A 115,343-nucleotide genomic window follows, 5' to 3' on the forward strand; every position below is an offset into this window, starting at 1 on the left:
TTCCCCACTCCGCGATGTGTCTGAACCCTTCGATTTCGGGCGATTCGGTCCATATCCGCTCCAACTCCTGGCGTTCGATAAGCGTTAAATTGGCAAAGGCCAGCGATTCCGCCTTGTCGAAAATATCCAAAGCCCTTGCCAGGACGTCCAGGCTGGGGCGTTCTTGCGCCGTATCCGTTGATGCGCGCAAACGCGTGTCTATCAATCCGGTAAAGGCTACGGATTCCGCAGACTCCCGTTCCAGTCGCTCGGCGACAGCCAGTGCAAGCAGCCCCCCCATCGACCAGCCCAATAACAGATAAGGGCCGGAAGAATGGCTGCGGATCACGCGCGCATATTCATCAGCCAGGCCGGCAATGGATGGATCTTCCTGGTTTTTTCCAAAGAAATAGCGTGATTGAATGCCATAAACGCTACGTTGCGGATGTAACGCGTCGGCGAGCGATTGGTAGGGATACACAAGCCCGCCCGAAGGATGAAAGCAATAGAGCGGCACAGCGCTGTTCGGGCCTTTGTTCAGTAAAACAACGGTTGACTCGGTTGCCGCGTCATGACGTTGCGCGATGTGCTTCGCCAGTTTTTCCATGGTAGGAGACTGGAAAATGGAGCTGTATGGCAAGTCGCTGCACAGGGTATTCCTGATACGTTCCAGCAACCGGTAAGCCATCAGCGAATGTCCGCCGAGCTCGAAGAAGTTGTCGTGGACGCCGACGCGCTCGACATCAAGCACCTCGGCCCAAATGGCGGCAAGCCGCCGTTCGGTCTCGTTGCGCGGCGCGACATACCGTCCGGCCAAATGCGCACCGAAATCCGGGTCGGGCAGCGCCCTGTGATCCAGCTTGCCGTTGGCGGTCAACGGCAGCGCCTCCAGCCTGACGAACGCCGAAGGCACCATGTAATCGGGCAATACGCCCGAAAGATAACGCCGCAGGGCATCGGTTTCCAGCGCCGCTTCCGGACCGGTCAGATAGGCGACCAGCCGCTTGCCGCCGCTACGGTCTTCGCGCGCCAGCACCGCCGCATCGTTGACGTGGGGGTACTGCAGCAGCCGGGTTCGAATTTCACCCGGTTCGATACGGTAGCCGCGGATCTTGACCTGCTGGTCGATGCGTCCCAGATATTCGATGTTGCCGTCAGGCCGGTAACGTACCCGGTCGCCGGTGCGATAGAGGCGTTCCCCGGTCCCGAACGGATCGGGAATGAAGCGTTCCGCGGTCAGGTCGGGCCGCTTCAGGTAGCCTTGCGCCAGTCCGTTCCCGCCGATATAAAGCTCGCCGGCCGCGCCCGTGGGCGCCGGTTCGAGGCTATCGTCGAGAATATAGACCCGGGTATTAGCTATCGGGCGGCCGACCGGCATCGCCGTCTGCGCCGCGATGTTTTGCGTCTCCGGGGTAATGGCGTATATCAGCGAGCCCACGGTTGTTTCGGTAGGGCCGTAGTGATTAAGAATACGGCATTCGGGCCGGCAGGCCGCAATGCGTTCGACCAGGGCGCCGGGAAGGACGTCGCCGCCGCAGATCAGGGCGCGGCGCGGCGCGATGTTGCCGTGTCCGGATGAGTCCAGCAGCCCGGCCAGATGGGCCGGTACGATCTTCAGCACGTCAATCGGGTGGCGTTCGACATAGTCGGCCAGCAAGTGTCCGTCGGTGGCCGCGTCGCGGCCGATCAGGTGCAGGCATCCGCCCGAAGCCAGCGCAGGAAATAAAACGGTATTGCCCAGATCGGCGGCGAAGGTGGAAACCAGAGCGTATTGCAATCCTGGGGCGGCCTGGATTCGTTCGATGATGCTGCGCGTATAGCCGGCAATGCCGCCGTGGGTCACAGCGACGCCTTTCGGAACGCCGGTCGAGCCGGAGGTGTAGATCACATAGGCGAGGCTGCCCGGTCCGGTTTGTCCTGCGGGGCAGGCCGCGCTTTCGGCGGCAATGCGCGGCCAGTCGCGATCCAGAAAAATGCGCGGCCGATGGCCGGGCAGGGAATTGTCCAGCCGTGCGAAGGTAAGCAGCAGCGCCGGTTCGGCGTCGTCGAGCATGCTGCGCAGCCGTTCCTGGGGGTAGTCCGGTTCCAAAGGCAGATAGGCGCAGCCGGCCTTGAGGACGCCCAGCACGGCGACGACCATTTCGAGCGAACGCTCGACGCACAGCCCGACGATGTCGCCGGGAGCGACGCCCTGCCGCTGCAAAAAGCGGGCAAGCTGATTGGCGCGCGAGTCGAGTTCCCGGTAGGTGAGCGTCTGCTGTTCAAATCTCAGTGCGAGGGCGTCGGGCGTCTGCTCGGCCTGCGTTTCGAACAGGCGGTGAAGACAGGCGTCCGCGCAGTTGTTATGCGTGGCGTTCCATTCGACGAGCAGACGGCGGCGTTCGGCTTCGGGGAGCATGGGCAGTTCGCTCAGGCGCGCTTCGGGGCGCGCCGCGATGCCGGCCAGCAATATCTGGTAATGTTCCGCCAGCCGCGCTATGGTCGATTCTTCGTACAGGTCGGTGGCGTACGTGATCAATCCATCCAGACCGTTCGGGGTTTCGTTTAGGCTGAAAGTCAGATCAAATTTCGCCGATTGAGTGCTCGTTTTCAGCGCGCTGACATGCAGGCCTGCAATATGCAGTTTACTTTCCGGCGTGTTCTGGAGCACCAGCATGGCCTGAAACAAAGGACTGTATCGCGTGTCGCGCACGGGATGCAGTTCTTCTACCAGCTTTTCGAACGGCAAATCCTGGTGTTCCTGAGCGTCCAGGCAGACGCTGCGTACGCGCGCCAGCAGTTCGGTGAAAACCGGGTTGCCGGACAGATCGGAGCGGTATACCAGCGTATTGACAAAGAAACCTATCAGGTTTTCTATTTCGATTCGATTACGGTTGGCAATCGGGCTGCCGACGCAGATATCCTTTTGACCGCTGTGACGTGAAAGCAGTAGCTGAAACGCTGCCAGCAAGGTCATGAACAACGTTGCGCCGTTCCTCCTGCCTGATTCCAGCAGTGGTCCTGTAACAGCCAGGGACACAGTGAAAGGATAGCTGGCGCCACGAAAACCCTTTTCGGCGGGACGCTGACGATCGGTCGGCAATTCCAGCAGCGGCGCGGCGCCGCCCAGTTGCGTGCGCCAGTAGGCCAGGTGCTTTTCCAGGGTTGCGCCCTGCAGCACGGTGCGCTGCCAAATCGCATAATCGGCGTATTGAACCGGCAATTCCGCCAGGGAGGGTTGCATTCCTGCCTGGTAAGCCTGATAGTGCGTTGCAAATTCGCGTATCAATATACTGGCCGACCAGCCGTCCGACACAATATGATGCATTGTAAATAACAATACATGAATGGGATCCGCTTCTTCCTGCGTTTCTCCAAGCGCCAGCAGAGCAACCCTTATCAATGGCCCTGTCGAAAGGTCGAACGGCCGTTGCGCTTCCTCTTGAGCCAGACGCTGTACTTCGGCGCACTGCCTGGTTCTATCCCATTGTTTCAAGTCTGTATGAGTAATGGCCAGCGGCGATGGCGGGTTGATTATTTGTATCGGCTGTCCGTCTTGTGCGCCGAAACAGGTGCGCAGGCTTTCATGCCGGCGCACGACTTCATTCAGACTTCGCTCCAAAGCAACCGTATCAAGCTCACCTTGCAGGTACAATGCGCCGGCTATGTTATACGCCACGCCACCGAGTTCGAACCGGTTCAGGAGCCAGAGCCGCTGCTGGGCATAGGACAAAGGCAACGCGGCATTGCGTGGTACCGGCCGGATAGGCGGAACATCCGTTTGTTCATCCGGAGACATGCGCAATAGCAGCCCCAGTATTTCTTCCTTGCGCGTTTGCAGAGTCGAACGTATCTCCGGGGTCAATGCGCCGGGCGGCGCTCGGTAATGCAGGCGTCCGTCCTGGGTATGGATATAGATTTCACGCCGATGCAGTTCATTGATAAATTCGTGCAGCATCACAACTCACCCTCTTCCATTTCCATCAACGAGGAGCTAAGAGCGTGCATGGCGCTGTCGCGCGTCAAGCCTGCGAGATCTATCAATGCGCCCAGGTCGGCAACTGTTGCCGCTTCAAACAAGGTTCGTAGCGGCAACTCCATATCGAACCCGCTCCGCAGGCGCGAGGCTAATTGGGTAACCATCAGCGAATGTCCGCCGAGCTCGAAGAAGTTGTCGTGGACGCCGACGCGCTCGACATCAAGCACCTCGGCCCAAATGGCGGCAAGCCGCCGTTCGGTCTCGTTGCGCGGCGCGACATACCGTCCGGCCAAATGCGCACCGAAATCCGGGTCGGGCAGCGCCCTGTGATCCAGCTTGCCGTTGGCGGTCAACGGCAGCGCCTCCAGCCTGACGAACGCCGAAGGCACCATGTAATCGGGCAATACGCCCGAAAGATAACGCCGCAGGGCATCGGTTTCCAGCGCCGCTTCCGGACCGGTCAGATAGGCGACCAGCCGCTTGCCGCCGCTACGGTCTTCGCGCGCCAGCACCGCCGCATCGTTGACGTGGGGGTACTGCAGCAGCCGGGTTCGAATTTCACCCGGTTCGATACGGTAGCCGCGGATCTTGACCTGCTGGTCGATGCGTCCCAGATATTCGATGTTGCCGTCAGGCCGGTAACGTACCCGGTCGCCGGTGCGATAGAGGCGTTCCCCGGTCCCGAACGGATCGGGAATGAAGCGTTCCGCGGTCAGGTCGGGCCGCTTCAGGTAGCCTTGCGCCAGTCCGTTCCCGCCGATATAAAGCTCGCCGGCCGCGCCCGTGGGCGCCGGTTCGAGGCTATCGTCGAGAATATAGACCCGGGTATTAGCTATCGGGCGGCCGACCGGCATCGCCGTCTGCGCCGCGATGTTTTGCGTCTCCGGGGTAATGGCGTATATCAGCGAGCCCACGGTTGTTTCGGTAGGGCCGTAGTGATTAAGAATACGGCATTCGGGCCGGCAGGCCGCAATGCGTTCGACCAGGGCGCCGGGAAGGACGTCGCCGCCGCAGATCAGGGCGCGGCGCGGCGCGATGTTGCCGTGTCCGGATGAGTCCAGCAGCCCGGCCAGATGGGCCGGTACGATCTTCAGCACGTCAATCGGGTGGCGTTCGACATAGTCGGCCAGCAAGCGTCCGTCGGTGGCCGCGTCGCGGCCGATCAGGTGCAGGCATCCGCCCGAAGCCAGCGCAGGAAATAAAACGGTATTGCCCAGATCGGCGGCGAAGGTGGAAACCAGAGCGTATTGCAATCCTGGGGCGGCCTGGATTCGTTCGATGATGCTGCGCGTATAGCCGGCAATGCCGCCGTGGGTCACAGCGACGCCTTTCGGAACGCCGGTCGAGCCGGAGGTGTAGATCACATAGGCGAGGCTGCCCGGTCCGGTTTGTCCTGCGGGGCAGGCCGCGCTTTCGGCGGCAATGCGCGGCCAGTCGCGATCCAGAAAAATGCGCGGCCGATGGCCGGGCAGGGAATTGTCCAGCCGTGCGAAGGTAAGCAGCAGCGCCGGTTCGGCGTCGTCGAGCATGCTGCGCAGCCGTTCCTGGGGGTAGTCCGGTTCCAAAGGCAGATAGGCGCAGCCGGCCTTGAGGACGCCCAGCACGGCGACGACCATTTCGAGCGAACGCTCGACGCACAGCCCGACGATGTCGCCGGGAGCGACGCCCTGCCGCTGCAAAAAGCGGGCAAGCTGATTGGCGCGCGAGTCGAGTTCCCGGTAGGTGAGCGTCTGCTGTTCAAATCTCAGTGCGAGGGCGTCGGGCGTCTGCTCGGCCTGCGTTTCGAACAGGCGGTGAAGACAGGCATCCGCGCAGTCGTTGTGCGTGGCGTTCCATTCGACGAGCAGACGGCGGCGTTCAGGTTCGGGCAGTATCTCCAGGGAACGAACTGCCGTTTCCGACGCCATCTCCGCTGCTTCTATCAGAGAGCTCAGCGTTATATGCATATATTCACAGACCTGCCGGGGCTCGGCCGGCGTTTGCGCCTTTACGGTCAGCCGGAGTCTGTTCCCTAAATCGTCCACAGCCAGATAGAACGGATAATTGGTGCGCACCTCGCCTTGCAGTATTTCTATTCCTTCTCCAACTTTTACGGTTGCCGAGACATCAGGGGTGTCTTGGGATGAGTGGCGATAGTTCAGCAAGGCTGAAAACAACGGCATTGGCGCGGGTACTCCGCTGCAGCGTTGCGCCAGCGCCAGCGAAGCATGTTCGTGCCGCAGTAACTCCGCCAGATTCGCATGCGTGCGCCGTATTGCCTCAGCAATGGTATCCGTCGACAGATTAACGCGCAGCGGCAGGGTGTTAATGAACATACCCAGTGCCCTATCTGCGCCTTCATAGCCCTGCATACGCCCAAATAGAACCGTGCCGAATACCACATCTTCTCGCCCGGTAATGCGCGCCAGCACCTGGGCCCAGGCCAGATGACAAATGCACGCAACATTGACGCCCAATACCCGGGCGCAGTTTCGCAGACGTACAGCCAGCTCCATATCCAATAGCAGACTTGCTTCCTTAATGGCTGCGCCATTGCCTCGCACATCAAGCAAGCCGTACGGCGCGGTCGGCTCTTCCACGTCACTGAGCATTTTCCGGAAAAAGTTTTCATGCTCCTCTACACTTAAGCCTAAACGAGCCTGCGCGACAAAACTACGAAACGGCAGCGGCGCAGACAGCCTCTCGCCTTGACCCTGTAAATGCGCTTGTAATTCTCCCAGCAAAATCTCAAGGGTTATGTGATCAACCGCCAAATGATGAAATAATAAAAGCAGTAACCAGCGGTCGCGTGTCGTGTCGTAGGCGCGAACGCCGCGAAGCAGCGGAGCTTTGCGCAGATCGAGCCGGAAGCGTTGAGGATCGAATCGAGTCTGTAATTGTTCTGCTGCATCCTGTCCTGGCTCAAACCTAACGTCCTCTATGGGTAAGGGCGCATGTCTCCACACCACTTGCGCTGGTTCCGGCAATCCTTCCCAGATTACCGCTGTGCGCAGGATGTCATGCCGGTCGATGACCGACTGCAAGGCTCGCAGGAAACTATCCTGGCGTTCGAGCGTATCGAATATCAGCAGCGCAGAATGCAAATAGGCATCGCCATCGCTGTTCATAAGGTGATGAAACAGGAGCCCTTCCTGCAGAGGGGCCAGCGGATAGATATCCTGTACGTTGGCCGCGCCTCCCGGCACCTGCTCGACGATGCGTCCGATCTCGGCCTGACCAAGAGCGATCAACGGCAGCATCTCCGGCGTAATGGCGTCGCATTGTGCCGGAATCCTGTTGGGCGGCACGTCAATCACCGGCTCGCCGTTTATCGCATTTGCAGCCAGTTCCGCGATAGTCGGCGTGCTGAAAAGCGCGCGTACCCCTACCGGCAACTCCTTTTGGCGCATGCGTTCAATCAAAGTGATCGCCATCAGCGAATGTCCGCCGAGCTCGAAGAAGTTGTCGTGGACGCCGACGCGCTCGACATCAAGCACCTCGGCCCAAATGGCGGCAAGCCGCCGTTCGGTCTCGTTGCGCGGCGCGACATACCGTCCGGCCAAATGCGCACCGAAATCCGGGTCGGGCAGCGCCCTGTGATCCAGCTTGCCGTTGGCGGTCAACGGCAGCGCCTCCAGCCTGACGAACGCCGAAGGCACCATGTAATCGGGCAATACGCCCGAAAGATAACGCCGCAGGGCATCGGTTTCCAGCGCCGCTTCCGGACCGGTCAGATAGGCGACCAGCCGCTTGCCGCCGCTACGGTCTTCGCGCGCCAGCACCGCCGCATCGTTGACGTGGGGGTACTGCAGCAGCCGGGTTCGAATTTCACCCGGTTCGATACGGTAGCCGCGGATCTTGACCTGCTGGTCGATGCGTCCCAGATATTCGATGTTGCCGTCAGGCCGGTAACGTACCCGGTCGCCGGTGCGATAGAGGCGTTCCCCGGTCCCGAACGGATCGGGAATGAAGCGTTCCGCGGTCAGGTCGGGCCGCTTCAGGTAGCCTTGCGCCAGTCCGTTCCCGCCGATATAAAGCTCGCCGGCCGCGCCCGTGGGCGCCGGTTCGAGGCTATCGTCGAGAATATAGACCCGGGTATTAGCTATCGGGCGGCCGACCGGCATCGCCGTTTGCGCCGCGATGTTTTGCGTCTCCGGGGTAATGGCGTATATCAGCGAGCCCACGGTTGTTTCGGTAGGGCCGTAGTGATTAAGAATACGGCATTCGGGCCGGCAGGCCGCAATGCGTTCGACCAGGGCGCCGGGAAGGACGTCGCCGCCGCAGATCAGGGCGCGGCGCGGCGCGATGTTGCCGTGTCCGGATGAGTCCAGCAGCCCGGCCAGATGGGCCGGTACGATCTTCAGCACGTCAATCGGGTGGCGTTCGACATAGTCGGCCAGCAAGCGTCCGTCGGTGGCCGCGTCGCGGCCGATCAGGTGCAGGCATCCGCCCGAAGCCAGCGCAGGAAATAAAACGGTATTGCCCAGATCGGCGGCGAAGGTGGAAACCAGAGCGTATTGCAATCCTGGGGCGGCCTGGATTCGTTCGATGATGCTGCGCGTATAGCCGGCAATGCCGCCGTGGGTCACAGCGACGCCTTTCGGAACGCCGGTCGAGCCGGAGGTGTAGATCACATAGGCGAGGCTGCCCGGTCCGGTTTGTCCTGCGGGGCAGGCCGCGCTTTCGGCGGCAATGCGCGGCCAGTCGCGATCCAGAAAAATGCGCGGCCGACGGCCGGGCAGGGAATTGTCCAGCCGTGCGAAGGTAAGCAGCAGCGCCGGTTCGGCGTCGTCGAGCATGCTGCGCAGCCGTTCCTGGGGGTAGTCCGGTTCCAAAGGCAGATAGGCGCAGCCGGCCTTGAGGACGCCCAGCACGGCGACGACCATTTCGAGCGAACGCTCGACGCACAGCCCGACGATGTCGCCGGGAGCGACGCCCTGCCGCTGCAAAAAGCGGGCAAGCTGATTGGCGCGCGAGTCGAGTTCCCGGTAGGTGAGCGTCTGCTGTTCAAATCTCAGTGCGAGGGCGTCGGGCGTCTGCTCGGCCTGCGTTTCGAACAGGCGGTGAAGACAGGCGTCCGCGCAGTTGTTATGCGTGGCGTTCCATTCGACGAGCAGACGGCGGCGTTCGGCTTCGGGGAGCATGGGCAGTTCGCTCAGGCGCGCTTCGGGGCGCGCCGCGATGCCGGCCAGCAATATCTGGTAATGTTCCGCCAGCCGCGCTATGGTCGATTCTTCGTACAGGTCGGTGGCGTATTCGATAACCGCATCCAACCCGCCATCCTGTTCGGTAATGCAATCGAGCGCTTTGTCGCCTTCCTTTACAAACAACTGCAAATCGAATTTTGCAGTTGCCGTATCGGCGTTCAGAGAACTGAGTTGCACATTTGCGACTTTCAGTTCCGACACCGGCGCATTTTGCAACACCAGCATCGCCTGGAATAAAGGGCTGTAGCTCATATCGCGCGGCGGGCGCAGCTCTTCCACCAGCTTTTCGAACGGAAGGTCCTGATGCGCCTGCGCGCCCAGACAGACTTTGCGAACGCGCGCCAGCAATTCGGTAAAAGTCGGGTCGCCGGATAGGTCGGTGCGCAGCACCAGCGTGTTGACGAAAAAACCGATCAGCCCTTCGACCTCGGTGCGGATACGGTTCGCTACCGGGGTACCGACACTGATATCCGATTGACCGCTATAACGCGCCAGCAGCAGCTGAAACGCGGCCAGCAAGGTCATGAACAAAGTGCTGCCGTTGCGCTGGCCTATCTCCAGTATGCGTCCGGTAACCGTTCTGGATAATTTAAAGTGATAATTGGCTCCGCGAAAACTCTGTACCGGCGGCCGCGGGTGATCGGTGGGGAGTTCCAGCAACGGAGGAGCCCCATCCAGCAGCGCACGCCAGTAATCCAGGTGTTTTTCCAGTGTAGCGCCTTGCAGCAGTTGACGCTGCCAGACCGCATAGTCGGCATACTGAATCGGCAACTCCGGCAACGGAGATGGTCGGCCTGTCAGAAATGCTTCGTACAAGGCGGTAAACTCGTTAACCAGAATACCGATCGACCAGCCGTCGAAAACGATATGATGCATGGTCAATACCAGTACATGTTCGCTGTCTTCCGGGCGCACGCCGCCGCCCAGGCGAAGTAGACGTATCCGGATCAGCGGCCCGGCAGCAAGATCGAACGGCTGGCTCTCTTCCTCACCGATATGACGGCGAACTTCTTCTTCCCGCAGCGATGGCGGCAAGCTGCTCAAATCGAAGTGCCGCACCTGAAAATCGCCCAAGGCCGTCACCTGCTGATGCGGCGCTCCGTCCGAAGCCGGGAAGCAGGTGCGCAATACCTCGTGACGCCGGATAACTTCTTCGAAAGCGCGCACTAACGCGGCATGATCCAGCACTCCGGACAGTTTCAATGCAGTGATAATATTGTAAAAGGTATTGTCCGGCTCGAACTGGTTCAAAAACCACAACCGTTCCTGCGCGAAGGAGAGCGGCACAGCCTGTTGCATACGATGTCTGGCGATATGCAGAGCTGGAGCATGATGTTCTTTTCTGAGCGTTCTGAGCAATAAATCGCGTTTGTCGCTCGGCAGATTCGCCAGACGTGTAGCCAAATTGTTCATTGTTTGCTCTTTTTCAGACTGTCAGGTTGAATTCCGATTTGGTGAGCCGACCAAGGGCGCGCTTTCCTCGCTGCCGCCCGCTGAATCGTACGTGATGCTCCCGCACCCCATACGGCTCCCGTTTCCAGCCTGGCTCCCAATGATCTGCCGGCGTCGGAGGACTGGATGGAGCGTGATGCAATTTGTACAGCGATTCAACGCTACCCTCGCTTCCACGGACGGCACAGTCGCACTGCGTTCACGAGGCGCCGGCTTGGCGTTGCAACTTTGAGAATGGCAATATATATAGTAATTCAGCTTTTTCCATAAACTATATATTGTGTCTTGCTTGCAAAAAAGCGGTCTTTTCGGGCTTTTCCTGTCTCATTACGCAAAATTTATATTTGCTTATCTTCGCCCAGAAGAAGCTTTCCAAACTGCAGCGCCAAGCCGAATCGGCCTTCTGCGGTAAGACCTCCCTGCTCATAAGTTTCGATAATGGTCGATTCTCCATTGATAATTCCACTTAACGATGCGCATGATACCGTTACAGTGCAATCCACATTATCAGCTCGCCCCGCTTCTATTCTTGGCGTACTCTGCGAGAAGTCCAGCGTCCATTCGCCTCCGGCCATGTCATAAATGACAAAATTAAGAATACCCTGCATGGCGCTGCAATCACCCTGCATGCCTGACAACATGTCATAAACACCCTGAACGGTAATGCGGTTTTTGTTGATAGTTACCTTGCTATCGGCATCTTCTGGAAGGTTTTCAGAGTGATTTATTACCGGGCCACTGGAGTTTAGCGTGGAGTAACCGATGCTCTCATGCAGAATATTAATTTTTTCAACAAGGTCGTTTGGAAAAAATCTTCTGGGAAGCGAGTTGCCTTTACCCACCGACTCGGTTGAAATCTCTTTTGATAGCCACACTTTAAAATCGCCCATTCCCTGATCATGGCGGATTTTAAATATCTCATCCAACAATGAGTCGCTCCAGCCTACTCCGATAAAGTCGAATAGTTTTGGCAATATTTCACCTGGTCTGGCAACGAGCGATTCGTAGGTAACTCTAAAACAGCGCGTATTGTTTTTCTCCTCGAAATCGAGCATCTTGATATTGCGATCCAGCCAGCTTTCCATTATTGCAGCAATAAAGTTATTCGATTTTCTTGATACGTAAGACGATAATTCAGGCATATATCCAAATGGGTTAAAGCGTATGCTGGAATGAACCACATCCAGGCAGTTTCTGTACAAACAGATGTATTTCGCATTTGGAAATACGTTTTCCAGCACAGGAAGGTAAGCAATATTTTCCGTTGTTTTCTCGCACCACAGACGTTTTCCCTTGCCGAGCATATATCTATCCATTATGCTGCGAACGGTCGTTCGTGTTTCTGTGACTGCGCGTTGTTTTCTTTCCTCTTCCGTATCGGCCAGTTGTCCGACAGAATAATAAGCGCTATGGAATAATCTGTCGCAGAGCGCACCCAAACCCAGCTCAGGCGGGCTGCAGATATCCGGATGAGTATCGATGATGCAACGCAGCAAGGTCGAGCCGGAGCGTGGCAAAGACAATATAAAAATCGGAGTAGCCGTCGGCGCCGTCATAGAGAACCTTCTTCATGCGCACTATAGAAAAAACTCTTCACTTGCTTGCCTCGTTTGAAAATTCGATACTGTATATAAGTTCTTAATCTACTTATATGACGAAGCAGTGTGGACGAACCCGTATAGCCGATGCGAAGTTTTTATACGCGGAAGGCGGCGACTATGCCGCCACGATTTCGCTAGATCGCTCAAATCGAAACACCGTACGTGAGCAATCGCCTATGCGCATCACCTTCAAATAAGGCTCTTTCAGACGCTCAGATGGAATTCCAGCTTCCCGTAAGGCCGTTGCGCATCCCTGAATCCGCTGTTTCTGGCCGTATCCAGCACTTTGTCGGACTCTTTGATATATGGGTCCCCATCTTCCGGGGTCAGCGCCATGAAGTATTTCAACCAAGGCTCGCGTCCTATCGCATAAACGTAAACGCGTTCTGCGCCAACTGTAGACAGCAGCGTGGAGGCTGCCTTGGCGTCGCTGCCGTTCGACCGGCGCGACATATTGTGTTTGTGCTGCGGCTGCTGTGGGAGCAACGGACCGTAAACCCATGACAACGGAGCCCCCATGAACTCCATGCCGAGAAATACCGTTCCAACAGGTCCGAGAGCTTTGCAGAGGTGCTGGTACACGCGGTAGTCCAGGCAATTGGAATCGGCTGCGAACAAAATTTGCTCGGAACCGAAACGTACGATATAAGCGCTCTTTGCATGGGGAAGATCGCTGTGCTCCCCGAAAAAAGGCGCGCCGACAATTTCTCCGCCCGGAATGGAGATCGAATCCAGGGAGTCGATCTCGTATATGTTACGAAATCCGATTTTCTGCGCCATCAGTTTCAACGAAACATCGCCGTAAAACATGCCTGAGCTTTTCGGAACGACCACACAGCCTATGCGATGCCGCAGCCGCAGCAACGACTCGAACACGAAATGATCATGATGCGCGTGAGATATCAGCACGAAGTCGATCTGGGCGGGTAAGTCCTGGAACGAGTAACGCTCGATTCCCCCTTCGCTGGGAATTACCGGTATGAAAGGATCGGTCAGAATCGAAACGCCATTGCATTCAACCAATACGCAGGCATGTCCGAAATAACGTATGCGTAGGGTGTTGCCGCACCAGGGCTCCCTTGCCGTCCCCGGCGCTTCCGTCAGCAATGGCAGCAGCCGGTAATCCTCGCTAGGGGGCAATCCCAGCAGTTCACGGATTGCGCCTAACGGCTCGGCATGTGCGTCAAGTTCGAACAAACCGTCGACACGGGAATCTTCAAAAGGCAGCTGCCACTCAACGCTATCCGCCTGGGGCAATCTCGGCGTACTCATGTAATAAGCGCGCGCATCGTCGTGCGTCTGGCTAAACAGTGTTAGCGACTGCAAATCCTTTCGATAATAACTGCTCGCGTATAGCACGCTTTCCAGGCAACGGACATGGGGCCGCTCAAAATAGTCGTAAAGCAGCTCGACATACCCACCCAGGCATTCCGGTATCTTGCTGTAAAAGGCATTGATTCCCTGACCGGTGGCTTCATTGACCAGCGTGTTCTGGAATTCGATCAGCGTTTTCGCGAATTCCAATGCACCGGTATGGTTATGCTGCAGGTCATGCAGTAGCGCTTCCACTTCGTGCGCACGCTCTGCGGCAACGTCCACAAACGGTCCGCCAAGCAACTTCGGGTTGTGGCTGGATTTGACATGGATCTCGGGATTTTGCAGATAGGATTCCAGGGTTTTAACCTGATAATTGGCCATGTGCAGGCAATGGGGGGCGGGCGAGAAAGTATGCGGCCACGCAACCCAGCGATTGACCAGTGCTTCGACGGCGGTATGATCCGCGAGCCGGTATAAAGTCGTATCCTTCATTGTATTTCTCAAATCGCCAGGTCGTTTAATAAACGTTGCGCTTCTCCGTCCGGTAATTGCTCCAGTTCGGCCAGCAGCGCCAGCATTTCTTCGTCGGCCGGCTCCGACTGCTGCTGCATTAATATCTGGGATAACGTGTAAATGGTCGGTGCGTCGAAGAGTTCCGCAACGGAAATCTCGATGCCAAAGCGATCCTGGATACGGACGATAACTTGAATCGCGGATAAGGAATGCCCTCCGAGGTCGAAGAAATTGTCGTGAATATCGATATGCCCGGCTCCCAGTATTTCCTTCCAGATGGCGGCAACGGCCTCCTCAACCGGGTTTAGCGGAACTGCGCCGCTCCCGCTAAATCGTCCTTCGATTATCGGGACCGGCAGCGCGTTCCGATCCAGCTTGCCGTTAGTCATCAGCGGCAATTGCTCCAGGATGACGAAAGACGCGGGAATCATATAATCCGGCAGCGTTTCCTTCAGATACGCGCGTAGTGTCTCGGATGCCGATATATTGCTTCCGGCAGGCGTCTGGCCGGCGGGTACGATATAAGCAGCAATGCGTTTATCTCCGGGACGATCTTCTCGAACCAGAACAGCGGTTTCCTTTACCAGCGGATGGCGCAGCAAGCGCATTTCGATCTCACCCGGCTCTATGCGGAAACCGCGAATTTTTACCTGATTGTCCACGCGTCCTAAAAACTCGATCATGCCGTCAGCATGTCGGCGCGCCAGATCGCCGCTACGATACAACCGCGCGCCGTATTCTTCATAAGGGTTGGGAACGAATTTTTCCGCCGTCAGGCCAGGGCGTTGCAGGTAACCACGCGCCACACCGGCGCCGCCGATATAAACCTCGCCCGGCACGCCGACCGGTGCAAAATTCATCTGCGGATCGAGAATATAAAGCTGATACCCCGCGATTGGCGCCCCGATCGACACCGCGCGGTCGATGTTTCCATCCTGCGGGTGCGTTTTATAAACACTGCACCAAACAGTTGCTTCGGTTGGTCCGTATTCGTTGTACAAAATCGTACCAGGCAAACGCTGATAGTGCTGCTTTATCAGCGTCGTAGGGCAGGTTTCGCCGGCAACGATTACACAGCGCAAGGAGTTTGTCTGATCCGCTTTGCAGCTTTCGAGCAGCAGTCCGTACAATGACGGCAGACATAGCAAATGACTGGGGCGGTCGCGTTCAATAGCTGCGGCCAGGGAGTTGGGCTCCTGATGCTTCCCTTCCTGTGCGATACACAAACGGCCGCCATGACTGAGGGTCCAGAATATCCCGGCTACCGAGCTGTCGAACGCAAACGAAGAAAGCAGCATAAACCCTTCGGGCTGTTCTCCATACTCCCGGAGGCGGGCTGCGGTGGATGCGGCTGCATTGGCATGGCTGACCAGCACCGCTTTGGGTTTGCCGGTAGAGCCAGAGGTGTAGATCAGATATGCGGCTTGCTGCGCCGAAACCGGCCTATACGGCGGGCAGGAGCGGTCATCGCCGCTGACCCGGAGTTCTACCGCTTCAGCGTCATCCAGACAAAGCGTTGGTATTTCAGTCCGTAAGCGCGCTTTCAAATGGGCTTGCGTTAATAGCAACCCAGCCGCGCAATCTCGTAACAACGCGTCGAGCCTTTCCGGGGGGGCGGACGGATCGAGAGGCACATAAGCGCCGCCGGCCTTGAGAATCGCAATCATGCCGACGATAGCTTCAATCGAGCGTTCCGCACATAACCCGACGCGCATTTCCGGCACGATTCCCTGCAACCGCAACAGCCGGGCCCATTGTTCCGCGCGCCGGTTTAATTCGCAATAGCTCAGTTGGCGGTCGCCGCAGATGACCGCTATTTGTTCCGGCTGCGCGAGCGCCACGGCTTCAAAGCGTTCGTGCAGCATACCATCATCGCAGGACAACAATGCAGCGCCGTGGCTCCAGTCGCTCAGTTGGCGATACTCTTTTTCCGTCAATAACGGCAAATCGCCGACGCGCGTTTCCGGCTGCGCCGCAATAGTTTTCAGCAGCGTTCCGAAGTGAGTAGCCATGCGTTCGATGGTGTTTTTTTCGAACAGATCGGTACTGTATTCGAAAGCCGCATCGAATCCGTCGTTATCCTCGGTAATATGAAAAGTCAGATCGGATTTGGCGCTGCCGAAATCGATAGGCAGATAGCGTACCTGTAAACCGGGGACTTCCCATTTACCTGAAGGCATATTGTGCATGACAAATATGACCTGAAAATAGGGGCTGTAACTGCGATCGCGCATCGGGTTCAACTCTTCGACCAGTTTCTCGAACGGCAAGTCCTGATATTCCTGAGCCTCCAATGAAACGGTTCTCATCCGCCTGAGAAAATCAGTAAATCTGGGGTTTTCAGCCAGCTCCGCCCTTAATACCAGCATGTTGGCAAACAGTCCGATCAAGGCCTCGAATTCAGGGCGGCTGCGGTTAGCTACGGAAGCGCCAATGCAAAAATCCTGTTGCCCGCTATAGCGGTGCAACAGGACGCTGAACACAGAAACCAATGTGACAAACAGTGTTGCACCCTGTTTGCGGCTGATTTCCCGGAGGCGTTCAGCCAGCAAACGATCGACGCGGAACGAATAAACCGCGCCGGCCCCGCTCTGTATCGGGGGGCGAGGTCGGTCGGTCGGGAGTTCCAGCAACGCAGGAACATCCGCCAGTTGCCGACGCCAATACGCCACCAGCTTTTCCAGCCGTTCGCCTTGCAACTGCTGTCGTTGCCAATACGCATAATCCGCGTACTGGATTGGCACGGGAGGTAACGCCGGCAAACGATTTTCTGCAAACGAGAGGTAAAGCGTCGCAAACTCCTCGAACAGAACCGCGGCCGACCAGCCGTCGAATACAATATGATGCAAGGTGAACAGCAATACATATTCTTGCTTGCCCAAATCCAGCAGATTCACGCGCAGCAGTGGCCCGTTTTGTAAGTCGAAGCGGTAAGCGCCGTCTTCGCGCGCACGGCGCAGCACTTCGGGCTCCTGTTCCTGCGGAGGCAAGGCGCTTAAATCCTGTACTTCGATTTCAATCGGCAACTCGGGCCGGATTATCTGAATGGCTTGATCTCCGGCCAGGTCGAATTTGGTTCGCAGAATTTCATGACGGCGTACGATTTCATTGACGGTTAATGTCAGCAACGGGATATTCAACTGACCGCTAAGATGCAGGGCTGTAGGAATGTTATAAGCAACATTTGCGCTGTCCATTCGGCTGAGAAACCACAAGCGCTGCTGCGGGAAAGACAACAGCGCGGGGTCAGCGACAGGCCGTTTCGTTATGGTTTCGCTGCCAGCCGCCGCCGTCAGACGTCCTCGCAGCTGTTTTTCCAGTAACGCCCGCTTAGCCGCTGAAAGCTTTGCTTTTTGTTCGGCAGGGTCTTGATTAGTCTGCATCTTCTGTTCTCTTAAGTTTTCTGCGGTCGTTTTTTTCATGGCCGCCTAAAAGCAGCGTTCCGAACTGTATTGTCAAACTCAAATCGCCGGACGAAGCAACCTCTCCCTGTTCATAAGCGTCAATAACCGTCATCTTTCCGTCAAGAATATCGGCCATCGAAGAGCCGGAAATCGTCAATGTACAATTCGCATTACCGGCGCAACCGCTTTCTATTGTTGGCGATGCACCGGAGAAATCCAATCGCCATTCGCCCCCGTTTGCGCCTTGAACAATCAGATTACAGACGCCGCGCAACGATTCCAATTCGTCTTTTTTACGCGTCAAGATGCCGGAAATTTCTTCAGTGGCGATCTGCCTTTTATTGCCGGTCCCATTGTCGGAATTTACGGCTGAAGTATCGCTCAGCGTTTTGCTGGAAGCGTAGTAGCTCATCACCGGAGGGTAGCCGATTTTTTCATGCAGTTGATCGGCCTTTTGAACGAGATCTTTCGGTAAACGGGATTTTGGTATTGCACTGCCCTTGCCGACGGAATCTTTTGAAATCGCTTTTGACAGCCATACCTTGATATCGCCTTCGCCGCGATCGTGGGGCGTAGTGAAGATCGCCTCCAGTAAAGCGTCATTCCAGTCCGCGCCGAGAAATTCGAATAAGTACGGGAGCACGGCTTTCGGATCGGCGACCAGCGTTTCGTAACGTACTCGAAAACAGCGGGTATGGTTTTCGGTTTCGAAATCGAGCTGTTTGCGGTTGGTTTCCAGCCACCCCTCCATCATTGCCGCGACAAAGTTGTCGGGCCGTCTGCCGACAAAAGGCGCTAGTTCCGGCATATATCCCAACGGATTGAAGCGTATGCAGGAATGCACCACATCCAGGCAGTTCCGATAAAGACAGACATAGCGCGCGTCTGGAAAAATTTTTTCGATGATCGGCAAGTAACTCGTATTTTCCGTGGTCTTTTCGCACCACTGTTTTTTACCCTTGCCGAGCGTGTAACGCGCCATCAGGCCACTCACGACTAGCCGCGTTTCCTCGATTGCAACCCGTTCCTTTTCACATTCCGAACCGGTCAGCTGCCCGAGCGAATAATAAACGCTACGAAACAGCCGCTCGCACAGTGCGCCCAGATCAAGCTGGGGCGGGCTGCAGATATCCGGATGGGTATCGACGATGCAGCGCAGCAAGGTCGAGCCGGAACGCGGGGATGACAATATAAAAATGGGCGGAACCGTTACTGCCGTCGTCATCATTGATGACTCCATACGTACGCACAACCGGAAATACTCATAACGCGCTCGTTTCCTGAAAAGGGTTGATAACGAATATAGCTGTTCGCTATATCCTTATGACGAAAAGTTAAGGCGGAACCCGTACGAGTGAAGTAAAATTTTCAATGGCAATATGGATGTATTCTTTGTAATTATTCAGCCAGTGGAACCAGCTACATGGTCGCTGGTTTTAAATTGGCCGCGCACGAGCCTTCGGCTGAAACAATTTTGCAGGAGCAGGCAATGGTAGCTGAATAGTTACCGTTCTTTTCAGATCACAAAGTCGATATTGGGCAATACGCCGCGCTGGTGCAGATAGGCGATAATCCGGTCCGCGCAATCGTTCAGATCCTCCTCACCGGTCATGATGATGAGTTCGGGATTTTGCGGTTCCTCATAAGCAGACGAGATGCCGGTAAATTCCTTGATTTCGCCTTGTCTCGCTTTTAAATACAGTCCTTTGACGTCGCGCTGCTCGCAAACGCGCAGCGGCGCGTTGCAAAATATTTCAATAAACTCGCCAGCAGCCAGCGCGCGCACCATTTGACGATCCGCCCGATAGGGAGAAATAAACGCGGTCAGCACGATGACGCCGGCATCCATGAACAGTTTTGCGGTTTCGCCGATGCGGCGGATATTTTCCTTGCGCTGTTCCGGGCTGAAGCCGAGATCGGAACAGAGTCCATGCCTGACGTTGTCGCCGTCGAGCACGTAAGTCCGGCAGCCGTTTTGAAATAGAATTTCCTCGACGCGATGCGCCAGCGTTGATTTGCCCGCGCCGGACAAACCGGTAAACCAAAGGATAAAGCTGCGATGACCGTTTTGCAGTTCGCGCTGCTGTCTGGAAATAATGGGCTGATGCCATACGATATTTTCTTTCATGCTGTGATTCTCGAGTGAATAATGCGCGCTCTGCGTTTGCGCAGCCAGATAATGATGCCGGTAACGGAGAGCATGACGATGGCCAGACCCCGCACGCAGTAGGGCAGGCCAAACACGTCGGCTTCGTGCAGCGCTTCCAGCCACGCGCTCGCGGTATAGCCGGAATACTGTGTTGCAGGTAATTGAATGCTTAATAGTTGTCCGCTATACATATCGAAATCGAGCTCCGTGTCGCCATTTTTATCTCGGATGTAGAGGCTGCTTTTGATTCTATAATGATAGCGTCCCAGCCCTTCCCGGCGGTACAAGGCGACGGCGGTATCCACCGTAAATCCGTGTGTTTTGGCCTGCTCCTGCATCAAGCGCCCGGCTGTAGTCTGGGCTTCGCGCCAGCCCATCGGCGAGGTGCGGTTTCGAGGGGGCGATGCGATCTGCGCGTCTGCCGGCGGCAGATTGAAGAGTGTACGCATGACCGGCTGGTAAACCGGGTCATGAAGACTAAAGCCGACGCTGGACCAGGCGAAGATCAGCAGTATCAGCCACAGCCATAGCCCGCCGGCGCGATGCAGGTCGAAGTTGACGCGGTAAATGGATGAGCGCCATTTAACCAGCCAGGCCGGTTTCCAGCGTTGCCAGAAATTCCGCTGTTTCTGTGCCGCCTCCTTGACCATGCAAGGAGGGTTGCCCGGTTCAGCGCTGCCTGGCTTTTTTCTTCTGATTGGAAAAGTCAGATAAAACGCAACGAAACAATCGAGCGTCCATAGCAGTGCGACGATACCCAGCATCAGGTTCATATGCAGCCAGTAAACGAACGGCATCAGATTGTCGATACCGGTCGGCAGGACTCCCACTGTGCGCCGCCCGAGTTCACGGCCGCTTGCGGCGTCGATAATGAATTGATTAAAGCCTAATTGATAAGGCTTTCCTGTTGCCGGATCGATTTTGGGAATGAAACCGACCAACGCCGATCCGGATGAGTTGATCACAACCGCCCCGACGCTGGTTTGCGGCAGCAGATCCTGCACGGCAAGCGCCAGTTCGCCGGGCTTAAGCGGCGTCGATTGATTTGCCGGAAAAAGCTGCGGTGTAAGCGCATGATTGATTTCCTGTAGAAACGCCAGCAGGCTGCCGGTCAATCCGACCAGGATCAAAAATTCTGCAGTGGCGAGGCCGTCCCAGCGCTGTATCAATACCCAGAAATGGCGGGTCATATTGTGCTTTCAAGTTTCATATGTTCCTCTGAAGCGTAGGCATGAAGGTAAAACTGCACGCGTCCATGTTTTTTGATGCAGCCATTTGCCGATACCTCTTCAGCAGCCATGCTGAAGAGTTGCTAAAACTTTTCAGTATATGCTTATGACGAAACGCTGCGGAAAACCCCGTAGCATGGCGATGAATTTTTGATGCATCGGAGTACATATATGCCAGGGCGGTCCGGTTTCCGTCGATATTTGCAGATTTAAAGAACGAACAAGCACATCCGCTGTTGTGCTTTATGGCGACGTTTCATGGCCGCATGATTTTGTTACACGGACGAAAGAAGGGCTTGACGGCTAGCTGGAAAATGGCCTTCATCCCGCAGCAGCCTTATCGCCATATTGAAAACCAAGTGGAGCCAGGTAATAAAGTCGTGCTCAGCAAGGGTAAAAAATCCGCTCTGGCCTCATGGATTCGCACTACCTCTTTTTACGGTTCGGTGCATAATTACCGCAGGCTGAAATCAGCCAGATCAAGTCAGCCAGCGTGCCGGAAACCGCAACAGCAATAGTCATCGGGTAAAGACGTACCGTTCTGTCCGGCTGCGACCAGACTGCTGACCAGAAAAGCGCAACCGAACTGGAAGACGCCGGTCAATGCCGATCCGACACCTGAATATTGACCGCTTGCAGCCATGGCTATCGCAGCCGCATTCGCGCAGATGAAGTCAAGCGTAGCGATAGCGAACCGGAGCGGGATCAATACCTAAATCAGGATGCCGCTGCCGGGGTGTACAAGCATCAACAGGCCGCGGCAGCGATATTGTGAGGATCAAAAGCCGGGCTCAAGTACTTCAGCGCGATGCGAGCGCGTCACACAGACCTGTTTGTGTTTTTCAGGGAAACAGAGTGTAGCTGGGGCTGGTCATCGTAATTTCAAGCTTGAAATGATGGTGGGAAAGAGTTTGACAGAGGCGGTGGGCGAGTTGAAAATATGGGTGTTCCGGTTTAACCCGACGTAAAACAATACGCGCATACGATAAAAACTTAAGTAAGCGCCATTCTGGTCTGTCCCCTACTTATCCGCGTGAAACCCCCAAAGAACATCCTGCTTGTCTTTGGTCATCTGCTCCGCCACGCGAGAAACGATTTCATCAGCGTGCGCCTGCGCCCCTTGAATCACTTTCCATGAGGGTGGTGTGTTAATCTCAAAAAGCAATTGCAGCGCGCAAATGCCAGAATCGCCAGCGTCAGGGAGGTTAGGCGTCAATTTAGAAGCTAGAAAAGGAACAGATTCTTCTGGATGCTTTTTGAAAACAGCCGCGATCCGTTTAAAGTCATCCAGACGCTGTCCAGTGAGCCGATCCAGTTCTGCTTGCGATGGCAGCGGGTCCATCGCCTGCAGATTTGGCGAAAGAAGAGTGGCGAGAATCTCCTGTGCATCTGAGAAATTTTGCTCGAGATCGGCAGCTGATGCCGCCTCGAATGGAGAGAAGTTGTGTCTCTCCGACTGCATGGTGATAGTCAGCACGACGATTACCGATAAAATCAGCAGACTAAGCGTTTTCACATGTTTATTTCTGTACATAACGAGATAAAACCAAGTAGGTTCGATAAAATAGAGGCAGGTTTCTGTTTTATGGTTTGCAATTATTGCGTGGACATCCGGATTTTCCGGGAGAAGCTTTTATGCCGGGCATAGAAGAATTTTGCGAAATTCTGCCGGATGCCAAAGCATTATCGCACGTACCGGGTAGAGTTCGATATAACGCTGACGAGCCGGCAGACAAGTTTCATCCCGTGTCAGGCAAGACCGAAAGCCCCTCTCCAACAGGTGGTAGCATAGCTGTAACCAATATGGGTGTCCTAGGGAACCTCTGGGCAGGGATCGGGCAGGTACACAAATTCGGAACTCAGTATCTAGCCAATTACGCCAATGAAGCGGCCTACCGCGAGGATACCCGGCGCTGGAGCAACGGCGCTATTTTCAGCGACATTACCGCCAAGTGTGCCAAAACCCGCACGCACCATGATTGGTGCGGCTATTGGCAAGGTAACAAGCGCCGGGAAGAAAGACTGGCCGCTTAGGCTATTTTCCAGATACGCGCCGCGCCTTCGGTTTCGCTTGGCGCGACCAATCCCTTAGCTTCCAGCTTGTTCAAGGCGCTCAAGGCGCACCGCTGAAACTGCTCAATCCTGTTTGCGTTCGACTCAACTCCTTTAAGCCTGAGCATGGCTTCCGCTATTTCACCGCTGGTCAGGCCGTCCACACTCTCGCGCAGAATATCCAGGATTAGCCGGGGGCGTTCGCCGTGCGTAAAAGAATGGCTACGCTCCCGGTGCGCCTTGGCGCGTACCGTGCGCAGATCGAATTCCGGCGAGAACAGCTTGATGGTGGCGTCGATGTGGTTTAGATCGGTGGAAATGCGACTGATTTCGGCCTGATAATGCTGGATCAGTCCGGCCATTTCGGAGCGTTTGGCAACCAGACCGGAAATAACATGGGATTCTGCCATGTGGCACCTGTTTTGTTAGTGAATACAGGTACATTGTAGGCAGCTCGCCGGTTACAGGGCTTGTGCAGTTGCTACATAATTCCGGAAACCTGAGAAAAATGCCCGAGAAAGTGCTGTATCTGCCTGCTCTCTATACTATTCTGCCGCAGATCGGATATCCTGCTCAGACTCCGGGTGAAGCAAATACCTCATTGAAACTCTATTCTGAGCCGATCCAGAGTTTCCACTCCAGGGAGTAATGCTATGGCACCGCTTTCGACTTCAGCGTGACGCCTTTCAATTTCTTCAGCCCATGAATTTTCTATAGCAGGCTCGGAATCTAGGCTTGTGATAAGTTTTTCGACAAGACGAGCGCGTTGAGCGTTAGGCAAACTTAAAGCCTCGGCCTCAAGCTCTTCAACAGTAGCGGTCATGCGTTTTCTCCTGAAATAACAGCGATTCGGTAGCTGAGTGCCATAAGAGTGTGTATGCAAGCAACCTCAAGTTTCTAAAGTAGAATTCAGCGGCGAGCGTCAGCCAAGTCCGCTGGAATGATTCGCTAGACTGGGGATAGGGAATAACCTTTAAATCCAATGCCGAGCTGAAAAAGCCACAAGCGAACCCGTGTGCCGGATATTTGCGTAAACGCTCAAGCAAGCAGTACATTAACAAGCCACTTGTTATGGGCGTTACTTGTTGTTTCGTGAGGTTAGACGAGGCGACGGTTCTACAAGTCGCCCTGTGACAAATTTGTGAAGCACGCTAGCCATCAGAGTCTGATAAGGCAAGCCTTCTTCGGCAGCTCTTGCCTGAAGATCTTCGAGGTCGCGGGAAGAGATGCGGATATTAACACGCTTGTCTTTAGCCAGTGATGCAGAAGCTATTGATGCATAGTGCGCAATTTCATTTTCGGGATTAAGTACAGACCTCCATTCGCCTCTTTCGAAGGAAGCCAGAATTTCTTCCTCAAGTTTGCTTTCATTATTCATTTCAATTGGCCTCTGCCAGATATTTGCGGGTAGCTTTCCGACTAGGAATAATCGTTTTTAGAAAGACCTCGCTGTTGGTCTCTACAAACGGTTCCAAATAGATGTAACCACGAATACGCACCACGAACATGCGTTGGTTCGGGTACTGCTCTGTGTTTGGATGGTCGAGTACATCAAGGAGGCCTCCATGCGACAAGGCGGACAGCACTTTTTCAAATGACACGCTTCGCTCTGCCATGAGGGCGGATGTTCTTTTCAGCATTCCAGTTCACAGGTTTCATGTGGGGCATAATACGCCAGTGTCTCTTACGGCATCAAGTCTAACGCCAGCCATAACCGGACACAAAAAGCATAGCGCAGCAAAGCTTTTTGTGGTCCGAGTTTATGGCATTGTTATGCCAATTATAGATTGCGTTCATACTAATGGGGTTCGGGAGTAGCGGCTTATAAAATTCAGTGATGTCTGCTGCAAACTCGGCACTATTGAACCATTTTTTATGGTTTGTATATGCAACTTGCTTTTTCTCGCCAGTTTCTCTATCTAACTTTACTCTCATTTCCTGTGCTTTATTTCGGTATGAGTTCATAAACTCACGCCAGTTATTTATTATTATTGATATATTGTCGTCAATAACTGATTGATAAGCACTTACACCAGAAGGCTTAAGTGCTACTGTAGCATATAGGATGTTTGATCACCATTAATGATCTGCGGGTTTTTGACGATTAACTGAGCTTTTCTTTTCTGACCAATGCGCTCATTGATATATGTCTCATCTGAGAGCATGGCTATGCCATTATTAAATAACGCGAATTCACTGGCATCATTAGTTATTATTGTATCTTTGATTGCACCGTTAACTTTTCCGCCTTCATGCCCCAAATAACTCCTTGGGTTGTACTTAAGAATAGAGTTCTTATACTTGTACATTATTTTCCCAAGCGCTAAGGTTGGGACAAAAAGGACTGTTATTTAAAAATCGCCTTTTCTTGTTTGAACTGTATAGCTAATTTTACTGCCAGCATTCTTGTTACTCAGATCAATATTTATATTTAGATCAGATGCTTGATAAAAATCCCCACTAACAACAGGAAACACGAGATCCGTATAGCACTTTTCGCAGTCAAAAACCTTTGTGGTAAATCCGCCGGAAAGTTTAAACAGGTCGCTCTGTTTTACATTGAATAAGTTGGCAATAATTATTACTTGGTATGAATATCGTCCTATATTTTCAGTTGAAAACACTTCCCTCTGTAGTTGCAATATCTTATCGCTATACTTATTTCCTTGCTCATCACATTACTCGCCGTTCAAAACTCTATCTACATCCATGACTAAAATTTCTTTTAGTTCAATTTCCTTATTTTAGAAATCATTGGTGTTGGCTTTGAATTTTTATTGCAAGAAACAGAATGCCTTGCTTTCATTGCAAATATAGCATCCGTCTATCCCGCCATCATATGAACCATCAGAAATAAAGTGTTCTCTCCGAGCGAAGTCCAACAGTCCGAAGTTCACTTTGAGTTATAAATGGATAAACGCTATGGATCGAGCATTAACTAATTCGGTCACGCTACATTGATTTGGTAACGGGTATTTTTTACTCAAGGAGAAGGGAGCCTCACAGATAATCGCGTCCAAGATATTCAGTAAAAATTCATATTTTGTCACATATTCCGTGCCTTGGTCGATAGTTCCTACTTGTATTCACTTGAGTTTGTTTTGAAGGCATAACGTGAAGTAGCAAACCGAAAGACGCAAAACATTACGTCATGGTGTGGTCCATTGTCTTTCAATTCGGGTAAAGTACGCTGTATTTCATGCGTTTAGCAGAATTTAGCACAACCTAAAAAATGCAAGAAACATCAACGACTCCCTCACCGACAGAGCAGAAGCTGCTGGAGCGGGTTGGAAATAACTTAGAATTAAGCACTGCAGCATACGTACAGAACAAGCGTATACCGACTGAATCAGGCGGGAAGAACTGGCTGATGGCAAGCTGGCCCCGCCGGTGCCATTGCTTTTTTACAGGAGTGGGGAGCGGCACAGATATTGACCGGCTTTTTGCCCCTGCGCCGTAAAAAAACGCTGCCGAACGAGGAAGAGTATGTTGGACATGGTTGATATCATGGCAACGCTTGATTTTCAAATCCGAGTTTGTCAGTTCTCGCTATCCCTGCTTCTGACCGGGCGATTTCTCCTTCCCATGATTGACGCTTTCCGCCAGCCGCTTTTTTCATTACGCTCGCAGAGCGTGTCAACCGAATGCAATATTGCATCGAGCTGGCGGTCTTCGAAATTCAAATGCACATCGCGTTGCGGAAACGGGATGGAGATCCTGTTTTCACGTAACGATTGATTGATGCTGAAACAAAGATCGCTGGTGACCGAGAGCAGTTTATCGACGTCCACGATATAAACGAACAGTTCGAGTTGAAGCGCATCGTTGCCGAACCCGCGGAATATGACGTTCGGAGCAGGTGTGTATTTTACGGCGGGGTGTTTGTCCGCGATATCGAGCAGCAGTGATTTAACCAGGCAGGCGTCTGCATCGTACGCTATGCCGACTGGCAGGATGATCCGTCCGTCGCGATCAGCATGGGTGCGGTTCATCACCGCCGAAGAAATCAGGCTGGAATTCGGAATAAATACCGACGCGCGCTCGAATGTGGTCAGTTCGGTCGCTCGAACATTGATTTTAGCGACGTGCCCCTGGTGTTCGCCTACCACGATCCAGTCGCCGACCTTGATCGGGCGTTCCACCAGTAAAATAATGCCGGATACGAAGTTGTTGATAATATTTTGTAGTCCGAAGCCGATGCCAACCGACAATGCGCCGACTATCATCGCCAGATTGGAAAGATTCAGGCCGATAGTGGACGCCGCGAGTACCGCCGCCAGTACAAAGCCGATATAGCCGACGCTGGATCGAATCGAGTTGCGCAAGCCGATGTCCAGAAGCGTATGCGGGAATATATGCTTATCCAGCGAGCGCTGCAACAAACGGGTAGTCAGGCTCAATCCGATAAACAGCAGGATCGCAAACAGGATATTCGAAGGCGAAAGCGTCAGGTTGCCGATCCTGATCGAAAAAAAAGTTTGATGCAGCCAGGCACTGATTTCGTGTTTTCTGGCGCCCCAGATCAGCAACAGCATAAAAACCGCAATTAATCCCAACAATAGGTTGGCGAAAGCGGTAATCCAGAAACGCAGGTTTTCACCGTTTTCGCGCGTTAGGCTGAATTGATGGCGGATTATTTCGGCAATGATGCTTTTTATCAGCGCGCCGCCTATGAATAGCCCGAGCGTCAGCACGATCTGCGTCGCCAGCAACCGCGACAATGTGACGTAACCGGCCAGCGCCGAAAGCGGGATGGCAAGCACCAGAATCGACAGGATTGCTCTAAGTGTGCCCCACGTTTGCGGTTTGAGTATCGAAGGCCGGGTAGCGGAATTCGATGTCGTTTGCCAGAAAGGCTGTCTCAGGGAAATCAGTAAAGTCGCTGTAATGCAGATACTGGAAATAAATTTATGAGCGACTGTCAACTCTTCCGAAGCGGCAAAATATATCTGCAACTCGTTAATAATGTTGTCCAATGCAAAAACAGAAGTAATCACAATAATAACGATACCTAAAGACCGGCTGCCGTGGCCGGTAGCGCCTATCAACCGCCAGTGTGGATTGAACGGCAGCAGTACTGTGGTGCAGAAAGCAGCGACAAGAAAAAGCATTATTAACGATAGTATTACGGCAAGAGCCAGATCCTGTGCATTATCTGGGATTCCGTAATGGTACAAGGCGGCGTAAACAACTCCAATTACGGTGGATGGGACGAGAGAGTTAATCAGTCCCATATAAAGTGCGAAGCGCAGCCTTTGTTCCTGTGTGGGCTTTTCCTGTTGCAGTTCAGCCTGCGCCTTCAAGCGCTTACGTAACCGCAGCATGTAAACAACCAGTAACAACGCTCCTACGACGCCCATGTAACCGAGCACAGGTAAATGGCTTATCCGCAGGTTGCTTAGAAACGCCTGCAAGCCGGTGCGAGAAAGACGCCAGCCGGCTATAAACTCGTTTGCGGCCTTATTCCAAAGCTCAGAAGACAACGGGTTTTCGTTGCGAACGCGAATTTTTTCGGCAAATCTGGCGCTTTTAGCTGCAACGATGCCGACTAAAACATGATCGATATGCGCTATAACCAGTTCCGCACCCTTGATTTTGTTGTTCGTTTCTATCAGGTCGTCGGAAATCTGTTTACGCTTGGCTTTAATGGGCTCGGCTTCCGGGGGCGAATCCGTAGCAGGCTCCGGACCAAAGGCCCCGATAACAACATCGAGCGCCTGTTTATCGAGTATGCTTGAATTGAGCGTTTCCTGGAGCTGGGTTCGCAACGTGGCAAGCTGCGTCTGCATCGCATCCAGTTGATCGCTGTTCACATCAGGCTTTGCGGCATTTTTTTCTATTTTATCGACGGCATCGTTCCACTCTACCAGCGTAGTGAAGGAGGTTGATGTTTCGGCATAGGCGTTTAATGCAAAAAATGCAATAATATAGATAGACAGGCAAGAGCGAATTATGGATAAATACCCTGGTTTTTTCATGTAAAAACTGGCACGAAACAGATTTGAGATGACTTTGTGCAGCAGAATGCAAGTCGCGGCGAGGGAACGGTTTGACGGATCGGGACGTTGAACGCCAATGTTATATGCGAGCAGATTAGTACCCCTACATAAAAATGTAGGTCCCCGTTTGCATAGCAGCGGAAACGGAGCTTACCTTGGCATCAATATCTTCTACTCTGGCCGCCACTTCCCAAATCTCGGTAACCGTATTTAGCACACTGGCGTCTATCTCGTGGACCTGAGCATCAATGGACTTTATGCTGGCCGCAACTTCCTGAACCTGGATATCAATAGTTGTCACGCCGGCCGCTACATTTGTCATGTGAGCATCCACCTCCTTAACCTCGGCCGCCACAGTATCGACTCTAGCACTCACGGCAGTAACCATACACCCCACCTCTCCCACCGACGTGCCGATAGATTCGATGCCGGACTGAATTTTTTCAACTTTGGCTATCGTAGTGTTCAGTTCGAGGTCGCAATCCTTAAATTTAATGGTTTCTTTTTCCCATGAAAGTCCCATTGACCAACTCAAATAAGCGCCTATGTATATCTCCGAAGTAGCGCCAATGCTATTCGTTGAGGTGGCGCCGATATAATTCGTTGCGCTGGCGCCGATATAATTCTGAAGGGTAGCGCCATAGTAACCAGTCGTGCTAAAGCCTAAATACTGGGTAGCATAATTACCAGCGTAAAGGGCCTCGTAAAACCCATTGATGTTTATACTATAATCCTTGGCATTAATGGTGATATGCCCGTCGGTTGATACCGATGCTCCGCTCTGGCTATCCGAACTCGAATCGCTGCTGTCCGCCCCCACGGCTTTCGCCGAAGATGGCGGAGCACCCAGGCTGACCCGGGTATTGCAGGTCGGCGAATACAGATATATGCCTTGCTTCCCTTCCTCGTCGTTAAATTCGATGCTGTTTTGCCCCGCCGTCCGGATCACCGACTGCGTTTGGTTTTCGTCACAGACGACGTCCGGATGCAGCGAGTTATGCAGCGCGCCAATGATCACCGGTTCGTCCGGGTTGCCCTTATGGAACGACAGCATCACCTCGGTGCCTTTATGCAGTGGAAAATTCATGCCGTAGCCTTCTCCCGCATACGGGCGCGCCATGCGCATCCAGGCCGAAGCTTTTTCAGGTTCTTTCTGGGTGACGTCGTAAGGAAGTTGCACTTTGTATTCGCCGTGTTCGTTCAGTTCGGCATATTCGCCGGAGCCTTGAGCATCAATGTAGGCGGTGAGGTTGCCTTCGATTTTCGGCCATGGGTGGACGATTTCCGGACGGAACTGCACATCGGCCGGTATCGCGTTGAATGATGCCTGGTAAAAATCCTGGACCGTTGCGGCTTCCGATGCGGGAACGCCCAAACCTTCCAGCAACAGCGCTGCCTGCGAACCGCGATGGCAAATCCGCGTCAGCAGGTAGCGTTGATTGAAGCTGTTGCGGTAATGCCCGCGCAGTTCGAGCCAGTAGCCGCAACGCATGCCGGTAGCTGCCGATTCGCCGGTGAATTCGCGGCTGCGGCATATCAAACCCTCTGCGCGTATGCGCGCCAAAGCCTGGGCGGCCTCGTTGGTGTTGATGTGGAGGTCGTAACTGACGATTTCGCCGATGCCGTTTTTATCGACCGGCGCAATTCCCTTGATTTCCAGCGAGGACTTTTTGTAAAAATGATCCATGACGGTCACTTGCCTGGGCAGAGACTGCAGTTTCATATTGAAACTGTATATCCGGCTGGGTGCCGCGAGTCCATCCGTTTCGCGATAAAACATCTGCAGCACAGGCGTATCGTGCGAATTGCGGTCATTGCCCAGAACCACGATTTCCGCTTCCTGACGTTCCTCAAACCACCAGTAGATACCGAGCCGCTCGCACCAGCGCGATAAAAAATCGAGGTAGTGCTCCTGGAATTGAAAGATGAATCGCCCTTTCGGGAACTTGTCCTGATTGACGATCCGTAACGCGTAGTCGTCATGGGTCAACCCGGCGTCGCTGATCACCTTGTCGAATAGTTCCAGCGGACTGTGTTCGGTATAGACTTCGTTCAGAAAATATCGCGCAAGAAACCACAATCTCGGAACCAGTTTCGCTCTGTAGAAAGTCCAGCCTGTTATCCTGTGCAGTTGTTCGAAGCTTTCGATCACGCCGCTATAGCAGCTTTCCGCACAGCCTTCAGTACCGTCGTTCAAACGAAAACGGGCTGTTTGTCCGACCAGTTTGTATTCGTCGATACCGCTGTCGGACGAAGCCAGCAACAGATCGAAGCGATAGAGTTCCGACAACGCTTCTTCGCCTTCGAAACTGACTACTTCCAGCGAGGCGCCGGAATCCAGCGTCTCGCAACTGAAAGAAAACCTGCGGTTCGAATCCGCTAAGGAAACGCTGATTTAATCGCCACCTAATTCCATATATTTATTATGGATATAAATTAACCATGGTATAATAATCAATATATTATACTGAAACGGTTTCCGGCGTATGATGAAACAGACCACCCTCCTTGACGTTCTTCTCCAGCAAAAATCGCGTACCACGCGGCGCGAGACTTTTTTGAACGCGATGGATCAGGTAGTTCCCTGGTCTGAACTGGTCGAGCTCATTCAGCCGGTGTATCCCGCTTCCGGACGAGGTCGTCCGCCTATCGGGATCGAAAGGATGTTGCGATTGTATTTCATCCAGCAATGGTACGGCTTTTCCGACGAAGGAACAGAAGATGCGCTTTATGATATGCCCCTATTAAGCCGCTTTGCCGGAATTGACCTGACGCATGAGCGTGTTCCCGATGCTACCACGCTATTGAACTTCCGCCACCTGCTGGAAGAGCATAAGCTGGCGCCGGTGATGCTGGGCCGCATTAATGCGCTTCTTGAAGCGAAAGGATTACTCATGCGCGAAGGAACGATCGTGGATGCCACGTTGATCGCAGCGCCGCCCTCGACCAAAAACAAAAGTGGCGAGCGCGATCCGGAAATGCACCAGACCAAGAAAGGAAATCAGTGGTATTTCGGGATGAAGGCGCATATTGGTGTGGATGCTGAATCGGGACTGGTTCATACGGTTGTCGGTACGTCGGCGCATGTCAGTGATGTGGTGATGACCAGCGAGTTGCTTCATGGTCGGGAACAAGTGGTCATAGCCGATGCCGGTTACATCGGCGTTGAAAAGCGCGAAGAGAATACCGGGAAAACGGTGGAGTGGTTGATCGCCATGAAGCGCGGCAAGCTAAAAGCGATGCCCGAAGGCCGATGGAAAGAAACGGTGCGCGAGATCGAAAAAAAGAAGGCGCAGATTCGTTCGCGTGTCGAGCATCCGTTCCATGTGATCAAGAACCTGTTTCATTATCGCAAGACGCGGTATCGGGGATTGGAAAAGAACACGCATCAACTACAGATTTTGTTCGGGCTTTGTAATTTGTACCGGAGCCAAAAGCGGCTGATGGGGTCGATATGAGGGATTATTGCGCCCTCAATCCGCCCGAAAGGCGGAAAATGCCGGTAAAACCGGTGGTTTTAAGAGGGAACGCATAAAAAATGCGCCAAAATAGAAAATTTAGGCTCAAAAAAATTGCGCACCGGCGCAGCAACCCAGGTTTTGGCTATTAATCAGCGGTTCCCTAATTGGCTGGAAATCAGCATAAATCTGGAACCTCCCAAATAAAGCCATGCTGCGATATCAAAACCGGTGGCAGGATTGCAAAGTGTCAGGGTTCAAAGTCTATCACGGGACTAGACAAATAATCGCTTGTTAAAACCGCAAGTGCGGATCCCGTGCCGCTCCGGATACTCAGTAGTCGGAGATATGCTTATCCATGATCGTCTGGTAACTACCGTCCCGCTTCATACGGGCCAGAGCCAGGTTAAAATCCTGCACGAATTTCGCATGATCAGGGTTGGTTTTGCTGATTCCGGCGAACAAGTCGATTTTCAGAAAGCATTGCGGCAGAAATTCCAACGCTTTTGCTTCGTTAGGCATGAATTTGGCCAATAAATTAATATCGCGTTTATCGCCCAGCACCAGATTCAGGCCGACCGCCAGCGCATTCAAGGTCGGCAACATATTGGCCAACGGGACCTTGATCACCTCCTTGACGGCTATAAACTCGAGGGGAGACGGCATATTGTCGAAAACGCCTGCTTTTTAACCGTTCAAATCGCGCAGAAGCGCATACGTTATGCCCGATGGTTTACGTTTGATGAAGCATGGTTCGTTTGAAAGGACGGCATCGGTAAAGTCCGCATCGCGCGCGAGGTCGTCGGTGGGCCGGACATTGCTTATGATATCGTAAACGCCGAAGCGCGTGCCGGCGACAGCACGCGAAGTATCGTTCTCCAGTATAAAAAGCGAGTAACAGCCGGCCTGATCGAGTACCCGCCTGACCAGGTCGATCGATAAGCCGCCGCGGGAAAATGTTCGTCGACATACGGCGGCCATTCATTGCCGACTACGCTGAGGGGTTGACCCGCGAAAAGCGGGCGGCATGTTAAAGTAAGCATCAAGAGAACGAGTTTTCCGATTTTCATCCATGTCCGCAGTTTGGGGGGATTTCCGGATAGTATGGCGGGAGCCGCTGTTTTCGAAAAGAGCGCGCCGGATGCAAAGCGCCGGCGATAAATCGAACCTGTAACGCGCAACTCGCGAAGCGAATATCCCGGGGATACCGACACAATGAAATATCGTCCTGCCGCACAACCTGAACAGTGAGCGCTGCCGTGATGCCATTTCCGTATAGTCTGATAAACTGAACAGCGACATTAGAAACAGCGATTACATAATGAGTGTTAAAAAGAGCGGGTTGGGACGGGGACTGGATGCGCTGCTGGGCGGCGCGCCGGTCGATGTCGTCACCGAGAAAGATAAATTGAAGTCATTGCCCATAGAGCATTTAAAGTCGGGGCGCTATCAGCCGCGCAAGGATTTCGATCCGGCGCGGTTGCAGGAGCTGGCGGACTCGATAGGCGCACAAGGGATCATGCAGCCGATACTGGTCAGAAGGGTCGAGACAAACCGTTATGAAATCCTCGCCGGCGAACGCCGCTGGCGCGCGGCGCAGCTTGCAGGCCTGCACGAAGTACCGGCCATCATCCGTGAAGTTTCGGATCAGGCCGCCCTGGCGATAGCGCTTATAGAAAATCTGCAGCGCGAGGATTTGAACCCGCTGGAAGAAGCCGAGGCTTTACGCAGGCTGCATCAGGAGTTTTCCCTTACCCATCAGCAGATCGCCGATTCGGTAGCCAAGTCCAGAACGACGGTAACCAACCTGCTGCGCTTGAACGATCTGCACGCTGATGTAAAAACACTGGTTCGTAATAATGACATAGAGATGGGGCATGCGCGGGCAATTTTAGCCTTGCCGGACGCGCAACAAATCGATGTGGCGCAGAAAGTTGTGGTCCGCGGTCTGAACGTGAGAGAAACGGAGGCGCTGGTTCGTTATACCCTGGAAGGCAAACAAGTTGTTGAACCGGAAAAAAAAGATCCGGACGTAGCAAGTCTTGAAAAAAATCTGTCACAAACACTGGGCGTTAAGGTGGAAATAAGGCACAATAAAAAAGGGGTTGGAAAGCTTGTTATCAGCTACGACAGCCTGGATCAGCTGGAAGGCGTTGTCGGCCGGTTTAGCGAATGAGGGAACTGCAGGGCCTGGGAGAGAGCGTTGATCTTCGCGCGTGTGGTTGTTATGATGCGCCCCGCTGGTTCATATGATCCACAGACCTGAACGATGGCTGCGGCGATAACCGAAAAGGTGTATCCGGAAATACGACGAATTTTGCAGCTGCAATTGACGTTGATGCTGACAATTGCGCTGGTTGCAGCGATGGCGGCGGGATATCGGGCAGCATTTTCTGCTCTGCTCGGCGGAGCGGTTGCATTTGTTCCGAACCTGCTTTTTGCAGCGCTGTTTGGCAGGAATGACCCCCGTAAAAACGCGCGCCAGGTGATAGCTGCTTTTTACCGCGGAGAAATAGCCAAGCTGGTATTGACGGTATTGCTATTTACCGCCGCGTTCAGATATAGTGAAATGATTTTGTGGTCCTTTTTCACCAGTTTTGTGCTGGTGCTGATGATGACCTGGTTTGCACTTTTGTTACGCAAGTAACAGTATTCCAAAGTGAGATGAGATGGCAACCGAACAACATGCTTCAGAAAGCGGCGCAACCGGCTATATAATCCATCATTTGACTACCCTTTCTGCGGGCGATGGGTTTTGGACGATACATTTGGATACGCTGTTTTTTTCGGCATTCCTGGGTGTCGTTTTCATACTGGTGTTTAAAGCAGCAGCTGAAAAAGCCACCAGCGGGATCCCCGGAGGTTTGCAGAATTTTGCTGAAATGATCGTCGAGTTTGTCGATACCCAGGTCAAGGACAGTTTTCATGGCAAGAGTCCGCTGATTGCGCCCTTGGCGCTCAGCATATTCTGCTGGGTATTCTTAATGAACGCCATGGATCTGCTGCCGGTCGATTTGATGCCGGATATCGCCGGCATGCTGGGTATACCTTATCTGCGCGTAGTGCCGAGCACCGATCTTAACGCCACCTTCGCGATGTCGATTTCGGTATTCTGTCTGATCATTTTCTACAGCATCAAGGTCAAGGGGCCTATCGGTTTCGCCAAGGAAATGCTGCTGCAGCCGTTCGGACCCTGGCTGATGCCGTTCAACCTGCTGCTTAAACTGGTCGAAGAACTGGCCAAGCCGATTTCACTCGGACTGCGACTTTTCGGCAACATGTACGCAGGCGAATTGATCTTTATCCTGATTGCGCTGCTGCCCTGGTGGGTACAGCCTGCGCTCAGTTTCCCCTGGGCGGTGTTCCATATACTGATCATCACCCTGCAGGCGTTCATATTCATGGTGCTGACTATCGTATACCTGAGTCTGGCGCATGAAGATCACTAGTCGACAGTTTTAAACCAATCCAACAACATATCTAAAATCTTTGGAGGTAAAAGTGGAAGCAATAGCAGAAGTACAAGGTTTGACCGCAGTGGCCGTAGGCATCATTCTGGGACTGGGCGCACTGGGAACCGCAATCGGTTTCGGTCTTTTGGGCGGCAAGTTTCTCGAAGGCGCGGCGCGTCAGCCGGAACTGGTTCCGATGCTGCAGGTTAAAATGTTTATCGTCGCAGGCCTGCTCGACGCAGTAACCATGATCGGCGTCGGTCTTGCATTGTTCTTTACTTTTGCAAACCCGTTTTTGTCGGCTGTCAAAGGTTAATCGTCCGGAACGGTTAACGTTCTCCAGTGTTAAAGCAATGAGGATAGCGACGTGAGTATTAATGCCACCCTAATCGGGCAGATGATTACCTTTGCGCTTCTGGTGTGGTTCACCATGAAGTATGTGTGGCCGCCTTTGATCAAGGCCCTTGAGGAGCGCAAAAAGAAAATCGCCGATGGTCTTGCAGCGGCGGAAAAAGGTCAGCACGAGATGGAGCTCGCCGCGAAGAAAGCGACGGGTGTTCTCAAGGAAGCCAAGGATCAGGCTGCCGAAATCGTCAGCGCGGCTCAGAAGCGTGCAACCGAACTGGTCGAAGAACGGAAAGGAACCGCCAAGCAGGAAGGCGAGCGCATCATCGCAGCGGCGCATTCGGAAATCGACCGTGAAATCCAGCAGGCCAAGGTTCAGCTGAGCAAGCAGTTGGCCGGGTTGGTGGTATCGGCTACCGAACAAATCCTCAAGCAGGAAGTCGATAAAAAACGTCATAAAGATATCATCGACGGTCTGAGCAGACAGCTGGGTCAAGCGCAATGAGCGAGCTAGCCACTCTGGCCAGACCTTATGCGGTTGCGGCTTATGATCGAGCGCGGGAGAGCGGAAAGACGTCAGCGTGGTCCGATTCGCTTTCGTTTTTGACGCAGGTTTTTCAGGATGAGCGTATTTTGCGCGCGGCCAAGAACCCGAGAGCTGACAAACAGAAATTCACGCAGGCGCTGCTGGATCTCTGCCAAGGGCATCTGGATGAAGAGAGCAAAAACTTCGTGCGCATGCTGATCGACAACCGGCGTCTCGAACTCATCAAGAATATAAGCGAGTTGTTCGAAGCTTACCGAGCCGAGGAAGAAGGTTACATCGCGGTGGAGGTCTTTTCGGCATACGAACTGGAAGACGATGAGCGTAACAAGATAGAAGCGGCGCTACGGGAAACACTCGGTAAAAATCCAAGATTGAACGTTTCGGTAGACGAATCGTTAATCGGAGGCGTTTTGATCCGGGCGGGAGACCGTGTGATCGATGCAAGCGTGCGCGGACAAATTCAGCGATTGGCCCAAAGACTCTACAACTAGAGCGAGTAAAGAATCATGCAATTAAACCCATCAGAAATCAGCGAGCTCATCAAAAGCAAGATCGAAAACTTCGATCAGGGAATTGAGTCACGCACCGAAGGAACCGTAGTCAGCCTGACCGACGGCATCGTCCGCATCCATGGTCTGAGCGACGTCATGCAAGGTGAAATGCTGGAGTTTCCCGGCAACACCTTCGGCATGGCGCTCAACCTGGAAAGAGATTCCGTAGGCGCGGTCATCCTGGGCTCCTATAATCATTTGGCCGAGGGCGACAGCGTCAAGTGCACAGGCCGCATCCTCGAAGTTCCGGTGGGTCCGGAGCTGCTCGGCCGCGTGGTCGATGCGCTCGGCAATCCGATAGACGGCAAGGGAAGCCTGAATGCCACTATGCAGTCGCCGATCGAAAAGATCGCTCCCGGCGTAATTTCGCGCCAGTCCGTCAGCCAGCCGCTGCAGACCGGCCTCAAGGCGATCGATTCGATGATACCGGTTGGTCGTGGCCAGCGCGAATTGATTATCGGCGACCGCCAGACCGGTAAAAGCGCGATTGCAATCGATACCATCATCAACCAGAAAGGGACCGGCGTTAAGTGCATTTACGTGGCGATCGGTCAGAAACAGTCTTCCGTAGCCAACGTGGTGCGTAAACTGGAAGAACACGGCGCAATGGCGCATACCATCGTGGTGGTGGCATCGGCTTCCGAGTCGGCGGCGCTGCAGTTCGTTGCGCCCTATTCCGGCTGCTCCATGGGCGAATATTTCCGTGACAACGGTGAAGACGCGCTGATAATTTACGATGATTTGACCAAACAGGCCTGGGCATACCGCCAGGTTTCGCTGCTGCTGCGCCGCCCGCCGGGCCGTGAAGCTTATCCGGGCGACGTTTTCTACCTGCATTCCCGTTTGCTGGAACGCGCATCCAGAATCAATGCCGAAGAAGTTGAAAAGCTGACCGGCGGCAGGGTGAAGGGTAAAACCGGATCGCTGACCGCGCTGCCCATCATCGAAACCCAGGCCGGCGACGTTTCCGCTTTCGTTCCGACCAACGTGATTTCCATCACCGACGGTCAGATCTTCCTCGAAACCAGCCTGTTCAATTCAGGCATACGTCCGGCAGTGAATGCCGGTTTGTCGGTGTCGCGCGTCGGTGGCGCCGCACAAACCAAGGTCATCAAAAAACAGGGCGGCGGCATTCGTCTCGATCTCGCGCAATACCGCGAACTGGCGGCGTTTGCGCAGTTCGCATCCGATCTCGACGAAAGCACCCGCAAGCAGATCGAACGCGGTCAGCGCGTGACCGAATTGATGAAACAGAACCAGTATTCGCCGTTGAGCGTCGGTCAAATGGCTGTTTCGCTGTTTGCCGCGAACGAAGGGTACCTGGACGACGTCGAAGTTTCGAAAATTCGCGATTTTGAGGATGCTTTGCAAAGTTACTTCAAATCCGATGCGGCAGCTCTGCTGAAGAAAATTGACGAGAAGGGCGATTACAACGACGAAATTCAGGCCGAATTGCATGCGGCGATCAAGAAGTTCAAGGCATCCCACTCCTGGTAAAAAAAGGGTTTAATCATGGCCGTAGGTAAAGAAATCCGCGTGAAAATTGCGAGTATCAAAAATACTCAGAAAATCACGCGTGCCATGGAAAAAGTGGCGACATCCAAAATGCGGAAAACGCAGGCGAGGATGCTGGCAACTCGCCCGTATTCCAAAAAGATCGCCCAGATTATCCGGCACCTGAGCCGTGCGAAGCCTGAATACAAGCATCCGTTCATGGAAGTTAGGCCGGTCAAACGGGTAGGCGTAATCGTGGTCTCTTCGGATCGCGGGTTGTGCGGCGGACTGAATTCGAATTTGTTTCGTGTGGCCTTGCGCAAATTCAAGGCTTGGGGCAACGAAAAGGTCGAATATCAGGTTGCGGCAATCGGTTCCAAGGGCGCATCGTTTTTTGCCGGCGTAGGCGCAAATCTGATCGCGCAGGTCACAAAACTGGGCGATAGTCCTCATTTGAGCGACATCAACGGCGTTATCAAGGTGATGCTGGACCATTATCGCGACGGGACCATAGACGAGCTCTATGTCATGTCGAATGAGTTCGTCAATACCATGACGCAAAAGCCCAGGCTGGACAGACTGCTTCCGGTCGCCGCGGACGAAATTTCGACTGATAAAAAGCATCCCTGGGACTACCTGTACGAGCCGGACGCCAAGGAAGTTCTGGATGATTTGCTGGTGCGCTACATAGAGTCCATGATTTTTCAGGGCCTGGTGGAAAATAATGCCTGTGAGCAGGCGGCGCGGATGGTGGCGATGAAAAGTGCGTCCGATAACGCGGGTAAACTGATAAACGAACTGCAGTTGATATACAACAAGGCTCGACAGGCTGCGATCACGCAGGAAATTTCCGAAATAGTTGGTGGTGCGGCTGCCGTATAGCCGAACGTTCAGTCCCCCCGTCTCTGGTGAGGGCATGGTTTCAAATAATTAATATAGAAGTTCTGAGAGGACCAAACATGAGTTCTGGCAAAATCGTTCAGATTATCGGCGCTGTTGTCGACGTGGAGTTTCCGCGCGATTCGCTCCCCAAGGTTTATGATGCCTTGCGCGTAACGGACGCAAACCTGGTATTGGAAGTGCAGCAGCAGCTAGGCGACGGAGTAGTCAGAACCATCGCAATGGGTTCTACGGACGGCGTAAAGCGCGGTTTAAGCGTTGAAAATACCGGTGCGGCCATTTCCGTACCGGTAGGCAAGGAAACGCTCGGACGCATCATGAACGTGCTTGGCGATCCGATCGACGAAAAAGGTCCGATCGGTGAAAAGGCACGCTGGGGCATCCATCGCAAGGCGCCGAGTTATGAAGAGCAGGCGGCCGCCAACGAACTGCTGGAAACCGGCATCAAGGTTATCGATCTGGTCTGTCCGTTCGCCAAGGGCGGCAAGGTCGGCCTGTTCGGCGGCGCAGGCGTCGGCAAGACCGTCAACATGATGGAGCTGATTCGCAACATCGCTATCGAGCACAGCGGTTACTCGGTATTTGCCGGCGTCGGCGAGCGTACCCGCGAAGGCAACGATTTCTATCATGAAATGAGCGAGTCCAACGTATTGGATAAAGTATCGCTGGTTTACGGTCAGATGAACGAACCGCCGGGCAACCGTCTGCGCGTCGCATTGACCGGGCTGACCATGGCCGAATTCTTCCGCGAAGAAGGACGCGACGTACTGCTGTTCATCGACAATATCTATCGCTACACCCTGGCGGGAACCGAAGTATCGGCGCTGCTGGGACGAATGCCGTCCGCGGTAGGCTACCAGCCTACGCTGGCGGAAGAAATGGGCGTGCTGCAGGAACGCATTACCTCTACCAAGACCGGTTCCATTACCTCGATTCAGGCAGTATACGTACCCGCGGACGACCTGACCGACCCGTCGCCCGCCACCACATTCGCTCACTTGGACGCGACGGTGGTATTGTCCAGACAGATTGCGGAACTCGGCATCTATCCTGCGGTTGACCCGCTGGATTCCACCAGCCGTCAGCTCGACCCGCTGGTCATCGGCCAGGAGCATTACAACGTCACCCGCAGCGTACAGGGTACCTTGCAGCGCTATAAGGAATTGCGCGATATTATTGCGATTCTGGGCATGGACGAGCTTTCGGAAGAAGACAAACTGGTTGTTTCGCGCGCCAGAAAGGTTCAGCGCTTCCTGTCGCAGCCGTTCTTCGTTGCGGAAGTATTTACCGGGTCTCCGGGTAAATACGTATCATTGAAAGACACTATTGCGGGATTCAAAGGCATCATCGCCGGTGAATACGACGATATCCCGGAACAGGCTTTCTATATGGTTGGCAGCATCGACGAGGCTTTGGAAAAAGCCAAGAAACTTGCAGCTTGATGCGGAGTAAATCAGCATGACCATGCACATACATGTAGACATCGTAAGCGCCGAGGAGTCGGTTTTCTCGGGTCTTGCGGAGATGGTCATAGCGCCCGCCGAGGAAGGCGAGGTTGGTATTGCCGCACGTCACGCGCCATTGCTTACCCGCTTGAAGGCGGGAGAAGTCCAGGTCAAGATTTCGGAGAGCGAGCGTTTCTTTTTCTTTGTCGCCGGCGGCATCATCGAGGTTCAGCCTGATCTGGTATCCATATTGGCGGATCGCGCGATACGCGCCAAGGATATAGACGAGGCATCCGCGCAGGAAGCGAAAAGAAAAGCGGAAGAAGCTTTGAAGGATAAAGACTCCAAGCTCGAATATGCCAAAGCCATTTCCATGTTGGCGGAGGCAATGGCCGAGTTGCGTACATTGGACTCGTACCGAAAAAAAAACTGATAGACTCACAACCGAAAAGGCCTGATTGAACAGAGAAAATCTGTTTGATCGGGCCTTTTTGTTTTTAACGCCTGGTTAGGGATTTTATAATGACAATACAATCGATCATTCTTGCCGCAGGCCAGGGAACGCGCATGTGCTCTGATATACCCAAGGTGCTGCATCGTATAGGCGGAAAAACGATGCTGCGCCATGTTTACGATCTTGCCTGTCAACAAGGACAAGGTCGAGGACTGATCAATATCGTCTACGGACACGGTGGAGAGCGAATACTGGAGGCTTCGAGAGCATTCGAAGCGGACTGGACGCTGCAAAAGGAGCAGCGCGGAACCGGGCATGCCGTATTGCAGGCGGTGGATTGGATAATGGACGATAGTGCTGTATTGATACTCTATGGCGATGTACCCTTGCTCGAAGCGAAAACGGTCACGAAATTGCTGGCTTTGACCGAGGCATCGCCGCTTGCGCTATTGACTGTGAAACTGGCGCAACCCTATGGCTATGGGCGTATAGTAAGAGACCTGCGGGGAGAAGTGATCTGCATAGTCGAAGAAAAAGACGCCGATGATATTCAGAAAGGCATAACTGAAGTTAACACCGGTATTATGGCGGTACGCGGCGTCAATCTTAAAAGCTGGCTGGGTCGTATTACCGACAACAATGCCCAGGGCGAATTCTATTTGACCGACATCATAGGTTTGGCGGTGCAGGACGGCGTCACCGTGGCGACGATGGAACCCGCTGATGCGGCTGAAGTCATGGGTATAAACAATCGCGAACAGTTGGCGCATCTGGAAAGAAGTTTTCAGCTTAAAATAGCCGGGAAGCTGATGCGTAACGGTGTAACCTTACGCGATCCGTCACGCTTCGACGTGCGTGGCGAAATATCCGTTGGCCGGGATGTGGAAATCGATGTCAACGTCATACTGGAAGGGCGTGTCAGCATAGGGAATAACGTTAAAATCGGCGCCAATGTGATTATCTCCGACAGCGAACTGGGCGATGATGTTGTGGTGCAGGCGCACAGCATTATCGAGTCGTCGCAGATCGGCGCAGGCTGCCGGGTCGGGCCTTATGCGCGTTTAAGACCGGAAACGGTATTGGATGAAAAGGTGCATATCGGCAACTTCGTTGAAATCAAGAAAACTTCCGTTGCTCAAGGCAGCAAGATCAATCATCTCAGTTATGTCGGCGATGCCGTAGTCGGCGCAAACGTCAATATAGGCGCAGGAACCATTACCTGCAACTACGATGGCGCAAATAAACATCAAACCGTGATAGAAGACGGCGCATTCATAGGTTCGGACACGCAACTGGTAGCGCCGGTGACAGTCGGGAAAAATGCAACGATAGGCGCGGGCTCAACGATAACCAGAGATGCGCCGCAGAATGCGTTGACGATAAGCCGGGTTAAACAGGTCAGCCTTGACGGATGGAAGCGGCCTGAAAAAAAGAGGAACTGAATATGTGTGGAATTGTAGGCGCGGCGGCGCATAGAAATGTAGTGTCCAGCCTGCTTGAAGGTTTAAAAAGATTAGAGTACCGTGGTTATGATTCGTCCGGGATTGCGGTGATAGATGAAACTGGAACGATAAAAGGTGTCCGTCAAATCGGCAAAATTCGCGAACTTGAAAAGCTGCTGGAAGCGAATCCCGTCCACGGCAAAATCGGCATAGTCCATACGCGCTGGGCGACGCATGGCGTGCCTTCTGAAAGAAACGCACATCCTCATATTTCCAACCGGCGTGTCGCGGTTGTACACAACGGCATCATAGAAAATCACGACAGCCTGCGTATCGAGCTGCAGGAGCAAGGCTATGTTTTCGGATCCGAAACCGATAGCGAGGTCATCGCCCATCTGATACACCGCGAGCTGGCGCGCGGCAATGACCTGCGGGAATCGGTACGCGCTACCGTGGCGCGTTTGCAGGGCGCTTACGCGATAGGCGTAATTTGCACGGATCATCCCGGCGTAATGATAGGCGTTCGGCATGGCAGCCCGCTGGTGGTTGGTCTCGGAAATAATGAAAACTTCATTGCATCCGATATCTTCGCATTGATTAGCGAAACCCAGCGTTTTATCTATTTGGAAGACGGCGATCTCGCGCAGATTACAGCGGAAGCCGTCGATATTTACGATGCCGAAGGGCATCCGGTAACGCGTAGCCACCACGATAGCAAAATGGCGCTGGATGTGGTAGAGCGCGGCGAATACCGCCACTACATGCAAAAAGAAATCCACGAACAGCCCGAAGCGGTAGAAAAAACCCTGGATGGGCGCATTCAGGACGGCAAAGTGCTGGATAGTGCGTTCGGAAGCGCGGCGGCGCAGATTTTCGACAGCATACGCGCAGTGCAGATCGTCGCCTGCGGAACCAGCTATCATGCCGGCATGATAGGGCGTTACTGGATGGAACAAATCGCCGGCTTACCTTGCAGCGTGGAGGTCGCAAGCGAATTTCGCTACCGTAAACAGATTGTGCAACCCGGCACGCTGTTTGTGACCCTGTCGCAATCGGGCGAAACCGCCGATACCTTGGCCGCGCTGAAAGAAGCGGGACATCTAGGCTACGCGCATATGCTGGCCATATGCAATGTGCCGGAGAGCTCCATAGTCAGGGAGTCCGATTCGGCCTTCATGACGCGCGCCGGAATTGAAATCGGCGTGGCGTCGACCAAGGCGTTCACCACCCAGCTTGTCGCGCTGTTGATGCTGGTGGTGGCGCTGGCGCGCCGCAACGGATTGCCGCCGGAAGAGGAAACGCGCATAGTGCGGGAGCTCGAGGATCTGCCCGAACAGATACGGATGGTGCTGAAGCTGGAAAACAGGATAGAGGAATGGGCCGAACAATTCGGCGACAAGCATCACGCGCTCTATCTGGGACGCGGCGCGCAATACCCGGTTGCCATGGAAGGCGCGCTCAAACTGAAGGAAATCTCCTATATTCATGCGGAAGCGTACCCGGCCGGCGAATTGAAGCACGGACCGCTGGCGCTGATAGACAGCGAAATGCCGGTCATTGCGGTGGCCCCCAACAATGAACTGCTGGAAAAACTTAAATCCAACCTGCAGGAAGTGCAGGCCCGCGGCGGTCGACTTTACGTATTTGCCGATGTCGACGCCACCATGGACAATGTCGCCAATGTGAATATCCTGCGGGTGGCGGAAACGGAAGAGATCGTCGCGCCGATCATCTACATCATACCCTTGCAGTTGCTTGCCTACCATATCGCGTTGATTAAGGGCACCGATGTCGATCAGCCGAGAAATCTGGCGAAATCGGTTACGGTGGAATAAGGTTGATATTGGCTAGCCACATTGGTTTCTAATTCCAATCCTAAATATCAAATTACATGCAATTTTCTATATTGCCATTATCTATGAAAACAAAGTTCCATCACAGTTATTTTGAAGGGTGATGACGCTTCGAGTGCCGGAACAGCCGCAAGGTTCAAAAGATCGATCAAAGTTGAAATTAACGAAAAAAAGCGCATCCGGCAGCTGGGCAGATAAAAAATAAATGGAAAAAGTTATAACACATTGAATATTTAAATGTGCTGAGTTTGTACAGGCTTTAGGCTGACACGCCTTAGCTTTCGCAAAGATGTTTATCCGCTCCACCATGCCTATTAATCAACCCGTTGATAAGTATTCTGCAAATCATCTTGAATGACATGCGCCTCATTCGTATCGACGGTTTTCAAAATCAGATCGTGGTCCAGCGTGACGGTTTTGAACTGCCATCCGGCAGGAAGTTTCAAACGAGAATCCAGCCGGCCAAGTTCGGATTCGGTTAGCGCCGGGTCCAGAGTCTGAGAATAGCTCTGCATGACATAAGTATGCGACGGGCTGAACAGTTGATAGATTACGCTGCCCTGCTTGAAGATGTATTGCGTAGACCGCTTTATGGCGTTTTCCTCATAGGGTTTTGTCTTGCCCCTTAGCAGGTTGCCGATCGATATTTCAACCTTCGCCCGCTCCTTGAAACCCAATCCGCCGATAGTGACGGTCGGGGGCGCAGCATTGCTCTGTCCTATTTTGTCCATCAGGAAATAGCGGGGGCCGTTCATAATGATGGATTTTGCAGCCAGGTCCTTTTCCAGCTTTGCAGGGTCAAACGACTTCCATTGCGCTTCGGGGCAATCGTTCACGCCCAGCGTGTTATAGACGGTAGCCGTCAGCCTGGTAAGCGGGCCTTGGACTACCAGTATTTCGCAGTAACGCGCGCCGCGCACATTGTCGAGCATCGGGAACGCCTGCGCTTCGATACCGAAAGAGCAAAAAAAAGCGAGTATGGAAACCGTTGATTTTTTCATTTCATAAACTCCAGGTTAACGATTAAGATGGTTCCCGGCCGCAAGGAAAAATGGGCGCCTACGGACATAGTGCCTGAAAGAAAGAGTGCATTTTCGAAAAAAACGGTCAAAGGCCGCTGCGCAGTCCCGGCCGGCCAGGTATATCGCAACGGACCGTTTTATACGGCCCGCTGATTTTTTCCCAGCCGTCACCGGGCGAGGTTTGCGAACAGACCACATTGCCGTCCAGTTTGCTGCGCCATTTATACCACGGGGCTGTTTCCGCCAGGCTTGCGCTGCAAAACAGCATGAGAAAAAGCGCGAATGATATCAACTTCCTATACATGACCGCTCCTGTATGTAGAGCGTTTCGCTCGATTATTCGGCCGAGGTCGGATCAATGCGCGTGCGAACTGCGCGTATGCTGTTGGCCGGGAATCCGCCTTGTTCCGCATGCTCACGTATCAGCGACTCGCTGGGCGCGATATACACGCAATAGACCTTATCATCGGTCACGTAGCTTTCCACCCATTGAATCGCCGGCCCAAGATTTTTGAGTACGGAGCAGGATTTCTGCGATATGGCTTGCAATTCCTGTGTCGACAGTTCACCGGCATTCGGTATTTCGCGTTCTATGATGAATTTGGGCATGGGTTTATCCTTAAAGAATCGATGTAAAAAAGTAATGCGGGGAATCGATATCCCCGCCCGGTTTCTGCCTGGATATTCAGCTGTCCCGGCAAGTTTGTTCAGTGTCGGATTTGCCTGTATCCTTTGTGACTGCGGCGGCTATTGAAGCGGAACCGCCCATGCGGGCGCGTTTCCATTTCTGTGCGATTGTACTGCCGCCCGGGCCGGGAAGCCATAGCTCGACAGCGCCGCCAAAAGTAATTAAGTCCAAGAACTATCGGAATTTCCACGTTCAGACCAATATTTTTTGTTAACCTTCATGATCGCCCCAGCCATTTCAGTCGAGCATTTAACGCGGCATTTTAAGGTTCGCGCCGGGAAAAACGGCCAGGGATGGACACGTTGGTTCAAAAAAAAGGGATACGACCATTTCACCGCCGTCAGCGATCTGTCTTTCTCCATTGAAAACGGCGCCAAGGTCGCTTTCATCGGCCCCAATGGAGCAGGTAAATCCACCACGCTTAAAATGCTGTGCGGTCTGTTGCAGCCGAGCGCCGGCGCCGCACAGGTTTGCGGTTATGTGCCGTGGGAGCAAACCCGCGCGCTGGCAAGCCGCATCGGACTGGTGTTCGGGCAAAGGTCGCATTTGTGGCAGGCGCTGCCGGTGCGGGACAGTTTCGATTTGCTGGCAAAAATCTATGATTTGACGCCGGGCGCTTATAAAAGCCAGCGCGACAAACTGGTCGGCGTGTTCGGACTGGCCGGGTTGCTGACGCAACCGGCGCGCACTTTGTCGCTGGGACAGCGCATGCGCTGCGACCTGGCGGCCGCGCTGTTGCATCAACCCTCGGTGTTGTTTCTGGACGAGCCGACCATCGGGCTGGATGTCACGGCCAAGGCCTTGTTGCGCGATCACCTGAATGCGTTGGCGCGGGAATTCGAAACGACGATACTTCTGACCAGCCACGATACCGACGACATCGAACGCATCTGTGAACGCGTCATTCTGATCGATCACGGCAGCAAGCTGCTGGATTCCGGTCTTGCCGAACTGAGGCGCGACTATACGCGCTTTAAAACGCTGATCCTTGCGACGGAAGAGGAGCGCCCGGTTTTCCAGCGCGCCGGAGTCGGCGTGATCGAGCAAGCTCCGCATCGCCTCGTCCTCAATGTCGATGTGAGCATGGTCGCGCTCGAACAGGTCGTGTCCGAATGTTTGTCGTCCTTCAAATTGCAGGATATTTCCATCGAGAACATGCCGCTTGAGGAAGTGATCAAAGCCATTTATGCTCGGCAGCGGAGCAGCGCATGAAATTGCGTCACCGGTTGAGCGTGTTCACTGCCTCGGCGCGCCTGGGCTTCAAGCAGGTACTGGACGAACGTCTGGGTTTGCTGGGCGGATTCCTGATGTACGCTACGTTGGTTATCGCCTATGCAGGCGTGTTTCGCTGGATACCCGCCGATAACCTGGCCGAGTACCGGCTTAGTTTTTCGCAGCTGGTCTGGTACCTGGGCACCACCGAGTTTGTGCTGTTCTGCGGCTCCTTCGCCTATTTCAGAGAACTGCAACAGGAAATTCAAAGCGATCAAATCCATCTCGCGCTGCTGCGTCCTTGCCCTGTCTGGGTTGTGAAACTGGGCGAATGGAGCGGGCAATATACCGGACGTTTTATCGTCCTGGCGCTGCCGTGCTACGTCTTGAGCTATTGCACAGCCGGACAAACCGGGCCAGGCTTCGACTCTGTTGCCGGCATTGTCGCCAGCCTGCCGATGGCCGGTTTTATCATGGTTGCCTGCACCTTTATGCTCGGCGCATCCTGCCTGTGGCTGACGCAGGCCGAGCCCGCCTTCTGGATATGGCAGAAGTGCCTGTTTTTGTTGGGCGCCTTGCTGTGGCCGCTCGCGCTTTATCCCGGACTGATGAGTCGACTCGTCTGGCTGACGCCGTTTCCGTCCATGCTCGCCGTACTCGGCGCATGGATAGTCAGTAACGATGGGGCAACGCATATGGCCGGTTTTTTTCATCAAATATTCTGGGTAATTGTCTGCGTCGCGCTGGTGGCTGCAACGAACCGCGCCATGCTGCGCCGCATTCAGGCGGGCGGGTAATGATGAAGTTTTTTTTCAGCCGGTTTGACTATATTGCCGCCCTGCTACGTGCAAATTTTCGCGCCCATCATGCCGACATCCGGCGTACGCTGCTGCTGAGCGGTTTTATGTTCGCCCAGAACCTGATGTTTTTCATGGTTTGGGTCGTCTTCTTCGATTCAATCAGTCAGGTCAAGGGCTGGCGACTGGGCGATGTCGCCTTGATGTGCGGCATCGTCGCCGCAGCCATAGGCCTGATTATGTTCGCCGCCGACGGCGTGTGCGCGATTGCGCTCAAGGTTCAGGACGGGAGCATGGACGGCTTTTTGACTCAGCCTCGCCATCCGCTGCCTGCTCTGCTGTTAAGCCGCTCCAATGCCGCTTCTGTTGGCGACATGATCAGCGGCCCGGTTTTCTGGTTTGCTTTTGCCGACGCGCCGTTGTCGCAGTTGCCAGCCATTCTCGGCTTGACTCTTTTGTCCGCCGTGATTTTTCTTTCCGCCCTGGTGGCGTTTTATTCCCTGGCTTTTTGGCTGCAGCACAGCGGACGCTTTTCCGACCAGTTATTCGAAATGCTGATCATATTTTCATCCATTCCACAGCACGCCCAATCCATGAGCACCAAGCTGGTGATGTTCTCCGTCCTCCCGGCGGGTTTCATCGGCCTGTTGCCGGTTTCCCTGCTGCATCGTTTCGATGGGCTCCAATTTTTGATGCTGATCGGAGCTACTATTGCCTATGCTGTTATAGCGGTTGGAATATTCAATGCCGGAGTGAAGAGATACGTGCGCGGCTAATCGCCCCGTTTACAGTCAAGTTATACCTGCAGGTACAACACCCCCCACTCCACGCGGCCAGCGTAAAAAACGACAGCGCCAGACCGATGGCCAGCATGCTGCGTGCCAACGGCGCATCCAGCCCGTGTTCGGCGGCAAGGATGGCCGCGCTGATCATCGGCGGCATCGCCGCTTCGAACAGCGTGACCCGGATCGGCAATCCGTGCGCGGCCCAATAACGGCACATACAGCAGGTAGATCGCCAGCGGCGCGAGCAGCAGTTTGAAGCCCAGTCCGATGGCGAGATTACGGCGATGTTTTGCAACATGGCCGAGCCGCAGTTGCAATCCCACCGACAACAGCGCCAGCGGAGCCAGGGTATCGCCCAGGCGTTTCAGCATCGCGCTAAACCAGGGCGCATACTCCACCGGTATCAACGCAAGCGCCAGTACCAATGCGATGAACGGCGGGAAACGTACGATACGGCCCAGAATAAGCGAGACGCCGGGCGAGCCGGATGAATAAATGCTCGCTACCGCAATGCCCGGAATGGATAACGCAAAAAAAGAACCGAGTTGATCGACCAGCATGGCCGATGCGAGTCCTTCCTTGCCGTAGAAAGCCTCCAACCATCGGCAACCCGAAAAAAGCGGTGTTGCCCAACCCGGCGGTGAGCATCAGCGCGCCCAGGGTCGCGCGCGGCAACGCCAGCCAGCGCCCGATCAGCCAGAAAAACCCCACCGCCAGCCCGAATACCACCCAGGCCATGGCGGCCATCAGCGCCACGTCTTCGGTAAGCTTCAGGTCGTGTAGGTATAGCAGCGTCAGCGCCGGCAATGAAACATGGATGATGAAGCTGTTCAGCGTGACGGGGTCATTGTCAGGCATGCGCCGGGTAAGACGCAGCAGTATGCCGGCGATGAAGCAGAGGAGTAGAAGTATGAGGTTGTTCATCCGGTCAGCTTTTCCAGCGTGTCAATCCATGCGCTGAATTGAGGGCATTCATCCCGGATTTTGCTCAAACCGATTTCGCTGGCAATGATGGGGCCATGTTCGCGTTTGCTGTATTCGCCGTTGCTGAAAACCCGTTCTATCCGTTTCGAGGGCGCGGTCAACCGGCTGTTGTTGATGTGTTCCGGCGTCGGGAAATCCGCTTTGATGGACAGTAAAGCCTGGCGTGTTTTTGCATTCCATCCGTCCAGAACGAACTGGAACTGTTCTATATCGCTGAACAGCAGCGCTTCGAACTCATGCATTTGCACATAAGGGATAATACGGCGCTCATTAAAATCATCAATATGTTTCTGTATTTCAGCGGTGATATCGGCTTCGAGTTGCTGTTTACTCCTATCGCCCGCTTTTTTGAATCCGTAATAATCGACCAGCGTGGTGATGTAATCCGAACAGGGGTATTCGTGGGAAATATGGATTGCCAAACGCTCTACCGTCACATTGCCGCCTCCCTGGCTGCCGGTTCGCGTTTTCAGTAACGAAGGAAAAACATGCAGACCGAAGCTGCGTAAATGAGGTTCCAGGCACTGCGACGAATTCGGCTTCGGTATGGCCTTCGCAGATTACGCATAAACGTTTTTGCTTCATTCCACGCTGCCAACCACGTTCTTGAGCCATAGATCGGAGACCCGGTAATCGTCGTCCAGCCATTGCTGGTACTGTTCTTTGGGCAGATTGCGTAAACTGGTAGCGCCATCCTTGAGGTCGGCAATGATGATGTTTTCCAGACTGAAACAGTCCACCATGTAGGGCGATTGGGTGGCAATAAATACCTGCCGGGTATGCGCGATTTTCTTCAGCATTTCGGCAATCAGCGATATGGCGTGAGGGTGCAGGCCCAGTTCCGGTTCGTCGAAAAACAGGATGTCCGGCAACATATCGGACGGCAGATTCAATAAGGTGAGTAGGCAAAACAGACGCAGGGAACCGTCCGAAGTGAGGTGTGCGCCAAAGCTCTTGTCGCTGTACTTCCCTTGCCAGCGTAATTCGACTTTTCCGACAGAAGGTTGCAGTAAAAAATCGTTAAACGTAGGCAACACGCGCTGAATCTGGCGCACGATCAGCTTGTAGCGCACCAGATCGGTTTCCTGCAAACGTAACAGCACCGGGGCCAGATTCGCGCCATCGGAACGCAGCCAGGCGTTGTCCGTGACATCCCACGCTTGCTTGATATAGGCGTGAGCCGAGGTATCGTGGAACTGGTAGGTTGTCGATTGCCGTAGCAGGCTGACGATAACTCTGGCTGTATTATTTTTAGGACTTTGCGCAGCCATCACGATACCCGATTCTTTGGTGCCGCCATCCAGTATCGACCAGTTGGCATATCCTGATTTTGTCCGATCCGAGTAGCGGTAGGCCTCGTCTACAAACATCAAACTGTCGCCAGCGGTAAGGTGTGCAAGTCCAAAACGGTAATCGTTATATCCCTTTTCGGTTTCAATACGCAATTCAGCGTTGATGCGTGGCGTTTGGCGCGCTCCCATGAATAACTGATCATCCGCGCCTCCTTGCCGCAGAATAAACTCCTGAAGTTTTTGCCCACGCAGCATCCAGCTCAGCATCTCGAAAAAACGGATAAAATTCGATTTGCCTGCACCGTTGGAGCCGATTAACACGGTTAATTGCGGTAATTCCAATTGCTCTATTTTTGCAAGACTGCGGAAACCTTCTATGCTGATGCTTTTGATGCGTCTGTGAAAGTGAGAATTAGAAACGATCATGACTTGTATTACCTATTTAGCCACAGAAAATAAAAATTATTTTGTAGCATATGATCGCAATTGTACATTATGTAGAACTTCTCGCAAAACGTCGCAGAACTGAAGCGTTTTCTATTTCAGTTCGATATGTTTCTATCAAGTTGATAACATCATCGTGTAGTTGAAGATATTCTTCAACTGTCATTTCAATATCTTCTCCGTGTGCAACATGGTTACGTGGGTTTACAAGGTTGGAGTCGATAAATTTTAATCGTCTTTCGAATTTCGATACATCAAGACCAAGCGCGTTTAAAATATCTACAAGTACAGTCGACGTTAAATTTGATTTAGTTTCAACTACACCTTTGTACGGTACATTGGACTGGCTGTCCAATTTAGTACAAAAGAAATCCGCAAGCTCGTTACCCCCTGATATTCTTTCACTAGCGCCTAGTGCATTAAATTTAGATTTTAAAATGAGCCCAACAAAGTTCGCTGCAAGCTTACTGTGAGGCAAACGATGCGATGCCACATACTCAAGATAATAAGAAGAGGATTTTTTCACGAATCCTTCCCAATGGGCATATAGTAGTGCGATTGCGCAGCGAATTATCACCCGAGAGCGAAGCTCTCCCTGATAAGTTTGTACTAACGCCCTTAAGTCCGTTAGCTCCTTACGTCTCCATATAAGGTCCTCTGATATTTTATCCGATAGATCAATAGAGGTACGAATCATTTTAACCTTTTAAAATTTATTATTCATGCGCGTACTAGTTAAATTGATTTTTCTCCAGAAACCCGATATATCAAGATATCTGGTTCTTTTTAGTTTTGCTCGTAGCCGATTTTTTGTTATTGGCTTGATCTTTTGTTTCTGTGTTGATATTGAATAGTTTGCGGCCATATGGAATTAGTTTCGGAAGACGTCTCGTAGCTGTAACTCCGGCACCTGACCAGTTCGTAAAGTTTGTATCACCCCAAACCGAGCGCGCTCTGCTGAGAATATCTGATTTATCGCAAAGAGTGTTATTGTCAATATTAAAAGCAACACCCAAAGCAATGACTTCATATAAAGATACTAAGAAGCCACCTTCATGTCTGTTTTTATTGTTGTTAAATCGCTTGAAAGCATCATCACAAAGTACCTCATCCAGCACCTTAAATGTTTGCTCAAACAAATTTTTTATTGAATTTTTATCGTACTGTTTATTCTGTGCGACCTCTGTCATTTTGTCAGTCAAGAAAGCTCCAACGTCGCCAACCGACTTGATGTGACTTTCAGGAATTAACGCCAACAATAGAAAACGAAGTGCAAGCTCAAGGTCATAGGATTCCTCAATCGGACGGTCACTTAATGTCGTTGTAGAAGTGAACGCTTCGTTATGAGATAAATCCTTTAGCCACTCAAATAGTGGCTTATTTAACATCACCAAAAGACAGTTTCTTACTTCTTGCGGACTGAGTTGAGACCCTCCAGTATTTAATCTTTGGAAGAGATCGTATTTGGCAGATTCATCGCTTTCTCTTAAAACTATGCTTGCGGATATTTTTGATCGTTTAACTAGCAGTTGCATATCCTTCGTTAAAGAATGACTTGGAGAGCTTTTGTTCTCCCATTGAACATCCTGGAGATCCGGTAGGTATTTTGTTTTTTCAAGTATAAGCGGCTCTACTTTGTTTCCACTTTCGTCTTTTAGTATTCCGACAAACTGAAATATTGTAGACAAACGTTGCAGTCCATCTACTACATCCCACACGCCGTCATTTCTCTGGCTTACGAAGATCGGTGGAAGCGGGATACCAAGTAATATAGATTCAATCAAACTTGTTTTCTGAGAGTGACTCCAACGATAGAATCGCTGAAACTCAGGATGGATATCAAGCTCATTGTTCTCATACATACTTATCCATTCCCCAATAGAGATTGGATACCCATCTGTTTTTATCTCTCTACGCTTATTGTTTATTTGATCGATAAGACTCATTCCATCTCCAATCTGCATTTTATTTGAACAAGCAATCATTCTATTTTAGTAGAAAATAGTATAATTAACCGCCTAAGAAAACATCGATAAAATCGTTTTTGTCACAAAAGTGCACGGCAACCCATTGATTTTATACTTCCGCTACCAGTGGATTTTGATTTAATCATCGTTTTCCTCACAAGCATGATGCTATCAAGCTGGTCTGCCATTTCTTACTCTCCATCCGTGCGAGTTATTTCAGTATCTCTTGCTGGAGCCAAACGGCTTTTCCATTGTTCTAACTTCAGCTTGGTAATTTGTTTCGCGCTATCTGTTTTTCTATCGAGTACTGCGCGGCGTACCACGTCGAGACAAAACTCTTCTACGTCCGAAAAATTCGATCCGAGCAAATGTTTTGCCATAGTTTCCGGCGTATAACCGAAATTGGTCTGGGTGCGTTGGCCGATGGCCGCAATAAAATGAGCCAACTGCTCCCGAGTCGGGAGCGGAAGCTCGATACGCAATTGAAATCTGCGCCATACGGCCCGGTCAAGCAGCTCTGGATGGTTGCTGGCCGCTACAACAACGACATAATCCGGCAATCCATCCATTTGGAGCAGCAATGAGCTGACAACCCGCTTGATTTCTCCTGTTTCGTGAGTGTCTCCTCTTTCCTTGCCAAGGGTTTCGAATTCGTCGAAGAAAAGTACGCAGCGTTGTGTGCGAGCGTAATCCAAGACCTGCTTAAGCCGGTTGGATGTCTCGCCCAGGTAACTCCCCACCAATGTTTCATAGCGAATGATAATGAGCGGGTACATCAGCTCGCATGCCAAAGCTTCAGCTAAAGTGGTTTTACCGTTACCGGGCGGTCCCGAGAGCAGAATACGGTTTCGAGGCGATAAATTGTGAGCATGCAGCAATTCAGCGCGATGCTGCTCCTCCACCAACTCTCTAATTTGAAAGGCAACTTTCTCTGAAAGAACAAGACTATTTAAAGTGCGTTCAGGAACCGTCTCATATACCAAATCTTTCAGCGGTCCATTACTTGATTCGGCTTTAAAAAAACTCGAGCGACTAACTTGAAATGCATCGGGTTGTAATGATTTAATCAGGCGGTCAGCCAAAATGCGGTGGCCTTTTGATTTTTCTTCTTGTATAAGATCTTCCGCCGCTTTGCGGAAAGTTTGTTGATCGTTGTTGGTTGCGCTTTTAAGCAATGTTACTAAAAGATCAGCCTGCGCCATGAGCTTCTCCATGCCTCTCTTGATATGTTCATACGTCTGTGATTACACGAACGGAGACTATATCCTCAATCAGGTCCAATGCCTGTGTATGAAAAGCCTAGTTGTAGCAAAACAGAAATCTTTGAGAATTGTACAAGAAAGCCTATAAACTTACGAGGCTACCTGAGTCACAGTGCTACCCTGACTCTAAAGCACTCGCTGAATGGTTACGAGTTTTATAACAGCCCCTTCAACTCATACAACAACTCCAGCGCCTGCTTGGGACTCAGCTCATCAGGGTGTATATCTTCCAGCCGCGTTACCGCCGGATGCGGCTCCGCTTCGGCAAACAGGTCGAACTGATAGGCTTGTCCTGCGGCGACCGGCTGATGATTCGCTACGGCGTGGGCCTGTTTTTCCAGTGTGACCAGCTTGTTGCGCGCGCATGTGATGACGGCTTTCGGCACGCCGGCGAGCGCGGCGACCTGCAGGCCGTAGCTTTGATTGGCCGGGCCGTCCTTGACCGCGTGCAGAAAGACGATTTTATCGCCATGCTCCACCGCGTCGAGGTGGACGTTGCGGATGTCGGCATGTTCCTCGGCGAGCGTGGTCAGTTCGAAATAATGTGTCGCGAACAGCGTGTAGGCCTTGATCTGCCGCGCCAGATATTCGGCGCAGGCCCAGGCCAGCGACAGGCCGTCGAAGGTGCTGGTGCCGCGTCCGACTTCGTCCATCAGCACCAGGCTGTTGGGGGTGGCGTTGTGCAGGATGTTGGCGGTTTCGGTCATTTCCACCATGAAGGTCGAGCGTCCGCTGGCGAGGTCGTCGGATGCGCCGATGCGGGTGAAAATGCGGTCGATCGGGCCGATTTCCGCCGACTCGGCGGGTACATAGCAGCCGATATGCGCCATCAGCACGATCAATGCCGATTGACGCATATAGGTCGACTTACCGCCCATGTTCGGACCGGTGATGATCAGCATGCGGCAGTCGGGTGAAAAAGTCAGGTCGTTGGGTACGAACGGGTTTTCGGTGAGCTGTTCCACCACCGGATGCCTGCCGCCGACGATGCGCAAACCGGGAGCGTCCACCAGCGACGGCGCGTTCAGGCGCAGCGCTTCGGCGCGTTCGGCGAAGTTGCTCAGCACATCCAGTTCGGCGATGCCGGACGCGGAAGTCTGCAGCAGGCCGATGTCCTGCCCGAGCCGGTCGAGCAGCGCGTCGTACAGCGCTTTCTCGAAACCCAGCGCCTTTTCGCGCGCGCTCAGCACCTTGTCTTCGAATTCTTTCAGTTCGGGCGTGATGTAGCGCTCCGCGCCTTTCAGCGTCTGCTTGCGGATATAGTCGGCGGGAATTTTGTCGGCGTGCAGCCGCGAGATTTCCAGATAGAAACCGTGCACGCGGTTGTAGCTGACCTTCAGTCCGTTGATGCCGGTGCGCTCGCGCTCGCGCTGCTCCATGTCCAGCAGATATTGGTCTGCGTTCTGGCTCAGGTTGCGCAGTTCGTCGAGTTCGGCGTGATAGCCTTCCCGGATCACGCCGCCGTCGCGGATCAGCATCGGCGGGTTCTCGACCAGTGCGCTTTCGAGCAAGGCCACCAGATCTGGGAATTCGCCGATGCGTTCGCTGAGTTCGAGCAGCAGCGGGCTGTCCAAGCCTTGCAACTGCCCGCGCAGTTCCGGCAATACCGCCAGTGAGGTTTTCAAGGTGGTCAGATCGCGCGGACGCGCCGATTTCAGCGCGATGCGCGTGGCGATGCGTTCGACATCGCCGATACGGTTGAGCCGTTCGCGCACGCTATGCACGTTGTCGCTGCCCAGCAGCTGGTCTATCGCCAGATAACGGTTTTTCAGGCGTTGCTGATCGCGCAGCGGACTGTGCAGCCAGCGGCGCAGCGTGCGACTGCCCATCGCCGTCGAGCTGCGGTCGAGTACGCCGAGCAGCGTGAAATCGCTGCGCCCGGAAGGGTGATAATCCAGCTCCAGATTGCGGCGGCTGGCGGCGTCGAGCAGGATGTTGTCCGCGCCAGTGTCGAAGCGCAGGTGCTGCAGATGCGGCAGCGCGCTGCGTTGCGTATCCTGCACGTATTGCAGCAGGCAGCCCGCGGCGGCGATGGCGGCTTCCGCGTGTTCGCAGCCGAAACCGGCCAAATCGCGCGTGCCGAACTGGCGCAGCAGCAGTTGACGCGCGCTGGCCGCATCGAAATGCCAGGGCGGACGCCGCACCAGCCCCTTGCGCGTACTCAGCGCCGGCGGCAGTTTCCATTCCTCGTCGATCAGCAATTCCACCGGGTTGATGCGCTCCAGCTCGCCGAACAAACGTTCCGGCGTTTCCGGTTCCTGCAAGGTAAAGCGCCCGCTGGTCAGATCGAGATAGGCCAGCCCGAAGCGTCCGTCGAACGCGATCAGCGCCGCCAGCAAATTATCTCGCCGGTCTTCCAGCAAAGCTTCGTCGGTCACTGTGCCGGGGGTAACGATGCGCACCACTTTACGTTCCACCGGCCCTTTGCTGGTGGCCGGATCGCCGATCTGCTCGCAGATCGCCACCGATTCGCCCATGCGTATCAATCGCGCGAGATAACCTTCGACCGCATGGTGCGGCAATCCGGCCATCGGTATCGCCAGTCCGCCCGATTCGCCGCGGCTGGTCAGGGTCAGATCGAGCAGTTGCGACGCCTTGCGCGCATCCTCGAAAAACAGCTCGTAAAAATCGCCCATGCGGTAAAACAGCAGGCGGTCGGGCTGTTCGGCCTTGAGCGCCAGGTATTGGCGCATCATCGGGGTATGGCGGGAGAGATCGCCTTGTTCTTGTTTGGTCATATGGGTCTTAATGTTTTAAAGCTCGGTATCCACTGTCACCGGAAATACGCTGTAAGCATTTTCGATTCCTTTGATACAGCTATCCCCGTACTCTAGCGCGTTGACGCTGTTGCAAACGGCTCTGAATTTGACTGTATAGTTTGGCCTGCTGATTTTCGCGGTCGCGCAAACAGACCACCAGAGAATATTCCTCCAATGTTTTGGTATCCGCCTCGCCCCAGGGATGATCATTTCTGGTGACAACGACAAACAACCTGCCGGTTTTTAATTTTGAGATACTGTTGAACTGCTTGAATTGCCACGTTGCAGACTGTGCTGTGCCTTTGCTTCTGAGACTTCTGCCAACGCTTGCTCCGGTTAATTCCGGAATATTTTCGAAATTTTCCTTGCTGGTCGCCTTGTTGAACATGTTGACTGCGTGCTCAAGATCGGGAGCAGCAACTAAACGGTAATCCAGGCGCGTAGCCTTATAAGTGACGCGTGTCGATCGGACCGGCGGAGTATGAGCCAGACTCACCGATATTTCGCGGACTCTTTTGCCGGATGAAACAAAATCGTCTGGCACCAACAATTCGTAAAAGTGGTGGCGCTTGTTCTCTATTTGACCGTCGGTAACCAGGGTAACTTCGTTTTCCAGGGATTTAAGCAACGCTCGCGCGTCGATATGACCGTACCCCAATACTTTTCTTAACGACTTCTCATCATCAATAATTTCAAGCGCTGATTTTGGTATAGCAGCATGGGTCACCAATAAAGCGCGTAGCAAATTAGCGCTGGCTTTCGGATGTTCGGATAGTATTTTGGCGGCTAAATGGCTGATATGGGGTGCAGCAAAACTGGTGCCACATTTAAGCCCCAACAAATTGCCTTGGGCGAAATCAAGATTGGTCGAAAGTTCACCAAGACCTTGATCGTGAATATGATTTACACGGTTCCGTGCATTCAAAACCCAATTACCGCCGAAAGCGACCAGTTCAGGTTTTATTGCGCCGCCTACCGTTGGGCCATGACGGGTAAAAGGCGAAGGCTGTTCGGTTTTGGCTATGGGTAATTCTGCAGGATCATTGGGGAAACGTTGCGTATTTAAACTGGATTCCCAACGCGCCAAGCTGCCGACAGTCAGCGCATTAAGCGCCGTGGCCGGGTCAATAATCGACCAATCGTCATGAGTTAAATACTGTGGATAGCCTTGTTTCCAGGCCAAACCATCAATTTGACCAAGCGATACATTACCGGCAGAAACGACAAATAAAACACCCAGTTCACGCGATAACCTGTCCAGGGTATATGCCAGACCGCGTACATGTCCGCCCAGGTAGGGTTTGCGGCTGTCGCCGAAAGAAAGGTTGAAAATGCGGCAATTATAGTGATCGACAAAGTAGCGAACGGCAGCATCAATATGGTTTTCGATCAGACCGTTGTTTTCGTTGTCCTTATCCAGGATACGGCCACTAAAAAGGCGCAATTCGGGTATAAACGTACCCGCCGCAATTGATTTTTCCAAATCGCCATACAGCGCAATCCCGGCGACATGCGTACCGTGCCCACTCTCGTCTGCCGCCATATGACCGGGTAAAAAACTCTGCGCATCGCCCACCGCCGGCCCTAACAAAGGATGGCCGGTTGCAAGCCCGCTATCCAGAACCACAACACCGGGAGCATTGGGTAACGGTGAAGGAGGAATCGGGAGTTCCTGAATATCCAGGACGAGATGTCTTCTATCCAGACCAAATCGCGGAGGTAAATCAACAATACGTATATCGCGATGATGCAGAAGTTTTTCTTCAGCTTGCAGGCGATCGCAGCGAACTCGATAGAGCGTTAGCCCAGGCTGTTTAACGCTATCAAAAGACTCCATGCCGTTTTCTTTCAGCCATGATTCAAATTTGCTCCAAAGCAGATGGCGTTCCCTAGCGTTATCCTCAATCGGCCAAAGTTCAAGGTCAAGATAAAAAGTTTCTGTTTGAGGAAAACCTTCCTGCTTTAACGACCAGCTGGCTCTATCGTCCGGTGTCCAAGCTGACATGCCTTGTAAGGCATAATAGATTTCCTTATATTTGACGGCATCACCTTGAGCAATCGAAGCCAATCTGGCTTCAAACGATTGCAAAGCCGATTGGCTAACGAAAACGACCACAACCTCATCGTTCTCTTGGCTGATGAATTCGATTTCCGTAGAAATATTTTTCAGTTGATCCGGGTTGAAACCTTTGTCCACAGTGAAACGAAACAGCCGACGGTCATCAAAACCGCCTATATCTTGCCCGGTTTGCTGGATGGTTTTTTGTAGCTGTAAACCTAGATTTCTAGCGTGCGCTGCCGGGTCTGCTGGTGGTTGGGGTATTGGAACTCCACGGGGCCTTTTCTCTGTGATCGGTTCCTCACGTTGCAGCGGCAAATGTGGGTAACTTGATGTCATGCAATCTGTTCCTGTTTGGAAACCCGATTCCTTCTTGCTTCTTCCCGCCGCATGGCTGACTTAATATGGCGTTCCGTCAAAAACTCTTTACCGGATAAAACCATTTCCTTAATGGCTCGGCGTAGAACTCTTTCGACATCCGCATGCGACATTCCTTTGAAAAGACATGTTATTTTGCTGTCATCAACTTCAAACTCACGGCGTACCCCTTTAAGCTTGATGGTAAGTAAGCGTTTGAGCTGTTCAGAATTAGGGGCTTCGAACACCAGCACTTCATCAAAGCGTCGCCAAATAGCCGAGTCCAGAATGCCTTCGTGATTGGTGGCCGCAACTAATAGGCTTTTACCGTCATAGGCATCAAGCATTTGTAGAAAAGCATTAACCACTCGTTTTAATTCGCCATGTTCGGCACTATCGGCGCGATCTTTGGCCAGAGCGTCAAACTCATCGAATAAGACCACCATAGGGACAGATGCAATAAAATCGAATACTTTACGCAGATTTGCCGCCGTTTCTCCCAAATAAGAGGACACAACGCTATCAATTCGTACAATCGCCAAGGGCAAGCCCAGTTCAGCGGCAACCATTTCCGCCGATAGTGTTTTGCCGCATCCGGGCGGGCCGCAGAACAGTAAGCGATCGGCCGGAAATAAACCATGCGAACTGAGTATTTCAACACGATGATGCTCTTCAAGAATTTCATCCAGCAGCGAACGATTTTCATCCGACAAAACGACGTCGTCAATTCTGCGTAACGGTTCTTTTATCTGGAGAAGGGCTAAGCCACGCTCTTTATCTTCCGGCAATTTGGAAAATTCAAAGCGCTTTGCTTGCTCAGAAGCACTGCGCCGACCGTAGAGGATTTTTTCAAGATCATTGGCTAACAGATGGTGTTGCTTGTCGCGTTCTTCCTGAATAACTTTTTCAGAAACACGACGGAAAGAGTCTGAATCGCCCTCAGAACCTGACTTGATGAGTTGTCTTAGTAGTGCTCCGGAAGCCATCCTTTCCTGCCTGGTTACTGGGTTTTTTGAGGTTTAGCTATATTTTTTTCACTACCATACTTTACCATAGTGTTGAACTTGGCTTTTGAATCAGCAGGGTGAAATTGCCAGCAATAATTCACTTTCTCCCCGGCCTTAAATACGCACATTGATATGGGTTGCCATCCGGTCGAAACGCCGCACTTTCCGGCCAAATTCAGGCTTTTCCCGGACATGCTACTCGTCCGCTTGAAACCTGAAACTCACCCGCAAATCATTCATCCACGAAGGCTCAATCAAGCCGTCATGCTGGAGTCGTCCGACCACGATTCCTGGATGGATGCCGATTTTTGCGGCGAAATCGCATACTGCGGACTGGGTGCGCAGATCCGCCAGTTCGGAAGCGAAACGCTCGGGAATCAGGAAATCTCCGGCCCAGTCATTGGCTTGACGTTCTTCAATGCAATCCGTCCCGGATTGATTCGGGTCATCCAGATAAACCGATTTTTTCTCTTTGGCATGCAGCAGTATGTGTGCCGCTTCATGAAACAGGGTAAACCAGAACTTGTCGTTGGTTTTGCCGTAGAGCGAGAGCTGGATCAGTGGACGATGCGCATTAAGCCAGCGCGCCACGCCGCTCACATGCGCTTTGGGTATGCCGGGAACCAGCACAAACGCGACCCCGGCCCTATGAAACAATGTTCGCAAACGCGGCAGGAATTCGCCGGGGGGCAGGGTGGTCAATGTTCGCATCTCGTCCAGCGCCGCCTCGAAGCGCGCGCGCTCATATTTCGGCCCGTCCTGTTTCTCGGCATTCTGCTCCCCCATGCGCAACCAGGCGGAAATGGCGCCGATATCGCTCTGCTCCGCTCTGCTGCGCCGAAAAGCGGCCTGCATCTGACCATAGTGCTTGCGCCACTCGTCGGGGGAGGCGACGCCAAAAAAGCGCAGGCACGATTCCACTATGCCGGGTTTTGATTTCGCGTCTATGCGGCATTTTGCTATGGCGCCGGCGCTCATCAATTCCTTTACAGGCAGTTGCTCCAGCCAGTCAACCCAGACGGTGAATTTCTCCGTGGCATCCAGGCGCGCGCACCGCTCGCGATACTTCGCTTCGCGCGTCAGCCAGAAGCCAACGGTGCTGCCCACTACGCGTTCCAGCCTGATGGCTGCATCGTCGGTGAGTGGAACCTTGCCTTTGATGAGCTGGTTAACGTGCTTGGTGGTGTAGCCCAATCGCTGGGCCAATTCGGCTTGAGTCCAGTCCCGTTCTTCGATAATGTCGAGGATGGTTTCGCCAGGGGGAGAAACCCAGTCCGGCGCATAAGGCGCGCTCAGTTCAGTCATGGTAGTCTCCTATGAATTCGATACAGATTATGGTGACTTGCGACCAGTCTATGGACCGATCGTCGCGTACAGGCAGGGGATTATGGTCGGGAGCAAATACGAGCCGCCACCCCCGCGTCAAATCAAGAGCGAATTGCCCAGACCGATCCCCCCTTTCAGGGGATGGGGATTGCCGGCCGTTAATTCGCTTACCCTGTTTGCCGCCTCCAAATCATCCAGACGCGCTCTGAGTTTGCGTGCGCAATCAGCCCCGAGCTTTTTCTCGGCAACGGCTCGCGTTTCACATAACGCCCGTATCCTTTTGTCCTTGAATTTTATCTCCAAAAGAGTCTCGTTATTCTATGTTTATTTACCTGAAAGGTAAATAAACATTAATATTAGTGAGGGCGCTACTCCAGCCAAATATGGTGCTCCATGCGGTAAAAACAGCAGGTGGCCGGGCTGTTCGGCCTTGAGCGTCAGGTATTGGCGCATTATCGGAGTACGAGCTTTTAACTACTTGTTTTTATGCTGATTTTGTTTTAATTCAGTGTTTTAGGAAGCCGAAAGCTCCGCCATATGCCGCCATGTTTTTCCGTTTAACGCCATGTTTCACGCACGGCGCCGTTGCGATGACCGTCGCCTGCGGGCGGATTTGTAGCCATATCACTTCCCATAGGTTACAAGGTGATCTACATGGAAATAATATATAATCAAAAAAATTATGTAAATTATTCAAAAAGTTGATTTATGCTTTAAAATCTTAAGAATGCGCCGCTTAACGGCGCTATCGCGCGGATTCGGGGACGGCATCGGCGGTAGTGGCGAGCCGTTGCTGACATGCGAATTCCCGAAAGTGCTTAACCGGCCTTCGATGGAAATCCTCGCGCCGATTGCTCGAACGATTCGCCAACGAAAGATCGTCAGCATCGACTACGCCTCGCATGGCAGCGGATTTTCGACACGCGAAATCGCGCCGTTCGCTTTGGTCAATGACGGCTTGCGATGGCACGTTCGCGCCTATGATCGTAAAAGACCCGATTTTCTGGACTTTGTGATTACTCGGATTTCCAGAAGCCGGCTTGCCGAAACGGGACAGGTTTTGCCTCACGAACTGCCCGCTGCCGACATCCAATGGAACAGGATAGTAGAGTTGGATCTGGTGCCGCATCCCAATCAGGAGCATCCCGGGATCATCGAAAACGATTACGGGATGACCGGCGGCCTATTGCATTTAAAGCTGCGTGCAGCCGTTGCCGGCTATGTATTGCGGCAGTGGATCGTCGATTGTTCGTCCGGACACAGCCTGCAAGGCAAAGAATATCGCTTATGGTTAAGAAATCACCTGGCGCTCTACGGCGTCTCCAGTGCCCAGTTTGCCCCTGGCTATGAATTTCCCGAAGTTTGAAAGCCCAAACGCTATCGAATAGGGACTACTATTTACGAATCGGACAAGTAAAGCCCGCGCATGAACCACGCCGCACACAATAAACTCGTTTCCTTTATCTGGTCGATCGCCGACGATTGCTTGCGCGACGTCTACGTTCGCGGCAAATACCGCGATGTGATTCTGCCGATGGTGGTGTTGCGCCGCCTGGATGCGCTGTTAGAGCCCAGCAAAGACAAGGTCCTGGAAGAGCTGGCTTTTCAGAAAAACGACATGGGCCTGACCGAACCGGACGATAACGGTCTGAAAGATGCCTCCGGCTATGTGTTTTACAACACCAGTAAATGGACGCTCACGCAATTGCTGAAAACCGCCACCAACAATCAGCAAATCCTGTTGGCGAATGTCGAAGACTATTTGAACGGCTACAGCGCCAACGTCAAGGAAATCATCGACAAATTCAATCTCAAAACCCAGGTGCGCCATATGGCGGGCAAGGATGTTTTGCTCGGCGTGCTGGAAAAATTTACCTCGCCGTACATCAACCTCACGCCATACGATAAGGAAGACCCCGACGGCAATCGCCTGCCGGCCCTGACCAATCTGGGCATGGGTTATGTGTTCGAAGAGCTGATCCGGAAATTCAACGAAGAAAACAACGAAGAGGCCGGCGAGCACTTCACGCCCCGCGAAGTGATCGAACTGATGACGCACTTGATCTTCGATCCGGTAAAAGAGCAACTGCCGCCGGTCATGACCATCTACGACCCGGCCTGCGGTTCCGGCGGCATGCTCACCGAGTCGCAAAACTTCATCAAGGACGAGGAAGGCGCGATACGCGCGACCGGCGACGTCTATTTGTACGGCAAGGAAATCAACGACGAAACCTACGCCATCTGCAAATCCGACATGATGATCAAGGGCAACAATCCGGCCAACATCCGCGCCGGTTCCACGCTGTCCACGGATGAATTCGCCGGCACCCGCTTTGATTTCATGCTATCCAATCCGCCTTATGGCAAAAGCTGGGCCAGCGAACAGAAATACATCAAGGACGGCGGCGATGTGATCGATGCCCGGTTTCGGGTCACGCTTAACGACTACTGGGGCAATGAGGAAACGCTGGACGCCACGCCGCGCTCCAGCGACGGCCAGTTGCTGTTTCTGATGGAAATGGTCAGTAAAATGAAGCCGCTGGATAACAGCCCGCACGGCTCGCGCATCGCTTCCGTGCATAACGGCTCCAGCCTGTTCACCGGCGATGCCGGCAGCGGCGAAAGCAATATCCGCCGTCACCTCATCGAAAACGACTTGCTGGAAGCCATTATCCAGCTACCCAACAACCTGTTTTACAACACCGGCATCACCACCTACATCTGGTTGCTGTCCAACCGCAAAGCGCCGGAACGCAAAGGCAAAGTGCAGTTAATCGACGCCAGCCGGCTCTACCGCAAGCTGCGCAAAAATCTCGGCAACAAAAACTGCGAATTCGCCCCCGAACATATCCGGGAAATCGTCGATACCTACCTGGCATTGGCAACCCGGGAACGCCAGACCGATGATGCGGGTATTGCCGCCCAGATTTTCGACAACAGCGATTTCGGCTATTACAAAGTCGCGATTGAACGCCCGGACCGCCGCAAGGCCCAATTCAGCCAGACGCGCATTGAAACCTTACGTTTCGACAAAGCGCTGAATCAGCCGATGCAGTGGATTTACCAACAATGGGGCGATGCCGTCTATCGACCCGGCTGCCTGGAGCAACACGAAAAAAACATCCTGGCCTGGTGCGAAGACAACGAGCTGGGCCTCAACGCCAAAAATCGCAGCAAGTTGCTCAGCCTGGATACCTGGTTGAAACAACAAAACCTGATGCAGACCGCCCAAGCCCTGATGGCGGCGATTGGCGGCGACGAGTCCGGCGATTTCAACCAGTTCAAGGCCTCCGTCGATGCCATACTCAAGGCGCAAGCGATCAAGCTGACCGCCAGCGATAAAAACGCCATCCTCAATGCCGTCAGTTGCTACGACGAAACCGCCGAAAAAGTCATCGCGCAGTCGCTCAAACTCAACGGCGACAAGCTTGATGTCTTGCTGCATCGCCTGGATTGCAGCAAGGATGAACTACCGGATTTCGGCTATTACCCGGCCGATAAAAAAGGCGAATACCTCACGTACGAATCCAACGCCGACCTGCGCGACAGCGAATCGGTGCCGTTGGACGACCCGATTCACCGCTATTTCCAGGCCGAAGTGAAACCGCATGTCGCAGAAGCCTGGATTAACCTGGATTCAGTCAAAATCGGTTACGAAATCAGCTTCAACAAATACTTCTATCGGCATAAGCCGCTGCGCAGCATGAATGAGGTGGCTAAAGACATCATTGCGTTGGAAAAACAGGCCGAAGGTTTGATTGCGGATATTCTGGGCATAGACGTAAACCTGTTATAGGCGACGATTATGCTGAACGATGGGTACTTAGGGAAACGCTGAATAAAGCGTTTTCGTTCATGGTTCGACAAGCTCACCACGAACGAAAACAATTACTTGCCGTTCGTCCTGAGCTTGTCGAAGGACTTAATCAGCGCTTTCTTAGAACGATTGTAACTATACAGCGTACCCGCCAAAGAGGAAGCGAGGTGATTCAGGCGAGGCCTGCTGCGCCCAGGGATGGGCGCAGAAAGCTTCCAGGGGTAGACTTGCAGCGTGGTTGATTTACCGACACGCTTCCGCGTGGTTAATTTCCCGACACGCTTCCGCGTGTCTCGACTGGCTTGCCTCACTTCCGACTACATCGGTCTCGACTTAAAAACGCATGCCGAATAGTTACGAACGATTGAATATGGGTTACTGTAATTTGGGAGACAGCGCTCTCGAATCAATCCGGCCGCTTTACAATGAGCCAACCCGCATCGAAAATGCAGGCAACTGGTTAGCCCACTAAAGGAAAAAACCATGCAAATCGCCATCGACCTCCCCAATGATTTCGTCAACTTTCAATCCGTTGCCGAGATCGAGAAAGACATGCGTTTGAGTTATTCATTATGGCTATTTCAAAACGCCAAGGTCACCATCACCAAGGCGGCGGAACTGGCCCATCTGGATATATACGATTTCATGGCGGCCTGTAAGCAAAATCAAGTGCCGGTCATCGACATCGGCCGGCAGGAATTGCTGGATGAACTTGCCGGAATGCAATCGTTATGATTTTGGTCGCGGATTGTTCCGCACTGGCGGCATTGTCGGTCTGCGATAGCCTGCATTTGTTAGAGCAATTATTTGCCGGCGTGGCGGTGCCGGAGACCGTGTATCGGGAAGCAACGGAGCCCGATAAGCCACAAGCGCAAGTCCTCAAACAATTTCTACAGGGCAAGGTGCATCAAGTCGATTTGCGCAATTATGTATTCCTGGATGCCTTTGCCGACGCTGGCGAAACCGAGGCGATGGTGCTTTACAAGCAACTGTCGGCCGACAAATTATTGATCGATGACCGGCGGGGCCGCAAAGTGGCAAAGATCAACCAAATCGACACCATCGGCTCGCTCGGCATCTTGCTCGCCGCCAAATCCAAAGGTTTTGTGCCGGAAGTTGCGCCATTGCTCAGAAAAATCGAGCAATCGGATATTTACCTGAGCCCTGATTTAATCGCCACCGTTCTGGAATTGGCCGGTGAGATTTAATCTGCGGATGGCGGGTGACGACAGCTTCTTAATTCGCGATGCAGCGAGCCGCACATTGCGTTTGATTGGCGATAGAAAACCAGAGCGCATTCAACTACAGGCGCGTGCTGAATAAAACGAACGAGGCAAACGATGATTGAGCAACTGGCGGAACTGCCGACTTACGAGGTTTATAAGGATTCCGGGGTGGAATGGTTGGGGGAGATTCCGGCGCATTGGGAATTGAGCAAATTAGGCACTTGCCTTAAACCAGTATCTGTTAAAAACAGATCAGATTTACCCTTGCTTTCAATTACGCGGGAAAAAGGAGTTATAACTCGAAACCTAGATGATGAAGACGAAAATCACAATTTCGTTCCAGATGATTTAAGCAATTATAAAGTGCTTGAACATGGGCAGTTTGGAATAAATAAAATGAAGGCTTGGCAAGGTTCTTATGGGGTATCAGACTTTACGGGAATCGTTAGCCCTGCCTATTTTATCTTCGCTTTTGCCAAACCAATTGCCCCTAAATTCTTTCATTTAGCAATTCGCAGCAAGCTATATACTTCTTTTTTTGGAAGCGCATCTGATGGTGTGAGAATTGGGCAATGGGATTTATCCAAATCAAGGATGAAAGAAATTCCTTTTTTAATACCCTCTCTCCCTGAACAAACCGCCATCGCCGCCTTTCTGAACCGCAAAACCGCGCAGATCGACCAAGCGGTGGCGATCAAGGAACAACAAATCGCCTTGCTGAAAGAGCGCAAACAAATCCTGATTCAAAACGCCATCACTCGTGGTTTTGATCCCAATGTGCCAATGCGCGATTCCGGCGTTGAGTGGATCGGTGAGATTCCGGAGCATTGGGAAATTAAGCGAGCTAAGTATTTATTCAAAGAGATAGATGAGCGTTCAGTTTCTGGTGAAGAGGAGTTGCTTTCGGTATCGCACATGACAGGCGTTACGCCTCGATCTGAAAAGAATGTCACCATGTTTATGGCGGAGGACTACACCGGCTCAAAAACCTGCCAAAAAGGCGACCTTGTTTTCAACATTATGTGGGCGTGGATGGGCGCGTTAGGTGTTTCGGATAGAACCGGAATTGTAAGTTCATCGTACGGCGTATTCCGGCAGATGAAAAATATGTTTAATCAAAATTATCTTGAATTTTTATTGAAAACGACTGGATATATTGAACATTACAATAAGGTTTCTACAGGCTTGCATTCATCTCGCCTGAGATTCTATTCGCATATGTTTTTTAATATGGAATTAGGCTTCCCATCAAAAGACGAACAAGATGAAATAGTCGCCCACATCGAAACCCAATCCGCCAAAATCGAGCTAGCCATTGCCATCCAGCAACAACAAATCGACAAACTCAAGGAATACAAGGCCACGCTGATCAACAGCGCCGTGACCGGCAAGCTCAAAGTGACTGAACTTCGCGAATGCAAGGATGTTGGTTAATGACCTTGGAACGTAGCCATGAGTATTTATTGTCCTTACTCAAGGAGTTGGTGAAGTTACCCGCCGAAACCGAATGGGTGGAGTTCAAGCACAATAACGCCCCGGAAGGAACCTGTGAATATATTTCCGCGTTAGCGAATGCCGCGGCTTTGATCGGCAAGCAGTCTGCTTACGAAGACCGCGTTCGCGCCTGTTATCAGCATTGCTGTTTGAAATATGTCAACCGGGAGCCCATGAACAATACTTCTTTGCGCGAGCGGCTCAATATTGAGGAGGGGAATAGCGCCATTGCCAGCCGAGTAATCAAGCAAACGGTTGAATCCGGGCTTATTCGCTTGTACGATCCAAACGCGAACCGTAAGGCTTACCGCTATGTACCATTTTGGGCATGACCTGTTTTCATTTGACGGTCATTTGATTGTGCAATCGTAGGAATTAAGTAACTTTTTTATTTGCTATACAAATCAAAATTATACAAAGAGCGCTTCATTTGATGATGACCAGTTTTTATGGATTTCACGCTCTGCGTGACCACGATGGAAGTTTTATGAATCGTTTAAGGAGTCCCTATCGGCTACAAACCGGTTTGTGGAGCCTGTATTTGAAAATAGACTCCACAAACTTGTTTGTAGAGCGTCCGGACTCTGCAAAGCCTCGTCTATTCAGCAAGTGAGCGCCATCATGGTCAGCAAAACCACCGAGAAAGAACTGGAAATCGCCATCGAAAAACAGCTGACCGGCACCTGTCTGGAAGCGCAAAAGCGTGTTGCCGAAGTGGGCGATCTGCCTTTCAGCCCCAACCACGGCTACCAGCTCGGCTTGCCGCAGGATTTCAACGCCCGTTACGCCATCGACAGCAAACGCTTTTGGGCGTTTCTGGAGCGCACCCAGCATGAAGAACTGGAAAAGCTGCAAAAGCACGGCGGCGATTGGCAGCTTAAAGTGCTGGAACGCTTCGATAAGCTGATCAAAAAATACGGCCTGCTGCATTTGCTGAAAAAGGGTTTGAGCGTCGACGATGCCGTCTTGCACCTGATGTATCCGGCGCCGCTGGCCAGCAGTTCCGACAAAGTGAAGCAAAACTTCGCCGGCAACATCTTCAGCAGCACCCGCCAGGTACGCTATTCCTTGAGCAATACCCTGGAAGAAATCGATCTGGTGCTGTTCATCAACGGGCTGCCGTTTGCCACGCTGGAGCTGAAAAATCCCTGGACCGGCCAAACCGCGCGCTACCACGGCCAGAAACAATATCGCGAAGATCGCGACATCAACCAGCCTTTGCTGCAATTCGGCCGCTGTCTGGTGCACATGGCGGTGGATACCGATGAAATCTACATGACCACCAAACTGGCAGGGCCGCACACCTTCTTTTTGCCGTTCAATAAAGGCCATAACCACGGCGCCGGCAATCCGCCCAACCCCGACGGCCACAAAAGCGCGTATTTATGGCAGGCCATGTTCAGCAGGGACAGCGTCGCCAATATCATTCAGCATTTCGTACGATTGGACGGCAGCAGTAAGGAGCCGCTGGACAAGCGCACCTTGTTTTTCCCGCGTTACCACCAACTGGATGTGGTGCGCGAACTGGTGGCGCATGCCGGTCAAAATGGCGTCGGGCAAACCTATCTGATTCAACATTCGGCGGGGTCGGGTAAATCCAATTCCATCACCTGGGCGGCGTATCAATTGATTGAAGTGTATCCGCCGGATCAGGAAAAGCCGCTGTTCGATTCGGTGATTGTGGTCACCGACCGCCGCCTGCTGGATAAGCAACTGCGCGAGAACATCAAGGATTTTTCCGAAGTCAAAAACATCGTCGCCCCGGCGTTCAAGTCTTCCGAGCTGAAAAGCGCCCTGGAACAGGGCAAGAAAATCATCATCACCACCATCCAGAAATTCCCCTTTATCATCGACGGCATCGCCGATCTGAGCGATAAACGCTTTGCAGTGATCATCGACGAGGCGCACAGCTCGCAAAGCGGTTCGGCGCACGACAACATGAACCGGGCGATGGGCAAAAGCGGGCAGGCCGAGGAAGAGCTGGATGCGCAGGATAAAATCCTGCAAGCCATGCAATCCCGAAAAATGCGCGGTAACGCCTCGTATTTAGCCTTTACCGCGACGCCGAAAAACACCACCCTGGAAAAGTTCGGCGTTAAACAAGCCGATGGCAGTTTCGAGCCGTTTCATTTGTACTCCATGAAACAGGCGATCGAGGAAGGCTTTATCCTGGACGTGCTGGCCAATTACACCACTTATAAAAGCTATTACGAGATCCAGAAATCCATCGGCGGTAATCCGCTGTTCGACAGCGCCAAGGCGCAGAAAAAACTGCGCGCCTATGTCGAGCGCCACCAGCAGACCATTGCCGTAAAAGCGGAAATCATGCTGGATCATTTCATTCCGCAGGTGGTCAACAGCAAAAAACTGAAAGGCAAGGCCAAGGGCATGGTGATTACCCAGAATATCGAGGCGGCCATCCGTTATTACCGGGCGATTAGCCAATTATTGAAGGATAAAGGCAATCCGTTCAAGGTCGCCATTGCCTTTTCCGGCACCAAAGAAGTGGACGGCATCGAGTACAGCGAAGCGCAGATCAATGGCTTTGCCGAAAACGAAACCCGCGATTATTTCGATAAAGACGAGTACCGCTTGCTGATCGTGGCCAATAAATACTTGACCGGATTCGATCAGCCCAAACTGTGCGCGATGTACGTCGATAAAAAACTGCAAGGCGTGCTGGCGGTGCAAGCCTTGTCGCGCTTGAACCGGGCAGCGCCCAGGTGGGGCAAGAAAACCGAAGATTTGTTCATCCTGGATTTCTTTAATTCGGTGGACGACATCAAAAACGCCTTCGATCCGTTTTACACCGCCACGCGCTTGTCGGAAGCCACGGATGTCAATGTCTTGCATGAATTAAAAGACGCGCTGGACGAGGCGGCAGTGTATGAGTGGTTCGAGGTCGAGCAGTTTGTCGCACTGTACTTCAGTAATGCCGATGCCCAGCAATTGAGCCCGCTGATCGATACGGCGGCGGACCGCTTCAATCAGGAGTTGGCGCTGGATGAACCGGCTAAAGCCGACTTCAAGATCAAAGCCAAACAGTTCGTCAAAATCTACGGACAAATGGCCGCCATCATGCCGTTTGAAATTGTCGGATGGGAAAAACTGTTCTGGTTCCTGAAATTCTTGATTCCCAAGCTGATCGTCGCAGATCCGGTTTCGAGTCAATTCGACGCGTTGCTGGAGTCCGTGGATTTGTCGTCATACGGTTTGGAGCGCGTCAAACTCAATCACCGCATTGGCTTGGATGCCAGTGAATCCGAACTGGAGCCCGCCAACCCGAATCCGCGCGGAACGCATGGCGGTGACGGGGAATACGATCCGCTGGATGAAATCATCCGCAGTTTTAACGAACGCTGGTTTCAAGGCTGGGGCGCAACGCCCGAAGAGCAACGCATCAAGTTCATCAACATCGCCGACGGTATTAAAGCGCATCCTGATTTCCAGGAAAAATATCAAAACAATCCCGATGCCCATACCCGAATCCTGGCGTTCGAAAAGATATTCGAAGACGTGATACTCAAGAATCGACGCAATGAATTGGAGCTATATAAGCTGCTTGCCAACGATCCGGCATTTAAAGCCGCCATGCAGCAAAGTTTGCGGCAAATGGTGGCTTGAACAGTAATAGATGTATTTACTCCAATAATCTAAATTTATTCATTCCGCAGTCATGTCATTCACTGCCGCCAACAAAAAATGAATCAGACAGGGCTTCAAACTTCCCAAACCCGCACCTCCGGCGCGATACCGGCGTCCCGCGCGGCTTTGCAAAAAGCCCGATCAAAGGTGTGCATGACGGCGCTTCCGCAAGCGGCCAGATGCAAAGCATCGGCAAAATCAGCGCCCTGTGCGTACCACTCCAGTGCATGGCTGAATGCTTCGGCATCCTCAACGACCGTGTTGCCGATTTCCAGCAACGTAGCGAAAAATTCATAGAGTTGTCTACGGGTTTTCCTGTAGCGACTCCGCAATACCCATTCGGATTCCAGCAGTACGGTGCGCGAGATGAAAATAGCGTCACGGGCAATCAATTCGCGAACCACGGCGACTTGATCGGGATTGTCGGTGACCAGAGCCCGCACCAGCAGATTGGTGTCAAAAGCGATCATTTCTATATTCCCGGCATTCCTCGTCGGTAAGCTCCACGGGTTTGCACAACTCTTCAGTCGAAACCGGCGGGCCGTCGTGTTTGAGCATACCGATCAAATCAGCCAGATTACGGCCCGTTTTTTGGGGCGTGGTCTTGAGGGTAACGCCGGATGGACTGGAAATCAGCGTTAGCTCGGTTCCTGCTTTCCAATGTAGTTCGTCGCGAATTTCTTTGGGGATGACGACCTGCCCCTTACTGGAAAGGGTGATGATTGCGATGGACATGGCAAGCCCCTCAAGGTAAGACAAAAAGTAAGACGAATTATCGACTGGTCATGGGAGGACGGCAAGCGTTATAGCGGATCGGCGCGATTACCTTTCGAAATTCGGACGGAAATAACCCCCACAGGCCCGTTGTCCCCCGGCTCTCAGCTCAACAGCGCAAACAACCTGCTCACATCACCCCACGCCTGCGCTATCAGCGTTTCGGGGAGGTTAGGGCTCTGGCTTAGCGAAACCACCTGCATTACCAGCGCCGCCTGTTCCGGCGTCAGCAACTGCCGAGGAAGAATTTCGCCGTAGAGCCAGACGGCGGCGTTTGCGGGGACGGGCGGTTGCGCCTGCCCGTTCATTGCCGCCACTTTGAGCAGCAAGGCCGAAGCCAATAAATCCATTACCCCGGCGCTGCATTGCTGTTCCATCAATACCTGCGCCGAACGGAGTTTTTGCGCGGAAACCGTCAGCAGCGGATTTTCCGGGGCTGTTTCCGTCGTTCCGGTTTCGAACAGGGTTCGGGTTTCGGCCAACGGCGAAGCGCTGCCCAGGCGCAACAGGCTGCGCAGGCTGCGGGCGTCCATCACCGCGACCGGCATATCCGCTTCCGACAGTTCCTGCGCGCTCTGTTCGTCGGCATCCTGCCATTGCCGGACGACCACCAGCAGGCCTCCGCCCTTGGCCATGATGCGTTCGATACGGTCTCCGAATGCCGTCTGGATTTTTTCGATCAGTCTTCTGACACGCGCATCCTCTTCGCTCTCGTCAGCCGCCGTCTGCTTACCGGCAGATTCCGCAATCTCCGTTGCCGGCGCAGGGCTCGAACCGGCGTCGGCAGCATCCCAGATTTCTTTCGGAGATCCGAGCGCCAGATCGTTTATCAGGGTTTCCAGCATTTTTTTGGAGACGCCGACCACGTCTTCCGAGGCGTCCGGGTCGACGACATTGTCGAACAAATCGCGTTTGCCTTTCACCAGTCTGGCGACATGCTGCTCGTAGGAGTCTTCCGCCAGCAGCAGGAAAATCTGTACTTTCTGCTTTTGCCCCAGACGGTGTATGCGCGCGATGCGCTGATCCAGCACCGCCGGATTCCACGGCATATCCAGATTGATCAGCACAGAGGCCGATTGCAGGTTCAAGCCGGTGCCGCCGGCGTCGGTGGAAATGAACACCTGCAGCGCGTCGTCCTGCTGGAACTTTTCCATCAATTCGCCGCGCTTGTGGCTGGGAACGCCGCCGTGCAGGCGCACGCAACCCAGCCCCATGCCGCGCACCAGCGATTCGACCATTTCCGTCATCAGCGCCCATTGCGAAAACACCACCGCCTTGCGGTTGCTTTGCAGACACAGTTCTTCCAGCAGCCTGGCCAGCTCGTCCAGCTTGGGCGAGCCTTGAGTTTGCTTGTCGACCAGCCCGGCGGCGTTGCAGGCCATGCGCGCCTGCTGCAACGCGGCCATCAGCCGGTTCTGCTCGCTGGGCGTCAACGGCCGCTTTTGGGCGATGGTCGCCAGACGACCGGCGGCGGTCAATGCCGAATCATGCAACTCCTGTTGTTTGGGGTTCATCGGTATGTCCAGCACCACTTCGGTACGATCCGGCAGTTGATCGCTGACCAGACTGCGGTTGCGCCGCAACATCACCGGGGCGATGCGCCGGCGCAGTTCCGACAGGTTGCGGTAGCCGACGACTTTGCCGCGCTCGTCGGTGACGTGGAAGTCCAGCAGGCAGCGCCACAGCGGGCCGAGTACGCGCACATCCACCAGTTGCAGCAGGCTGTACAAGTCTTCCAACCGGTTTTCCAGCGGCGTACCGGTCAGCACGAACACATAGCGGGAAGGTATCAGCTTGACCGTGGAAGCCAGTTTGGTGCGCCAGTTTTTGATGCGCTGCGCTTCGTCGAGTATCAGCAGATCGGGTTTCAGGGTTTCGCCGATCACGATCAGGTCGCGCAGCACCAGTTCGTAATTGACGATGAAAAACAGCGCGTCGGCGCGATATTGCACCGTGCGGTTCTCCACCGGCCCTTGAACTATCTGTACGGTTTTGCCGGTAAATTTGGCGATTTCCCGCGCCCACTGATGTTTTAAAGAGGCCGGACACACCACCAGCACCCGATTGACGCCGGCATTATCGGCCAGCCAGCAGGCGGCGCTGATGGCTTGCAGGGTTTTGCCCAGCCCCATGTCGTCGGCCAGCAGCGCCCGTCCGCGCGAGGCCAGAAACGCGACGCCTTCGGACTGATACGGAAACAGCCGTACCTTGATGCCCGGCAATACGCCGTTGCCTTGCAGTATCGTCCGGCTGATCTGCTGGCCGCGCACGGCTTGCGCCGCATCTTCCGCGCATTGCTGCACATGCTGTACGGCATCGTCGCCCAATAAGAAATCGTCGCGTCCCTGCACAAGCTGCGAAAAGCGGAAAAAATCTTCCGGCAAGCGTCCGCTGAATACGCCCTGAGCGTCGAAAAACTCGGCAAACAAACGCGATAAATCGTCTTCGACCTGAGCCGCGCGCTGTAGACGTATCACCGGACGGGTCGCGGATTCCCAGGCCAGATAGACAAAGGACAACGGGCAGCCCTGATCTTTCAGGCGCTGATACTCGGGTTTCGTTTTCGCAAAATGCAGCACCGCTTCGATGTGCTTGCAGGTGCCGAGCCGGTTGCTGGCCAGATCGGGGCAGGTGCAATAATTCATGCGCTGATCCAGCGAACGAATCTGCACCTGATACCCGCGTTGGGTGTAGGTAGCGGAAACCAGCGAAGCCGCCTGCCAGACGCCGAAACCGAGATTGCCGCTCAGCAGCTTGACCCGGACTTCGTTGCGGCCTTTTTTGATACGCTCCTGTATCGCTTCGTCCACGGCGCTGCCCAGCGCGGCGTCATCCTGCCCGTATTGATCGGCATAGCGGTATAAAGCGGCTATCGCGTGCCGGCAAACGCGCTGCTCCCGGTTGCAATCGCAGCCGAAGCTCAATGCGCCGTCGCTGCCGGCGGATAACTCGACCCAGCATACCTCGTCATCGGCATCCTCGACCTGCGCAATCAGCCGGTTGTTTTCCTTCTCAAGCGCGATGACCCGGTTTTCATTGAAATACGCCAAGCCTTCCTTGACCTGTTCGCCGGAAGCGATCGAATACAGGCGTTCGGTATCGTATAGAAAGTAATCGTTATGCATGAGAAACGACTGTTATGGTTATTTTCTTGAACGATTTACCGGGTTTCTCATACCGTCATGGACTCATGAGGGGATGTGGGGAAATGCAAATCCGCTCCTAAGGTTCAGTTGACATAATCAATATTGGCGTCATCATTAACTTTATCGTAAACATCGCGCAGACTGAGTACGCTATATCTATACTTTCCAGCGGCGCTGATGTTTTCATGGATGCATATAAGCGCAAGACAAATATCGACTCATATTTACGCCCATTCGCTGCTTGGTGATAGGGCGCCCATGCCATCGACGCCGGCTGCAAAGCGAAAGCGCGCCATCAGCTGTTCCAGCTGTTCCGCCTGATCGTCCATCATGCTGGCGGCTGCGGCGGCCTGTTCTACCAGCGCGGCATTCTGCTGGGTTGTCTGATCCATATGCGAAATCGCGCTATTCACTTGTTCGATGCCGTTGCTTTGTTCCTGTGATGCTGCCGCAATATTGCCTATGATCCCGGTGACATTACGTACTGACGCGACCACGTTTTCCATGGTGCGCCCTGCTTCGCTCACCAGCATTGAGCCGGCCTCTACTCTTTCAACCGAATCGCCGATCAGCGTTTTAATTTCCTTGGCTGCATTGGCCGAACGTTGCGCGAGACTGCGCACTTCGCTGGCAACCACTGCGAATCCGCGTCCCTGCTCTCCGGCTCGCGCCGCCTCCACTGCCGCATTCAGTGCAAGAATATTGGTCTGGAAAGCGATACCGTCGATAACGCTGATGATATCGACGATCTTACGCGAGCTTTCATTAATGTCGCGCATCGTACCCACCACTTGCTGCACCACTTCACCGCCTTTCTGGGCAACATCGGACGCGGTCTGCGCCAGCTGATTGGCATCGCGTGCATGTTCGGCGTTTTGTCTGACCGTGGTGGACAACTGCTCCATGCTGGCGGCCGTTTCCTGCAGGCTCGCGGCCTGTTGTTCCGTGCGTTGTGACAAGTCGGAGTTACCCAACGCGATTTCCTTTGCGGCAGTATGGATATTGGCGGTAACCTGTTTGATGCTGATGACATTGTGCGCCAGATTGTCGACGGTGGTATTGACGTCGTCGCGTAATTTGGCGAAAGCGCCGCGGTAGTTTTGGGTGATCTTGTCGGAAAGGTCGGCGTTCGCCAGCGCCGCCAGCACTCTGACTACCTGTTCTATCGGTTCGACGAGCGCGCTCAAAGTGTCGTTTACTCCCTGGACGATTTTTCGATAATCGCCCTGATGCCTGCCCGCATCGACGCGAGCGGAAAGCTTGCCGTCGACTGCCGCTTGCGCCAGTAATGCGGCATCGGCTACCAGCGCGTTGATGTTGTCGATGGCTCTGTTGATATTTTCCTTGAGCGCATTAAAGTCTCCCTTGTAATTTTCGGTTATTCTGGGAGGAATGTCCCCGTGCGCGATGCGATTGATGTAGTCCGCAGCCGTGTTTAAGGGACCGATGACCGCATCCAGGGTATCGTTGATTCCCTGCACGATTTTGCGATAATCGCCCTGGTGTTTGTCCGCATCCGCGCGGACAGTGAGTCGGCCTTCCACCGCTGTACGGGATAATCCTACCGCATCGCTGGTCAGCGTTTTGAGCGTGGCCTGAATGCTGGCAATGGCTTGAAGCGCTTCAGCGGTTTCATCCTTGCCGTTAACATCCAGCACAAAATCCAGATCTCCGGCCGCCATGCGTCCTGCGGCTTTTACAACCCGCTGCAACGGCTGAGTAATGCTGTGGGTAATTTTGATGACGAGAAAGGTTGCAATGGAAGCAACCAGCAACACCAGTGTGGAAACCGTGAGCAAACTGCGGCTGGAACTCGACGCCAGCTGTCTGGCGGTATTCAGAATATTTTGTGTCAGCTGATCCTCCACCGCCATCATCGCATCGACTTTTCTTGTAACGACGTCGAACCATTCGGCGGAATTGACGCCGTAATCGCCCGCATGCGCTTTATCGCGGACGACCTTGCGTATGGCTTCGACCCTGTGCGCATATTCGCTATCGAAAGCGGCCTGATAAGCTGCGGCTTGTGCTTCGGGAGCATACAGCTTGTACAGCCTCAAATAGCTTTCCTGCGCGCCCAAGGCCAGCAAAAAGTTCTGATAGAGTTCAGCATCGAATTTGTTTGCATAAAACAGCGAATTAAGTGCCGCCCGCTCCAGTCCTGCCGCTGTAATACCCTGCACCAGAGTCAAATGAGCGATAAACAGGCGATTGAGTTCTTCATGCTGGTTAAGCTTGCCGACTGTGGCAATGAGGTCTATCAGTATCTCCATGGTAACGGTGTAATGCTTAAGCTCCTCCATAGGCAGGGTGAATATATCGGCACGCCGGCGCATCTCGTCCAGTTGGGCCAAACTGGTCAGTGATTGATCTATAGCACCCAGATAGGGCGATAAAAACTCGGCGTTACGATATTGTGCGCTGAAATTTTTCAGTTTTAGCGTAGCCTTATCGGTGAGTTCGCGTTGCTGCAGCAACTCTTTGGCGAATCGTGCTCCTTTCGATGAAATATATGCCCTGGTCATGCCGCGTTCCTGTTGCAGTTCGCGCAGCAACGTACTCGCATCCACGGAAAGGACCACCAGATGCTCCATGTCATGCATGCTGCGATAACTTCGATAATGCGCGGCAATCTCGAATGCGGCCAGATATAAATAGGCAAGCATCGGAACCAGCGAAAGTATGGCCAAACGCCGGGTCAACGTCAGATTATTCAAGTTCAACATCATGGGCATAGCGGCCTTCATTGTTCAGAACGACAATTTTCTACTTGAGTGGAGGCTTCCGGCATCAGCCTCATGCGATGCTTTCTTGTCGAGATACGTCCGTTGCGCACTTTAATTCCTTTAACATATATATTACTGCCCCAGGTTTCGTATGAATATTATTCTAACCGCGAATCCGGCTTGCTTGAGATATTGTTGATCTTCCGGCCCGCGGCGGTCACCGGACCGGTTCGATCAGGGCTGCGTTCACTATTATCCACAACCTTACATTCCTATGTTGAATATTCTTCGGCAGAGTAGAAACCATGAATGAGTACGCCTGACGTTCCGCACCCCGCTCTCGGCTCCGCCTATGTACGGCCGATCAATCACCACTGCAGCGACAGGCTTTTCTTGCGGCGAGTCAGGAACTTGATGCCTTTTTGTCCCAACGTATCAACATCCTCTGGCGCATGGAGTGCGGATGACAATTCGATGGCTCTATATCCAAGAACTATGTTGTCCATTTTTATTTAAATCTCTGGGCGCGGCCATACCAAAAATCCGGATTTATGGCATGACGCGGCGCGTGCGTGATTTCAGCCGCTTGGCTGAACCATGCCAGAGACACTGGTGGCGGCCTCCATCCATGACATGCGCTTTACTAAAAGCTGATAATATACGAACGCTTGAGCTATGGTTTTATCGTTGATTTCGACTTTATTCAAACGCTGATTGTGCAGTTTTTGTCTTGAACCTCAACTGTAACACATTGGCTTTACCTGAACACAGCACAGCGATTTTGAATTAATCCGTTCTTGCCCAGGAAGGGTAACCCTGGAGGAGGAAACACAGCTTGTATGAAAGAATCAGATCTATTGCAGCTTATCGGAAAAATCTATGATGCCACGGAAACGCCTGCTTGCTGGACGGACTTTCAGGAACAGTTTGCAGACTTGTTTCACGGCGAGGGCTGTGTATTATACTTGCACGATTTATCGAGTTGTCGCTCCCTGTTTGGGCATAGCGCGCTTTCCTTCGTACGGCATACCCGTTTTGATTTGCAATACGCAGCCACCGCTCCTTATTTCAATGATAATGGGCTCAATGTCTGGCTTGAAACCTCCAAAAATATCCCTGGAGGCGTTGTATTCACCACAAGTCAGACTATTTCCGACACCGATCTTCAAAAAACAGCGTTCTATAACGATTGGTTGAAGCCGCAAGGCTTGGCTTATGGGCTGGGTGGCGTGGTGTTGCGACAGAATGATATTAGTGTCCGATTGGGGGTAACGCGCACCAAACAGCAAGGGCCTTTCACAACTTCCGATGTGGAAAGCTTTCGTCAGTTGATGCCCCATTTGCAAAGAGCCTGTAATCTGTATATAAAGCGGGCGGAGGCGGAAGCGCTACGTAATTGCAGTCTGGAGAGCTTGAACGCGCTTCCTATGGGTCTCATCCTGCTGAATCAGCACGCCAGAGCCTTGTTCTGCAACCTGGCGGCCGAAATGATTATCGAAAGGAACGACGGTTTCAGTCTTGATGCCAACGGCCGTTTTTGCAGCTCGGTTGCACTAGAGACGAAAGCTTTGCAGAAGCTGATCATGGATTCTATTGACGCCTGTCTCGGGAAGGGGTTGTGTGCAGGCAGTACAATGAAACTGACTCGTCCAGGCTCTGTTTACCCTTTGTATCTGCAAATTTCGCCATTGCCAAGCCAGTCTCTTTCGCTTGACCAAATGCCTTGCGCGGTACTGTTTATCTTTGATGTAGGCAGTAATACCAAACTATCAGCCGAGCTATTGACTAGTCTGTATGGCTTATCGCTTGGTGAGGCGCAGGTTGCCACGAGTCTGGCAATGGGAGCTACGCTGGATTTGATCGCCAGCGAGCATCACCGAAGCATCCATACGGTTCGAACGCAATTAAAACAGGCATTCCGAAAAACCAATACCCGAAGCCAGACTGATCTGGTGAGGTTGGTTTTGAGCGGGCCCGCAGGGTTCGGCAGGATGTAGTCCGGTACCGCACCACTTTTTCAGCTCCGAAGTTTTAAATAGAAATTGCTATGTGGTTGCAAAAAGAAATCAGACTTAAAGCGCGAACTCGTGGATTCCACCTGATCACTGATGAAGTTCTCCGTGAACTACCGCAGCTGAAGCAGGTGTCGGCGGGAATGTTGAATGTGTTTATAAAACACACCTCTGCCTCGCTTTCAATCAACGAGAATGCGGATCCAACTGTTCGTGAAGATTTTGAGAGTTTTTTTAGCCGAGTGGTACCAGAAAATCAGTCTTACTATAAGCATGTAGATGAAGGCTCTGACGACATGCCTAGCCATCTGAAGAGCAGCATACTAGGCTGTAGTCTGATCATTCCAGTCACGAATGGCCGGCTGAACCTAGGGACTTGGCAGGGTATCTATCTCTGTGAACACAGAAATCATGGCGGAAGCCGTAATTTAATTATTACCCTTCAAGGCGAATGATAGCGGTCTGCGGCGCTTTGTATTACGCTGTAAACGGCGCGCGTTGAAAAAACGTATGTGATTTCAAGCAGAAATGAAACTCAACATAATATCGAAAGGTAAAAAAGCGGCTGTGCTGTTAATCAGCAATGATGGCTTTTGTTGTGCGCGTTTCCAAGGAAGTCAAAGATTAGGCACCCCAAGTATTCGGCAGTACGGAATTGCTGCCTTTTCAACTCCTAGACGCTGTTATCTTCAGAAAGATTCGAGTTGGCAGAAGCCTTGAAGCGATCGCCGCTTCGCTGAGACGTCAATCAACGAAGCAATGTTCGTGATGATGACACTGCCTGACTTACCATCCTGAAATAATGGTATAGTCAGGCCGTCAGTCACACCCCGTCCGGATAATCGTAGCTATAGTGCTTTTTCAATGGCTTAACCACTTCCCATTGGCTATCCAATCCGGCATGAAAAGAGACCAGGTCGCCCGGGACGATACGCACAGGTTCACCCTCGGCAGGTGTAACAATAATCTCACCTTCCAGCACATATGCTGTCTCCGTTTCATCAAAGTCGATCGGAAATTTGGATATTTCTTTTTCCCAAATCTCCCAGCTGGATACGCCGAGTTCCTTTAAACGCTCTTCGCTAGGATTATGCTCAATGGTTATTTTGCTCATGCCTTATTTTCATAATAAATTTATAGTGAACAGATTATAGCACTGTTGCCTGATAGGATTTTGAAAATAGATCATCGATTCAGGTCGCGGCTTGAGGCAGCACTTTCGTACAAAGTGATCAATATGACTGGCAGACTTCGTAGATCAGGTGTAGAACGGCTCGCCAATCAGATTCTGGGCCCTATATTGAGGTCGTCGTCGAATTAACCGCTGCAAGCCTCGCATTTACTGGCTTTATTGTTTAATATTTTTGACGATATTATCAATAATACCATCATTTTGACCGCGCTTAGGTGATACAGCGTGCTACTCGATGAGACACCATCCCGCGATATGCCAGTTATCCAGCCCTTACCGGTAGCTCCAGAACAACTCCCTCAACCTTCTTTCTTGTGCGGACATAACCCAGCGCCGTCTTGGCCGACGAGAACAGATCGGCGCATCCATTCCATCAACCTTATCAGGGTGCGTCCGCTGCAGGAACGATTTCAGGGCATCGGTCAATAACTGGCGTTCCGCTTCCGACTTGGCCAGTTCTTTCCACTCGCTACCGAAAAAGCTGTTTGTGCAGCCATGTACCATCAGATATACCAGCAAGATCGATGGTATTGCATGATACGGGGTGCTACGGCATAGACGATAAAAAAACCCGCCAAGCCTTACGGGCTGCGGGGTTCTGAGATGAGGTCGTCTTCGAATTGACCGCTACAAGCCGCGTCACCACTGGGTTTATCGCCCTTTGTTTTTGCCGATACCGTCAAAAATACCGTCATATTGACGGCGCTTAGGTGATACGGGGTGATACGTGATGAGACGCCGTCCTGTGATAATCCTGGTAATTGACATGGCAGGGGGCTGAGTCTAAAGTTTTATCGTCGTCCGCACCCACCGGGCAGCCTCTCTTGCAAGAGTCCGGGTGAGTAGCTTGATCCAGCGATGGTTCAATGTCATCGGAGGCCAACGAAGGGGCAACAATAACCGGGCGGCTAAGTGTAGGCCGGTTACTTGTAGGCTGGATTGCTTCATTAGCCGCATCTAGCGCATCCCCTTCAACCATCCAGTAGTTTCGGCGTTTATCCAGCCCTTGCCGGTAACTCCAGAACAACTCCCTCAACCTTCTTTCTTGTGCGAACATAATCCAGCGCCGTCTTGGCCGACGAGAACAGATCGGCGCATCCATCAACCTTATCAGGGTGCGTCCGCTGCAGGAACGACTTCAGGGCATCGGTCAATACCCGGCGTTCCGCTTCCGGCTTGGCCGGTTCATCCCAGGTCTTGCCGAAAAAGCTGTTTGTGCAACCGTGCACAACACGCGCCCGCCGCATCAATCCGGCAAGCTCATTAAAAAGCCCGTTGTAAACTTCCCGGCCTGCTATCTGCCAGTGCCGTTGCCTGCGCGGAAGCCGTCCGGCGCTGCTGGCGTCGACCATCTTCATTTCAAAGGTAATGAGTCCTTCCCGGTGCAGGTCGTTCAGGATGCGATGCAGTGAGCGCAAGGGTATCGGCTTACTCAGTTGGTAATATTCAAGAGCGCCGGCAGCGCCTATGCTGTCTTCAGTTCCCAGCATATAGGCGATTGCGCCAATATCGTAGGGCGGATGCCCGCAATCTGGATGTCCTTCCTCAATTGCCTGCAACACTGCCGCGCGTTGTTTGGTGTTTCGCTGTATCGCCATTATTGTTCACTCTCGCCAATGTACATTAATATTATTATGCACTGTCGCCAGTGTACAATAAGGCGTTACTTTCCGGCATGGAAACAATAAGCCCGCAAGAGTGCGGGCTGTTACTGTTGGTGATAGGGTAGCGCTTCCATTCGGCAAAATTAAAACAGCAGCGCGAAATCTGCAAAGTCTGCGAAATGTGAGGACTGGCGCTGCTTTCCGAGAGTTCGCAAACGATTAAGCCGCAATCTTCGGCGCGTATTGCTCCAGCCGGGTTCCTATCAGCAACGATAAATCGTAATTCGTAAAGAACTTGCCGATAGCATCCAGTTCATCTGTAAGCGCCTGTAGCTTCGCTTCCGCCGCGAAATATTCCATACCCGGTTCCGGATCTGGCGCTATACGCGCTATTTCCGCTTCGGTTAACCCTCCTCTCTGCCTCAGTTCAATGGCGCGCGTGTTTTCGGTAAGCGCTCGCATAGTTTGCCGGCACAGAAAAATTTCCTCCTCGATGCGACTCCTGGTCATAAATACACGCTTCATGACATCGGCGGCGGCGTCAACCTTGTTTTTTCGTATTGCTTCAAAATCACGAGCCAGACCAGTGCGTAGTTCATCAATCTGCTTTCTCGTGGAAAACAGGGCTTCAACCGGGTCGGTTGCCGATGTCAGACCGGCGGCCATGGCGCGCAGATCAAGCGCCAGTTTGTCAACGATGCGCGTCTGCTGCTCGATACTGACGCGGCTTAAAGCGTGGCGTACTGTGTCAAGGGTTTGAGTATGAAGGTTTGCTTTTAAAGACATGTTACTTCCTCTTTTGTTGATGAAAATGATGGTGAAATGGCTATTCGTTGTCGTCGTGGTCGATCAGTAACCCGCGCTCGATCAGTACCGCGCGCTGCCGTTCATGGGCGGCGGCCATTCGGGCGACGAACTGCGTTTCGATCATCGCCAGGGTTTCCTGGTCCAGTTTTGCGGACGCATTGACCTCGACCTTGTCGCGCCACTGCTGGGGCTGCCGATTCTTTAGCCAGAAGGATTGCGCGCGCGATTCGGGTGGCAGTTGCTTCTCCATGGTGACGATCTTGGTGCCGCCGCAGCCATCGCTTACGGCGCGGTCTTCCTTGATAAAATGAGCGCCGGTTGCCGATTTGTAGAGCGCTTCCGCAACGGCTGCATCGGCCACGCCCTTACCCTGCGTTATGGACTCCGAAAATTCGGGGTACTCGATCTTCCATAGGTTGATCGTCGATTCGGAAACCTCGAAGAACACGGCCATATCCGCATCGGTCATTCCCAGCAGGCAAAGCTTATAGGCTTGTTCCGCATACTCTTTACGGTATAGGGTGGGTCTACCCACTTCCTGCCGCGCGTTCTGTAGGGTTTCTTCGTGCATGGTTTCCGGCATGGTTTCTCTGATGGTTTCGGAAACCTTCGCAAGGTTTTCAGAAACCTTGGAAACCTTGGGTGTTGGGGCTGGTTTTTCTGATGCGCCAGTACCGCTTTTTTTCCATCCATCGCGTAGCGATACCTTGCGCACGGCTGGCCCGGAAACGGGTAAGGCCAGCTCATCCACCAGCCAAGCGTATCCGTCCCGAGAGTCGTCTTCCCAGCGCTTCCGCACAGCCGCCCATTGTTCAGGGGTTAGTTTTGGTTTTGCCGCCATGGCTTATTCTTTCAGGGTAAAAGCCCGTACCTTAAAATCAGCCCGAAACCGGTTAAGCAAGGGCTTAACCTGGTTCAGCGCCGTTTCCGCTTGTTCATGACTGCGCAATAGCTTGGCGCCGGCGGGCAGATCGTCAAAGGTGTCGGCGTTCATGCTCCAAAACGTGAGGAAGGCCTCCACGCCACCAGCAACGGCGTTGTTCAGTTCGACCAAGGCCTTTTCCACGACGGTAAGGCGCTTGCCCAGGCTGTTGAGTAGCGCCAGTTCCTTGGCTGACTCCTCCACGCGGCGCGACAGCATCCAGCGGTGTATGGCGGTGGCATCGCGCGCCAGCGGATCGCCGGCAGGCTCCCAGTCGTCGGTCATGCCGAAAAGGTAATCAGTGGAAACGTCGTAGAGCTTTGCCGCCGCGATGACGGTCGTTAACGGCACACTATTGGTATCGCTCGCCGCTTCGATCTTGGCCAGCTTCGAGCTGTTGGCGTAACCCAGTAGGCGAGCGGCTTCGAGCTGACTGATGTTGCACAGCTCGCGCGCGGCCTTCATGCGCTCGCCGATGGTTTTGACGAGCTGAAACTTCTCGTGGCGGCGTTCTTCCAGGGTAAGTGCGGGCGGTGCTGCTTTTATCCTGCCGGCCATGCTTAGTTACCTTGCATCAAGGCAGTTTCGTAGGCGCGGGCGGCTTCCTTTCTGGCTTCGATGAGCCGCTCACGGATATTTCCCGGCCACATCAGTCTGCCGTTCGGGAGTTTTTCGGGAAGGATACCGTAATAGGAACCCGACCTGAAAAGCCGGATGCGCATGGCGTGGGATGTCGTCTGCAGCAGCTCCGCCGCGCGACGGGTTGTAATCTGTTCAATCGTCATAAACTGAAACCCGAATCGTTTGATTCGTTTCAGTTTGGAATGGATAACGGGCGTCGGGCGTGCCGTTTTCCGGATTTGATCAAGGATTAATTTTTAGCGCTGATCAATCACTTTTGAAGCATTCAACATGGTAGCTGTCGCCTACAAATTCGGCCAATAGACGCGCCAGTTCTGCGCCTTCGTTACCGAACGCATCCCAAGGGAATTTGTCGGGAGATTCGGGTAAGTAATCGTCATACCAAGCTATCCACCGCTCGAACCGTTTTGTCAGATCGGGCGACAGAGCAAGCGCGTCATGATCGACCATTTGAACATGGGTCTCACCTTCTACCGCTGATGGATGCCATATCCCGCTGGATCCCCATTCCGGCCATACCAGCAAGCGGGTTTTATCGTACTTGAATGACTTCATTTGATCGTTCCGAAAAACATGCAACTTCTTACCAATGATTTAACTGCTTGGACAAGCAATGATATCTGAATACATGAAACAGTGGAGGGCAGCTTCTCTAAGAACTGGTCATGATTGTTTACTCGTTTACTTTTAAGAAAGTAGTTCTGGAAGACTTTGAAATAGGCGCCGGGCTTCGGACCAACCTGCCTCTACAAATACCTCTATACAATCAACCAATCGGCGCCTACGGCTATCATCACTGAAAAGTCCGCGATAATCAGCTAAATACTGACCAACTAATTTAACAAAAAGGTCAGCACCAAGCGTTTCGTATTCGTACCGGGCAATGCCGGCCGGGCGAAGGAGAGCATCACTTATCAGGTCGAAACACAGTGCAGGATCGGCAGGCACCATTGCCCCAAGCAATTCCAGCATGTGATGAACGGAATAAGGCGTTCCAAGTTGAGTAATTCTTCTAATTGCATCAGAGTTATCTCGCAGAAATGCGGCTTGCCCGGCATGTGTTTTGATAACTTCCCCTTCCTTTCCTGCTCCGGTTCCATAAAAGAATAGGTCAGTGATTGTTCCAAGTAGATTGCAAGCTATCTGCTCTTCATGCGTAGGAATATTTCCTCGACTCGACCAAGCGCGAAGAGTTGGTTCGAGTTTATCGATCGTTGATACGACGAGCGCCCGCGCACGTTCACCGATTTCCACATCGCCATTTTTTATGTCTTCATAGCCAAGAACAACTAAATCGCGAAAGCGATGAAGTGCCGCTTGCAACCTCTCTCCGTTCTCTTCGAATTTCGATACCCAATCATGCAGACGCGTACGCGACATAGAATCGTTTTTGACAATGGCAAAATAGACAAGTAGGTCCACGACACCATTTTCACTCTTCGGATGAAAGGTTATGCGGTCAAGAATATGGAGATATAAGGTTTCGACCCGAATCGATTCAACACTACGGAGCAACCATAGGACATGTAAGAAGTACTGGATAACTCCAGAATTCTTCTCTTGGCGTGACACAGCGTCGACAAAACGCCACATTTCGTTTCTCTGTTCTTTCCACAGGCCGCTAAGTTCGGTAATGATCTTCATGCGAACCGCTGGGTGCTCGTCGTGCAACGTCAATCGTTCGACGGCATCTGAAACCTTCGACCAAACTCCCGGCAAAGCCATAATCGAGGCGATTGCTTCAGCCGCATGGATGCGAGGGCATGGACACCCCCAACTCGGCGATTTGGCAAAATTCGCTTCGGTATCGGGCCTCGCCTCGGGAAGCGGATGCTCAGATAAACGAAGGAGTAATTTGATGAAATCATCCTGGTAAGCTTCAGTGCATAGTTCGGTATTCAACACAGCCATTGCGCCTTTGGCTAGGGTGTCCGAGGCTGTGCAGTCAACATCGGCAAGAAGCTGCTCTGATCGCAGGGATTCGACGAGACGGTCGAGTTCCTGAATACCCGTCGCCAACTTTGCCAAGCCATCGGGTGTAGGCGAGGTCTTGAATGAAGATAAAATCTCGTCAACCTGGTCATTGAGGGCCAATATGCCAGAATTTGGAGAATTAGAAGTATTGCCACAAATCCAATCATGCGGCTCGCATACCCCCCACGAAGTGGTAACCTCGAATGGTCGTTTGTTTTCGAGCGAAAGCCCTTGTTCTAATACCGCATTAAGTCGCTCGCGGGCGACATTAGTGACAAGATTTTCCTTCCCAATCGCAGCATAAAGGCAGCTCAGGACTTCTGATTTCGCGTCTTCAGGACGTTTGAAGCTCGAGAAATCAAGTTTTTCAGCCTCTGTTTCATATGTTTCCCGCTCCTGAATGGGCTGGTTTTGGTAAATCGCCGCGATTAGCGAGATAGAACTCTGGCGGGTATCCATTAAAAAAAGGAACTCAGGTCGAGTGACGAACGGCCATAGTTTTAAACCCAGCGACACTGGTTGGCTAGCTCCGGCGATAAATGTACAACGCCAAGCCAACGCAAGAGAACTTCGATGAAGGAGAGCTTCGACAGCCGAATCTTGCTGTGCACGAGGTGCGGTGGGTATCCAACCAAGAAATGCTCTTACTATCTTTGCATAGTCATCGCGGGTGTTTTCTTCCTCCATGTTCCAGGCCCAAATATGACTCCAATCTTCTATAACCGAATAACCATGACCGACGACCGTAAAGCATTGGGGTTGTTTATCGTCATCGTAGCGGTGCTGGTGGGTTTTCTCGCCTTCAAGAGTCACAGCCAGAATTTGGCCGCCGGCTGCCGGGTCGGATTCCAATATTCCTCTATAAGCTTCGGCGAGATGGTATCGGGCCATATTGAAATCCTGCCAAGCATTAGACCTCATCGACAATATCCAACTATCTCCCATCGAAGTTTCTTGGGTGTGATCAAAGTCGGCGGAGGAAAAGACACGGCTATAAATCTCTATGGCAAAAACAGGGTCTGCTGCCGTTACCACTCGAATTTCACGTGCGAGCCAAGGAACCTCTACATGCCCGATACGAGAAAATCGGCCCGGCTCAAAAAGACTGGCAAGCCGCTGGCGTGACCCCTCTGGGTCAGTTAAATATGTGCGTGTTACAAATGCAATCGCCTGGGGTGCAAGAGCAGACGCCAAGCTTTCGTCGGTCAATAACGCATCCATCAACTCTCGCGCCGCAATACCAAGCGCATCGAGAGTTTCGAGTGCGGGTGAGGGTTCAAGCAGTACCTTCAACAGAGATTGGGTTACGAATAGCAACCGACGGGGTAATGGACGTAAGTGAGCGACGAAGTTAACCCAAGGAATCGTCGCTATACTGCGACCAGAAGATAATCAAGTCAGGATGGCGCCTGCCAAATGAATAGCGGACTGCACCGCTAAGCCATTAGGGTCCGCTAGCACCGCTTCGGCAAGGCAGTCAAGGTCTTTTGGCTGAGTAACCATTTCAGCGGCTAGACGGGCACTTTCCACGCGGATAATGGGATCAACTTGGTTCGTCGCCGTCAGGGAAATAACCAGCCGCCAAAAGTTCATTGGGGCTGTATTTCGGAATTGCTCGTCTAGCCAGTAGCCGAGCGATGGCGCGAGAAGCAATCCGGCACCGCTGGCCCGAGAGCAGCGATCAAGCGCGGATTGTTCGTCACGCAATAATGCGAACCGCGCAATTGCAAAGTCATACAAAACATGATGACGGAAGGCGAGACGGCAGGTGCTTTCCTTAACTAGGAGACCACGCCCTATCAACTCTTCTTCAGCGATGTCAGCAGTGGCGGAATCCAACAAGGTAATGTCCAGGGTGGTCGCTCGCTGGTCTAACATCGCACTTGCAATTTTAGAGAGAGCAATTTCGGCTCCAAGTCCCATGTCGTCCATGCGCACTGTCCAATAACGCTCAAGCAGTTGTCCTCGCGTGGTAATAGACGCTAATTCAGATACTTGTACGCCGTTGGTCAACAAACCGGAAAGAAGGCCTAGGTTGAATGGGTTACGTACCAACTCCCTCAATTTTGCGTCGCCATTACTCAATGAAAGTGCCACCGAGGGTGCTTTTACGCCGAGTTGCTCGATCTCAGTATCAGAAAGAATTGGGACATGAATATGCCTCACTGTCCCGAAAGTTTTTTCGGCAAATTGCTGTTCAGGAGGCGGGCCGCTCAGTAAATTTCGTAATTCGCGCCCCATGCGTAAGTCGAAACTGCGGACCGATGCGATCACATGCCACCCATCCAGCTCGGAAACCTCTTCGATCAGCTTGCGGTAAACAGCATCGGCAAGGCCACCTCGGACAGCATCAAGTGCATCGAGGAAGAGAAAGGCCGGGCGGTTACCGTCAAAGGCACAAAGGAGTTCATTGATCCGATGTTCCAAGCCGATTTCGCGCCGGAGCACATCCAGAGAAGTAGCCGTTGTATCGACAGACAGAAAGACAACCGGGGCGTGTGCTGCCAATGCTTCGGCGGCGGAGTGTAAAACGGCGGATTTTCCTGAACCTGGTTCGCCGGTAATTAGGAATGAACCTTTAGCCGCAGCTGCTAACACCGCATCGGTCACGAGACGGTTGATCGATATGTCGCCTTCTGGGGTGCGCAATGTCCGAAAGCGCCCGACTCGTTGAAACTCGGTCGCGGAATAGGATTTTAGCTTCTCTATATCTGCACGAAAGCTGGGGGCAACCGCTAATCGCACACCGCCTTTAAGCACAACGTATTCCCTTAAGCTGCGTACGTTTGCGCCAGTTCCCTTAGAGCTCGCGTCTACAGCCCAATCCTTCAGCACATTCCAAAGAGCGGTTTCATCCCCCAGAACAGCAACTACGTGCGAGAGAATTTCCACGACACGCCTTTCGTCTCCAGTCCCAAGATTAACTACACGGCAGAGGCGCAGTATGGCAGTCAAGTCTTGAGATGAAATCGAGTTTTTGGTTTCTTCAGTCCAGGCCGAGCTAATCTGATTGGAAAATACTTTTAATGCTTTATCTAGGCGTTGTGGTAGTGCTGTTGCCGCGTTTGTCGCATTTCTTTCTAGCGCCTCACGTAAATGATCGCGGATCGGTCCCAGTGTGTTCTCCCCTACCGCCAATACTAGCCGATCTTGAGCAGAATGGAAGAACCGTTTGGTTGATTGTGAACCCGCTTTTTCACGGTATTGCCGGACGAACTGTTGGGCTACGGAGGCCAATTCGCTATCAGATTTGTCAGAAAGCGAGATGGTATTTTTGGCCTGCACATAGATTTCCCCAATGTCGGTTTCGACGAGAACGTCATCCACTGGAGCTGTGGTTTCAAAAAGAATCCGAGTGGGTGCACCAGGCAAATCTTGGGCAAGCGACAAAAGCGGTCGTTCTGCGAGCATCAACGCTGCGACATACGCTCCTACCCGTGCTTGAAATACTACCCCACCTGCTGTGCCACGACCGCTCATATTTTTCTACGTACTGATAGGCTTAATTAACCAAACGACTTTTTGTAAGGCTCATCGTAAGTAATACGGGCTCCCTTATCAGCCAGCATGCCGTAGCGCACGCATGCTTCAATTGTAGCTTTTACTGTTTCGATAATGTCCATAGCCCGACACATTGGGCTGGTGGGCACATACCTCCGATATGAGGAATGTCACTGCCGGATGTAAATTGATACAGCGTGCCGATTGAAAACTGATACACCGAATTGAGAAGATCGGCTGCATTTGGAACGCAGCCGTGATCACTGACGAGGTGTATGTGGAAATTGAATTATTGAGAAAACACGGCTTGAGTTTACGCAAGATTGCCGAAGAGACCGGATGCGCGGTCAACACGGTACGCCGTCATCTTGCAAGCGATAGCCTGCCCCGATACGAACGCAAAAAGCAGCGCCCTACCAAGCTTTCGCCATTTGAAGCGTATTTACAGGAACGGCAGGCTGCGGCGCAACCGGCCTGGATACCGGCGACGGTGTTGTATCGAGAGATAGCCGCATTGGGTTATAGCGGCGGACAAAGTCAGCTACGTGCCTACCTGCATAGCCTCAAGCCCACATGCGCGGCAGAGCCGGTGGTGCGCTTTGAGACGGTGCCGGGCGAGCAGATGCAGGTCGATTGGGTCGAATTTCGTAAAGGCAGTAACCCGCTCTACGCCTTCTGCGCAACGCTGGGCTACAGCCGAGCCAGCTTTGTCGAGTTCGTCACGGACATGAAAGTGGAGACGCTGATCGCGTGCCATAACCATGCGTTCGACTCTTTTGGCGGTATTCCGCAACGGGCTCTTTACGACAACATGAAGACGGTGGTGTTGGAGCGCGACGCATCGGGTGAAGGTGAGCATCGTTTCCACGCTGGATTTCTCGATTATGCGCGGCATTGCGGTTTCGTTATAAAACTGTGTCGCCCTTATCGCGCCAGGACCAAGGGTAAAGTCGAGCGTTTCAACGGCTATCTGCGCCGCTCTTTTTATGTTCCGCTGGTGGCACAGCTCAAGCAGTCCGGGCTGACGCTGGACGTGGTCACTGCCAATGCTGAAGTGCGACGCTGGCTAAAAGACGTAGCCAATGAACGCATACATGGCACCACGCAAGTGCGTCCCTCGGAGCGCCTGGGAGAGGAACGCCTGCAAGAACTGCCCGCTCCCTGGCGCGGAGATATCCGCGCGGCGCGCCCGCAATCTGAGGCGGTGGTAACGGCGGCAGATCGTCCGGTCGTTGTTATCGAACGGATAGCGCAGGAAACGCCATTACAACACCCGCTCGCGGTCTATGACGGGCTTCTGGAGGCTATCCAGAGTGAAAGGGAGGTGGCGGCATGAACCTGCAACACGAAAGAATACAAACCCTGTGTGAATCGCTGAATCTGCCGTTCATAGCGCAGGGTTACCCGGCTGCCGCTCAGCAGGCCGCGCAACAGGAAAGCGCATATAGCGACTTTCTGGAAGACATGCTCAAAATGGAAGCAGCGGGGCGAACGGTAAGAAAACAGAGTCTATTTACACGCCTTGCCGGTTTCCCGGCGATCAAAACTCTGGAGGCGTTCGACTATGCCTTTGCCCCCGGAGTCAAACGCAGCCAGATTGACGAACTGGCAGGGCTGGGTTTTGTCGAGCGTAACGAGAATGTCGTGCTTATCGGCCCGTCCGGTGTCGGTAAAACCCATTTGGCGATTGCCTTGGGATACAAAGCGGCGCAGGCTGGCGTTAAGACCCGCTTTACCACGGCAGCCGATTTATTGCTGACGCTGGTGGCTGCGCATACCCAGAATCAGTTGAAGGCCGTCATGCATCGGGCGATCAACGCTTACCGCCTGTTGATTATTGACGAAATCGGCTACCTGCCGATGAATCGGGAACAGGCCAACCTGTTCTTTCAGGTCATCGCGGCGCGCTATGAAAAAAGCAGCCTGATTGTAACCAGCAACTTGCCGTTCGGACAGTGGGACGCGACCTTTGCTCAGGACGCAACGCTGACTGCCGCTCTGCTGGATCGCTTGCTTCATCACGCCCATATCGTGCCGATTGCCGGCGACAGTTACCGGTTAAAACATCAACGGGCAGCCGGTATGGTCAAGGCTAAAGGTGAGCCGACAACGATAGTGCCAGCGCGATAATGAATTAGGGGAGGTGTATCAGATTTAAATCGGCATTTCTTCAAAAACTGTATCAATTTTAAATCGGCATTGACAAGGAAGCCCCACCATACGGCTGAACCAGCTTATGCCGCCCTTGAACTACCCAAGGTAACGCGAATATCCACGCTGTCCCAAGGCACATACACCCGGCTGTCGTCATCTTTTGCAATTATTTCGCGTTCGATCATGGCCTGCACATCACGATGCACGTTGCTGTAGTTGCGCCTCAGTCGTTTAGCCAGAGCATAAATCGACTGCGCACCGGTAGCCGCCAGTACATCAAGCATACGGCAACGTTCTGCGGTAAATTCCGAGAAAAGCTGTCCTGCATCTTCGAACCCCAAGTGGTAGTCGGATTCCGTCGCAGGCGCGCCCGCATCGGCGCGCTTCGCTATTTCCAATGCGCGCGCCCGGTAATCGCCGGGTCGGCTTACTTCAATGATTGCTTTCATGTCAGCCTCTCAATATCGTTCCAAAAATCTTCAAGCAACGCCGCCAGACCGGTAAAAATATAGACTTCTTCCCGCCCATCCATGTGGCGGTGATCGCCCTTGCCGCGCTCGTTATCGTAACGCACCAAGCATTCATTACCCCGTCCGCAATACAACCGGTACTTGAAAAGATGCCCACTGCCCGGAACCGGCTCAGAGAGTTGCCAAACGGCCTGCTCAATTATCAGGCCATCGGCGCGCACTTCTTTAAGTCTGATTATGTTGACTGCCTTCATATATTGCATTGTAAGCAATGTATTGCATAACAACAATATGACAGCAGTGATCAGATATGGGGTAACAAGGCAAATGTCCCCACTACTATTTTTTTGGAGCCAAAAACAGGCGTGTTTTTTACGCCTTAAAACTGGCTGCATCCCACGGCTGGCATGGCTTACAGCGAAAATACAGAAAAAAAGGTATCAGGGGTATAGGTAATTTGGGGGGAAGTGGGGACATGGGCCTAAATTTCCTCTGTAAGCCGCATCGTTGCTGGGTTTCGTGTGTCCCCACCACGCAAAAATAAGTGGGGATTTGTCCCCACTGGCTTTTGGCTGTCCATCAGCCGATGAACATCAGAAAAAGCCGCGCTGGTTTTTTCTTCGATGTCCCCACCAAGTGGGGATTTGTCCCCACTCGTTTTTTCAAAGTGGGGACACTAAAACCTTTATAGAATAGCTATTTATGATAAATGTCCCCACATCCCCACTAAATTCATACATCCCCCACCTTTGACTTTTGCTAAATTTCGCGCAAAGTCGCGTCCGGCAAGGGTTTCAGCGGCTTCGTGTGCCTGATAAGACGCTTATTAATCGGCTTGGTCGATCAGCGCGGACAAGCGCAAGGCATAGCGGCGCTTTTTGCTGCCGGTGGCGCGCTTTTGCACGTTGTAGCGTATCTTCCCGTTTCTCTCTTTTTCGGTTCTGGTCAATAATCCGCGCTCATAGCAGCGGATAAACAGCGTGTTTTGCCCCAGCGCGAAAATGCCGCCTTGATCGCTGGCGTACTTGACCACCACGGCGTGCGAAGCGTCTCCGTCCAGGTATAGAGTGTCTTCCTTCTGTTCCATCCAGCCAATGCCCGGCCCTTGTGGCTCGTAATTACCAAGCGCGTCCTGAGTCCATCCAAACAGGCGCACGCATGACATGTTGCCGCGCGGTACGCCTTGCAGGCCGCCTTCCAGATCGATGACATGACACCGCCCGGAAGCCAGCGCCGAAGACAGCAGCGATAGGAAGCGGGTCACTTCGTCCTGGCTGGCTTGATGTTCGTCCTGTTCTTCCATCAAGCGGCGTAACGCGTCGACGGCTTCGCTCAGGAATTGCCCGGCTTCTTCTTGGGTGATTGTCCCGCTGTGCCGGGCAAAGTCCGTCAACAGCGCCAGACCGGCTTTCAGGCTGGCGAAGTCGGACGGCGTGCGGGTGTGGCCTTTCATGCCGGCGTGTATGGCCTTATCTCGATATTCGCGGATGGTCGCCGGCAAGGATTGCTTGAGGGCGTTTATTTGCGGCGCCAGCCATTGCAGATAACCGGACATGGCGGCGGCGAAGGTTCCGGCCCGCGCGTGGTTCTGTAGCGCGGTCAGGCAGGTGCTTTCGATGTCGCCTTTCCGGTTATCGGTCACGTCGCGGCTGATGCTGGCGATGGTGATGCGTGCGCGGCAGGATTGACCGCGCGGGATGTCTTCGCCGGTCATCAGCACCAGCCCGCGCGGGTGATACGCGGCGCGCTGTTTGATGTCGGATTGCAGTCTGCCGCGTCCGGACTGATTGCCCGCGCCCCGGATGATTCTGTCGGCCAGGGCGTGTATTTTATCGATGTCGCCCTTGCCGCCTACCGGGTTGAAGTCGTCAACCACGAAAAGCGCATCCTTGGCGGCGTGGGCTTTGACTTCGAGTGCCCCGGCTGAATCCACCCAGCCGGCTGGAAAGTGTCTTGAGTCGAAGCCCTGACCGAAATGCGCCAGCGCCATGGCGGCGGCCTCGCTCTTTTTGGCGCCGGTATAGCCGAACAGCAGGGCGCTATGGTCGATCAGCGCGGCGGTGGCCGTTGGCGCGCGGTAGATGCACGCCAGCAGCAGCGCGCCGATTTCCGGCTTGCGCGGTGCGATGCTGAATAGCGATAGGCTGGCCCTGACCGCCGCTTTCAGGTCTTCCCCCTGCGGCGGATCGGGTAGCCGGTAGTGCTGCATGTTGCCGGCGCCGGGATTGACTTCAACGTCCGTGCGGTTACCGTCTGCGCAGATCGCGCCGCCGGTATGCAGGTAGCACCATTGGCCGTTGATTTCTCGCCAGCCGGTGTGGCCGTAGACCGTGCGCCGTGGATAGTCGCCGGACAGCGCTTGTATGGCGGCGCGCAAGTGATCCTTGGACGCATTACCGGCCTTGATGCTGGCCTTGGTGCCCCATTGCGAGTTTACCCAGGCCATGCCGGCGAAACTGCCGGCGCCGACTTCGATACGCGGTAATGTTTGGCCGTTGGATAGCCTACCCTCTATCGCGCTGATCAGCGTTTTTTCTTCGCCGTTGTCGTGGATCACTTCTTCGATGATGCGCGCCGAGAAGTTGCATAGCGGAAACGAGCTTTTCTCGCCGATCTTGCAGATCACGCCGTTTTCCTCGATGTACAGGGCGTGCTTTTCGGCCTTGGGTTTCGGCTTTTTCGGCGGCTTGGCCTTGCGTATGGCGCGGCTTATGTCGTTTTCCGGCAAGCCGTCCGCATCGATTTCGCCGTTATTGGCGGAAAGCGGCGCGTCGGGCGTATCCGTCGATGCGGGATGTTCGGCGCTCCTGAAATATTCACCGTCATGCGCGCCCATGGTCAGCCCTCGCCATATCGTTGAAGTCGTGACCGGGTAAATCCGGCAGGGCAATGGCCGCGCCGATTCTGGCGGCGGTGCGCGTGGCGTATTTGATGCCGTCGGCGTCGTGATCGGCACAGAGTACGAGGCGGGCGCCGGGAAACTGCGCGCGGATCGCCTCGCCGACATGGATCAGGTTTCCGGCGTCAAAGGCGATGTAGCAGCGCAGACCGGTAGCCTCGTGGATGCTGGCGGCGGTGGCGTAGCCTTCAGCCATGCACAAGGTGTCTGTCACGGTTTCACCAATCCACCAGTAGCAGCCGGACTTGCGTCCGCCGGCTAAATAGCGCTTCTTGCCGTCTTCCTTGATGAATTGCAGGTTGATCAGCCGCCCCGGCCCATCGTACAGCGGCACCAGCAACGCGCCACGAAACAGCCGCACGCCGTGCGGTTTGATAAGCTTGGCGGTCAGGTACGGGTGTTGCTTGACTGCCGGTGCCTGTCGCCAGAGAGTGAACGCTTTCTGTGCCGCATGGCGTTGTCGTTCCAGTAGCGCGCGGCGTTCGGCTTCCGGGTCTGTTTTGGGTGTTGGCGGCGGTAATGTCGGCACGGCTTCGCCGTTTGGCTCCCAGCCCGCCTGCAGTGCCATGTGAAACAGCGTTCCGGCCTGAACCTTGCCGTCCGTGCGGAAGCTGCGCCACGCGGCGCGCGCGTCGTCCTGCCGGTAACTGTCGGCGCCCTGGCTCCAGCTGTCCCAAATATCGAAACCCGCGTCACCGAGCGCGGCCTTGATGGACATGCCGATACGCACCCAGGTAGATCGGTCGCAGTCGGGTGACAGCCAGCCAAGGGCGGCGGCCATGGTGGTAATCGGGTCTTGTGTGCGGGCGCTCATGATTCCACCTCTCCGCCGAAGTCGCGCTGAATCTCATGACGCACATCGCCAAGACCTTCATCAACTCGTAGCGCCACATCAGACAGGCCGGTTATCAGCCAGCCGATGGTAGACACGTCAGCAGAGTCGAGATTATCAGAAGCCCAGCCTACCGCTTTGCCGACAGCAGATAAGCTCATCAAGATGCTTGATACCGCCTCAGCGCCGCAATACTCCAGACGTTCCAAGCCTTCGCGGTCGGTGGCTGTGTAAGCCTTTCCGGTAGCCGGGTCATAGCGCCGCGTGTTGAGCAAAGCGCCAATGTCCAGAAGCGAACCAATGCCGGTGGACTGGTTGAATCGAAGCGGTTCGCCATAGGCAAAGGCGATGCCGTCCTTTGAAGTGAGTTTGTCGAAGGTATCGCGACTCATGACTGCACCCCCATGACAGACTCCAGCAAGCCTGTAGACATTTCAAGCAGGCATTGCAGCGCATGGGCTTTGCCTTGCTCTTCGGGGTCTGTAGGGTTGGAATAGCGCACCGTATTAAGCGCCGTATCAAGCAAGCACGCCAACTGGTTCATGGCATCCTCTACAGGTATGCCGGGTTGAACGGCAAACAGTTTTGCGCCGTCTGCGTTGCAGGAAAAGAACGGGGTTGCTTCGGTGGTGTTTGGCTTAGCCATGGCTGCGCCCTCCCTGATCGGCGGCTTCAGCGGCACTACCCCACACGGAAACTATCAGTTCGCGCGCATGGGTCAGGCGGTCGTAAGCACCGGCTAGATCGGCATGGATCGCAGACAAGCGCATGTCTCTCGCGTAGTCGTGCGCCAGATCGGAAGCCAGCGTCATTACAGACGAAGTATTCTGAACCAGCAGCAAAACGCGTCCACGTAGTTCGTCGGCTTCGGTAAAGGAAATAACGGATTTTGGGCGGATTTCGCCCGTGTTGGGGGTGTTCATGGCATGGCTCCTATACAGATTTCGGAGCCACCAGACCGCTTGTCACGGCGGTAATGGTGGCGGCTAATGCAGGGGTGACAATACCGGCGTATAGGAACCGGCCACGCTTGCGCGTGCCCTGCACCAGCCGCCATAGAGATATACAGCAGGCACAAAAAAAGCGCCCACTGTTGGCGCTGTTGCGCCTATACATAAACGGGTTGTCACGCCCGGTCTGGATGCGTCCAGACTGCGGATAAAGTTTGCGCTGAAGGTTGGGGCGCTGTCAAGCCTGTGAAAGTTGACAGGGTTACGACGGCAAGCAAAATCAGGTATTATCTAAACAGCGTTTTTTGATGAAAAACACCTTTGTACTAGGCTCCATTGCGTAGGAGAACTGGATTGGCTGCATATGGGCTTAGTGACTATGTTGATAACGACCTCCGCTCAAGAGAGGAGGGAGCTGAGGGTTTCAGTAGATTAGAGGGTAAATTTTACTCTCCGGGCTTTTGGGTTTCGTTCGCTGCTCATGCTCGTGATAAAGGTGCTAATTATAGTGACATCCAGTTCATTAATGATGATCAGCGCGGCTATTGCGAGGCAATAAAGTTACCTTCTGCGCTTAATTGTGTTGATACATATCCATATCCTAGACGAAATGAAGGAGTAAATTACAGCCCACTTGTCCTCCTTGAAAATGCAGAATCTACAGATGGTGCCACACAAACCATCAATGCATGCATTAGGAATTTGTGTAGCGGACTGAGTGTCGATGAGTTCTCAAATAGCCTTTGCGAGGTCGTTGGTGATCTTCATGACAATGTGTGGTCGCACGGAAAGAGTACGGGATTTTCGATGGCTCAGCGTTGGAAAAAACCATATTCCGAAGATGCTTTTTTGTTTGAATTTGCACTCGCAGATCGTGGCATTGGTTTTCTGAGAGAATTACGTCGTGTTGGACTTTCAATTCGATCAGATGCTGAGGCAATTGATTGGTGCATTAAAAGAGGAAACTCATCAAAGTTAGTTAGCCAAACATCTGATGATGGCTGGGATCAGAGGCTGCCTTCCGATATGATGGGGAACCCTATGCTAGGTATTGCGAGGGTCAAAGAGTCTGATAATCATCACCAAGGGCTCGGGCTTGCAAAGCTCACTGATCTTGTTGCGACATATAGCGGCACTTTATGGCTGGCTACCGGTGAAGCAATGTACGTTATAGAGCCGCAACAGAGTTATACGAAAAGTTTGAACTTCTCGTGGAAGGGTGTAAGTGTTGCGTGTAGATTTGATAGTTCTTTGATTGTTAATAATACTGGTAAAAAAAGAATAGATAATATTACCAGTGAACTGATTGGATTATTGGGGGGTGGTTATGGAGGAAATAATACTTAGTCCTATAGGGACCGATTTAGCGTCCCGTCGGTCAGCGGGACACTTGCGGCAGCAGATCACATCAAATTTGGCGTGCGATAAAAAAGTAGTGTTTGATTTATCGAGTGTCGAGACAATATCCGAGTCATATGCAGACGAGCTTTTTGGGGTTCTGGCGTATGAGTTAGGCTTGAATGATTTTGTTTTATCCATATCTTTTAAGGGTGCGCGCCCTTCTGTCTTGTTTAGGATTGCTGAATCAATCAAGAAACGATTGGAGCAGCAAAATTTGCAAGACACTATTCATGATCTTGTTGTTGCCAGACATGCGGGAACTCGCAAGTTTAGTAGGATAGGAGCTTAATTACCTATAAAAATAACTATTCCAGTTTATGGGTGAAACAGGAACTGAATGACCACCGACTACAATCGGTGGATTCAGGCGCTCGGCGTAGTGGCCTTCCAATACGCCTGCTGTGCAGCCCCCGCATCCACTCCGGCAGTGTCCGTCCTCGTGCCGTAGGTCGCCCTTACTGCCGCCTGTGAACCTTACCAGGATAACCGCCTCGAACGGCAACCCTTGCGCCTTCCGGCTCAGCATAAACGCCCTGATGCTGGCCTGAGCCTATTCCGGCGTCAGTCCGAAAACCGCCGCTATTTGCTCAAGCTGAAAGACTGGCTCGCCGTCTTCTGTGTAGCCGTGTGGCTCGAAAATACCGTTACTCATGACTTCCCCTTGAACTGTTCGCATACATGGCTGTTCACGCCCCACCAGCCGGCTGGAGCGGGCGCCATGCGCTCAGCGCCGCACTGGTAAATCATCGCGTGGCTGGTGGCTTGTCCGTGCCTGCAGTCGCGGCAGCGGACCAGCTTTTCGGGTTCGATGGTGCGCTTAGGGATCTCGCCGCGCGCTGTCATAACGCCGATGGTTGCGCGCCAGCAGGCCGCTGCTATCGGTCGCACCAGCGCCAAGATATCTGTTGAGCGCCTGGAACAGTACGGGAAGGACGTTAGCGAATCCGATCGGTAATGACCGACACCTGAGCGTTGATCTTTTCTCAGGTTTTGATGCCGCTGGCTTGCGGGACGAAATTTGAGTTGTCGATATTTGACGCTTGGCCTACACTTAAATCCAAGCCTTCTTTGGCTTCCGCTCCCCCTTGATTCCGAATACCAGAGGAATCAGGCGCGTAGATGCCGGTAGCGTTAACCGCTCCGGCATCATCGGTTATATCGTCCCAAATAAGCAGTCTAGCCATCAAGAGAACCGGTGGGAATGCCTGGGCGCTTACAGTGTAAGAAGATTGGGGCGGCAAGGGCGCGCTGGATGCGGTTTCGGGCGCATTCCAGCCTACGCACTTCTATCCTACGCCATGCTGTACAGAAGCGGGAGCCTTGCTATTGGCCTCCGATGACATTGAACCATCGCTGGATCAAGCTACTCACCCGGACTCTTGCAAGAGAGGCTGCCCGGTGGGTGCGGACGACGATAAAACTGTAGGCCCAATAAATCCGCTCGTCAATAGCGCCGACGCGCTTCTTTACATCGAAAACGCAGCCATGGAACCCAAACGTTCCCCGGATAACTATTCCGGGCATCTGGGCGTTCGGAATTTATGCGCTTCTTCGAATCATGTCAAGTTTGATTCAGTTGGCGGAAACATGGTTTTGAGCATATTTATCGAGGGTGACGACGAAATTGATCAGGAGAGTGGCGAAATTTGCGTTTTCCGGCGCAAATTGCTGTAACGACAGGGTTATTGCTTCTTTATATTTCACCAAAAGGCCCCCCTACCCCCATAACACCCTGTATGGAGAAAGAGAGGATTTCACCCCACCTACGTGGTACTCGATCTGTAGCCGCTTTTGCGTCTACCCCCGGCTTTCGAGTTCAGGCCCGCCGTCCGGTCATAAGGGAGTTGCACCCAGCCGGATATGGTTTTCTTCCGCGCAGCCCCAATAGGCCCTTAGTATCGTCCGGAGTACGTTTGAATCTTTACTGCTTCGGCAAATCCTTTGCCGCAAATCTCCATGCTCGAACCCGTAAAGGGTCGGTATCGCTCTCAATGGCCTCGCAGTCCGATTCGTCCAATAACAGCGCTACATCGCGCGCCGTAAGGTCGTGCGCCTGCGCTATCTCACGCGTAAGCCGCCTGCATTTCGGGTATCGCTTTACAGGCTTCTGAGCAACATGATCTGTTTGCATAGATACATCAGCCCGTATTGTTGGTGATCGTCGTTCGCATCGTTTCCAAGCGATTGACTGATGACATATGGATGCCCGGTTTCAATGGCTGCGTGCTCGCCGGTGCCGCTCTTGTCGTGATCGGCATAAATCATTTTTTTACCTGGAATCATCGCGGCCACATATGCAAGATTTGCTGCGCTGAACGAAACCGTTACGCTTGCGCAAAGATTGAGTCTGTCGAGCGCTGCTTTAACGCTTAATCCAGTTGAGTAGCCTTCAACCAAAATCGTCTCTGAAGCGTGTCTATTGCCAATAACAAACACCCCACCCTTTGCCCGCTGGCCGGGCAGCATTTTCTTTTGCCATTCGTTATCTATAAGCCGAATTGACTGGACACCCAGCAGGCGGTAATCCTCACAATCGCGCATCGGCACCAGCAACGAATAATCTTCCGTCACCAACCCGCGAAGTTCCGGAAAGCCTTTGTAGACAAGATAACCATGCGTATCGAGTTTGGCCGCTCGCACCAGCGCGCCGGCCCGTTGTGCCGCTCGTTCCTGCTGGCGTTGACGTTCCGCTGCGGCGCGCTGGCTACGCAACTTCCATTCGCATTTTTCCAGTTCCGTCCACGGTTTTGCGTTGGGATCGTTCCACCACTGGACTCCCTGCCCTGTTTCCCAATTGCAGCACCAGCCGCGCGCGCCGTCGAAAAAGTAAGCGCCGTTGCGCGAACGTGGCTTTGTTGTGGTTGCGCAGCGCTGTATCGAATCCGAACAGTTCAAACGGGATATTTCCAAACCGTGAGCTATGGCGAACTGAAGAAACTCACTCATGCCACATTCCTGTTGTAATGGGATTTTGCGTATGCGATCTGCTTTTGTTTAATTTTGTTGGCAACAACAGCGCTTATTGCCGCTCCTGGGGTAGCTTCAAACGGAGGCATGCCTGCTGGAACAGGGAAACCGGCAATTTCCTTGAAGATATGCCATGCGCGTCCAGCCGCTGTACTTGGATTGCCATGCGAGCGGGTATATGTGCATACCTGCTCCCACAGGTGACGAGAATCATCGGCGGCTTTCCTTTTGCCGATCATGATTTCCTGCATTTTCCCTGGAACGTGTTCGATCAGCGCCGATTGTTTTTTCTCAAATCCGCATGAAATACAGCGCGAGGCAAAAGGCCGGTGACCGCACGACGGACAGCATTTTTCCTTGCCCTCGATTTCATCTTCGCGCCGGATTGTTTTATCCAGCTTTTCGCCTGCGTCAAGCTCGCTCAGGCCATTGAAAAAAATATTCTCGAAGTCCTGCGCGAAGCGGATTATGTTTCCAGAGTGATCCAACAACAGGCATTTAGTTTTACCGGTTTCAGAGGATGACCTTAAACCGCGCCCCCACATTTGAATTGCGGTGGATAGAGACTTTCGCAGTGGCCGGCAATCAACAACGCATTCAATATCCGGCACATCAAATCCTTTTGATAACGCCTCGACCGAAATCAATACACGAATAAATGAGTCGGGCTTATAGAATTCTTCAAGTAGCTGCTTGCGTTCGGCATCGGGCGTCTTTTCGGTAAAAACCGCAGCCATAACTCCAGCATCAATGAAATTGCGGCATAATTCTTTGCAGTGCTTGATCGTGGCTCCAAAAATAATGGTTTTGCGGTTTTGGGCATGTTCTTGCCATTCCTTGACCACATCGCCGATGATTTCCATGCCCCGTTCTTCGACGGCACGGTCAGTCCACTCTCCGCCAGAAGTTTCAGCCCCCGTCATATCCGCTTGCTTGCATGACAGCACCCGCATCGGCACAAGTACGCCCGATTCCGTTAGCTCATGCATCGTTGCGGCATTAACCAGATTGGTAAAAATTTTGCCCAGGCCTTTGCTGAACGGTGTAGCGGACAGGCCTATAACCATGGCATCCGTCTGCTTGACATGCTCAACCCAAGCGGCGTATTGGCAGTGACATTCGTCGATAATGACAACATCGGATTTCGGCCAGTTATGACGTGCCAACGTCTGAACACTGGCGATCTGGAAAGGCATGCGCGGATTCACACGCCAATGGTTCGCTTGAATAACGCCGTGCGCACTCAAACCATAGCGGTCGGCAACGGCTGATGTTTGATTGATAAGCGTGATGCGATCACAGACAAAAATTGCAGATGCGCCTTTTTTTAAGGCTTCGTAAGCGATACGCAGCCCCAAGTAGGTTTTCCCTCCACCCGTGGGCGCCATAGTCACTTGCGCTCGATGCCCAGCGCGCGCGCCTTCCCTCAGTTTTTCATGGGCGGTGACTTGAAACGGGCGTGGATCTGGGAACTTTTCTGACGCGTAATATGGAGTATCGTCAAATATTTCAGCTTGCATGGCCTTTCTCCATTTCGCGCTTGTAATATTTAACAAGGCGTATCGCCTCATTTTTCTCCTCCATCAACCCAAACACGCGAGACTCCAGCGTCAGGTTCATCGCGTTAAGTCTTTTGACCTCAGCGTGTGCCGCTGCAAGCTGGTCGTCGGCATGGATGATTTTTAGCAGGATGTCGTTTTCTTTGAGGGTCTCTTCGAGGCTATACGCCAATTCTGATAACTGATCGCGCAAGCTTTCGACTTCTGAGTTCTGTTGATCTACTGCAGGCTGGCCTGCAATGACAGGCGGTTGTGACTTTTGCTTTGAATTTACTGACAGAACGTGGATTTCTTTAAGCGCCTGATTAAGCGATTTTTCCCCGGTCGTAACCTGCTCGACCAGTTCGGGCGGCGCGTTTTTAACCAGTTTATCGGCCATTTTTTGAGTGCGAAGACTTGCGCCAGAGTCCGCCGCTCGATCTGCTACAGATTCAAATTGCAAAGTTGCACTTTTATCGGTCTTAGCGTCGTCGTTGCAATCAAAATTATCGGCTTCCAAGAAGGGTGCAACGTTGCACCCTTCTTTTGAGACACGATGCGCTGGATGTGCGCGCCTCCAGTCTTGCGCGGCAGCAACTATAGTCGCCGCCTGTCCCGGCGTAAGGTGCCGACGATGCAAGTTGCAGGACAAAACATATTTAACTGGACTGTTACCAATGTACTCGACGAAAGAGGGCTCAATACCCAGCTCTGTCAAAACACGGTAACGATTGCCGCCGTCGAGAATTTTGTTTTCGTAGAGGACAATCGGCTGGATTTGGCCGTTCGCGCCTATGTCAATCTTGAGTTTCTCGAACTCATGCCCCGTCATCGGTGGGAAGATTGCGCAAAGCGGGTGCAATCCGTACTTTTTTTGCACGGACATTATTGACGCTCGCGAATCCAATTATTGATATCAGAGTTTCTCCAAGCGGTACAGTTGGCTGACAGCTTAACCGGCGCCGGAAAACGGCCTATTTTTGATAACCGCCAAATTGAAGCCTTGGAGATTGGGACGACATTAACGAGTGCCGCCAACCTAATAAATCCAGGTTCGGGCAATTCGGCTGAGTTGGTTAGTGCGGGCATTGCCATGCTTGCGTCTCCTGAGACGTCATTGAACATGGCAAGATTATGAGACTAACTACATGATAAATAAGGGCGGATTTGGTGCGGATTTGGTGCGATTTTAGTGCGGATTTAGCGTGGTTTAGCGATCAGCCCCGAACTTTGCCCGGCTTTCCAGGCACGATTGAACGCATCGTCACTAAGATTTACTACCTTATCCTTTAATTTGGCGCGTATGCCTCTTGTGAAAGATGTTTTCAGATCAATGTTTAGGTTTTCTGCTTCATTCAGAATAAACAGGATGTTTTCAGCTATATAAACTGTAATTCCGTAGGCCTGGCTTAACTCAGCTGCGGACATTTTACTAGGGCTCTTTTCTGCTGATTTTGCTATACCAACTTCTGGTTTCTGTTCGACAATCGTTTCAACCCACGAAGAAACATCATCAAGCATGACCTTGTGGAACAGATAATTCTGAGAAACTTCCAGTACCGGGATAGATCGCTCGTGCAGGTGATCCCGAATCAGCTGGCAACGCTCGAAAAACTCTATTAAACGCGCTTGAGCGTCGCCAGTAGCGTATTGGATAACATCGCGTTCATCGTATGTAAGGGCGCTGAACTCATGCTTGGGATTAATCCCTACGGATAAGGCTACGGCCTGTTGTACGGTAAGTTTTTTCGTTGGAAGATATTCCCGCGATTCTATTGCGAGAAACGATGGGTCGTCATTGAGTCCTGCGGCCTTCGAACTGAGGCGTTCGAGTTTTTCTTTCCGATCATTCAGTGAATAAATGGTTTGCCTTAAAATATCGTGCATCGCTTTCCCTTCAGGAAGCACCTTCAAGACTGGAATGCGCCAGCGGGTGAAGGAATCCCGTTTTCGTCTGGCCGGACTAGGCGCGATGGAAAATCTACAACAGTTACGGTGTGGTGTATAGACGAACAGTCAAAAGATGCGTTCAGGCATGCATTATTCCCACTCCCCTGTTTTTGGATTCAGGATTTGCAGACTCAGCACTACACCGTCATCCGTATCAAAGCGCCCGGATTCAACGTATTCGATAACCGTTTCGATGGTATCGTCTTTATCCCAGCTATCAAGCCAAAAACATTCCGAGCCTTCGGGGTGATCTGGCGGCAGCACCGCTATGCGGCTGGGATCGTCACCCTTCCAGGCCATCCAATGCCCGGTTGATGCCTTGGCGAAGGTCGCTTGATTCAGCCAGCGCTTGATTTCATCATTTCCTGCGGCCATCCGCAGGGCTATCCGTGGGCGCCAATCGCTGAATATCATTGCCATGAAACCCTCCCGGGCTCTTTAAAGAGCAGTTGTAAACTGATCCCGGCTTTTATCCCAACGCCTATAGGTTGGGCGTCATCCGGTTTTCTGGAGAAAAGGAATCACAACAGCGCCCGCCTTCAATCCGTCCAGATAATCGGCCCATGCCTGCATCATGCGGCGGCGCTCTAGTAAGTGTTCGGCGTGGTTGTATGCGGCCTTTACCTTGTTTTTTTCGGAGTGTGCAAGCTGGCGCTCTATCATGTCGGACGGCCAGCCCTGCTCATGCAGCAGGGTGGACGCCATACCCCTGAAGCCGTGCGCCGTCATCGGCGTTTCACTGCTCGGCCCGTAACCCATACGCACCAGCGCCGCGCGCACGGTCTCCCGGCTCATGTGCTGGCCCTTGTTGCGGGCATGGGGGAATACATAGCGCTGGTGGCCGGTCAGCGGGTGCAGATCGCGCAGAATTGCCACGGCCTGAGCGGACAAGGGGACGATGTGCCGCCCGTCCATCTTCATGCGTTCGCCGGGTATGCGCCACTCTCCGGCGTCAAGATCGAATTCACCCCATTCAGCCCCGGCCAACTCTCCCGGCCTGAGAAATACCAGCGGCGCAAGCTTCAGGGCGGAACGGACAGCAGGAAGGCCGGTGTAACCGTCTACAGCCCGCAACAGCTCGCCCACTTCCTTTGGCTCAACGATAGTTGAATGGTGCTTAACCTTATCACTGGGAAGCGCGCCCACAAGGTCAGCAGCCGGGTTATGCTTTGCCCGGCGCGTGAGGATAGCGAAGCGAAACACGCATGCGGCATCAGCAAGCACACGCTTTGCCGTATGCAGCACGCCGCGTTCGACGGTCTTGTTAAGCGCTTCCAGCAGTTCCGGCGCTTCAATTTCGGCAATCGGCCTATTGCCGATATAGGGGAACAGATCGTTTTCAAGCCGCTGGGTGGTGCGCAGCACGGTAGCCGGTAATGACTTTGCCGTTTTCGTTGCCAGCCATTCACGGGCTATCACTTCAAAGCTGTTTGCCGCCCGTTCAGCGCTGGCCGACTTTACGGCCTTTCGTTGCTCGCATGGGTCTACGCCTTGCGCCAGCAGTTGCCGCGCTTCGTCACGCTTGGCGCGTGCGTCGGACAGGGAAACGTCAGGGTAAACGCCCAGAGCCAAGGTCTTGCGCTTGCCGGCAAAACGGTAATCAACGCGCCATAGCTTGCCACCGTTCGGATTGACCAGCAGATAAAGCCCGCGCTCATCGGCCAGCTTGTAGGGCTTCTCTTGTGGCTTGGCTTTGCGTGCCTGAATATCGCTTAACATGCGCGTTCCCCCTGCATGACGGTATCGGTTTCGATTTTTATGGCGATACCGTCATACATACCGCCATAAGTGACGGTATTGCATGATACGGGGTGCGACGGCATGAGACAATAAAAAACCCGCCAAGCCTTACGGGCTGCGGGGTTCTGATACTGTATGAGACGGGGTTAAACAGTAATTTGGAGGCTGAGGTCGGAATCGAACCGGCGTCCACGGCTTTGCAGGCCGCTGCATGACCATTCTGCCACTCAGCCGATGTTTGTTATTGCGATAATACGACACAGCGCTCTTGAAAATCATGGAGCGGGAAACGAGACTCGAACTCGCGACCCCAACCTTGGCAAGGTTGTGCTCTACCAACTGAGCTATTCCCGCATGCTGCTAAGTTGGTTACTATAAATAACAGTCGCACTGTTGTCAATAGGCATGTGCAAACTTTTTCGTCCCCGCATGGATGCGGTTTGTCCGGATTGGCACACGATGCCGGCGACGGTTTGCACTTCTGCGCCAGTCGCGAATCGCATATCCCCCGCTATATTTCGTAAGCGCGCTTTCGTCTGCTGCTTCCAGCATACTTGATAATTTCCCGTACTTGGCTGATGATAACGCGATTGATATTAATGCATTCGGCATATTAATTTTTCATATCAAATATATTCATGTCAAGAATAGTTTATTACTATTGAGCGCAACCGAGTGTGACCCTGCAAAAGGGACTGCGGATAAGATCGGCGAGCGCATTTATTGGGTTTTGGAGCCAAAAGGCGGGGCCACTCCCTACATGCTTACACGGCGTGTTTTGTCAAATTTACACGCAGTCGCAAAACCGATAGCCGAACAGTTACGATTTTAATTATGGAGAGGATATGGGTGCACCAGAAGTACTTTATGAAACGCAGTTGAGTTCATTGACGTTGCGCGCGCGCGGGAAAGTGCGCGATATTTATGATGTGGATGACCGCTACATCGTAATTGTCGCCACGGATCGGCTGTCGGCATTCGATGTCGTTCTTCCCGATCCGGTTCCGGGTAAAGGAAAGGTATTGACGGCGCTTTCAAACTTCTGGTTTCACCGGTTACAGCATATTGTTCCGAATCATCTTTCCGGGCTGGATGTGGAGCAGGTAGTTCCCAGCCCCGTCGAAGCGGCCAGCCTGCAGGGGCGTGCCGTGGTTGTACGCAAATTGCGGGCATTGCCGGTCGAAGCAGTGGTGCGTGGTTATTTGATCGGTTCCGGCTGGAAAGATTACCAGCGTAGCGGGGCAGTTTGCGGAATAGATCTGCCGGCAGGTCTGTGTCAGGCTGGCAAATTGCCTGGCCCCGTGTTTACTCCCTCTACCAAGGCGGCTTTGGGCGCGCATGACGAGAACATCGATTTTGCCGGCACCATCGCGTTGCTGGGGCAGAATCTGGCGGAGCAAATGCGCGATATCAGCCTGCAGCTTTACAGCGAAGCGGCCGAGTATGCACTGCAACGCGGCATCATTATCGCTGATACCAAATTCGAATTTGGACTTGATGAGTACGGACAGCTGGTGCTGATTGATGAGGCGTTGACGCCCGACTCTTCCCGTTTCTGGCCTTCTGCCCTGTATCAACCGGGAGTCAGTCCGCCCAGTTTCGATAAACAGTTCGTTCGCGACTACCTGGAAACCCTGGACTGGAACAAGCAGCCGCCGGGTCCGCATTTGCCGCAGGAAATTTTATTAAGAACTGCAGAAAAATATCGGGAGGCGGAAAGGCTGCTGATTTCCGGCTAGGGAAGCGCTTATTGTGCATCTTTTTAAGGGTGGACGTTCGTACAGCAAGCGTGCGCTTGCTGTAGTGGAGGACACTTGACGCTACCATACGAACAGAATACGCAACAATCTCCGGGCTGCGGTTTCAAAAGTACGCCGCAGCCTTTACATTCATAAAAGCATATACAGGCATCGGTCGGGGCATCGTTGCCACTTCCGAGTATCCGCAATGCGGACAGGTCAGACGCGATAGCAGTATGAGGTCTTTATCCAGCATGGGTTAGCTACTGCCGCGGCGCGCAATCAGGCGCCTATGCCGTAATGAGCGAGCAATATCAGAATCCAGTTCATAGCCGCGAGCAACAAGGCGGTCGTAACTGCTGCTGAACCGATATCTTTTGCGCGCCCGGATAATTCATGATGCTCGAAGCTGATACGGTCGACTACGACTTCGATGCCGGTGTTAAGCAGTTCGACGATAGCAACCAGTATGACGCTGCCTACCAGCAATAATTTTTCGACTGCGCCATGTCCCAGCCACAGGCCCAACGGCGTGGTGATAGCCAACAGGTAAATCTCAAGGCGGAATGCTTCTTCATTCTGCCATGTGGCCTTGTAGCCTTCTATTGAATTAAAAAATGCAGCAACGAGACGGGGGATGCCCTTCAGATTTTGACCGGCCATAAAATATTGTTCTGTAATAAAGTGGTGAACACACAGCGTATGCGTTAGTACGCGTACTGAAAATAAATTTCGTTGTTTATTATGGGAGTCCGTTTGCCGAGCAGTCAGCAAGTAGTCGATTGCTGCAGCTTGGCTATTATTGACTGCCGGACTAGAGGCGCTCCTTGACCGTTTGTTGCCAGAGTTGATCAATCCAGCCGTTGTCGGCCTGCGAGCCATCGTCCTTGAGCAACCAATTTACCACTGCCGAAGCAACATCAGGAAATCTGACGCGCACCGGCTGGCTGTTTTCAAGCCAGGTTTCGATCACCTTGGCGTCCAGATTTTGCATGACTTCGCCCAATTGCAAGACTTCCAGCGCCAGCGCATTGGATTGCTGCTCCATTTGCCCGTGCAAGGGTTTTGCGAGTATCTTTTTGCCCATATGCAACGATTCGCTGGCCAGTTCAAAGCCCGCATTCGAGATCACGCCGGCGGCGTTGGCAAAATCATGTTGAAACCCGGCTCTGGATAGCTGGCGCACATGCAGGTGGTCATGATGCTCATGTCCATCGTGCGGCGCCATCGGGCTGTAGATATAAAACTGATATTTCTTAAATGGCTTCAACAGGTTGATGACGATATTGACGTCTTCGAACGGCAGATAGACGATAATTTTACCTTCCTGTATCGGCAGCATTTCCGCATCGGTTTCAATCAGCGGAGGCAGGATGGGCATATGGAAATGGTTCCAGTGTATGCCAAGACCTATAGTGGCCGGGGCGAAATATTTGAGTACCTGCGTACCTATAAAATTGGCTCCGGCTTTCGGTATATCCTGACCAAACGCATATTGATGGCCCAGCCCGATTGTTGGGATGCCCCGTAATTTGGCTGCCCAGGCTGTAACCGGCTCGAAATCGGTTATGACTTTATCGTAACCCGACAGATCCAGCTCCTTTACATCGCGTATGAACTGGAAGGTAGGGTTGGTCAGCGCAGTTTTTATATACTGAACACTCCCGTTTTTGGTTTGAAATGTCAGGCCGTCGCGCCATTCAAAGTCGCCAAAGGCTTCCATTTCAAAGAAGTGCTTCCATGGTCTGCCTGTAAATAGAAAAGTGACATCGATACCGGCAGCTTTTAGTTTGGGAGCCATCGCGCGAGCGCGCGTGATATGTCCGTTACCGGTACCCTGTACGCCGTAAAAAATTTTCACTGCAGAAAAAACTCCATACTTATTAGCGCAATTGATGAGCCCATCAGGGCGCCGATTACTGTGTCAGTGGGAAAGTGCACGCCGAGCACGACCCGCGCCAACCCCACCAGCGACGCCCATGTGAACAGCAGCGGTAGCAGGGCGGGATAGTAACTGCTCAGCAGCGTAGCCATTAAAAATGCAGCCGAAGTATGTCCGGATGGGAAACTGAATTGATCCGACGGGATAATAAAACCAGGTATATTCAACGCCACCGTCGGTCGGCGGCGTTTGAACAGATTTTTGAGTACGAAATAGGTAGGGCGTTCAATCAGGAAGGCCATGAACATGCAATAAACCAGATCCCGCTCCACTATTCCTTGAAAACCGTAGGCTATGGCGAAAATCAGATAAACTGGGCCGTCTGCTGTTTTCGATATCAGTTTCGCGAGAGCAACCTGCAGCTTTTGATATTTGAGCCTGGAAATCCAGCCAAATAAAAAAACGTCGAATGCGTGTATGCTTTGTATTAGTCTCATGACGCCACCTCTTCTTCCTTTATTTTTTTTTGAAAAGCACTGATTTAATCGTTTTATGCTCGCGTTTATATTGATCTGTTTTTGATTCTAACAGTAAAAACGCGCGTATCGAATTAATTCAGTGTTTCTGTTGCCGGAAAGAAATCGTATCCCTTTGGTGTTACGATACGGTGACAGTGCGATGATAAATTGATGACAGGCTTTCCATCTGAAAGGGAAAAGGAGCTTGATCTGTAAGATACAGCCCCGGCAGTTGCTGGTACTGCCGGGAAAGCTGAAACTCCGATTATCAGGCCACGGTCAAATGCTTCTTGGTTCCGGACGCAATACTGGCCTGCTCCAACAGATAGGCGCTTTGTTCGACCCAGTTGATGATGGATATCTCGCCCCGGCTGTTTTCAGCCAAAGCCGTGCAGCTTTCCACCCAGTCGCCGCAGTTGCAGTACTGTATGCCCTGTGCGGTATCGCGTATGGTTGCATGATGTATATGCCCGCAAACCACGCCATCGACCTGTTGCTCGCTGGCTTCGTGTATCAACGCATTTTCAAATTCGAAGATGAAGTTGACCGCATTTTTTACTTTATGCTTGATGTAGGCCGACATCGACCAATAAGGGAAGCCGAAGATGCGCCGGCCTTCGTTGAACCAGCGGTTTATTTCGATCAGCCAGTCGTATGCTTCGCTGCCGAGCATGGCCAGCCAGCGGCTGGTGCAGACCACGGCGTCATACTCGTCGCCATGAAGCACCAACAGGCGTCTCTGATCCGCGGTTACATGGATCGCGCGCGCCTGTATTTTGATGCCGTTGAATTCCGTGCCCACATAAGCGCGAAACAGTTCGTCATGGTTGCCGGGAATATAAATCACTTCTGTACCGCGCCGCGCCATTTCCATTAATTTTTGCACAACTTCGTTATGCATGGAGGGCCAGTAAAACCCGCCCTTCATTTTCCAGATATCGATGATATCGCCGACAAGATAGATGCGCTCACATTGTATATGCCGAAGAAAATCGAGAAGATATTCGGCTTTGGAGCTACGAGTACCCAAATGTACATCGGAAATCCAGACAGTCCGGTAATCCAGTTTCATGGAAACTCTCCTGCTTACAGCTCATTGTTGGTTTGTAGAAAATAATAAACAGGGTTTGTTACACTAATGCATTAAATTGATTACAATTCAATGAAATTTTGCATTATTTCGTATTTTTGTTGTTTTATGGTAACTGTTCGGCTTTATTTTGTTGAAAATGAAGCGAGGCGGGTCTGTGTCGAGCCGATATGCATTGATTTGCAGCTCGGTTTGAATCTGCCTGCGCGCTTTTACGCGGTCCGGACAGGCCTGCCATGCTTCCGGTTCCTGCGATCGTGATATAAATCGCTCGAGGAATGACTATTGACGAATAAATTATTCGGCTTTCTTCACGACTTCGTCCATTTGGAGGGCGTCTATAATTTGCGCGCGCGCGCTTTGCGCCAGACGGTTGCGCTCCTGCACGGATGATAACGGCGTACAGTAGTGTAGGTGCAGATCGATGCGGCGCAGTTGAATGACTTTCAGTAAATGTGGCACGAAAGCGTCGTCGCCTACAAACGGAGCAACTTCTTTTGCGGCCCCGCTATAATGCACGGATACCGCTTGCACCAGCACCTGAGCCTGCTGCGCCGGGTGAAACAAGCGGGGGTGGAAGCGCAGCACTTGATCGCCGCGCGTGGTCGTCCCTTCGGGGAACAGCATCAAGCGCTTGCCGGCGCGCAGTTCCCAGATCATTTTCTCGGCGGTACGTCGGGTTTCGGCCCCGTCCCCCCTGCTGACAAACAGCGTACCGATATTCGCAGCAAGAAAACCCATGACCGGCCATTCTGAGACTTCCTGCTTGGCTATAAATATCATGGGCTGCTGAGCCCCTATGGCGATGATATCGAGCCAGGAAATATGATTCGCCACCACCAGCCCGGCGGTTGAACAGGGCGCGCCGGTAATGTGGGTATGGATGTTCAGTATGCGGCATGCGGTTTTGCGCCAGCAGCTACAGATTTGTTGCGCCAACAGTGCGCTTTTTCGCCCACCCGGCACATTCAGCAGTAGGGGCATTATCGT

100 protein-coding genes, 2 tRNA genes and 1 pseudogene (2 of these 103 running past the window's edge) are annotated in these 115,343 nt (G+C 52.9%); 31 read left to right on the plus strand and 72 right to left on the minus strand.

Features of this window, described 5'->3' with window-relative positions; translation table 11 throughout:
* The 10 genes from F6R98_RS19720 to F6R98_RS19765 form a co-directional block, all read right to left on the minus strand.
* On the minus strand, nucleotides 1-3,916 hold the 5' portion of the coding sequence (locus F6R98_RS19720) for a non-ribosomal peptide synthetase (protein WP_153250532.1). Its footprint begins 332 nt before the window's first position; only the first 3,916 of its 4,248 coding nucleotides appear in the window; the start codon lies at nucleotides 3,914-3,916; the stop codon falls past the left edge of the window.
* The gene (locus tag F6R98_RS19725) at nucleotides 3,916-10,536 is read right to left on the minus strand and encodes a non-ribosomal peptide synthetase (RefSeq protein WP_153250533.1); all 6,621 of its coding nucleotides are present in this window, start codon (nucleotides 10,534-10,536) and stop codon (nucleotides 3,916-3,918) included. Before F6R98_RS19725 ends, F6R98_RS19720 begins: the two co-directional genes overlap by 1 nt.
* Before the next feature lie 377 nt (nucleotides 10,537-10,913).
* Nucleotides 10,914-12,131, minus strand: a complete 1,218-nt coding sequence (locus tag F6R98_RS19730; protein WP_153250534.1) for a sulfotransferase — start codon at nucleotides 12,129-12,131, stop codon at nucleotides 10,914-10,916.
* A gap of 249 nt (nucleotides 12,132-12,380) precedes the next feature.
* Complete coding sequence (locus F6R98_RS19735; protein WP_153250535.1) at nucleotides 12,381-13,985, minus strand: MBL fold metallo-hydrolase; 1,605 nt, start codon at nucleotides 13,983-13,985, stop codon at nucleotides 12,381-12,383.
* 8 nt (nucleotides 13,986-13,993) lie between these two features.
* Nucleotides 13,994-17,389, minus strand: coding sequence for a non-ribosomal peptide synthetase (locus F6R98_RS19740; protein WP_194270035.1), 3,396 nt, complete (start codon nucleotides 17,387-17,389; stop codon nucleotides 13,994-13,996).
* Nucleotides 17,379-18,638 (minus strand): sulfotransferase, encoded by a 1,260-nt coding sequence (locus F6R98_RS19745; RefSeq protein ID WP_194270036.1) that lies wholly within the window; start codon nucleotides 18,636-18,638, stop codon nucleotides 17,379-17,381. Before F6R98_RS19745 ends, F6R98_RS19740 begins: the two co-directional genes overlap by 11 nt.
* 288 nt (nucleotides 18,639-18,926) lie before the next feature.
* Nucleotides 18,927-19,538, minus strand: coding sequence for an adenylyl-sulfate kinase (cysC, locus tag F6R98_RS19750; protein ID WP_153250538.1), 612 nt, complete (start codon nucleotides 19,536-19,538; stop codon nucleotides 18,927-18,929).
* The gene (locus tag F6R98_RS19755) at nucleotides 19,535-20,749 is read right to left on the minus strand and encodes a PepSY-associated TM helix domain-containing protein (protein ID WP_153250539.1); all 1,215 of its coding nucleotides are present in this window, start codon (nucleotides 20,747-20,749) and stop codon (nucleotides 19,535-19,537) included. The genes cysC and F6R98_RS19755 overlap by 4 nt, the downstream gene beginning before the upstream one ends.
* Before the next feature lie 523 nt (nucleotides 20,750-21,272).
* Nucleotides 21,273-21,431, minus strand: a complete 159-nt coding sequence (locus F6R98_RS19760) for a hypothetical protein (RefSeq protein WP_194270037.1) — start codon at nucleotides 21,429-21,431, stop codon at nucleotides 21,273-21,275.
* Nucleotides 21,432-21,809: 378 nt separating this feature from the next.
* Nucleotides 21,810-22,304 carry a hypothetical protein gene (locus tag F6R98_RS19765; protein ID WP_153250541.1) on the minus strand — a complete coding sequence of 165 codons (495 nt, stop codon included), beginning with the start codon at nucleotides 22,302-22,304 and terminating at the stop codon, nucleotides 21,810-21,812.
* Nucleotides 22,305-22,423: 119 nt separating this feature from the next.
* Here F6R98_RS19765 and F6R98_RS22280 point away from each other — a divergent pair, with 119 nt between their 5' ends.
* Complete coding sequence (locus F6R98_RS22280) at nucleotides 22,424-22,822, plus strand: transposase (protein ID WP_228124982.1); 399 nt, start codon at nucleotides 22,424-22,426, stop codon at nucleotides 22,820-22,822.
* On the opposite strand, the gene F6R98_RS19775 is transcribed toward F6R98_RS22280, so the two are convergent.
* From F6R98_RS19775 to F6R98_RS19805, 7 genes are all read right to left on the minus strand, one after another.
* The gene (locus F6R98_RS19775; protein ID WP_153250542.1) at nucleotides 22,819-23,250 is read right to left on the minus strand and encodes a hypothetical protein; all 432 of its coding nucleotides are present in this window, start codon (nucleotides 23,248-23,250) and stop codon (nucleotides 22,819-22,821) included. The two genes, F6R98_RS22280 and F6R98_RS19775, sit on opposite strands and share 4 nt — an antisense overlap.
* Nucleotides 23,251-23,438: 188 nt before the next feature.
* Nucleotides 23,439-23,663, minus strand: coding sequence for an addiction module protein (locus tag F6R98_RS19780; RefSeq protein ID WP_153250543.1), 225 nt, complete (start codon nucleotides 23,661-23,663; stop codon nucleotides 23,439-23,441).
* A gap of 255 nt (nucleotides 23,664-23,918) precedes the next feature.
* Complete coding sequence (locus F6R98_RS19785; RefSeq protein ID WP_153250544.1) at nucleotides 23,919-24,218, minus strand: hypothetical protein; 300 nt, start codon at nucleotides 24,216-24,218, stop codon at nucleotides 23,919-23,921.
* A gap of 1 nt (nucleotide 24,219) precedes the next feature.
* Entirely contained in the window at nucleotides 24,220-24,480 is a 261-nt protein-coding gene (locus F6R98_RS19790; protein ID WP_228124983.1) for a toxin, read from the minus strand.
* A 408-nt stretch (nucleotides 24,481-24,888) separates the two neighbouring features.
* Nucleotides 24,889-25,149, minus strand: coding sequence for an AIPR family protein (locus F6R98_RS22285; protein ID WP_228124984.1), 261 nt, complete (start codon nucleotides 25,147-25,149; stop codon nucleotides 24,889-24,891).
* A 1,230-nt stretch (nucleotides 25,150-26,379) separates the two neighbouring features.
* On the minus strand, nucleotides 26,380-28,818 hold the full coding sequence (locus tag F6R98_RS19800; protein WP_153250545.1) for a mechanosensitive ion channel family protein: 2,439 nt from the start codon (nucleotides 28,816-28,818) through the stop codon (nucleotides 26,380-26,382).
* A gap of 124 nt (nucleotides 28,819-28,942) precedes the next feature.
* Nucleotides 28,943-31,234 carry a type VI secretion system Vgr family protein gene (locus F6R98_RS19805; protein ID WP_153250546.1) on the minus strand — a complete coding sequence of 764 codons (2,292 nt, stop codon included), beginning with the start codon at nucleotides 31,232-31,234 and terminating at the stop codon, nucleotides 28,943-28,945.
* A gap of 94 nt (nucleotides 31,235-31,328) precedes the next feature.
* On the opposite strand from F6R98_RS19805, the gene F6R98_RS19810 reads away from it, so the two are divergent.
* On the plus strand, nucleotides 31,329-32,297 hold the full coding sequence (locus F6R98_RS19810; RefSeq protein ID WP_153250884.1) for an IS5 family transposase: 969 nt from the start codon (nucleotides 31,329-31,331) through the stop codon (nucleotides 32,295-32,297).
* A gap of 333 nt (nucleotides 32,298-32,630) precedes the next feature.
* Here F6R98_RS19810 and F6R98_RS19815 read toward each other — a convergent pair whose 3' ends face one another.
* Together F6R98_RS19815 and F6R98_RS19820 are read right to left on the minus strand one after the other, a co-directional pair.
* The gene (locus tag F6R98_RS19815; protein ID WP_153250547.1) at nucleotides 32,631-32,963 is read right to left on the minus strand and encodes a type 2 periplasmic-binding domain-containing protein; all 333 of its coding nucleotides are present in this window, start codon (nucleotides 32,961-32,963) and stop codon (nucleotides 32,631-32,633) included.
* Nucleotides 32,964-32,984: 21 nt separating this feature from the next.
* Nucleotides 32,985-33,278, minus strand: a complete 294-nt coding sequence (locus tag F6R98_RS19820) for a hypothetical protein (RefSeq protein WP_153250548.1) — start codon at nucleotides 33,276-33,278, stop codon at nucleotides 32,985-32,987.
* Nucleotides 33,279-33,618: 340 nt separating this feature from the next.
* On the opposite strand from F6R98_RS19820, the gene F6R98_RS19825 reads away from it, so the two are divergent.
* The 12 genes from F6R98_RS19825 to glmS all read left to right on the plus strand — a co-directional run bounded on the left by F6R98_RS19825 (nucleotide 33,619) and on the right by glmS (nucleotide 44,762).
* Nucleotides 33,619-34,473: a ParB/RepB/Spo0J family partition protein gene (locus tag F6R98_RS19825; protein WP_153250549.1), complete on the plus strand. Its 855-nt coding sequence runs from the start codon at nucleotides 33,619-33,621 to the stop codon at nucleotides 34,471-34,473.
* Between the two features lie 93 nt (nucleotides 34,474-34,566).
* Nucleotides 34,567-34,944 (plus strand): ATP synthase subunit I, encoded by a 378-nt coding sequence (locus F6R98_RS19830; RefSeq protein ID WP_153250550.1) that lies wholly within the window; start codon nucleotides 34,567-34,569, stop codon nucleotides 34,942-34,944.
* 22 nt (nucleotides 34,945-34,966) lie between these two features.
* Nucleotides 34,967-35,746 (plus strand): F0F1 ATP synthase subunit A, encoded by a 780-nt coding sequence (atpB, locus tag F6R98_RS19835; protein ID WP_153250551.1) that lies wholly within the window; start codon nucleotides 34,967-34,969, stop codon nucleotides 35,744-35,746.
* A 52-nt stretch (nucleotides 35,747-35,798) separates the two neighbouring features.
* Nucleotides 35,799-36,065: a F0F1 ATP synthase subunit C gene (gene atpE, locus F6R98_RS19840; RefSeq protein WP_153250552.1), complete on the plus strand. Its 267-nt coding sequence runs from the start codon at nucleotides 35,799-35,801 to the stop codon at nucleotides 36,063-36,065.
* 51 nt (nucleotides 36,066-36,116) lie between these two features.
* The gene (locus F6R98_RS19845; protein WP_153250553.1) at nucleotides 36,117-36,599 is read left to right on the plus strand and encodes a F0F1 ATP synthase subunit B; all 483 of its coding nucleotides are present in this window, start codon (nucleotides 36,117-36,119) and stop codon (nucleotides 36,597-36,599) included.
* Entirely contained in the window at nucleotides 36,596-37,132 is a 537-nt protein-coding gene (locus F6R98_RS19850) for a F0F1 ATP synthase subunit delta (RefSeq protein WP_153250554.1), read from the plus strand. Before F6R98_RS19845 ends, F6R98_RS19850 begins: the two co-directional genes overlap by 4 nt.
* A 15-nt stretch (nucleotides 37,133-37,147) precedes the next feature.
* Nucleotides 37,148-38,689: a F0F1 ATP synthase subunit alpha gene (atpA, locus tag F6R98_RS19855; RefSeq protein WP_153250555.1), complete on the plus strand. Its 1,542-nt coding sequence runs from the start codon at nucleotides 37,148-37,150 to the stop codon at nucleotides 38,687-38,689.
* 15 nt (nucleotides 38,690-38,704) lie between these two features.
* Nucleotides 38,705-39,568, plus strand: coding sequence for a F0F1 ATP synthase subunit gamma (atpG, locus tag F6R98_RS19860; RefSeq protein ID WP_153250556.1), 864 nt, complete (start codon nucleotides 38,705-38,707; stop codon nucleotides 39,566-39,568).
* A gap of 77 nt (nucleotides 39,569-39,645) precedes the next feature.
* The gene (gene atpD / locus F6R98_RS19865) at nucleotides 39,646-41,028 is read left to right on the plus strand and encodes a F0F1 ATP synthase subunit beta (protein ID WP_153250557.1); all 1,383 of its coding nucleotides are present in this window, start codon (nucleotides 39,646-39,648) and stop codon (nucleotides 41,026-41,028) included.
* Between the two features lie 16 nt (nucleotides 41,029-41,044).
* Nucleotides 41,045-41,464: a F0F1 ATP synthase subunit epsilon gene (locus tag F6R98_RS19870; RefSeq protein WP_153250558.1), complete on the plus strand. Its 420-nt coding sequence runs from the start codon at nucleotides 41,045-41,047 to the stop codon at nucleotides 41,462-41,464.
* Nucleotides 41,465-41,553: 89 nt separating this feature from the next.
* Nucleotides 41,554-42,927 carry a bifunctional UDP-N-acetylglucosamine diphosphorylase/glucosamine-1-phosphate N-acetyltransferase GlmU gene (gene glmU, locus F6R98_RS19875; protein ID WP_153250559.1) on the plus strand — a complete coding sequence of 458 codons (1,374 nt, stop codon included), beginning with the start codon at nucleotides 41,554-41,556 and terminating at the stop codon, nucleotides 42,925-42,927.
* A 2-nt stretch (nucleotides 42,928-42,929) separates the two neighbouring features.
* Nucleotides 42,930-44,762 carry a glutamine--fructose-6-phosphate transaminase (isomerizing) gene (gene glmS / locus F6R98_RS19880; protein WP_153250560.1) on the plus strand — a complete coding sequence of 611 codons (1,833 nt, stop codon included), beginning with the start codon at nucleotides 42,930-42,932 and terminating at the stop codon, nucleotides 44,760-44,762.
* Between the two features lie 332 nt (nucleotides 44,763-45,094).
* Here the strand turns inward: glmS and F6R98_RS19885 are convergent, their stop codons facing one another.
* The 3 genes from F6R98_RS19885 to F6R98_RS19895 form a co-directional block, all read right to left on the minus strand.
* Complete coding sequence (locus tag F6R98_RS19885; RefSeq protein ID WP_153250561.1) at nucleotides 45,095-45,781, minus strand: hypothetical protein; 687 nt, start codon at nucleotides 45,779-45,781, stop codon at nucleotides 45,095-45,097.
* Between the two features lie 106 nt (nucleotides 45,782-45,887).
* A complete protein-coding gene (locus tag F6R98_RS19890; RefSeq protein ID WP_153250562.1) occupies nucleotides 45,888-46,106 on the minus strand; it encodes a hypothetical protein in 219 nt (72 codons plus the stop codon).
* 32 nt (nucleotides 46,107-46,138) lie between these two features.
* Complete coding sequence (locus F6R98_RS19895; RefSeq protein ID WP_153250563.1) at nucleotides 46,139-46,411, minus strand: DUF4242 domain-containing protein; 273 nt, start codon at nucleotides 46,409-46,411, stop codon at nucleotides 46,139-46,141.
* 298 nt (nucleotides 46,412-46,709) lie between these two features.
* On the opposite strand from F6R98_RS19895, the gene F6R98_RS19900 reads away from it, so the two are divergent.
* From F6R98_RS19900 to F6R98_RS19910, 3 genes are read left to right on the plus strand one after another with little or no spacing between them, the layout of a single operon-like run.
* Complete coding sequence (locus F6R98_RS19900) at nucleotides 46,710-47,702, plus strand: ABC transporter ATP-binding protein (RefSeq protein WP_153250564.1); 993 nt, start codon at nucleotides 46,710-46,712, stop codon at nucleotides 47,700-47,702.
* A complete protein-coding gene (locus tag F6R98_RS19905) occupies nucleotides 47,699-48,499 on the plus strand; it encodes a hypothetical protein (protein ID WP_153250565.1) in 801 nt (266 codons plus the stop codon). Before F6R98_RS19900 ends, F6R98_RS19905 begins: the two co-directional genes overlap by 4 nt.
* Nucleotides 48,499-49,275: an ABC-2 family transporter protein gene (locus F6R98_RS19910; RefSeq protein WP_153250566.1), complete on the plus strand. Its 777-nt coding sequence runs from the start codon at nucleotides 48,499-48,501 to the stop codon at nucleotides 49,273-49,275. Before F6R98_RS19905 ends, F6R98_RS19910 begins: the two co-directional genes overlap by 1 nt.
* A 20-nt stretch (nucleotides 49,276-49,295) precedes the next feature.
* Here F6R98_RS19910 and F6R98_RS22290 read toward each other — a convergent pair whose 3' ends face one another.
* From F6R98_RS22290 to F6R98_RS19960, 11 genes are all read right to left on the minus strand, one after another.
* A complete protein-coding gene (locus F6R98_RS22290; protein ID WP_228125271.1) occupies nucleotides 49,296-49,709 on the minus strand; it encodes an AEC family transporter in 414 nt (137 codons plus the stop codon).
* On the minus strand, nucleotides 49,660-50,208 hold the full coding sequence (locus F6R98_RS22295) for an AEC family transporter (RefSeq protein ID WP_228124985.1): 549 nt from the start codon (nucleotides 50,206-50,208) through the stop codon (nucleotides 49,660-49,662). Before F6R98_RS22295 ends, F6R98_RS22290 begins: the two co-directional genes overlap by 50 nt.
* Nucleotides 50,205-50,816, minus strand: a complete 612-nt coding sequence (locus F6R98_RS19920) for a DUF4276 family protein (protein ID WP_153250567.1) — start codon at nucleotides 50,814-50,816, stop codon at nucleotides 50,205-50,207. Before F6R98_RS19920 ends, F6R98_RS22295 begins: the two co-directional genes overlap by 4 nt.
* A 33-nt stretch (nucleotides 50,817-50,849) precedes the next feature.
* On the minus strand, nucleotides 50,850-51,986 hold the full coding sequence (locus tag F6R98_RS19925) for an AAA family ATPase (protein WP_153250568.1): 1,137 nt from the start codon (nucleotides 51,984-51,986) through the stop codon (nucleotides 50,850-50,852).
* 67 nt (nucleotides 51,987-52,053) lie between these two features.
* Nucleotides 52,054-52,701 carry an MAE_28990/MAE_18760 family HEPN-like nuclease gene (locus F6R98_RS19930; RefSeq protein WP_194270038.1) on the minus strand — a complete coding sequence of 216 codons (648 nt, stop codon included), beginning with the start codon at nucleotides 52,699-52,701 and terminating at the stop codon, nucleotides 52,054-52,056.
* A 70-nt stretch (nucleotides 52,702-52,771) separates the two neighbouring features.
* Entirely contained in the window at nucleotides 52,772-53,950 is a 1,179-nt protein-coding gene (locus tag F6R98_RS19935; RefSeq protein WP_153250570.1) for a DUF262 domain-containing protein, read from the minus strand.
* Nucleotides 53,951-54,162: 212 nt separating this feature from the next.
* A complete protein-coding gene (locus F6R98_RS19940) occupies nucleotides 54,163-55,173 on the minus strand; it encodes an AAA family ATPase (protein WP_153251163.1) in 1,011 nt (336 codons plus the stop codon).
* 215 nt (nucleotides 55,174-55,388) lie between these two features.
* A complete protein-coding gene (gene mutS, locus F6R98_RS19945) occupies nucleotides 55,389-57,971 on the minus strand; it encodes a DNA mismatch repair protein MutS (RefSeq protein WP_228124987.1) in 2,583 nt (860 codons plus the stop codon).
* A gap of 79 nt (nucleotides 57,972-58,050) precedes the next feature.
* Entirely contained in the window at nucleotides 58,051-60,390 is a 2,340-nt protein-coding gene (locus F6R98_RS19950) for a S8 family peptidase (protein WP_228124988.1), read from the minus strand.
* Nucleotides 60,387-61,394, minus strand: coding sequence for an AAA family ATPase (locus F6R98_RS19955; RefSeq protein WP_153250571.1), 1,008 nt, complete (start codon nucleotides 61,392-61,394; stop codon nucleotides 60,387-60,389). The genes F6R98_RS19950 and F6R98_RS19955 overlap by 4 nt, the downstream gene beginning before the upstream one ends.
* A gap of 216 nt (nucleotides 61,395-61,610) precedes the next feature.
* Nucleotides 61,611-62,720, minus strand: coding sequence for an ImmA/IrrE family metallo-endopeptidase (locus tag F6R98_RS19960; protein WP_153250572.1), 1,110 nt, complete (start codon nucleotides 62,718-62,720; stop codon nucleotides 61,611-61,613).
* 748 nt (nucleotides 62,721-63,468) lie between these two features.
* Here F6R98_RS19960 and F6R98_RS19965 point away from each other — a divergent pair.
* From F6R98_RS19965 to F6R98_RS19995, 7 genes are all read left to right on the plus strand, one after another.
* A complete protein-coding gene (locus F6R98_RS19965) occupies nucleotides 63,469-64,107 on the plus strand; it encodes a WYL domain-containing protein (RefSeq protein WP_153250573.1) in 639 nt (212 codons plus the stop codon).
* A 60-nt stretch (nucleotides 64,108-64,167) separates the two neighbouring features.
* Nucleotides 64,168-66,537: a type I restriction-modification system subunit M gene (locus F6R98_RS19970; RefSeq protein ID WP_153250574.1), complete on the plus strand. Its 2,370-nt coding sequence runs from the start codon at nucleotides 64,168-64,170 to the stop codon at nucleotides 66,535-66,537.
* 504 nt (nucleotides 66,538-67,041) lie between these two features.
* The gene (locus F6R98_RS19975; RefSeq protein WP_153250575.1) at nucleotides 67,042-67,293 is read left to right on the plus strand and encodes a UPF0175 family protein; all 252 of its coding nucleotides are present in this window, start codon (nucleotides 67,042-67,044) and stop codon (nucleotides 67,291-67,293) included.
* The gene (locus tag F6R98_RS19980; RefSeq protein ID WP_153250576.1) at nucleotides 67,290-67,766 is read left to right on the plus strand and encodes a DUF3368 domain-containing protein; all 477 of its coding nucleotides are present in this window, start codon (nucleotides 67,290-67,292) and stop codon (nucleotides 67,764-67,766) included. Before F6R98_RS19975 ends, F6R98_RS19980 begins: the two co-directional genes overlap by 4 nt.
* 132 nt (nucleotides 67,767-67,898) lie before the next feature.
* A complete protein-coding gene (locus F6R98_RS19985; protein WP_153250577.1) occupies nucleotides 67,899-69,218 on the plus strand; it encodes a restriction endonuclease subunit S in 1,320 nt (439 codons plus the stop codon).
* A complete protein-coding gene (locus F6R98_RS22300; RefSeq protein WP_228124989.1) occupies nucleotides 69,218-69,610 on the plus strand; it encodes a putative DNA binding domain-containing protein in 393 nt (130 codons plus the stop codon). Before F6R98_RS19985 ends, F6R98_RS22300 begins: the two co-directional genes overlap by 1 nt.
* A gap of 289 nt (nucleotides 69,611-69,899) precedes the next feature.
* A complete protein-coding gene (locus tag F6R98_RS19995) occupies nucleotides 69,900-72,902 on the plus strand; it encodes a type I restriction endonuclease subunit R (RefSeq protein ID WP_153250578.1) in 3,003 nt (1,000 codons plus the stop codon).
* 95 nt (nucleotides 72,903-72,997) lie between these two features.
* Here the strand turns inward: F6R98_RS19995 and F6R98_RS20000 are convergent, their stop codons facing one another.
* The 5 genes from F6R98_RS20000 to F6R98_RS21740 all read right to left on the minus strand — a co-directional run bounded on the left by F6R98_RS20000 (nucleotide 72,998) and on the right by F6R98_RS21740 (nucleotide 80,075).
* Nucleotides 72,998-73,393, minus strand: a complete 396-nt coding sequence (locus F6R98_RS20000; RefSeq protein ID WP_153250579.1) for a type II toxin-antitoxin system VapC family toxin — start codon at nucleotides 73,391-73,393, stop codon at nucleotides 72,998-73,000.
* Nucleotides 73,380-73,658, minus strand: a complete 279-nt coding sequence (locus F6R98_RS20005) for an AbrB/MazE/SpoVT family DNA-binding domain-containing protein (RefSeq protein WP_153250580.1) — start codon at nucleotides 73,656-73,658, stop codon at nucleotides 73,380-73,382. The genes F6R98_RS20000 and F6R98_RS20005 overlap by 14 nt, the downstream gene beginning before the upstream one ends.
* 143 nt (nucleotides 73,659-73,801) lie before the next feature.
* Nucleotides 73,802-76,822, minus strand: coding sequence for a DEAD/DEAH box helicase (locus tag F6R98_RS20010; protein WP_153250581.1), 3,021 nt, complete (start codon nucleotides 76,820-76,822; stop codon nucleotides 73,802-73,804).
* Nucleotides 76,823-77,067: 245 nt separating this feature from the next.
* Entirely contained in the window at nucleotides 77,068-79,572 is a 2,505-nt protein-coding gene (locus F6R98_RS22660) for a methyl-accepting chemotaxis protein (RefSeq protein WP_194270039.1), read from the minus strand.
* 365 nt (nucleotides 79,573-79,937) lie between these two features.
* A complete protein-coding gene (locus F6R98_RS21740) occupies nucleotides 79,938-80,075 on the minus strand; it encodes a hypothetical protein (protein WP_194270040.1) in 138 nt (45 codons plus the stop codon).
* A 333-nt stretch (nucleotides 80,076-80,408) separates the two neighbouring features.
* Here F6R98_RS21740 and F6R98_RS20020 point away from each other — a divergent pair, with 333 nt between their 5' ends.
* Both F6R98_RS20020 and F6R98_RS20025 read left to right on the plus strand, forming a co-directional pair.
* Nucleotides 80,409-81,566, plus strand: coding sequence for a helix-turn-helix transcriptional regulator (locus F6R98_RS20020; RefSeq protein WP_153250582.1), 1,158 nt, complete (start codon nucleotides 80,409-80,411; stop codon nucleotides 81,564-81,566).
* Nucleotides 81,567-81,616: 50 nt separating this feature from the next.
* Nucleotides 81,617-82,036 carry a secondary thiamine-phosphate synthase enzyme YjbQ gene (locus F6R98_RS20025; protein ID WP_153250583.1) on the plus strand — a complete coding sequence of 140 codons (420 nt, stop codon included), beginning with the start codon at nucleotides 81,617-81,619 and terminating at the stop codon, nucleotides 82,034-82,036.
* 368 nt (nucleotides 82,037-82,404) lie between these two features.
* Here F6R98_RS20025 and F6R98_RS20030 read toward each other — a convergent pair whose 3' ends face one another.
* From F6R98_RS20030 to F6R98_RS20075, 9 genes are all read right to left on the minus strand, one after another.
* A complete protein-coding gene (locus F6R98_RS20030; protein WP_153250584.1) occupies nucleotides 82,405-82,695 on the minus strand; it encodes a cupin domain-containing protein in 291 nt (96 codons plus the stop codon).
* 1,073 nt (nucleotides 82,696-83,768) lie between these two features.
* Nucleotides 83,769-84,371 carry a hypothetical protein gene (locus tag F6R98_RS20040; RefSeq protein WP_153250586.1) on the minus strand — a complete coding sequence of 201 codons (603 nt, stop codon included), beginning with the start codon at nucleotides 84,369-84,371 and terminating at the stop codon, nucleotides 83,769-83,771.
* Nucleotides 84,372-84,596: 225 nt separating this feature from the next.
* Complete coding sequence (locus F6R98_RS20045; RefSeq protein WP_153250587.1) at nucleotides 84,597-85,163, minus strand: hypothetical protein; 567 nt, start codon at nucleotides 85,161-85,163, stop codon at nucleotides 84,597-84,599.
* A 40-nt stretch (nucleotides 85,164-85,203) separates the two neighbouring features.
* The gene (locus tag F6R98_RS20050; protein WP_153250588.1) at nucleotides 85,204-86,025 is read right to left on the minus strand and encodes a hypothetical protein; all 822 of its coding nucleotides are present in this window, start codon (nucleotides 86,023-86,025) and stop codon (nucleotides 85,204-85,206) included.
* Nucleotides 86,026-86,028: 3 nt separating this feature from the next.
* Nucleotides 86,029-86,664: a helix-turn-helix domain-containing protein gene (locus tag F6R98_RS20055; protein WP_153250589.1), complete on the minus strand. Its 636-nt coding sequence runs from the start codon at nucleotides 86,662-86,664 to the stop codon at nucleotides 86,029-86,031.
* 2 nt (nucleotides 86,665-86,666) lie between these two features.
* Complete coding sequence (locus F6R98_RS20060) at nucleotides 86,667-86,891, minus strand: hypothetical protein (RefSeq protein ID WP_153250590.1); 225 nt, start codon at nucleotides 86,889-86,891, stop codon at nucleotides 86,667-86,669.
* A 103-nt stretch (nucleotides 86,892-86,994) separates the two neighbouring features.
* Entirely contained in the window at nucleotides 86,995-87,303 is a 309-nt protein-coding gene (locus tag F6R98_RS20065) for a hypothetical protein (RefSeq protein WP_153250591.1), read from the minus strand.
* 132 nt (nucleotides 87,304-87,435) lie between these two features.
* On the minus strand, nucleotides 87,436-90,015 hold the full coding sequence (locus tag F6R98_RS20070) for a hypothetical protein (RefSeq protein ID WP_153250592.1): 2,580 nt from the start codon (nucleotides 90,013-90,015) through the stop codon (nucleotides 87,436-87,438).
* Nucleotides 90,016-90,114: 99 nt separating this feature from the next.
* Entirely contained in the window at nucleotides 90,115-92,202 is a 2,088-nt protein-coding gene (locus F6R98_RS20075) for an NACHT domain-containing protein (protein WP_153250593.1), read from the minus strand.
* A 277-nt stretch (nucleotides 92,203-92,479) separates the two neighbouring features.
* Between F6R98_RS20075 and istA the strand changes: the two genes are divergently transcribed.
* Nucleotides 92,480-93,559, plus strand: coding sequence for an IS21 family transposase (gene istA / locus F6R98_RS20080; protein ID WP_194270021.1), 1,080 nt, complete (start codon nucleotides 92,480-92,482; stop codon nucleotides 93,557-93,559).
* The gene (istB, locus tag F6R98_RS20085) at nucleotides 93,556-94,353 is read left to right on the plus strand and encodes an IS21-like element helper ATPase IstB (RefSeq protein WP_153247439.1); all 798 of its coding nucleotides are present in this window, start codon (nucleotides 93,556-93,558) and stop codon (nucleotides 94,351-94,353) included. Before istA ends, istB begins: the two co-directional genes overlap by 4 nt.
* 104 nt (nucleotides 94,354-94,457) lie before the next feature.
* Here istB and F6R98_RS20090 read toward each other — a convergent pair whose 3' ends face one another.
* The 7 genes from F6R98_RS20090 to F6R98_RS20120 form a co-directional block, all read right to left on the minus strand.
* Nucleotides 94,458-94,826 (minus strand): HVO_A0114 family putative DNA-binding protein, encoded by a 369-nt coding sequence (locus tag F6R98_RS20090; protein ID WP_153250594.1) that lies wholly within the window; start codon nucleotides 94,824-94,826, stop codon nucleotides 94,458-94,460.
* On the minus strand, nucleotides 94,823-95,101 hold the full coding sequence (locus tag F6R98_RS20095; RefSeq protein ID WP_153250595.1) for a toxin-antitoxin system TumE family protein: 279 nt from the start codon (nucleotides 95,099-95,101) through the stop codon (nucleotides 94,823-94,825). Before F6R98_RS20095 ends, F6R98_RS20090 begins: the two co-directional genes overlap by 4 nt.
* 572 nt (nucleotides 95,102-95,673) lie before the next feature.
* Nucleotides 95,674-97,683, minus strand: a complete 2,010-nt coding sequence (locus tag F6R98_RS20100) for a hypothetical protein (protein WP_153250596.1) — start codon at nucleotides 97,681-97,683, stop codon at nucleotides 95,674-95,676.
* On the minus strand, nucleotides 97,670-98,560 hold the full coding sequence (locus tag F6R98_RS20105; RefSeq protein ID WP_153250597.1) for a PriCT-2 domain-containing protein: 891 nt from the start codon (nucleotides 98,558-98,560) through the stop codon (nucleotides 97,670-97,672). The genes F6R98_RS20100 and F6R98_RS20105 overlap by 14 nt, the downstream gene beginning before the upstream one ends.
* Nucleotides 98,557-98,970, minus strand: coding sequence for a hypothetical protein (locus F6R98_RS20110; protein WP_153250598.1), 414 nt, complete (start codon nucleotides 98,968-98,970; stop codon nucleotides 98,557-98,559). The genes F6R98_RS20105 and F6R98_RS20110 overlap by 4 nt, the downstream gene beginning before the upstream one ends.
* Nucleotides 98,967-99,224: a DUF3077 domain-containing protein gene (locus tag F6R98_RS20115; RefSeq protein WP_153250599.1), complete on the minus strand. Its 258-nt coding sequence runs from the start codon at nucleotides 99,222-99,224 to the stop codon at nucleotides 98,967-98,969. The genes F6R98_RS20110 and F6R98_RS20115 overlap by 4 nt, the downstream gene beginning before the upstream one ends.
* Nucleotides 99,217-99,501, minus strand: a complete 285-nt coding sequence (locus F6R98_RS20120) for a hypothetical protein (protein ID WP_153250600.1) — start codon at nucleotides 99,499-99,501, stop codon at nucleotides 99,217-99,219. Before F6R98_RS20120 ends, F6R98_RS20115 begins: the two co-directional genes overlap by 8 nt.
* A gap of 381 nt (nucleotides 99,502-99,882) precedes the next feature.
* Between F6R98_RS20120 and F6R98_RS20125 the strand changes: the two genes are divergently transcribed.
* Both F6R98_RS20125 and F6R98_RS22935 read left to right on the plus strand, forming a co-directional pair.
* Nucleotides 99,883-100,875, plus strand: a complete 993-nt coding sequence (locus tag F6R98_RS20125) for a hypothetical protein (RefSeq protein WP_153250601.1) — start codon at nucleotides 99,883-99,885, stop codon at nucleotides 100,873-100,875.
* Nucleotides 100,856-101,218, plus strand: a complete 363-nt coding sequence (locus F6R98_RS22935) for an STAS-like domain-containing protein (RefSeq protein ID WP_153250602.1) — start codon at nucleotides 100,856-100,858, stop codon at nucleotides 101,216-101,218. The genes F6R98_RS20125 and F6R98_RS22935 overlap by 20 nt, the downstream gene beginning before the upstream one ends.
* A gap of 359 nt (nucleotides 101,219-101,577) precedes the next feature.
* On the opposite strand, the gene F6R98_RS20135 is transcribed toward F6R98_RS22935, so the two are convergent.
* The 12 genes from F6R98_RS20135 to F6R98_RS20185 form a co-directional block, all read right to left on the minus strand.
* Nucleotides 101,578-101,817 carry a hypothetical protein gene (locus F6R98_RS20135; RefSeq protein ID WP_228124990.1) on the minus strand — a complete coding sequence of 80 codons (240 nt, stop codon included), beginning with the start codon at nucleotides 101,815-101,817 and terminating at the stop codon, nucleotides 101,578-101,580.
* Between the two features lie 95 nt (nucleotides 101,818-101,912).
* Nucleotides 101,913-102,113 (minus strand): hypothetical protein, encoded by a 201-nt coding sequence (locus F6R98_RS20140; protein ID WP_153250604.1) that lies wholly within the window; start codon nucleotides 102,111-102,113, stop codon nucleotides 101,913-101,915.
* A 388-nt stretch (nucleotides 102,114-102,501) separates the two neighbouring features.
* On the minus strand, nucleotides 102,502-102,633 hold the full coding sequence (locus F6R98_RS22575) for a hypothetical protein (RefSeq protein WP_265588118.1): 132 nt from the start codon (nucleotides 102,631-102,633) through the stop codon (nucleotides 102,502-102,504).
* 393 nt (nucleotides 102,634-103,026) lie between these two features.
* Nucleotides 103,027-103,875 (minus strand): hypothetical protein, encoded by an 849-nt coding sequence (locus F6R98_RS20145; protein WP_153250605.1) that lies wholly within the window; start codon nucleotides 103,873-103,875, stop codon nucleotides 103,027-103,029.
* Nucleotides 103,872-105,416, minus strand: a complete 1,545-nt coding sequence (locus tag F6R98_RS20150; protein ID WP_153250606.1) for a DEAD/DEAH box helicase — start codon at nucleotides 105,414-105,416, stop codon at nucleotides 103,872-103,874. The genes F6R98_RS20145 and F6R98_RS20150 overlap by 4 nt, the downstream gene beginning before the upstream one ends.
* A complete protein-coding gene (locus F6R98_RS20155) occupies nucleotides 105,406-106,320 on the minus strand; it encodes a ParB N-terminal domain-containing protein (protein ID WP_153250607.1) in 915 nt (304 codons plus the stop codon). The genes F6R98_RS20150 and F6R98_RS20155 overlap by 11 nt, the downstream gene beginning before the upstream one ends.
* A complete protein-coding gene (locus F6R98_RS22940) occupies nucleotides 106,320-106,559 on the minus strand; it encodes a helix-turn-helix transcriptional regulator (RefSeq protein ID WP_407079264.1) in 240 nt (79 codons plus the stop codon). The genes F6R98_RS20155 and F6R98_RS22940 overlap by 1 nt, the downstream gene beginning before the upstream one ends.
* 75 nt (nucleotides 106,560-106,634) lie before the next feature.
* Entirely contained in the window at nucleotides 106,635-107,321 is a 687-nt protein-coding gene (locus tag F6R98_RS20165) for a hypothetical protein (protein WP_194270042.1), read from the minus strand.
* Nucleotides 107,322-107,474: 153 nt separating this feature from the next.
* A complete protein-coding gene (locus tag F6R98_RS20170) occupies nucleotides 107,475-107,804 on the minus strand; it encodes a hypothetical protein (protein WP_153250609.1) in 330 nt (109 codons plus the stop codon).
* A gap of 75 nt (nucleotides 107,805-107,879) precedes the next feature.
* Nucleotides 107,880-109,103 (minus strand): tyrosine-type recombinase/integrase, encoded by a 1,224-nt coding sequence (locus tag F6R98_RS20175; RefSeq protein ID WP_153250610.1) that lies wholly within the window; start codon nucleotides 109,101-109,103, stop codon nucleotides 107,880-107,882.
* Between the two features lie 180 nt (nucleotides 109,104-109,283).
* Nucleotides 109,284-109,357: transfer RNA gene (locus F6R98_RS20180), tRNA-Cys, on the minus strand.
* Between the two features lie 45 nt (nucleotides 109,358-109,402).
* Nucleotides 109,403-109,478 (minus strand) — tRNA-Gly (locus F6R98_RS20185).
* Nucleotides 109,479-109,969: 491 nt separating this feature from the next.
* Here F6R98_RS20185 and F6R98_RS20190 point away from each other — a divergent pair.
* Entirely contained in the window at nucleotides 109,970-110,863 is an 894-nt protein-coding gene (locus tag F6R98_RS20190; protein ID WP_153250611.1) for a phosphoribosylaminoimidazolesuccinocarboxamide synthase, read from the plus strand.
* Between the two features lie 23 nt (nucleotides 110,864-110,886).
* On the opposite strand, the pseudogene F6R98_RS22315 reads toward F6R98_RS20190, so the two are convergent.
* The 6 genes and pseudogenes from F6R98_RS22315 to F6R98_RS20215 form a co-directional block, all read right to left on the minus strand.
* Nucleotides 110,887-111,116: pseudogene (locus tag F6R98_RS22315) on the minus strand (GDCCVxC domain-containing (seleno)protein).
* Between the two features lie 29 nt (nucleotides 111,117-111,145).
* Nucleotides 111,146-111,526 carry a diacylglycerol kinase gene (locus F6R98_RS20195; protein ID WP_153250612.1) on the minus strand — a complete coding sequence of 127 codons (381 nt, stop codon included), beginning with the start codon at nucleotides 111,524-111,526 and terminating at the stop codon, nucleotides 111,146-111,148.
* 151 nt (nucleotides 111,527-111,677) lie between these two features.
* A complete protein-coding gene (locus F6R98_RS20200) occupies nucleotides 111,678-112,724 on the minus strand; it encodes an MJ1255/VC2487 family glycosyltransferase (protein WP_153250613.1) in 1,047 nt (348 codons plus the stop codon).
* A complete protein-coding gene (locus F6R98_RS20205) occupies nucleotides 112,721-113,242 on the minus strand; it encodes a phosphatase PAP2 family protein (protein WP_153250614.1) in 522 nt (173 codons plus the stop codon). Before F6R98_RS20205 ends, F6R98_RS20200 begins: the two co-directional genes overlap by 4 nt.
* Nucleotides 113,243-113,531: 289 nt before the next feature.
* Nucleotides 113,532-114,335, minus strand: a complete 804-nt coding sequence (locus F6R98_RS20210) for a UDP-2,3-diacylglucosamine diphosphatase (protein WP_153250615.1) — start codon at nucleotides 114,333-114,335, stop codon at nucleotides 113,532-113,534.
* A gap of 315 nt (nucleotides 114,336-114,650) precedes the next feature.
* A protein-coding gene (locus F6R98_RS20215; RefSeq protein WP_194270043.1) for a lysophospholipid acyltransferase family protein crosses the window boundary here: on the minus strand, nucleotides 114,651-115,343 show its 3' portion. Its footprint extends 54 nt past the window's final position; only the last 693 of its 747 coding nucleotides appear in the window; its start codon lies beyond the right edge, outside the window — the gene reads right to left on this strand; the stop codon is at nucleotides 114,651-114,653.

The organism is Candidatus Methylospira mobilis (assembly GCF_009498235.1).
GTDB lineage: Bacteria > Pseudomonadota > Gammaproteobacteria > Methylococcales > Methylococcaceae > Methylospira > Methylospira mobilis.

Bases quoted from the DNA above. Each gene is read 5' to 3' on its own strand.
- F6R98_RS19935 (WP_153250570.1), bottom strand. From the start codon at position 53,950: ATGAGTCTTATCGATCAAATAAACAATAAGCGTAGAGAGATAAAAACA.
- F6R98_RS19950 (WP_228124988.1), bottom strand. From the start codon at position 60,390: ATGACATCAAGTTACCCACATTTGCCGCTGCAACGTGAGGAACCGATC.
- F6R98_RS19810 (WP_153250884.1), top strand. From the start codon at position 31,329: ATGAAACAGACCACCCTCCTTGACGTTCTTCTCCAGCAAAAATCGCGT.
- F6R98_RS20040 (WP_153250586.1), bottom strand. From the start codon at position 84,371: ATGGCGATACAGCGAAACACCAAACAACGCGCGGCAGTGTTGCAGGCA.
- F6R98_RS20150 (WP_153250606.1), bottom strand. From the start codon at position 105,416: ATGCAAGCTGAAATATTTGACGATACTCCATATTACGCGTCAGAAAAG.
- mutS (WP_228124987.1), bottom strand. From the start codon at position 57,971: ATGACCAAACAAGAACAAGGCGATCTCTCCCGCCATACCCCGATGATG.
- F6R98_RS20120 (WP_153250600.1), bottom strand. From the start codon at position 99,501: ATGAACACCCCCAACACGGGCGAAATCCGCCCAAAATCCGTTATTTCC.
- F6R98_RS19825 (WP_153250549.1), top strand. From the start codon at position 33,619: ATGAGTGTTAAAAAGAGCGGGTTGGGACGGGGACTGGATGCGCTGCTG.
- F6R98_RS20140 (WP_153250604.1), bottom strand. From the start codon at position 102,113: ATGGCTAGACTGCTTATTTGGGACGATATAACCGATGATGCCGGAGCG.
- F6R98_RS20090 (WP_153250594.1), bottom strand. From the start codon at position 94,826: ATGAAAGCAATCATTGAAGTAAGCCGACCCGGCGATTACCGGGCGCGC.
- glmU (WP_153250559.1), top strand. From the start codon at position 41,554: ATGACAATACAATCGATCATTCTTGCCGCAGGCCAGGGAACGCGCATG.
- F6R98_RS19925 (WP_153250568.1), bottom strand. From the start codon at position 51,986: ATGATCGTTTCTAATTCTCACTTTCACAGACGCATCAAAAGCATCAGC.
- glmS (WP_153250560.1), top strand. From the start codon at position 42,930: ATGTGTGGAATTGTAGGCGCGGCGGCGCATAGAAATGTAGTGTCCAGC.
- F6R98_RS20100 (WP_153250596.1), bottom strand. From the start codon at position 97,683: ATGGGCGCGCATGACGGTGAATATTTCAGGAGCGCCGAACATCCCGCA.
- F6R98_RS22295 (WP_228124985.1), bottom strand. From the start codon at position 50,208: ATGAACAACCTCATACTTCTACTCCTCTGCTTCATCGCCGGCATACTG.
- F6R98_RS20155 (WP_153250607.1), bottom strand. From the start codon at position 106,320: ATGTCCGTGCAAAAAAAGTACGGATTGCACCCGCTTTGCGCAATCTTC.
- F6R98_RS20205 (WP_153250614.1), bottom strand. From the start codon at position 113,242: ATGAGACTAATACAAAGCATACACGCATTCGACGTTTTTTTATTTGGC.
- F6R98_RS20165 (WP_194270042.1), bottom strand. From the start codon at position 107,321: ATGCACGATATTTTAAGGCAAACCATTTATTCACTGAATGATCGGAAA.
- F6R98_RS19820 (WP_153250548.1), bottom strand. From the start codon at position 33,278: ATGGCCGCCGTATGTCGACGAACATTTTCCCGCGGCGGCTTATCGATC.
- cysC (WP_153250538.1), bottom strand. From the start codon at position 19,538: ATGAAAGAAAATATCGTATGGCATCAGCCCATTATTTCCAGACAGCAG.
- F6R98_RS19905 (WP_153250565.1), top strand. From the start codon at position 47,699: ATGAAATTGCGTCACCGGTTGAGCGTGTTCACTGCCTCGGCGCGCCTG.
- F6R98_RS19895 (WP_153250563.1), bottom strand. From the start codon at position 46,411: ATGCCCAAATTCATCATAGAACGCGAAATACCGAATGCCGGTGAACTG.
- F6R98_RS19830 (WP_153250550.1), top strand. From the start codon at position 34,567: ATGGCTGCGGCGATAACCGAAAAGGTGTATCCGGAAATACGACGAATT.
- F6R98_RS20030 (WP_153250584.1), bottom strand. From the start codon at position 82,695: ATGAGCAAAATAACCATTGAGCATAATCCTAGCGAAGAGCGTTTAAAG.
- F6R98_RS20145 (WP_153250605.1), bottom strand. From the start codon at position 103,875: ATGAGTGAGTTTCTTCAGTTCGCCATAGCTCACGGTTTGGAAATATCC.
- F6R98_RS19775 (WP_153250542.1), bottom strand. From the start codon at position 23,250: ATGGCAGAATCCCATGTTATTTCCGGTCTGGTTGCCAAACGCTCCGAA.
- F6R98_RS19785 (WP_153250544.1), bottom strand. From the start codon at position 24,218: ATGAATAATGAAAGCAAACTTGAGGAAGAAATTCTGGCTTCCTTCGAA.
- F6R98_RS20170 (WP_153250609.1), bottom strand. From the start codon at position 107,804: ATGGCAATGATATTCAGCGATTGGCGCCCACGGATAGCCCTGCGGATG.
- F6R98_RS22660 (WP_194270039.1), bottom strand. From the start codon at position 79,572: ATGATGTTGAACTTGAATAATCTGACGTTGACCCGGCGTTTGGCCATA.
- F6R98_RS19790 (WP_228124983.1), bottom strand. From the start codon at position 24,480: ATGCTGAAAAGAACATCCGCCCTCATGGCAGAGCGAAGCGTGTCATTT.
- F6R98_RS20175 (WP_153250610.1), bottom strand. From the start codon at position 109,103: ATGTTAAGCGATATTCAGGCACGCAAAGCCAAGCCACAAGAGAAGCCC.
- F6R98_RS19890 (WP_153250562.1), bottom strand. From the start codon at position 46,106: ATGTATAGGAAGTTGATATCATTCGCGCTTTTTCTCATGCTGTTTTGC.
- F6R98_RS19930 (WP_194270038.1), bottom strand. From the start codon at position 52,701: ATGATTCGTACCTCTATTGATCTATCGGATAAAATATCAGAGGACCTT.
- istB (WP_153247439.1), top strand. From the start codon at position 93,556: ATGAACCTGCAACACGAAAGAATACAAACCCTGTGTGAATCGCTGAAT.
- F6R98_RS22280 (WP_228124982.1), top strand. From the start codon at position 22,424: ATGCCGGGCATAGAAGAATTTTGCGAAATTCTGCCGGATGCCAAAGCA.
- F6R98_RS20020 (WP_153250582.1), top strand. From the start codon at position 80,409: ATGAAAGAATCAGATCTATTGCAGCTTATCGGAAAAATCTATGATGCC.
- F6R98_RS19735 (WP_153250535.1), bottom strand. From the start codon at position 13,985: ATGAAGGATACGACTTTATACCGGCTCGCGGATCATACCGCCGTCGAA.
- F6R98_RS19960 (WP_153250572.1), bottom strand. From the start codon at position 62,720: ATGACTGAACTGAGCGCGCCTTATGCGCCGGACTGGGTTTCTCCCCCT.
- F6R98_RS19800 (WP_153250545.1), bottom strand. From the start codon at position 28,818: ATGAAAAAACCAGGGTATTTATCCATAATTCGCTCTTGCCTGTCTATC.
- F6R98_RS22940 (WP_407079264.1), bottom strand. From the start codon at position 106,559: ATGTTCAATGACGTCTCAGGAGACGCAAGCATGGCAATGCCCGCACTA.
- F6R98_RS19740 (WP_194270035.1), bottom strand. From the start codon at position 17,389: ATGCAGACTAATCAAGACCCTGCCGAACAAAAAGCAAAGCTTTCAGCG.
- F6R98_RS22935 (WP_153250602.1), top strand. From the start codon at position 100,856: ATGGAGGAAATAATACTTAGTCCTATAGGGACCGATTTAGCGTCCCGT.
- F6R98_RS20010 (WP_153250581.1), bottom strand. From the start codon at position 76,822: ATGCATAACGATTACTTTCTATACGATACCGAACGCCTGTATTCGATC.
- atpD (WP_153250557.1), top strand. From the start codon at position 39,646: ATGAGTTCTGGCAAAATCGTTCAGATTATCGGCGCTGTTGTCGACGTG.
- atpB (WP_153250551.1), top strand. From the start codon at position 34,967: ATGGCAACCGAACAACATGCTTCAGAAAGCGGCGCAACCGGCTATATA.
- F6R98_RS19760 (WP_194270037.1), bottom strand. From the start codon at position 21,431: ATGGCTGCAAGCGGTCAATATTCAGGTGTCGGATCGGCATTGACCGGC.
- atpG (WP_153250556.1), top strand. From the start codon at position 38,705: ATGGCCGTAGGTAAAGAAATCCGCGTGAAAATTGCGAGTATCAAAAAT.
- F6R98_RS20190 (WP_153250611.1), top strand. From the start codon at position 109,970: ATGGGTGCACCAGAAGTACTTTATGAAACGCAGTTGAGTTCATTGACG.
- F6R98_RS19940 (WP_153251163.1), bottom strand. From the start codon at position 55,173: ATGGCGCAGGCTGATCTTTTAGTAACATTGCTTAAAAGCGCAACCAAC.
- F6R98_RS19755 (WP_153250539.1), bottom strand. From the start codon at position 20,749: ATGACCCGCCATTTCTGGGTATTGATACAGCGCTGGGACGGCCTCGCC.
- F6R98_RS22285 (WP_228124984.1), bottom strand. From the start codon at position 25,149: ATGTACAAGTATAAGAACTCTATTCTTAAGTACAACCCAAGGAGTTAT.
- F6R98_RS19850 (WP_153250554.1), top strand. From the start codon at position 36,596: ATGAGCGAGCTAGCCACTCTGGCCAGACCTTATGCGGTTGCGGCTTAT.
- F6R98_RS20045 (WP_153250587.1), bottom strand. From the start codon at position 85,163: ATGTCTTTAAAAGCAAACCTTCATACTCAAACCCTTGACACAGTACGC.
- F6R98_RS22300 (WP_228124989.1), top strand. From the start codon at position 69,218: ATGACCTTGGAACGTAGCCATGAGTATTTATTGTCCTTACTCAAGGAG.
- F6R98_RS19745 (WP_194270036.1), bottom strand. From the start codon at position 18,638: ATGATGACGACGGCAGTAACGGTTCCGCCCATTTTTATATTGTCATCC.
- F6R98_RS19885 (WP_153250561.1), bottom strand. From the start codon at position 45,781: ATGAAAAAATCAACGGTTTCCATACTCGCTTTTTTTTGCTCTTTCGGT.
- F6R98_RS19955 (WP_153250571.1), bottom strand. From the start codon at position 61,394: ATGGCTTCCGGAGCACTACTAAGACAACTCATCAAGTCAGGTTCTGAG.
- F6R98_RS20095 (WP_153250595.1), bottom strand. From the start codon at position 95,101: ATGAAGGCAGTCAACATAATCAGACTTAAAGAAGTGCGCGCCGATGGC.
- F6R98_RS20195 (WP_153250612.1), bottom strand. From the start codon at position 111,526: ATGGCCGGTCAAAATCTGAAGGGCATCCCCCGTCTCGTTGCTGCATTT.
- F6R98_RS19980 (WP_153250576.1), top strand. From the start codon at position 67,290: ATGATTTTGGTCGCGGATTGTTCCGCACTGGCGGCATTGTCGGTCTGC.
- F6R98_RS20075 (WP_153250593.1), bottom strand. From the start codon at position 92,202: ATGAGCGGTCGTGGCACAGCAGGTGGGGTAGTATTTCAAGCACGGGTA.
- F6R98_RS19970 (WP_153250574.1), top strand. From the start codon at position 64,168: ATGAACCACGCCGCACACAATAAACTCGTTTCCTTTATCTGGTCGATC.
- F6R98_RS19815 (WP_153250547.1), bottom strand. From the start codon at position 32,963: ATGCCGTCTCCCCTCGAGTTTATAGCCGTCAAGGAGGTGATCAAGGTC.
- F6R98_RS19870 (WP_153250558.1), top strand. From the start codon at position 41,045: ATGACCATGCACATACATGTAGACATCGTAAGCGCCGAGGAGTCGGTT.
- F6R98_RS19910 (WP_153250566.1), top strand. From the start codon at position 48,499: ATGATGAAGTTTTTTTTCAGCCGGTTTGACTATATTGCCGCCCTGCTA.
- F6R98_RS19725 (WP_153250533.1), bottom strand. From the start codon at position 10,536: ATGAACAATTTGGCTACACGTCTGGCGAATCTGCCGAGCGACAAACGC.
- F6R98_RS19780 (WP_153250543.1), bottom strand. From the start codon at position 23,663: ATGACCGCTACTGTTGAAGAGCTTGAGGCCGAGGCTTTAAGTTTGCCT.
- F6R98_RS19730 (WP_153250534.1), bottom strand. From the start codon at position 12,131: ATGACGGCGCCGACGGCTACTCCGATTTTTATATTGTCTTTGCCACGC.
- F6R98_RS20115 (WP_153250599.1), bottom strand. From the start codon at position 99,224: ATGGCTAAGCCAAACACCACCGAAGCAACCCCGTTCTTTTCCTGCAAC.
- F6R98_RS20000 (WP_153250579.1), bottom strand. From the start codon at position 73,393: ATGATCGCTTTTGACACCAATCTGCTGGTGCGGGCTCTGGTCACCGAC.
- F6R98_RS19985 (WP_153250577.1), top strand. From the start codon at position 67,899: ATGATTGAGCAACTGGCGGAACTGCCGACTTACGAGGTTTATAAGGAT.
- F6R98_RS20110 (WP_153250598.1), bottom strand. From the start codon at position 98,970: ATGAGTCGCGATACCTTCGACAAACTCACTTCAAAGGACGGCATCGCC.
- F6R98_RS20105 (WP_153250597.1), bottom strand. From the start codon at position 98,560: ATGAGCGCCCGCACACAAGACCCGATTACCACCATGGCCGCCGCCCTT.
- F6R98_RS19975 (WP_153250575.1), top strand. From the start codon at position 67,042: ATGCAAATCGCCATCGACCTCCCCAATGATTTCGTCAACTTTCAATCC.
- F6R98_RS20060 (WP_153250590.1), bottom strand. From the start codon at position 86,891: ATGACGATTGAACAGATTACAACCCGTCGCGCGGCGGAGCTGCTGCAG.
- F6R98_RS20050 (WP_153250588.1), bottom strand. From the start codon at position 86,025: ATGGCGGCAAAACCAAAACTAACCCCTGAACAATGGGCGGCTGTGCGG.
- atpA (WP_153250555.1), top strand. From the start codon at position 37,148: ATGCAATTAAACCCATCAGAAATCAGCGAGCTCATCAAAAGCAAGATC.
- F6R98_RS20210 (WP_153250615.1), bottom strand. From the start codon at position 114,335: ATGAAACTGGATTACCGGACTGTCTGGATTTCCGATGTACATTTGGGT.
- F6R98_RS20055 (WP_153250589.1), bottom strand. From the start codon at position 86,664: ATGGCCGGCAGGATAAAAGCAGCACCGCCCGCACTTACCCTGGAAGAA.
- F6R98_RS20065 (WP_153250591.1), bottom strand. From the start codon at position 87,303: ATGAAGTCATTCAAGTACGATAAAACCCGCTTGCTGGTATGGCCGGAA.
- F6R98_RS19900 (WP_153250564.1), top strand. From the start codon at position 46,710: ATGATCGCCCCAGCCATTTCAGTCGAGCATTTAACGCGGCATTTTAAG.
- F6R98_RS19995 (WP_153250578.1), top strand. From the start codon at position 69,900: ATGGTCAGCAAAACCACCGAGAAAGAACTGGAAATCGCCATCGAAAAA.
- F6R98_RS21740 (WP_194270040.1), bottom strand. From the start codon at position 80,075: ATGGACAACATAGTTCTTGGATATAGAGCCATCGAATTGTCATCCGCA.
- F6R98_RS19965 (WP_153250573.1), top strand. From the start codon at position 63,469: ATGCGCCGCTTAACGGCGCTATCGCGCGGATTCGGGGACGGCATCGGC.
- F6R98_RS20025 (WP_153250583.1), top strand. From the start codon at position 81,617: ATGTGGTTGCAAAAAGAAATCAGACTTAAAGCGCGAACTCGTGGATTC.
- F6R98_RS20005 (WP_153250580.1), bottom strand. From the start codon at position 73,658: ATGTCCATCGCAATCATCACCCTTTCCAGTAAGGGGCAGGTCGTCATC.